This is a genomic window from Bacillus sp. z60-11, from assembly GCF_046464135.1.
Lineage (GTDB): Bacteria > Bacillota > Bacilli > Bacillales > Bacillaceae > Bacillus > Bacillus sonorensis_A.
Genome location: NZ_JBIYSN010000004.1, coordinates 345,648 through 459,815 on the forward strand (window position 1 = coordinate 345,648; position 114,168 = coordinate 459,815).

114 protein-coding genes, 7 tRNA genes, 9 pseudogenes and 1 riboswitch (2 of these 131 running past the window's edge) are annotated in these 114,168 nt (G+C 46.5%); of the genes and pseudogenes, 91 read left to right on the plus strand and 39 right to left on the minus strand.

The window, feature by feature from the left end; translation table 11 throughout:
• Positions 1-1,091: the 5' portion of an aspartate kinase gene (locus tag ACINLD_RS13935; protein WP_026585909.1), read on the minus strand. Its footprint begins 271 nt before the window's first position; the window shows 1,091 of its 1,362 coding nt (coding positions 1-1,091); the start codon lies at positions 1,089-1,091; the stop codon falls past the left edge of the window.
• 258 nt (positions 1,092-1,349) lie between these two features.
• Here ACINLD_RS13935 and ACINLD_RS13940 point away from each other — a divergent pair, with 258 nt between their 5' ends.
• The 4 genes from ACINLD_RS13940 to ACINLD_RS13955 are packed head-to-tail and all read left to right on the plus strand — an operon-like array spanning position 1,350 to position 4,947.
• Entirely contained in the window at positions 1,350-2,300 is a 951-nt protein-coding gene (locus tag ACINLD_RS13940) for an ABC transporter permease (protein ID WP_026585910.1), read from the plus strand.
• Positions 2,293-3,240, plus strand: a complete 948-nt coding sequence (locus ACINLD_RS13945; protein ID WP_026585911.1) for an iron chelate uptake ABC transporter family permease subunit — start codon at positions 2,293-2,295, stop codon at positions 3,238-3,240. Before ACINLD_RS13940 ends, ACINLD_RS13945 begins: the two co-directional genes overlap by 8 nt.
• On the plus strand, positions 3,237-3,998 hold the full coding sequence (locus tag ACINLD_RS13950; RefSeq protein ID WP_077735718.1) for an ABC transporter ATP-binding protein: 762 nt from the start codon (positions 3,237-3,239) through the stop codon (positions 3,996-3,998). The genes ACINLD_RS13945 and ACINLD_RS13950 overlap by 4 nt, the downstream gene beginning before the upstream one ends.
• A 10-nt stretch (positions 3,999-4,008) precedes the next feature.
• Positions 4,009-4,947: a siderophore ABC transporter substrate-binding protein gene (locus ACINLD_RS13955; protein ID WP_026585913.1), complete on the plus strand. Its 939-nt coding sequence runs from the start codon at positions 4,009-4,011 to the stop codon at positions 4,945-4,947.
• A gap of 205 nt (positions 4,948-5,152) precedes the next feature.
• Here the strand turns inward: ACINLD_RS13955 and ACINLD_RS13960 are convergent.
• Positions 5,153-5,460 (minus strand): annotated as a pseudogene (locus ACINLD_RS13960) (cation transporter dimerization domain-containing protein); the annotation flags it as partial.
• A 184-nt stretch (positions 5,461-5,644) separates the two neighbouring features.
• Between ACINLD_RS13960 and bglS the strand changes: the two are divergent.
• On the plus strand, positions 5,645-6,376 hold the full coding sequence (bglS, locus tag ACINLD_RS13965) for a beta-glucanase (protein WP_409444851.1): 732 nt from the start codon (positions 5,645-5,647) through the stop codon (positions 6,374-6,376).
• A gap of 214 nt (positions 6,377-6,590) precedes the next feature.
• On the opposite strand, the pseudogene ACINLD_RS13970 reads toward bglS, so the two are convergent.
• The 5 genes and pseudogenes from ACINLD_RS13970 to ACINLD_RS13990 form a co-directional block, all read right to left on the minus strand.
• A pseudogene (locus tag ACINLD_RS13970) lies at positions 6,591-6,711 on the minus strand (transporter); the annotation flags it as partial.
• 168 nt (positions 6,712-6,879) lie between these two features.
• Complete coding sequence (locus tag ACINLD_RS13975; RefSeq protein ID WP_077735716.1) at positions 6,880-8,295, minus strand: MDR family MFS transporter; 1,416 nt, start codon at positions 8,293-8,295, stop codon at positions 6,880-6,882.
• Between the two features lie 12 nt (positions 8,296-8,307).
• Positions 8,308-9,192, minus strand: a complete 885-nt coding sequence (locus ACINLD_RS13980) for a TetR/AcrR family transcriptional regulator (RefSeq protein WP_026585916.1) — start codon at positions 9,190-9,192, stop codon at positions 8,308-8,310.
• Between the two features lie 246 nt (positions 9,193-9,438).
• The gene (locus ACINLD_RS13985; protein WP_026585917.1) at positions 9,439-10,176 is read right to left on the minus strand and encodes an NADPH-dependent oxidoreductase; all 738 of its coding nucleotides are present in this window, start codon (positions 10,174-10,176) and stop codon (positions 9,439-9,441) included.
• A gap of 21 nt (positions 10,177-10,197) precedes the next feature.
• Positions 10,198-10,482: a putative quinol monooxygenase gene (locus ACINLD_RS13990; protein WP_026585918.1), complete on the minus strand. Its 285-nt coding sequence runs from the start codon at positions 10,480-10,482 to the stop codon at positions 10,198-10,200.
• 136 nt (positions 10,483-10,618) lie between these two features.
• Between ACINLD_RS13990 and ACINLD_RS13995 the strand changes: the two genes are divergently transcribed.
• Positions 10,619-10,915: an ArsR/SmtB family transcription factor gene (locus ACINLD_RS13995; protein ID WP_026585919.1), complete on the plus strand. Its 297-nt coding sequence runs from the start codon at positions 10,619-10,621 to the stop codon at positions 10,913-10,915.
• Positions 10,916-10,984: 69 nt separating this feature from the next.
• Here ACINLD_RS13995 and ACINLD_RS14000 read toward each other — a convergent pair whose 3' ends face one another.
• Complete coding sequence (locus ACINLD_RS14000; protein WP_026585920.1) at positions 10,985-12,403, minus strand: PLP-dependent aminotransferase family protein; 1,419 nt, start codon at positions 12,401-12,403, stop codon at positions 10,985-10,987.
• A gap of 101 nt (positions 12,404-12,504) precedes the next feature.
• Here ACINLD_RS14000 and gabT point away from each other — a divergent pair, with 101 nt between their 5' ends.
• From gabT to ACINLD_RS14020, 4 genes are all read left to right on the plus strand, one after another.
• Positions 12,505-13,818: a 4-aminobutyrate--2-oxoglutarate transaminase gene (gene gabT, locus ACINLD_RS14005; RefSeq protein ID WP_026585921.1), complete on the plus strand. Its 1,314-nt coding sequence runs from the start codon at positions 12,505-12,507 to the stop codon at positions 13,816-13,818.
• A gap of 27 nt (positions 13,819-13,845) precedes the next feature.
• Positions 13,846-15,237 (plus strand): APC family permease, encoded by a 1,392-nt coding sequence (locus tag ACINLD_RS14010; protein WP_026585922.1) that lies wholly within the window; start codon positions 13,846-13,848, stop codon positions 15,235-15,237.
• Complete coding sequence (gene gabD / locus ACINLD_RS14015; RefSeq protein WP_026585923.1) at positions 15,212-16,606, plus strand: succinate-semialdehyde dehydrogenase; 1,395 nt, start codon at positions 15,212-15,214, stop codon at positions 16,604-16,606. Before ACINLD_RS14010 ends, gabD begins: the two co-directional genes overlap by 26 nt.
• 158 nt (positions 16,607-16,764) lie before the next feature.
• Complete coding sequence (locus ACINLD_RS14020) at positions 16,765-17,001, plus strand: SDR family NAD(P)-dependent oxidoreductase (RefSeq protein ID WP_410207042.1); 237 nt, start codon at positions 16,765-16,767, stop codon at positions 16,999-17,001.
• A 12-nt stretch (positions 17,002-17,013) separates the two neighbouring features.
• Here the strand turns inward: ACINLD_RS14020 and ACINLD_RS14025 are convergent, their stop codons facing one another.
• Positions 17,014-17,898, minus strand: a complete 885-nt coding sequence (locus ACINLD_RS14025) for a DMT family transporter (protein WP_026585924.1) — start codon at positions 17,896-17,898, stop codon at positions 17,014-17,016.
• Positions 17,899-18,070: 172 nt separating this feature from the next.
• On the opposite strand from ACINLD_RS14025, the gene ACINLD_RS14030 reads away from it, so the two are divergent.
• Positions 18,071-18,211, plus strand: a complete 141-nt coding sequence (locus ACINLD_RS14030) for a hypothetical protein (protein WP_409444852.1) — start codon at positions 18,071-18,073, stop codon at positions 18,209-18,211.
• An 83-nt stretch (positions 18,212-18,294) separates the two neighbouring features.
• On the opposite strand, the gene ACINLD_RS14035 is transcribed toward ACINLD_RS14030, so the two are convergent.
• Genes ACINLD_RS14035 through ACINLD_RS14045 form a run of 3 tightly spaced genes read right to left on the minus strand, consistent with a single transcriptional unit; the run spans position 18,295 to position 21,168 of the window.
• Positions 18,295-18,924 (minus strand): YcnI family protein, encoded by a 630-nt coding sequence (locus ACINLD_RS14035; protein WP_026585925.1) that lies wholly within the window; start codon positions 18,922-18,924, stop codon positions 18,295-18,297.
• A 4-nt stretch (positions 18,925-18,928) separates the two neighbouring features.
• On the minus strand, positions 18,929-20,572 hold the full coding sequence (locus tag ACINLD_RS14040; RefSeq protein WP_409444853.1) for a copper resistance protein CopC: 1,644 nt from the start codon (positions 20,570-20,572) through the stop codon (positions 18,929-18,931).
• Positions 20,573-20,592: 20 nt separating this feature from the next.
• A complete protein-coding gene (locus ACINLD_RS14045; RefSeq protein ID WP_409444854.1) occupies positions 20,593-21,168 on the minus strand; it encodes a DeoR family transcriptional regulator in 576 nt (191 codons plus the stop codon).
• 257 nt (positions 21,169-21,425) lie between these two features.
• Between ACINLD_RS14045 and nirB (ACINLD_RS14050) the strand changes: the two genes are divergently transcribed.
• The 5 genes from nirB (ACINLD_RS14050) to cobA all read left to right on the plus strand — a co-directional run bounded on the left by nirB (ACINLD_RS14050) (position 21,426) and on the right by cobA (position 30,322).
• A complete protein-coding gene (gene nirB / locus ACINLD_RS14050; protein WP_026585928.1) occupies positions 21,426-23,741 on the plus strand; it encodes a nitrite reductase large subunit NirB in 2,316 nt (771 codons plus the stop codon).
• 1 nt (position 23,742) lies between these two features.
• Positions 23,743-25,902 carry an assimilatory nitrate reductase catalytic subunit NasC gene (gene nasC, locus ACINLD_RS14055; protein ID WP_410207039.1) on the plus strand — a complete coding sequence of 720 codons (2,160 nt, stop codon included), beginning with the start codon at positions 23,743-23,745 and terminating at the stop codon, positions 25,900-25,902.
• 115 nt (positions 25,903-26,017) lie between these two features.
• Positions 26,018-28,438 carry a nitrite reductase large subunit NirB gene (gene nirB, locus ACINLD_RS14060; protein ID WP_409444856.1) on the plus strand — a complete coding sequence of 807 codons (2,421 nt, stop codon included), beginning with the start codon at positions 26,018-26,020 and terminating at the stop codon, positions 28,436-28,438.
• Between the two features lie 23 nt (positions 28,439-28,461).
• Positions 28,462-28,782: a nitrite reductase small subunit NirD gene (nirD, locus tag ACINLD_RS14065; protein ID WP_026585931.1), complete on the plus strand. Its 321-nt coding sequence runs from the start codon at positions 28,462-28,464 to the stop codon at positions 28,780-28,782.
• Between the two features lie 73 nt (positions 28,783-28,855).
• Entirely contained in the window at positions 28,856-30,322 is a 1,467-nt protein-coding gene (cobA, locus tag ACINLD_RS14070; RefSeq protein WP_077735705.1) for a uroporphyrinogen-III C-methyltransferase, read from the plus strand.
• Between the two features lie 35 nt (positions 30,323-30,357).
• Here cobA and ACINLD_RS14075 read toward each other — a convergent pair.
• Both ACINLD_RS14075 and ACINLD_RS14080 read right to left on the minus strand, forming a co-directional pair.
• Positions 30,358-31,344 (minus strand): annotated as a pseudogene (locus tag ACINLD_RS14075) (glycerophosphodiester phosphodiesterase family protein).
• Positions 31,345-31,346: 2 nt separating this feature from the next.
• Positions 31,347-32,012 (minus strand): GntR family transcriptional regulator, encoded by a 666-nt coding sequence (locus ACINLD_RS14080; RefSeq protein ID WP_026585933.1) that lies wholly within the window; start codon positions 32,010-32,012, stop codon positions 31,347-31,349.
• Between the two features lie 228 nt (positions 32,013-32,240).
• Between ACINLD_RS14080 and ACINLD_RS14085 the strand changes: the two genes are divergently transcribed.
• Positions 32,241-33,878: an SLC13 family permease gene (locus ACINLD_RS14085; protein WP_409444857.1), complete on the plus strand. Its 1,638-nt coding sequence runs from the start codon at positions 32,241-32,243 to the stop codon at positions 33,876-33,878.
• 130 nt (positions 33,879-34,008) lie between these two features.
• Here ACINLD_RS14085 and ACINLD_RS14090 read toward each other — a convergent pair whose 3' ends face one another.
• Positions 34,009-34,197 (minus strand): hypothetical protein, encoded by a 189-nt coding sequence (locus ACINLD_RS14090; protein WP_051290335.1) that lies wholly within the window; start codon positions 34,195-34,197, stop codon positions 34,009-34,011.
• 102 nt (positions 34,198-34,299) lie between these two features.
• On the opposite strand from ACINLD_RS14090, the gene ACINLD_RS14095 reads away from it, so the two are divergent.
• Positions 34,300-34,698 (plus strand): 3-hydroxyacyl-ACP dehydratase FabZ family protein, encoded by a 399-nt coding sequence (locus ACINLD_RS14095; protein ID WP_026585937.1) that lies wholly within the window; start codon positions 34,300-34,302, stop codon positions 34,696-34,698.
• Positions 34,699-35,472: 774 nt separating this feature from the next.
• Here the strand turns inward: ACINLD_RS14095 and ACINLD_RS14100 are convergent.
• Positions 35,473-36,192 (minus strand): YrpD family protein, encoded by a 720-nt coding sequence (locus tag ACINLD_RS14100; protein WP_409444858.1) that lies wholly within the window; start codon positions 36,190-36,192, stop codon positions 35,473-35,475.
• Positions 36,193-36,390: 198 nt separating this feature from the next.
• On the opposite strand from ACINLD_RS14100, the gene ACINLD_RS14105 reads away from it, so the two are divergent.
• The 14 genes from ACINLD_RS14105 (at position 36,391) to ACINLD_RS14170 (ending at position 50,694) form a co-directional block, all read left to right on the plus strand.
• Positions 36,391-37,146 (plus strand): Cof-type HAD-IIB family hydrolase, encoded by a 756-nt coding sequence (locus ACINLD_RS14105; protein WP_277692441.1) that lies wholly within the window; start codon positions 36,391-36,393, stop codon positions 37,144-37,146.
• A 285-nt stretch (positions 37,147-37,431) separates the two neighbouring features.
• Complete coding sequence (gene pxpA / locus ACINLD_RS14110; protein ID WP_026585940.1) at positions 37,432-38,193, plus strand: 5-oxoprolinase subunit PxpA; 762 nt, start codon at positions 37,432-37,434, stop codon at positions 38,191-38,193.
• A 25-nt stretch (positions 38,194-38,218) separates the two neighbouring features.
• Positions 38,219-39,430, plus strand: coding sequence for an NRAMP family divalent metal transporter (locus ACINLD_RS14115; protein ID WP_077735699.1), 1,212 nt, complete (start codon positions 38,219-38,221; stop codon positions 39,428-39,430).
• Positions 39,421-40,227, plus strand: a complete 807-nt coding sequence (locus tag ACINLD_RS14120; protein ID WP_077735698.1) for a putative hydro-lyase — start codon at positions 39,421-39,423, stop codon at positions 40,225-40,227. Before ACINLD_RS14115 ends, ACINLD_RS14120 begins: the two co-directional genes overlap by 10 nt.
• A 69-nt stretch (positions 40,228-40,296) precedes the next feature.
• Positions 40,297-41,031, plus strand: a complete 735-nt coding sequence (pxpB, locus tag ACINLD_RS14125; protein WP_077735697.1) for a 5-oxoprolinase subunit PxpB — start codon at positions 40,297-40,299, stop codon at positions 41,029-41,031.
• Complete coding sequence (locus ACINLD_RS14130; protein WP_026585944.1) at positions 41,028-42,041, plus strand: biotin-dependent carboxyltransferase family protein; 1,014 nt, start codon at positions 41,028-41,030, stop codon at positions 42,039-42,041. The genes pxpB and ACINLD_RS14130 overlap by 4 nt, the downstream gene beginning before the upstream one ends.
• A 32-nt stretch (positions 42,042-42,073) precedes the next feature.
• Positions 42,074-42,823, plus strand: a complete 750-nt coding sequence (locus ACINLD_RS14135) for an IclR family transcriptional regulator (RefSeq protein WP_026585945.1) — start codon at positions 42,074-42,076, stop codon at positions 42,821-42,823.
• A 76-nt stretch (positions 42,824-42,899) separates the two neighbouring features.
• Entirely contained in the window at positions 42,900-43,544 is a 645-nt protein-coding gene (locus ACINLD_RS14140; RefSeq protein ID WP_026585946.1) for a GDSL-type esterase/lipase family protein, read from the plus strand.
• A 258-nt stretch (positions 43,545-43,802) separates the two neighbouring features.
• A complete protein-coding gene (locus ACINLD_RS14145; RefSeq protein ID WP_410207040.1) occupies positions 43,803-45,221 on the plus strand; it encodes a PTS mannitol transporter subunit IICB in 1,419 nt (472 codons plus the stop codon).
• 67 nt (positions 45,222-45,288) lie between these two features.
• Entirely contained in the window at positions 45,289-45,729 is a 441-nt protein-coding gene (locus ACINLD_RS14150) for a PTS sugar transporter subunit IIA (RefSeq protein ID WP_077735693.1), read from the plus strand.
• A complete protein-coding gene (locus ACINLD_RS14155) occupies positions 45,726-46,865 on the plus strand; it encodes a mannitol-1-phosphate 5-dehydrogenase (protein ID WP_409444860.1) in 1,140 nt (379 codons plus the stop codon). The genes ACINLD_RS14150 and ACINLD_RS14155 overlap by 4 nt, the downstream gene beginning before the upstream one ends.
• A 266-nt stretch (positions 46,866-47,131) precedes the next feature.
• Positions 47,132-49,210 (plus strand): BglG family transcription antiterminator, encoded by a 2,079-nt coding sequence (locus ACINLD_RS14160; protein ID WP_026585950.1) that lies wholly within the window; start codon positions 47,132-47,134, stop codon positions 49,208-49,210.
• Between the two features lie 93 nt (positions 49,211-49,303).
• Positions 49,304-50,173, plus strand: a complete 870-nt coding sequence (locus ACINLD_RS14165; protein ID WP_077735691.1) for an SDR family oxidoreductase — start codon at positions 49,304-49,306, stop codon at positions 50,171-50,173.
• Positions 50,174-50,199: 26 nt separating this feature from the next.
• Positions 50,200-50,694, plus strand: coding sequence for a D-lyxose/D-mannose family sugar isomerase (locus ACINLD_RS14170; protein WP_372708731.1), 495 nt, complete (start codon positions 50,200-50,202; stop codon positions 50,692-50,694).
• Positions 50,695-50,710: 16 nt separating this feature from the next.
• Here the strand turns inward: ACINLD_RS14170 and ACINLD_RS14175 are convergent, their stop codons facing one another.
• Positions 50,711-51,085 (minus strand): DUF2283 domain-containing protein, encoded by a 375-nt coding sequence (locus ACINLD_RS14175; RefSeq protein ID WP_077735690.1) that lies wholly within the window; start codon positions 51,083-51,085, stop codon positions 50,711-50,713.
• Positions 51,086-51,169: 84 nt separating this feature from the next.
• On the opposite strand from ACINLD_RS14175, the gene ACINLD_RS14180 reads away from it, so the two are divergent.
• The 3 genes from ACINLD_RS14180 (at position 51,170) to ACINLD_RS14190 (ending at position 53,967) form a co-directional block, all read left to right on the plus strand.
• Positions 51,170-51,592, plus strand: a complete 423-nt coding sequence (locus ACINLD_RS14180; RefSeq protein WP_026585954.1) for a pyridoxamine 5'-phosphate oxidase family protein — start codon at positions 51,170-51,172, stop codon at positions 51,590-51,592.
• Between the two features lie 439 nt (positions 51,593-52,031).
• Positions 52,032-52,841, plus strand: a complete 810-nt coding sequence (locus tag ACINLD_RS14185) for a lipid II flippase Amj family protein (protein ID WP_026585955.1) — start codon at positions 52,032-52,034, stop codon at positions 52,839-52,841.
• A gap of 172 nt (positions 52,842-53,013) precedes the next feature.
• Positions 53,014-53,967 (plus strand): LCP family protein, encoded by a 954-nt coding sequence (locus ACINLD_RS14190; protein WP_026585956.1) that lies wholly within the window; start codon positions 53,014-53,016, stop codon positions 53,965-53,967.
• Between the two features lie 11 nt (positions 53,968-53,978).
• On the opposite strand, the gene ACINLD_RS14195 is transcribed toward ACINLD_RS14190, so the two are convergent.
• A complete protein-coding gene (locus ACINLD_RS14195) occupies positions 53,979-54,275 on the minus strand; it encodes a DUF3817 domain-containing protein (RefSeq protein WP_026585957.1) in 297 nt (98 codons plus the stop codon).
• Positions 54,276-54,348: 73 nt separating this feature from the next.
• Positions 54,349-54,759 (minus strand): carboxymuconolactone decarboxylase family protein, encoded by a 411-nt coding sequence (locus ACINLD_RS14200; protein WP_026585958.1) that lies wholly within the window; start codon positions 54,757-54,759, stop codon positions 54,349-54,351.
• A gap of 112 nt (positions 54,760-54,871) precedes the next feature.
• On the opposite strand from ACINLD_RS14200, the gene ACINLD_RS14205 reads away from it, so the two are divergent.
• The 4 genes and pseudogenes from ACINLD_RS14205 to ACINLD_RS14220 all read left to right on the plus strand — a co-directional run.
• On the plus strand, positions 54,872-55,306 hold the full coding sequence (locus ACINLD_RS14205) for an Lrp/AsnC family transcriptional regulator (RefSeq protein WP_026585959.1): 435 nt from the start codon (positions 54,872-54,874) through the stop codon (positions 55,304-55,306).
• A 63-nt stretch (positions 55,307-55,369) separates the two neighbouring features.
• Positions 55,370-57,553 carry a DNA topoisomerase III gene (locus ACINLD_RS14210; RefSeq protein WP_026585960.1) on the plus strand — a complete coding sequence of 728 codons (2,184 nt, stop codon included), beginning with the start codon at positions 55,370-55,372 and terminating at the stop codon, positions 57,551-57,553.
• Positions 57,554-57,661: 108 nt separating this feature from the next.
• Entirely contained in the window at positions 57,662-59,383 is a 1,722-nt protein-coding gene (locus ACINLD_RS14215; protein WP_026585961.1) for a pyruvate oxidase, read from the plus strand.
• A gap of 160 nt (positions 59,384-59,543) precedes the next feature.
• Positions 59,544-60,143, plus strand: a pseudogene (locus ACINLD_RS14220) (lytic polysaccharide monooxygenase); the annotation flags it as partial.
• 86 nt (positions 60,144-60,229) lie between these two features.
• Here the strand turns inward: ACINLD_RS14220 and ACINLD_RS14225 are convergent.
• The 5 genes from ACINLD_RS14225 to aspA all read right to left on the minus strand — a co-directional run bounded on the left by ACINLD_RS14225 (position 60,230) and on the right by aspA (position 64,395).
• On the minus strand, positions 60,230-60,481 hold the full coding sequence (locus ACINLD_RS14225) for a hypothetical protein (protein ID WP_026585964.1): 252 nt from the start codon (positions 60,479-60,481) through the stop codon (positions 60,230-60,232).
• Between the two features lie 71 nt (positions 60,482-60,552).
• Positions 60,553-61,104 (minus strand): GNAT family N-acetyltransferase, encoded by a 552-nt coding sequence (locus ACINLD_RS14230; RefSeq protein WP_410207041.1) that lies wholly within the window; start codon positions 61,102-61,104, stop codon positions 60,553-60,555.
• 55 nt (positions 61,105-61,159) lie between these two features.
• Positions 61,160-62,440: an Nramp family divalent metal transporter gene (locus ACINLD_RS14235; RefSeq protein ID WP_026585966.1), complete on the minus strand. Its 1,281-nt coding sequence runs from the start codon at positions 62,438-62,440 to the stop codon at positions 61,160-61,162.
• Positions 62,441-62,611: 171 nt separating this feature from the next.
• Positions 62,612-62,878 (minus strand): GlsB/YeaQ/YmgE family stress response membrane protein, encoded by a 267-nt coding sequence (locus ACINLD_RS14240; RefSeq protein WP_026585967.1) that lies wholly within the window; start codon positions 62,876-62,878, stop codon positions 62,612-62,614.
• A 95-nt stretch (positions 62,879-62,973) separates the two neighbouring features.
• The gene (gene aspA, locus ACINLD_RS14245) at positions 62,974-64,395 is read right to left on the minus strand and encodes an aspartate ammonia-lyase (protein WP_026585968.1); all 1,422 of its coding nucleotides are present in this window, start codon (positions 64,393-64,395) and stop codon (positions 62,974-62,976) included.
• A 306-nt stretch (positions 64,396-64,701) separates the two neighbouring features.
• On the opposite strand from aspA, the gene ACINLD_RS14250 reads away from it, so the two are divergent.
• Positions 64,702-65,913: a macrolide family glycosyltransferase gene (locus ACINLD_RS14250; RefSeq protein WP_026585969.1), complete on the plus strand. Its 1,212-nt coding sequence runs from the start codon at positions 64,702-64,704 to the stop codon at positions 65,911-65,913.
• Positions 65,914-65,995: 82 nt separating this feature from the next.
• On the opposite strand, the gene ACINLD_RS14255 is transcribed toward ACINLD_RS14250, so the two are convergent.
• A complete protein-coding gene (locus tag ACINLD_RS14255; RefSeq protein WP_142246053.1) occupies positions 65,996-66,181 on the minus strand; it encodes a hypothetical protein in 186 nt (61 codons plus the stop codon).
• A 65-nt stretch (positions 66,182-66,246) separates the two neighbouring features.
• Here ACINLD_RS14255 and ACINLD_RS14260 point away from each other — a divergent pair, with 65 nt between their 5' ends.
• Both ACINLD_RS14260 and ACINLD_RS14265 read left to right on the plus strand, forming a co-directional pair.
• On the plus strand, positions 66,247-67,071 hold the full coding sequence (locus tag ACINLD_RS14260; RefSeq protein WP_372708726.1) for an EcsC family protein: 825 nt from the start codon (positions 66,247-66,249) through the stop codon (positions 67,069-67,071).
• A gap of 154 nt (positions 67,072-67,225) precedes the next feature.
• The gene (locus tag ACINLD_RS14265) at positions 67,226-67,939 is read left to right on the plus strand and encodes a Type 1 glutamine amidotransferase-like domain-containing protein (RefSeq protein ID WP_409444862.1); all 714 of its coding nucleotides are present in this window, start codon (positions 67,226-67,228) and stop codon (positions 67,937-67,939) included.
• A gap of 82 nt (positions 67,940-68,021) precedes the next feature.
• Here ACINLD_RS14265 and ACINLD_RS14270 read toward each other — a convergent pair whose 3' ends face one another.
• Entirely contained in the window at positions 68,022-69,323 is a 1,302-nt protein-coding gene (locus ACINLD_RS14270) for a Na+/H+ antiporter NhaC family protein (RefSeq protein WP_026585972.1), read from the minus strand.
• A 142-nt stretch (positions 69,324-69,465) separates the two neighbouring features.
• Here ACINLD_RS14270 and ACINLD_RS14275 point away from each other — a divergent pair.
• The 9 genes and pseudogenes from ACINLD_RS14275 to ACINLD_RS14315 all read left to right on the plus strand — a co-directional run.
• Positions 69,466-69,795: pseudogene (locus ACINLD_RS14275) on the plus strand (cupin domain-containing protein); the annotation flags it as partial.
• A 21-nt stretch (positions 69,796-69,816) separates the two neighbouring features.
• A pseudogene (locus ACINLD_RS14280) lies at positions 69,817-70,164 on the plus strand (DUF4937 domain-containing protein); the annotation flags it as partial.
• Positions 70,165-70,264: 100 nt separating this feature from the next.
• Positions 70,265-70,705: a glucose starvation-inducible protein GsiB gene (gene gsiB / locus ACINLD_RS14285; RefSeq protein ID WP_077735683.1), complete on the plus strand. Its 441-nt coding sequence runs from the start codon at positions 70,265-70,267 to the stop codon at positions 70,703-70,705.
• Positions 70,706-70,932: 227 nt separating this feature from the next.
• A complete protein-coding gene (locus ACINLD_RS14290; RefSeq protein WP_026585975.1) occupies positions 70,933-71,964 on the plus strand; it encodes an AI-2E family transporter in 1,032 nt (343 codons plus the stop codon).
• 71 nt (positions 71,965-72,035) lie between these two features.
• Positions 72,036-72,175: riboswitch (cyclic di-AMP (ydaO/yuaA leader) on the plus strand.
• Between the two features lie 73 nt (positions 72,176-72,248).
• A complete protein-coding gene (locus tag ACINLD_RS14295) occupies positions 72,249-73,493 on the plus strand; it encodes a dicarboxylate/amino acid:cation symporter (RefSeq protein ID WP_026585976.1) in 1,245 nt (414 codons plus the stop codon).
• A gap of 75 nt (positions 73,494-73,568) precedes the next feature.
• Positions 73,569-74,495 carry an ABC transporter ATP-binding protein gene (locus tag ACINLD_RS14300; RefSeq protein WP_409444863.1) on the plus strand — a complete coding sequence of 309 codons (927 nt, stop codon included), beginning with the start codon at positions 73,569-73,571 and terminating at the stop codon, positions 74,493-74,495.
• Positions 74,488-75,255 (plus strand): ABC transporter permease, encoded by a 768-nt coding sequence (locus ACINLD_RS14305; protein ID WP_409444864.1) that lies wholly within the window; start codon positions 74,488-74,490, stop codon positions 75,253-75,255. The genes ACINLD_RS14300 and ACINLD_RS14305 overlap by 8 nt, the downstream gene beginning before the upstream one ends.
• Before the next feature lie 123 nt (positions 75,256-75,378).
• Complete coding sequence (locus tag ACINLD_RS14310) at positions 75,379-75,717, plus strand: hypothetical protein (protein WP_077735681.1); 339 nt, start codon at positions 75,379-75,381, stop codon at positions 75,715-75,717.
• 109 nt (positions 75,718-75,826) lie between these two features.
• On the plus strand, positions 75,827-76,993 hold the full coding sequence (locus ACINLD_RS14315; RefSeq protein WP_256860216.1) for an acyl-CoA dehydrogenase family protein: 1,167 nt from the start codon (positions 75,827-75,829) through the stop codon (positions 76,991-76,993).
• A 42-nt stretch (positions 76,994-77,035) separates the two neighbouring features.
• Here ACINLD_RS14315 and fbpB read toward each other — a convergent pair whose 3' ends face one another.
• The 3 genes from fbpB to ACINLD_RS14330 all read right to left on the minus strand — a co-directional run bounded on the left by fbpB (position 77,036) and on the right by ACINLD_RS14330 (position 78,084).
• Positions 77,036-77,191: a Fur-regulated basic protein FbpB gene (gene fbpB / locus ACINLD_RS14320; protein WP_026585981.1), complete on the minus strand. Its 156-nt coding sequence runs from the start codon at positions 77,189-77,191 to the stop codon at positions 77,036-77,038.
• Between the two features lie 2 nt (positions 77,192-77,193).
• Positions 77,194-77,352: a Fur-regulated basic protein FbpA gene (locus ACINLD_RS14325; protein WP_035427860.1), complete on the minus strand. Its 159-nt coding sequence runs from the start codon at positions 77,350-77,352 to the stop codon at positions 77,194-77,196.
• 411 nt (positions 77,353-77,763) lie between these two features.
• The gene (locus ACINLD_RS14330) at positions 77,764-78,084 is read right to left on the minus strand and encodes a thioredoxin family protein (protein ID WP_026585983.1); all 321 of its coding nucleotides are present in this window, start codon (positions 78,082-78,084) and stop codon (positions 77,764-77,766) included.
• Between the two features lie 160 nt (positions 78,085-78,244).
• Here ACINLD_RS14330 and ACINLD_RS14335 point away from each other — a divergent pair, with 160 nt between their 5' ends.
• The 6 genes from ACINLD_RS14335 to ACINLD_RS14360 all read left to right on the plus strand — a co-directional run bounded on the left by ACINLD_RS14335 (position 78,245) and on the right by ACINLD_RS14360 (position 85,533).
• Complete coding sequence (locus tag ACINLD_RS14335; RefSeq protein ID WP_026585984.1) at positions 78,245-79,330, plus strand: D-alanine--D-alanine ligase; 1,086 nt, start codon at positions 78,245-78,247, stop codon at positions 79,328-79,330.
• Positions 79,331-79,480: 150 nt separating this feature from the next.
• Positions 79,481-80,851, plus strand: coding sequence for a UDP-N-acetylmuramoyl-tripeptide--D-alanyl-D-alanine ligase (gene murF / locus ACINLD_RS14340; RefSeq protein ID WP_026585985.1), 1,371 nt, complete (start codon positions 79,481-79,483; stop codon positions 80,849-80,851).
• 59 nt (positions 80,852-80,910) lie between these two features.
• Complete coding sequence (locus ACINLD_RS14345; protein WP_077735678.1) at positions 80,911-81,603, plus strand: alpha/beta hydrolase; 693 nt, start codon at positions 80,911-80,913, stop codon at positions 81,601-81,603.
• Between the two features lie 393 nt (positions 81,604-81,996).
• Positions 81,997-83,466, plus strand: a complete 1,470-nt coding sequence (gene cshA, locus ACINLD_RS14350) for a degradosome RNA helicase CshA (protein WP_026585987.1) — start codon at positions 81,997-81,999, stop codon at positions 83,464-83,466.
• A 110-nt stretch (positions 83,467-83,576) separates the two neighbouring features.
• On the plus strand, positions 83,577-84,056 hold the full coding sequence (locus tag ACINLD_RS14355; RefSeq protein WP_026585988.1) for a PH domain-containing protein: 480 nt from the start codon (positions 83,577-83,579) through the stop codon (positions 84,054-84,056).
• Positions 84,046-85,533 carry a PH domain-containing protein gene (locus tag ACINLD_RS14360; protein WP_026585989.1) on the plus strand — a complete coding sequence of 496 codons (1,488 nt, stop codon included), beginning with the start codon at positions 84,046-84,048 and terminating at the stop codon, positions 85,531-85,533. The genes ACINLD_RS14355 and ACINLD_RS14360 overlap by 11 nt, the downstream gene beginning before the upstream one ends.
• Here the strand turns inward: ACINLD_RS14360 and ACINLD_RS14365 are convergent.
• A complete protein-coding gene (locus tag ACINLD_RS14365; RefSeq protein WP_026585990.1) occupies positions 85,527-86,126 on the minus strand; it encodes a rhomboid family intramembrane serine protease in 600 nt (199 codons plus the stop codon). The genes ACINLD_RS14360 and ACINLD_RS14365 overlap by 7 nt on opposite strands.
• A gap of 276 nt (positions 86,127-86,402) precedes the next feature.
• Between ACINLD_RS14365 and ACINLD_RS14370 the strand changes: the two genes are divergently transcribed.
• The 13 genes from ACINLD_RS14370 to ACINLD_RS14430 all read left to right on the plus strand — a co-directional run bounded on the left by ACINLD_RS14370 (position 86,403) and on the right by ACINLD_RS14430 (position 96,734).
• Positions 86,403-87,419, plus strand: a complete 1,017-nt coding sequence (locus ACINLD_RS14370) for a LolA family protein (protein ID WP_142246052.1) — start codon at positions 86,403-86,405, stop codon at positions 87,417-87,419.
• A gap of 207 nt (positions 87,420-87,626) precedes the next feature.
• The gene (alr, locus tag ACINLD_RS14375; RefSeq protein WP_026585992.1) at positions 87,627-88,796 is read left to right on the plus strand and encodes an alanine racemase; all 1,170 of its coding nucleotides are present in this window, start codon (positions 87,627-87,629) and stop codon (positions 88,794-88,796) included.
• A 104-nt stretch (positions 88,797-88,900) separates the two neighbouring features.
• Entirely contained in the window at positions 88,901-89,182 is a 282-nt protein-coding gene (locus tag ACINLD_RS14380) for a CopG family ribbon-helix-helix protein (RefSeq protein ID WP_026585993.1), read from the plus strand.
• A gap of 4 nt (positions 89,183-89,186) precedes the next feature.
• Complete coding sequence (gene ndoA, locus ACINLD_RS14385; protein ID WP_003179128.1) at positions 89,187-89,537, plus strand: type II toxin-antitoxin system endoribonuclease NdoA; 351 nt, start codon at positions 89,187-89,189, stop codon at positions 89,535-89,537.
• Between the two features lie 117 nt (positions 89,538-89,654).
• Complete coding sequence (locus ACINLD_RS14390; protein ID WP_077735675.1) at positions 89,655-90,482, plus strand: RsbT co-antagonist protein RsbRA; 828 nt, start codon at positions 89,655-89,657, stop codon at positions 90,480-90,482.
• 3 nt (positions 90,483-90,485) lie between these two features.
• Positions 90,486-90,851: an STAS domain-containing protein gene (locus ACINLD_RS14395; RefSeq protein ID WP_026585995.1), complete on the plus strand. Its 366-nt coding sequence runs from the start codon at positions 90,486-90,488 to the stop codon at positions 90,849-90,851.
• A gap of 2 nt (positions 90,852-90,853) precedes the next feature.
• Complete coding sequence (locus ACINLD_RS14400; protein ID WP_026585996.1) at positions 90,854-91,255, plus strand: anti-sigma regulatory factor; 402 nt, start codon at positions 90,854-90,856, stop codon at positions 91,253-91,255.
• 10 nt (positions 91,256-91,265) lie between these two features.
• A complete protein-coding gene (locus ACINLD_RS14405; RefSeq protein ID WP_026585997.1) occupies positions 91,266-92,273 on the plus strand; it encodes a PP2C family protein-serine/threonine phosphatase in 1,008 nt (335 codons plus the stop codon).
• Positions 92,274-92,331: 58 nt separating this feature from the next.
• Positions 92,332-92,658, plus strand: a complete 327-nt coding sequence (locus ACINLD_RS14410) for an anti-sigma factor antagonist (RefSeq protein WP_409444865.1) — start codon at positions 92,332-92,334, stop codon at positions 92,656-92,658.
• The gene (gene rsbW, locus ACINLD_RS14415; RefSeq protein ID WP_026585999.1) at positions 92,658-93,140 is read left to right on the plus strand and encodes an anti-sigma B factor RsbW; all 483 of its coding nucleotides are present in this window, start codon (positions 92,658-92,660) and stop codon (positions 93,138-93,140) included. Before ACINLD_RS14410 ends, rsbW begins: the two co-directional genes overlap by 1 nt.
• Positions 93,106-93,897 carry an RNA polymerase sigma factor SigB gene (sigB, locus tag ACINLD_RS14420; protein WP_026586000.1) on the plus strand — a complete coding sequence of 264 codons (792 nt, stop codon included), beginning with the start codon at positions 93,106-93,108 and terminating at the stop codon, positions 93,895-93,897. Before rsbW ends, sigB begins: the two co-directional genes overlap by 35 nt.
• A complete protein-coding gene (locus tag ACINLD_RS14425; RefSeq protein ID WP_026586001.1) occupies positions 93,894-94,493 on the plus strand; it encodes a PP2C family serine/threonine-protein phosphatase in 600 nt (199 codons plus the stop codon). The genes sigB and ACINLD_RS14425 overlap by 4 nt, the downstream gene beginning before the upstream one ends.
• Before the next feature lie 78 nt (positions 94,494-94,571).
• A complete protein-coding gene (locus tag ACINLD_RS14430; RefSeq protein ID WP_409444866.1) occupies positions 94,572-96,734 on the plus strand; it encodes a Tex family protein in 2,163 nt (720 codons plus the stop codon).
• 9 nt (positions 96,735-96,743) lie between these two features.
• On the opposite strand, the gene cmpA is transcribed toward ACINLD_RS14430, so the two are convergent.
• Positions 96,744-96,854: a cortex morphogenetic protein CmpA gene (cmpA, locus tag ACINLD_RS14435; RefSeq protein WP_003179153.1), complete on the minus strand. Its 111-nt coding sequence runs from the start codon at positions 96,852-96,854 to the stop codon at positions 96,744-96,746.
• A 105-nt stretch (positions 96,855-96,959) separates the two neighbouring features.
• Here cmpA and ACINLD_RS14440 point away from each other — a divergent pair, with 105 nt between their 5' ends.
• The 8 genes from ACINLD_RS14440 (at position 96,960) to ACINLD_RS14475 (ending at position 98,318) form a co-directional block, all read left to right on the plus strand.
• Positions 96,960-97,421, plus strand: a complete 462-nt coding sequence (locus ACINLD_RS14440) for a SprT family protein (RefSeq protein ID WP_409444867.1) — start codon at positions 96,960-96,962, stop codon at positions 97,419-97,421.
• 116 nt (positions 97,422-97,537) lie between these two features.
• A tRNA-Asn gene (locus tag ACINLD_RS14445) sits at positions 97,538-97,612 on the plus strand.
• A 3-nt stretch (positions 97,613-97,615) separates the two neighbouring features.
• Positions 97,616-97,706, plus strand: a tRNA-Ser gene (locus ACINLD_RS14450).
• A gap of 26 nt (positions 97,707-97,732) precedes the next feature.
• Positions 97,733-97,804, plus strand: a tRNA-Glu gene (locus tag ACINLD_RS14455).
• A gap of 14 nt (positions 97,805-97,818) precedes the next feature.
• A tRNA-Gln gene (locus ACINLD_RS14460) sits at positions 97,819-97,893 on the plus strand.
• 154 nt (positions 97,894-98,047) lie between these two features.
• Positions 98,048-98,123 (plus strand) — tRNA-Lys (locus ACINLD_RS14465).
• Positions 98,124-98,133: 10 nt separating this feature from the next.
• Positions 98,134-98,216: transfer RNA gene (locus tag ACINLD_RS14470), tRNA-Leu, on the plus strand.
• A gap of 19 nt (positions 98,217-98,235) precedes the next feature.
• Positions 98,236-98,318, plus strand: a tRNA-Leu gene (locus ACINLD_RS14475).
• 88 nt (positions 98,319-98,406) lie between these two features.
• Here the strand turns inward: ACINLD_RS14475 and ACINLD_RS14480 are convergent.
• Positions 98,407-98,580, minus strand: a pseudogene (locus ACINLD_RS14480) (tyrosine-type recombinase/integrase); the annotation flags it as partial.
• Positions 98,581-98,838: 258 nt separating this feature from the next.
• On the opposite strand from ACINLD_RS14480, the gene xynA reads away from it, so the two are divergent.
• Positions 98,839-99,480, plus strand: coding sequence for an endo-1,4-beta-xylanase XynA (xynA, locus tag ACINLD_RS14485; RefSeq protein ID WP_026586004.1), 642 nt, complete (start codon positions 98,839-98,841; stop codon positions 99,478-99,480).
• Between the two features lie 288 nt (positions 99,481-99,768).
• Here xynA and ACINLD_RS14490 read toward each other — a convergent pair whose 3' ends face one another.
• Positions 99,769-100,404: a YczE/YyaS/YitT family protein gene (locus ACINLD_RS14490; RefSeq protein WP_026586005.1), complete on the minus strand. Its 636-nt coding sequence runs from the start codon at positions 100,402-100,404 to the stop codon at positions 99,769-99,771.
• Positions 100,405-100,519: 115 nt separating this feature from the next.
• Here ACINLD_RS14490 and ACINLD_RS14495 point away from each other — a divergent pair, with 115 nt between their 5' ends.
• From ACINLD_RS14495 to ACINLD_RS14520, 6 genes and pseudogenes are all read left to right on the plus strand, one after another.
• Positions 100,520-100,972: a MarR family winged helix-turn-helix transcriptional regulator gene (locus ACINLD_RS14495; RefSeq protein WP_077735670.1), complete on the plus strand. Its 453-nt coding sequence runs from the start codon at positions 100,520-100,522 to the stop codon at positions 100,970-100,972.
• Positions 100,973-100,996: 24 nt separating this feature from the next.
• On the plus strand, positions 100,997-101,515 hold the full coding sequence (locus ACINLD_RS14500; RefSeq protein WP_077735669.1) for a GNAT family N-acetyltransferase: 519 nt from the start codon (positions 100,997-100,999) through the stop codon (positions 101,513-101,515).
• 22 nt (positions 101,516-101,537) lie between these two features.
• A complete protein-coding gene (locus ACINLD_RS14505) occupies positions 101,538-102,161 on the plus strand; it encodes an FMN-binding negative transcriptional regulator (protein WP_026586008.1) in 624 nt (207 codons plus the stop codon).
• A gap of 447 nt (positions 102,162-102,608) precedes the next feature.
• A pseudogene (locus ACINLD_RS14510) lies at positions 102,609-102,842 on the plus strand (ArsR/SmtB family transcription factor); the annotation flags it as partial.
• Between the two features lie 93 nt (positions 102,843-102,935).
• A complete protein-coding gene (locus tag ACINLD_RS14515; RefSeq protein ID WP_236251288.1) occupies positions 102,936-103,328 on the plus strand; it encodes an SRPBCC family protein in 393 nt (130 codons plus the stop codon).
• A gap of 48 nt (positions 103,329-103,376) precedes the next feature.
• Positions 103,377-103,970 (plus strand): YdeI/OmpD-associated family protein, encoded by a 594-nt coding sequence (locus tag ACINLD_RS14520; protein WP_077735668.1) that lies wholly within the window; start codon positions 103,377-103,379, stop codon positions 103,968-103,970.
• Positions 103,971-103,989: 19 nt separating this feature from the next.
• Here the strand turns inward: ACINLD_RS14520 and ACINLD_RS14525 are convergent, their stop codons facing one another.
• Both ACINLD_RS14525 and ACINLD_RS14530 read right to left on the minus strand, forming a co-directional pair.
• Complete coding sequence (locus ACINLD_RS14525; protein WP_256860212.1) at positions 103,990-104,367, minus strand: hypothetical protein; 378 nt, start codon at positions 104,365-104,367, stop codon at positions 103,990-103,992.
• Between the two features lie 314 nt (positions 104,368-104,681).
• Positions 104,682-105,878, minus strand: a complete 1,197-nt coding sequence (locus tag ACINLD_RS14530) for an MFS transporter (RefSeq protein WP_077735667.1) — start codon at positions 105,876-105,878, stop codon at positions 104,682-104,684.
• A gap of 159 nt (positions 105,879-106,037) precedes the next feature.
• Here ACINLD_RS14530 and ACINLD_RS14535 point away from each other — a divergent pair, with 159 nt between their 5' ends.
• Positions 106,038-106,859 carry a MerR family transcriptional regulator gene (locus ACINLD_RS14535; protein WP_026586012.1) on the plus strand — a complete coding sequence of 274 codons (822 nt, stop codon included), beginning with the start codon at positions 106,038-106,040 and terminating at the stop codon, positions 106,857-106,859.
• A gap of 170 nt (positions 106,860-107,029) precedes the next feature.
• Here ACINLD_RS14535 and ACINLD_RS14540 read toward each other — a convergent pair whose 3' ends face one another.
• Positions 107,030-107,422 carry a VOC family protein gene (locus ACINLD_RS14540; protein ID WP_077735666.1) on the minus strand — a complete coding sequence of 131 codons (393 nt, stop codon included), beginning with the start codon at positions 107,420-107,422 and terminating at the stop codon, positions 107,030-107,032.
• A 189-nt stretch (positions 107,423-107,611) separates the two neighbouring features.
• Here ACINLD_RS14540 and ACINLD_RS14545 point away from each other — a divergent pair, with 189 nt between their 5' ends.
• Together ACINLD_RS14545 and ACINLD_RS14550 are read left to right on the plus strand one after the other, a co-directional pair.
• Positions 107,612-108,499: a LysR family transcriptional regulator gene (locus ACINLD_RS14545; protein WP_026586014.1), complete on the plus strand. Its 888-nt coding sequence runs from the start codon at positions 107,612-107,614 to the stop codon at positions 108,497-108,499.
• Positions 108,500-108,506: 7 nt separating this feature from the next.
• A pseudogene (locus tag ACINLD_RS14550) lies at positions 108,507-108,859 on the plus strand (LysR substrate-binding domain-containing protein); the annotation flags it as partial.
• Between the two features lie 453 nt (positions 108,860-109,312).
• Here the strand turns inward: ACINLD_RS14550 and ACINLD_RS14555 are convergent.
• From ACINLD_RS14555 to ACINLD_RS14565, 3 genes are all read right to left on the minus strand, one after another.
• A complete protein-coding gene (locus ACINLD_RS14555; protein WP_179115663.1) occupies positions 109,313-109,489 on the minus strand; it encodes a hypothetical protein in 177 nt (58 codons plus the stop codon).
• Between the two features lie 83 nt (positions 109,490-109,572).
• Complete coding sequence (locus ACINLD_RS14560; RefSeq protein WP_077735665.1) at positions 109,573-110,391, minus strand: cyclase family protein; 819 nt, start codon at positions 110,389-110,391, stop codon at positions 109,573-109,575.
• Positions 110,392-110,588: 197 nt separating this feature from the next.
• Positions 110,589-111,971, minus strand: coding sequence for an amino acid permease (locus ACINLD_RS14565; protein WP_026586017.1), 1,383 nt, complete (start codon positions 111,969-111,971; stop codon positions 110,589-110,591).
• Positions 111,972-112,512: 541 nt separating this feature from the next.
• Here ACINLD_RS14565 and ACINLD_RS14570 point away from each other — a divergent pair.
• From ACINLD_RS14570 to ACINLD_RS14580, 3 genes are all read left to right on the plus strand, one after another.
• A complete protein-coding gene (locus ACINLD_RS14570) occupies positions 112,513-113,142 on the plus strand; it encodes a DUF2306 domain-containing protein (protein WP_077735664.1) in 630 nt (209 codons plus the stop codon).
• A 249-nt stretch (positions 113,143-113,391) separates the two neighbouring features.
• Positions 113,392-113,754 (plus strand): putative zinc-binding protein, encoded by a 363-nt coding sequence (locus tag ACINLD_RS14575; protein ID WP_026586019.1) that lies wholly within the window; start codon positions 113,392-113,394, stop codon positions 113,752-113,754.
• A gap of 123 nt (positions 113,755-113,877) precedes the next feature.
• Positions 113,878-114,168, plus strand: the 5' end (the start) of a protein-coding gene (locus ACINLD_RS14580) for a TetR family transcriptional regulator (RefSeq protein WP_077735663.1). Its footprint extends 309 nt past the window's final position; only the first 291 of its 600 coding nucleotides appear in the window; it begins with the start codon at positions 113,878-113,880; its stop codon lies off the right edge, out of view.

Below are 114,168 nucleotides of genomic sequence, written 5' to 3' on the forward strand. Positions count from 1 at the left end.
CGCTCTTCAATCGTTTCATCCATTTGATCCTGCCGCAAAATAATCGTGATGTCATCGATGCCTGAAGGGATGTGCTCATATGTCAGACCGTCGTCTTCAAGGATTTGCAGAACGCGGCGTCCAAATCCGATTTCACGGTTCATCAAATATTTGCTGATATAAATGCTGCAAAAGCCGCTGTCACTGGCGATTCCGACGACCGGACCGTTGGTGTTGTCCCGCTCAGCTACAACTCTTGTCCCTTCTGCGGCCGGATTGTTCGTATTTTTGATCTGAACCGGGATGCGGGCGCGGAAAGCCGGGATCAGAGCTTCATCATGAAAAACGGAAAAGCCGGCATAAGACAATTCGCGCATTTCCCGATAGGTGAGTTCGCGAATTTCTTTCGGGTTGGAAACGATTGACGGATTGACGGAATAAACGGCATCAACGTCAGTGAAATTTTCATAAAGCTCGGCTTTCAGGCCGTTTGCCAAAATCGAACCTGTAATATCGGAACCGCTTCGCGAGAACGTAATGACTTCGCCTTTCTGGTTGAAACCGAAAAATCCCGGAAAGACAATGATCCCCTTGTGCTCTCTCAGGCGAAACAGGTTGTCATATGATTCGGGCAGCACCTGGGCGTTGCCTGGTTCACTCGTTACAAAAAGGCCGGCGTCTTTTGGACTGACATATTCGGCTTCAATTCCCCGATGCCGGAAGTATGCCGCGACCAATTTGGCGTTGTTATCCTCTCCGCTTGCTTTGATCGCATCTATAAATCGTTCGGGATTTTGCTTATCGCCTTCAAGCAGATGAAGCAGATCCCGGCGGATGCGGCTGACCACGTCACCGCCAAGCCCCAGTTCCATTGCGATGTCGGCATATCGCCCGACAATCGTTTCGACAAGCTCGGGCGCTTCCCCTGATAATAAATACTGCCTGGCGCAGTCAATGAGCAGATCGGTTACTTTCGTATCTTGTGCATGGCGTTTCCCGGGGGCTGATACGACGACAGCTCTTCTCTCGGGATCGGAAGTGACGATTTGAAAAACCTTTTCAAGCTGTGCTCCTGTTGCAAGCGAACTGCCGCCAAATTTAACGACTTTCATTCAAGACATCTCCTAAAGTTTAAATTTTCACAATAAATTTAATTTTTATTATCACGCTTTTTACAAGAAGAATCAAGGTTTTTCTTTTCTAAAAGAACAAATGTGTTTTTCAGAAGGACTTTTTGATTGAATGAGCTGCATCATATTGACTATGTCAGAAAAAGTGATAAGATGATGGATGGGTCTTATTGATAATGATAATCATTTGTGGTTGGCTGAGGGGGTATGTTTTTTGTTTGGCAAGGAGGCTTTTGCAGCATGAAATTACGGTATTTATGGCTACTGCTTATCATTCTTTCTTTCTGTTCTGTTTTCATCGGCGTGAAGCCATTATCGCCTTTTGATCTTTTTCATTTGGATAAGGACGACATTCAAACGCTTTACATAAGCAGGATCCCCCGCATGATCAGCATCGTGCTCGCAGGCATGAGCCTCGCCATCTGCGGGCTGATGATGCAGCAGCTGACACGCAATAAATTTGTTTCACCGACGACGGCCGGAACGATGGATTGGGCGAGACTTGGCGTGATCATTGCCATGATGTTTTTTTCTTCGGCCGGGCTTGTGGTGAAAATGCTGTTTGCCTTCGTGTTCGCACTGATCGGCAGCTTTCTGTTTGTCAACGTTTTGGACAGAATCAAGTTTAAAGACGCCGTGTTCATCCCTCTTGTCGGCTTGATGCTCGGAAGCGTCGTCAGCGCGGTCTCGACGTTTATCGCTTATCAGTATAATCTCATCCAAAATCTCAATGCATGGTTTGAGGGTAATTTCTCACTGATCATGAAAGGGCGGTATGAGCTGTTATATCTGAGTATTCCGCTCGTGATCATCGCCTATCTGTACGCCAACAAATTTACGGTAGCCGGAATGGGTGAGAGCTTTGCCGTCAACTTGGGGCTGAATTACAAGCGAGTGGTCAACATCGGCCTGATCATCGTGTCGGTGATCTCATCCGTCGTTATTTTGACGGTCGGGACGCTTCCGTTTCTCGGTCTGATCATCCCAAACATCGTCTCGATTTACCGCGGGGACCATTTGAAAAACAGCCTTCCTCATACGGCATTGCTCGGCGCCGTATTCGTCCTGTTTTGCGACATATTAGGGCGGCTGATCATTTTTCCGTATGAAATTTCCGTCGGTTTGATGGTCGGCATCATCGGGAGCGGCGTATTTCTTTATTTGCTGTTAAGGAGAAAAGCCTATGCGTGATCAAAAGAAAATGTTGATCCTGATCATCATCGCGGCTGTTTGCATCGGCGTATTTCTGTTTTACGGCCTGCCGTCCGTCTGGGAATATGCCCTGCCGCGAAGAATAGCCAAAGTGCTGGCGATGATCGTCGTCGGGACGGCGATCGCGTATTCTTCGATGATCTTCCAGACGATCACAAACAACAGAATTTTAACGCCGAGCATTCTCGGACTTGATTCGCTTTATGTGCTGCTGCAAACGGCCATTATTTACTTTTTCGGTGCAGCGCGATTGGCCGACCTTGGGAAAAACGGCAACTTTCTATTGTCGACGGCCTTGATGATCTGCTTTTCATTTGTGCTGTTCGTCCTGATGTTCCGCCGCGGAGGCAGGCACATCTTTTTGCTTCTGCTTGTCGGGATCATATTCGGCACTTTATTTAGAAGCTTGTCTTCCTTTATGCAGATGCTGATTGATCCGAACGAATTCCAGGTCGTGCAAAGCAAAATGTTCGCCAGCTTCAACAATTTGAATACGGACATCCTGCTGATCGCTTCGGTGCTGATTGTGGCGGTTCTTCTCTATGCCTGGCGGTTCAACCCGTATTTTGACGTGCTGTCGCTCGGCAGAGACCAAGCCGTTAACCTTGGCATCGACTATGACCGGACGGTGAAAAAAATGCTGGTCGTCATCGCCATGCTTGTATCCGTATCAACAGCGCTCGTCGGGCCGATTACCTTTTTGGGACTTCTCGTCGTCAACGTCGCAAGGGAAGTGTTTAAAACATATAAGCACAGCATCCTGATTCCGGGAGCGGTTTTGTTTTCCATCATCGCGCTTGTCGGCGGCCAGTTCATCGTTGAAAAGCTGTTTGGTTTAACGGCGACTTTGGTTGTGATCATTGATTTTATCGGCGGGATTTATTTTATTTACCTGCTGCTGAAGGAGCGTAAAGGATGATAGAAGTTCAACATGTCAGCAAACAATACGGAGGCCAAACCGTTGTTGAGAGTACATCGCTTTCGATTCAAAAAGGGAACATCACCTCTTTTATCGGGCCGAACGGAGCGGGAAAAAGCACGCTGCTTTCCATGATCAGCCGACTGACCGGCATGGATTCCGGAAAAGTGCTGATCGACGGCAAAGAAATCGGTGCTTACAAAAGCCATGACTTAGCTAAAAAAATCAGCATTTTAAAACAGTCCAACCAGATCAACATCAGGCTGACCGTCAGAGAGCTTGTCAGCTTCGGCAGATTTCCCTATTCACAGGGAAGGCTGTCGCAAGAGGACTGGAGATACGTTGATGAAGCGATCAAATATATGAAACTGAAAGACATCGAACATAAGCATTTGGAAGAGCTGAGCGGCGGCCAGTGCCAGCGGGCTTTTATCGCAATGGTCATCGCGCAGGATACCGATTATATTTTGCTTGATGAACCGCTGAATAACCTTGATATGAAACATTCGGTGGAGATTATGAAACTGTTGAAAAATCTCGTCGAAAAGCTCGGCAAAACGATCGTCATTGTCATTCATGACATCAACTTTGCCTCGGTTTATTCCGACAGGATCGTCGCCCTGAAAAACGGGCGGATCGTCAAAGAGGGGCCTGTGGATGAGATCATTCAAACACCGGTGCTGAAAGACATCTATGACATGGATATCCCGATTGAGCAAATCGGAGACCAAAAAATTTGCGTTTATTTTAAAGGATGAGGTGATTATCTTGAAAAAACTATCATTATTGTTAATGGCGCTGGTGACAGTGCTTGTCATCGCGGCGTGCGGAAGCCAATCCGCTGATTCAGGTGCGAAAAAAGGAGAAACGGTCACAATCAAACATGCGAGCGGCTCAACAGATGTACCCAAAAATCCGAAAAAAGTCGTTGTCTTCAATTTCGGAGTGCTTGACACACTTGATGAGCTCGGATTAAGCGACCGCGTTGTCGGCCTTCCGAAGCAAAGTCTTCCGGCTTATCTTAAAAAATATAATGAAAATAAGTATGAAAGTGTCGGCGGACTAAAAGAGCCTGACTTTGAAAAAATTGCTGAACTTGAGCCCGACTTGATCATCATCGAAGGCAGACAGTCGGAACAATATGATGAGTTCAAAAAAATCGCGCCGACGATCGACATTCAGCTTGACCAGAAGAACTATATGAAGAGCTTTAAAGAAAATACCGAAAACATCGGCAAAATCTTCGGCAAAGAAGATGCTGTAAAGGATGAGCTGGCGAGAATTGATAGCCAGGCAGAGAAAGTCAACAAACTGGCTAAAGAAAAAGGCGGCAAAGGATTGGTCGTCCTGACAAGCGACAAACAAATCAGCGCTTATGGAAGCGGCTCAAGATTTGGCCTGATCCACGATGTACTTGGCGTTGAGCCTGCTGATCAAGACATCAAAGTATCCCTTCACGGCCAAAGCGTTTCTTCTGAATATATCTCAGAAAAAAATCCGGACTATCTGTTTGTCATCGACCGGAGCGCGGCCATCGGGGAAAAAGGAACAGCCAAAGAAGTGATTGAAAACGAAATCGTCAAATCGACAAACGCGTATAAAAACGGTCATATCACATACCTTGACCCGGGCTACTGGTACTTATCAGGCGGAGGACTTGAGTCTGTGTCAGAAATGGTGAAAGAAGTCGAAAACGGATTGAAATAAAAAACAGCCGGCACAGTCCGGCTGTTCAGGCTGTTGAGAAAATCCCGACAGCCTTTTTGAAATGTTATCTATACAATATATTGAGTTCGTCCTATAGATACACTTTATATTGTGTATGAGAAAATAAAAATGAGGGTTTCTTTGATATCAGTCTTTAAAAACCCCACTTTCTCTTTAATCTTAGCTTCCTGTGGCAGGAAGCTAATTATTTCCGTTCTATAGGCTCCATATGAACATGCGAATAATCAACCGCATGCTCCTCCTTATTCCCCGCTCAATTGCATTGGCGATATCGCGGCTTTCCGTCATATTTAAATCAGCGGATACTTCAGCCGCTACATCAACGCAGACCCTACTGCCCAAGTATCTCGTGAGAGCTTTTCGATCGTTTTCTTATCTGAAATGTCCTTAACACGAAGCCATCTGTTAAAGAGCCGGATGAATCTTTAACAATATCCCATCCCGTTTTTTGAAATGAGAAGACCAATTCACAAACGCCGTGACCATATCAATTAAAGTTGAGTCTAAGTATAATCCAAAGAATGTGCAAAGCCAAATGACTTTTCAATCTAAAAGATAGGTACAGGATTCTAGTAAGTAAGATTCTTTATTATCATTATTTTGACCGATGTTCCCTGTTAAAAGGATCATGTATGATCGATAAAGAAAACGCTTTCAAGAAAAGGGGACTGCCAACATGCCTTATCGTATGAAACGAGTGTTGTTGCTTCTTATCACTGGATTGTTTATGAGTTTGTCTGCATTCACTTCTACTGCCTCGGCTCAAGCAGGCGGATCGTTTTTTGACCCTTTTAACAGCTATAACCCCGGTTTATGGCAAAAAGCAAATGGTTATTCGAATGGAAATATGTTCAACTGCACTTGGCGTGCAAATAATGTATCAATGACGTCATTGGGTGAAATGCGTTTGGCGCTAACAAGTCCATCCTATAACAAGTTTGACTGCGGGGAAAACCGTTCTGTTCAAACATATGGCTATGGACTTTATGAAGTCAAAATGAAACCAGCTAAAAACACAGGGATCGTTTCATCGTTCTTCACTTACACAGGCCCAACAGATGGAACGCCTTGGGATGAGATTGATATCGAATTTTTAGGAAAAGACACAACAAAGGTTCAATTTAACTATTATACAAATGGTATAGGAAACCATGAGAAGCTTGTGAATCTCGGATTTGATGCAGCCAATGCCTATCACACGTATGCGTTCGATTGGCAGCCAAATTCTATTAAATGGTATGTCGATGGGCAATTAAAACATACTGCGACAAGCCATATTCCGACAACACCAGGAAAGATCATGATGAACTTGTGGAATGGTACTGGTGTCGATGAATGGCTCGGTTCCTACAATGGTGTAACACCGCTATACGCTCATTACGACTGGATGCGTTATACAAAAAAATAGTGTCATATATAATAAGAGCCTGCTGCCTCAATATAGCCGGGCTCTTATGATTGTAATGAGAAATTGTTGGCATGAATAGTCTTCTATACGAAATTTATCGAGATAATGCCAGTCCTCTTTCTTTTGTTAAAATAACATCTTCATATTCTTCAATTTCTTTTTGTTGTTCTATCAATCTTTCTCTTTCGTTCACTAAAATCGCCCGCTGCCGTCCCGCAATCATATCCGGCGTCTTGTTTAGCAAAAAAAATGGATTCTCCGGCGCTGAACAGCACTTGCAGTTCGATAGCTATCATAATAAAGGATGCAAGCGTTTCGGCCCGAAAGTGACGATAGATCATTTTTTCTTTTTATCCAAGCTTACCTGCTGAAGACTTCACAAATTTGGAATAAACCGTCATATTTTCTCACACGGATTTTCGACAAACGGAACAGCCGGCACAGTCCGGCTGTTTTTTATTAAAAGACAAGACACCAGTTCAGTTCGAACTGGTGTCTTTCCTTCAGCGCGCAGGCTGCTCTTGCTTCTGCGGCTTCTTTTTCAGCGTAAATGAGAGAATAAATCCGATCAAGGCGAGGACGGCTGCGACGATAAAGGCTGAGTTCATTCCGTGTACGACTGCGTTCAACGGATTTGAAGTGCTGGCGTGTTTCGTCGACGTACTCATCACAGAAATTAATACAGCCGTACCGATCGAACCGCCGATTTGACGCATCGTATTGTTCATCGCTGTTCCGTGCGGAATCAGATGATTCGGCAAAGCGTTGATGCCGGCTGTTGTCAGCGGCATCATGATCATCGAAGTTCCGATCATGCGCACGGTATAAATGACGACAATGAATGTCAGTGATGTATCGATTTTCAGATCGGCAAACGGTATCGTCGTCAAGAGCAGGAGGGCAAATCCGATGATCGCCAGCCCTTTTCCGCCGATCTTGTCAAAAATCCTGCCGATAATCGGAGACATAATTCCCATAGCGACCGCTCCCGGCAGAAGCATCAGACCGGAATCAAAAGCGGTAACGTCTCTGACGTTCTGTGTATAAAGCGGCAAAATCGTTTCTGTACCGATCATTAAGGCGAAAACAATCATTCCCAGCAATGTGGTTATGCTGAACGTCCATGATTGAAAGACGCGGAATTCGAGAATCGGTCTTTTGATCCTCAACTGTCTCATAATAAAGACGATTAAGGCAATGGCGCCAATGACAAATGAAGTGATAACGGTATTGTCTCCCCATCCTTCTGAGCCGGCGCTGCTGAATCCGTACAATAATCCGCCGAACCCTAAGCTGGACAGGATGATGGAGAGGATGTCAACAGATGTTTCTCTCAATTTCGTTACGTTTTTCATCAGAATGATGACCAATACAAGGTCAATGAGCGCAATTGGCAAAATGATATAGAATAAGTATCTCCAAGTAAAGCTGTCAACGATCCAGCCTGACAATGTCGGACCGATCGCCGGGGCAAAGGCGATGACAAGGCCGACCATCCCCATTGCCGATCCCCGTTTTTCAACCGGGAAAATCGTTAAAAAGATCGTTTGCATAAGCGGCATCATAATTCCGGCGCCCGCGGCCTGGATGATCCGCGCAGTCAATAGAATCGGGAAGTTAGGCGCGAACGCGCCGACGATCGTACCGGCTGTAAAGATTGCCATCGCGGCAATGACAAGCGCCCGGCTTGAATACCGCTCAATCAAAAAGGCGGTAATCGGAATCAGAATCCCGTTCGTCAGCATAAAGGCCGTTGTCAGCCATTGTCCTTGTGTCGCATCGATATTCAAATCCGCCATAATATGCGGCAGCGCGGTAACTAAAAGCGTCTGATTCAAGATCGCGATAAAGGCTCCGGCAATAAGCAAACCGACGATGATCTTTCGATTATAGGTTTGCTGTTCAGTTTCTGTATTCATGTGAAATCCCTCTTATTCTTTCGTATATATTGTTTTGATTTGTGCTATTGTCTGTTCCAGCGTCTCGATTTTTCCGAGGTAATCGAGGAGAGCCTGAATCAAAAACGGACGCGGCTCTTCTTCGAACATTTCTTGGCACAGCATGCCCGCGGCAGATTGCAGTTCCTTGACGTCAAAGTCATCGTTTGACAGCGAGCGGATTGCATCTTTCAGTGTTTGTAAATGCCCGGCCAGCAATTCTTCCTTTTTGGGCGGGTGTGGAATGGCCATATTCATATAGCTGGCTATAATGTCTTCATTTAATGAAGGTTTCATTTCACCGGTCTGTTTTTTCTCGATGTACAAATCCAACAAAGACATAATGAATGGCGGAATCGACTCGACATGAGGCTGAGATTTTTTAGCGGCGACTAAGAAAAGGAATTCCCTCATCAAGCCGTGGTAAATGATCACGAGCTCCCAAATGTACGGTTTCACCTCTTCTCCGTACGCCTGAATGATCGAATCTCTGTGCCAGCTGATAATCATCGACTTCGTCTGTTTGAGATGCTTTCGAATAAGGGCCGTATCAGGAGACGCCCCGTCGTTGGACATGAAGTTGATAAATTGACGGTTTTCTCTAAACTCCATGATTTCCAGGGCGATTTTCTTTGCGAATCTCTCTTTCGGCGTCAAAGAGGATTCCGTATTGATTTTGGCGCTTTTCTTCAGCATTTCTTCTTTTCTGAAGTTGATTAATGCCAGCAGCAGTTCTTCTTTTGATTGAAAGATTTTATAAATAGAGGCCTTGGAAATTTTGCATTCTTCAGCAATCGCCTGCATCGAAACATTGAGGTAGCCTTTTTCGGCAAACAGTTTTTTGGCGGCTTTTATGATGTCTGCTTTCTTATCCTTCATCCTTGATCCTTCTCTCACAATGATAAAACCCATGAGTCATAAAAAAACTCATGAGTTTTCATAAAAGAATATTAGCAGACACGACCGGTACGGTCAACGATTTTGTTTCAGTTTATTTGGCGGCTGGTTTGATCGATTCAAAAAGGGGGGGATGCCGCAGTTTGCCACATTGCGCAGACTGATGATGGAGCTTTTGATTGCGGAATGTTGAAAAAGGGCTATCGAACGCGATAGCCCATGTTTTTTCTATTTCAGTTTAAATCCTTGCTTTTCAAGCATTTCCCGAATGTGCGGATAATACACGCTGTTGTAGTAAGCTGAAATGCCTTGCGACCAGTTTCGCGATTCCTGTCCGTTTGTGCGTTGTTTCATGTATTCGGACATCTCTTCGTCGTATGTGTCAATCAGCGGTTTCAAATCACGTCGGTATGTTTCGCTGTGCCTTACCGCTTGTTCAGGCAGGCGCGGTTTTTTCGCTGAACGGTCTGCCGGGTGGCCTACGACAAGGCCTGCAACCGGAAACACGTACTCGGGAATCTCGAGCAGTCCGATCAGTTCTTCGGCCCGGCCGCGGACAGCGCCGATCGGCACGGTGCCGAGTCCCATAGATTCGGCGGCAGCCGTGGCAGTGCCGATGGCGATGCCGCAATCGACCGCCCCGACGAGCACCGATTCCATTCCGTCTGTTATGGCAAGGTTCTGTCCGTTTTTCTCAAGCGCGATTTTCGCCCTGTTGAAGTCTGCGCAGAAGAGGAGGAAAACGGGAGCCTGATCGATCCAGGCCTGTCCGCCGGCCAGTTCGGCAATCTTCTGTTTTCTCTCTTGGTCCTGGACGGTGATCACGGTGACCTGCTGGCCGTTGATCGATGTCGGAGCGGCCTGGACGGCTTGGATGATGCTGTCCAGCTGTTCAGGGCTGACAGGCTCATCTGTATAGCTGCGGATCGATCTGTGGTCTGTCAGTGTTTTTAATACTTCATTCATGTTCATCTATCCCTTCTTCATTTACGTTGTTTGCGTGCGCACCACATTGAGCGGTTCAGCTAAAAGGTCGCCTGCTTGTTTAACAAACGTTTGAAAATGCTCTGTTTGATTATGGGCGTCAAGCGCTTCCTGGTCTTTCCATTGTTCGAGCATAACAAATGTAGTGGCCTCTTCGGTGTTCTCGAAGAGCTCGTATTGGGCATTTCCGCTTTCAGCTCTTGAATGTTTAAGCAATGGCTGAATGCTTTCTAAAAATGAGTCTCGTTTTTCCGGTTTTACTTTCATGTAAGCTTGTAATACGATCATCGGATATGACCTCCGTTATTCAATTTGAATTTATTGTTCGAAAATCATCGAACAGTTGAATCGTATCATGAGGAGCTTTCTTCGGCAAACAATTTGCCTAATTGTCTTGAAGTAAGGATTATGATACATTTAACCCATGAAAACACATCACATGAAGTTAATCTCCGTTCTTCAGGCGCTGAGTGATCCGATCAGGCTGGAAATTGTCCAAGCTTTGGCTGAAACGGCGGAAAAAACGTGCGGTTCATGCAGCAATTTCAAAGTGGCCAAATCGACGCTTTCCCACCATTTCAAAGTGCTTCGGGAAGCCGGTCTTCTCAAAGTGCGGATTGAAGGAAAGCACCATTATTATTCCCTTTGCAAGGATGAACTGGATAAGCAGTTTCCGGGATTGATCGATGCGATCCTTCAAGTCGGCAAAGAACGGTGGTAAACCTTAATTAAAACATATCGAAGCTCATTTTCGGGAATACCGGCAGATAGCGCTGCCGGTGTATTTGTTTTATCCGCAGACCGCCTCATAGAGCTTTGCCACCCCGTCATCAATCTGCCCCATGCCGATTTTCGCAAATCCAAGAACAAGAGAGACGACACCGGGTTGCTTCTCTTTTTTTCCATTTAATATAAAGCGATTCATCCCGTATATTTCCACCCGTCTTTCTCCGGCCCGCCGTAAAACATCCTCTTCACTGTGGTTTGTTTCAAAGTCGGCCACAAAATGCAGCCCTGCGCTTGCTCCTTTGATCTTCAGCCGGTGCGCGAAGGTGTTCTCAAGGCTTTCGATCAGCCTTGTCCGTTTTTCTTCATATATTTGGTTCATTTTCTTGATGTGTTTTTGGTATTCTCCCGATTCAATGAATTCCTGAAGGGCGAATTGCGTCAGGACGCTGCTTGTTTGAATGGAGAAATGGTGCCGTTTTCTATATCGCTTCAACAGTTTTTGCGGCAGCACCATATAGCTGATTCTCAGGCCGGGAAGAAGCGACTTGGAAAATGTTCCGATGTAAATCACTTTTTCAGAGCGGTCAAGGCTTTGCAAAGCCGGAATGGTGTCGCTGCCATATTTAAATTCGCTGTCATAATCGTCTTCAACAATATAGCGGTCTTCACCGTCGGACACCCAGTTCAACAGCTGAATCCTTCTTGATACCGGCATGATGATGCCTGTTGGAAACTGGTGTGAAGGCGTCACAAACAGAACATCGGGGTTCAGCGCTTGAATATCGCTGATCCGCACGCCTTTATGATCAAGCTCGATCGTTGCGACCCGCTTGTTCTCATTTTTCAGCAATTGGTAGATGCGGCTGTATCCGGGCTCCTCCATTGCATAAAGGGCAGATTCCGGAAGCAGGTCCTGGAGGGTGTGGATGAGCGGCTGAGTGCCGGCGCTGATCACGATCTGCTCGGGATGGCATTTGACACCTCTTGTCAGCGCGATGAAGCGGGCGATGGTCTGACGCACTCCGTATACGCCCTGCGGATGCGTCATTTCTCCGAGTTCACTCGTATGGGAAGCGACAGCTTTTTGTTCGCAGCGAAGCCATGTTTTAAAAGGAAAATGAGTTGTATCCACGTTCATATGTGAAAAAGAAATCCAGCCGCCTCCTTTTTCCGCTTCTTCAGCCAATTCTGCATCAAGCCGGAGCGGTTCTGAGTGCCGGCTGGCGTGAAATGTTTCGATCTGCTCCACGAAAAAACCCTTTCTTTCCTTTGAATAGAGGTACCCTTCGGCAAGAAGCTGCTGGTAAGCCGCATTGACGGAATTGATGCTGACGTTCAGCGCTTTGGCAAGTTCGCGTTTTGACGGCAGTTTGTTGTCCGGCAAAAGATTTCGGTTGAATATTTCTTCTTTGATTTTCTGATAAATTTGGTGATAAATATAATCCGCGTCCCCAGAGCGGTCAATCGGTATTGTAATCATAGCCCCTCCTTCTGGTACCATGAAAAATTAAAAGTTGGTACTTTTCATCATACCAAAAAATATTCAGAATAGTAAGAAATAATGAAGGGGAGAGATCATTTATGAGTCTTAACACAACAGAGTTGACAACGAAAGACTGGCAGGCCAAACGGGATCAATTTGTGGCAAGAGGGGTTGCCAATGGCAACCGCCAGCTGGCAGCAAAAGGAGAAGGTGCGGTTTTATATGATATAGACGGCCGGCGTTTTATCGATTTCGCAGGAGCGATCGGTACGGTAAACGTCGGGCATTCCCATCCGAAAGTCGTTGAAGCGGTCAAGCGGCAAGCCGGACAGCTAATCCATCCGGGCTTCAATGTGATGATGTATCCTGCATATCTGGAACTGGCGGAAAAGCTGTGCCGGCTTGCACCAGGCACACACGATAAAAAAGCCATTTTCTTAAATTCGGGGGCTGAAGCCGTTGAGAACGCCGTAAAAATCGCCAGAAAATATACCAATCGTCAAGCGGTCGTATCCTTTACCCGCGGATTCCACGGCCGCACCAACATGACGATGAGCATGACGAGCAAGGTCAAGCCGTACAAGTTCGGATTCGGGCCATTTGCACCTGAGGTCTATCAGGCGCCGTTCCCTTACTATTACAGGAAGCCGGAAGGCATGACGGATGAAAGCTATGATGACATGGTGATTCAGGCTTTTGACGATTTCTTTGTTTCCTCTGTCGCTCCCGAGACGGTCGCATGTGTCGTCATGGAGCCGGTGCAGGGGGAAGGCGGCTTTATCATTCCTTCCAAACGGTTTGTCCAGCATGTCGCCCGTTTCTGCAAACAGCACGGAATCGTCTTTGTGGCTGACGAGATTCAAACAGGCTTTGCCCGCACAGGTAAATACTTTGCGATTGAACACTTCGATGTTGTACCTGACCTTGTGACGGTATCGAAGTCCCTTGCCGCAGGCGTTCCGCTCAGCGGTGTCATCGGACAGGCGGAAATGCTCGATGCCGCATCCCCCGGCGAGCTTGGCGGGACGTATGCCGGCAGTCCGCTCGGCTGTGTCGCCGCGCTTGCCGTGCTCGACATTATTGAAGAGGAAGAGCTGAATAAGCGTTCTGAAGAAATCGGAAAAGCGATCGAAGAGAAAGCGCTTGAATGGAAGACGAAATACCCGATGATCGGTGAAGTCCGCAGGCTCGGGGCGATGGCGGCGATCGAAATCGTCACAGATCAAAGCTCGCGTCAGCCGGACAAAGCGTCAGCCGCCAATATCGCCAAGTATGCCAATGAACACGGGCTGCTTTTATTAACGGCGGGGATCAACGGCAATATCATCCGTTTTCTGTCGCCGCTTGTGATCACGGACGAATTGCTGCAAGAAGGGCTTGGCATCATCGAAGAAGCGCTGGAACAACTCTAGATTGACCAACAAAGGGGGCGGATGTTCATGGGAAAACAGAAAATGAAAAAATCAATGTCGCAGACGGATGTGCTATTTTTGGCGATCGGGGCCATGCTGGGCTGGGGCTGGGTTGTCCTTTCCGGCGACTGGATTTCGACGGCCGGCTTTTTGGGCAGCACGATCGCGTTTGTCATCGGCGGGATTCTTGTGATATTGATCGGTTTAACGTATGCGGAACTGTCTTCCGCGATCCCGGAAACGGGAGGCGGACTGGTTTTCGTCTATCGGGCATTTGGGCGGAAGACGGCATTTATCGCCGCTTGGGGTGTGCTGTTCGGCTATGTTTCAGTCATTACCTTTGAAGCCGTCGCACTGCCGACTGTTATTGATTATGTGATGCCTGTTGAACACCAAGGGTTTTTATGGTCGCTCAGCGGCTGGGATGTTTATTTGACTTGGGTTTTGATCGGCTCAGGAGGCGCCGTCGTTTTGACCGCCCTCAATTACTTCGGAGTGAAGCCGGCTGCGATTTTTCAATCGGTCTTTACGATTGCCATCATTGCAACCGGATTTCTGCTTCTGGGCGGCGCCTTGTTCAACGGTGATTTTGAAAATGTCAAGCCGCTCTTTAAAGACGGATTTTCCGGAATGATGTCCGTGCTCGTCATGATCCCGTTTTTGTTCGTCGGATTTGACGTCATTCCTCAGGTGGCGGCCGAAATCAAAGCACCGAAAAAAATCATCGGCAACATTTTAATCATCTCGATTGTCAGCGCGGTTGTGTTCTACCTTTTGATCGTCTTCGGGGTGACGATGGGTTTATCTGAAAGCGAGCTTGCGGAGACTTCTTTGGCAACGGCAGACGCCATGGTGAACCTGCTTGGCAGTCAGCTGTTCGGCACTGTCCTTGTACTTGGAGGTGTGGCCGGCATCATTACAAGCTGGAACGCGTTTATCATCGGGGCGAGCCGCATCCTGTTTGCCATGGCTGAAAAAGGGATGGTTCCGAAATGGTTCAGCTATATTCATCCCAAGTATCAAACGCCGACACATGCGATTTTATTTCTTGGCGCGTTGGCATTCTTCGCGCCTCTCCTGGGACGCCCCGCTCTCGTGTGGATTGTCGATGCCGGAGGAACCGGCATTATCGTCGGGTATTTGATCGTGTCAATTGCGTTTATGAAGCTGAGAAAAACAGAGCCCCACTTACACCGACCGTACAAAATCAATAAGTGGAAAACAACGGGTTTATCTGCTATCCTCTTAAGTGTTATCTTCCTTGCCTTTTATTTGCCGGGCATGCCGGCTGCGCTCGTGTGGCCGTATGAATGGTTGATATTGGCGGGATGGACATTGATCGGCATTATTTTATACAACAGCAATTCAAAGCATAAAGGGGAGGAGATTCAAGATGACCAGCATGCTAGAAGTGTTTAACCCGGCAACCGGAGAAAAAATCAAATCGGTTCCCCAGCAATCCGCAAAGGAAGTCGAAGAAGCGGTTGAGCGTTCACATGAGGCGTTTCAAACATGGTCGAAAACGTCGGCTGTTGAAAGAGCGGGCTTGCTGAAAAAGTGGTTTGATCTCATTGTTGAGCAAAAAGAAGAGCTGGCCAAGCTGATTACGCTTGAGAATGGAAAACCTTATCAGGAAGCACAGGGTGAAGTGATGTACGCCGCAGGTTATATTGAGTGGTACGCAGAAGAAGCAAAGCGCGTCTACGGGAGAACGGTTCCCGCATCTGTCACCAATAAGCGGATTGTCGTCACCCGTCAGGCGGTCGGTCCTGTTGCGGCCATTACCCCGTGGAACTTTCCGGCGGCGATGATCACGCGTAAAGCCGCGCCTGCGCTGGCAGCGGGCTGCACCTTTATCATCAAGCCTGCACCGGATACGCCGCTGACAGCGCTTGAGCTTGTGCGTCTGGGGCATGAAGCCGGCATTCCGAAAGACGCCCTTCAATGTGTGATCGGCGACGGGGAAGAAATCGGCTCTATTTTCACAAGTCATCCGTTGATCCGCAAAATCACATTTACCGGGTCAACGCCTGTCGGCAAACATTTGATTAAAAACAGCGCTGATACAGTGAAGCATGTCTCAATGGAGCTTGGCGGGCATGCGCCGCTGATCGTTGCTGAGGATGCCAACATTGACCTTGCCGTTCAACAGGCGATGCTGTCAAAATACAGAAACGCCGGACAAACCTGTGTCTGCGCCAATCGTCTGATCGTTCATGAATCGATCAAGGACGAATTTGCGGAAAAACTCCGCGCGGAAGTCGCCAAGCTGAAAGTGGGGAACGGTCTTGACGAAGGCGTTTCAGTCGGACCGATCATCAATAAAAAAGGCTTCCAAAAAATCGTCGATCAAATCAATGACGCGGTCGAAAAAGGTGCAAAGGTTTTAATCGGCGCGGAATATGACAGCGATGATGAGAAATCGTGTTATTTTGTACATCCGACAGTGCTGACTGATGTCGATGCTTCGATGACGATCATGCATGAAGAAACATTCGGTCCTGTTGCACCGATTACGTCTTTCAAAACATTGGATGAAGCGATCAAGCTTGCCAATGATACGCCATACGGGTTAGCGGCTTATTTCTTTACGGAAAACTATCGCAGCGGCATCTATTTGTCGGAAAACCTTGATTACGGCATTCTCGGCTGGAATGACGGCGGCCCGTCTGCAGTACAGGCACCGTTCGGCGGCATGAAGGAAAGCGGCATCGGCCGTGAAGGCGGAATTGAGGGAATCGAACCTTATCTTGAAACGAAATATTTGTCCATCGGTTTGGGTGATTAAAAGACGACAACCTCACCGATATGTGTCAAAAGAAAGCCCTGTGTACAATCAAGTATACAGGGCTTTCATTTTGGAAACCAAATGCAGCTCGACGGCTACAGATCATCATGTGAAGTGCAGTTTTTTGATGTATAAAGACAGTTGAAGAGAAAGTCGTTATTTTAACCGGAGCATCCAGCAGAATCAGAGAAGCTGTTGCCAAAGAACTTGCAAGCAATGGTGCCAAGGTTGTGCTTACGGCGAGGCGTGAAGGCCGTCTGCGGAATCTTAAGCTGGCACTTGAAAAACAGGGCGGCACAGTTGAATATAAAGTAACAGACGTCACTTCTCAAGATGATATGGAGGAGTTTGCGCGTTTTACGATCGATACCTTCGGACGAATTGATGTGCTGTGAAAACGCACACCGCTATACGTTTTCATAGACTCCGAAACTCCGTTTCTTTTTAGGTGTATACGATACATAAAAAATCCCCAGCAACAAAAGCGCGATCCCCGCCCATGACACGGGAGAAAGGGACTCTCTGACAAGCGCGGTCCCCAACAGCGAAGCGGTGAGCGGTTCGGCCAGGGACAGGGTGACGGCCGTTGAAGCGGGCACTTTTTTCAGGCCTGTTGTAAACAAGAGATATGCTGCAGCAGTCGCGATCACTCCGATATAAAGGCTGGCCCCCGCACCCCGGGCGGAAAAGATCCAGCTCAGATCATACAGAAACAATAACGGAGAGAGCATCACAGCGCTTAAGGAGAAGACAACCCCGGTTACGGCCTCGGGCATCTGCCTTTGCAGGAGCTGTTTGCTCGTCAAGGTATACACGGCAAAAGAGAGCCCCGCCCCAAGCGCCAGCAAAATGCCGAAGAAGCTGCCTTTTGAGGAAGCGGATGGGATAAATAACAAGGATACACCGCAGATCGCCGCCATCGTCGCAATCCACCATCTTTTGCCGGGAATCTTGCGGTGGGTCAGCCACTCAAGGCAACCTGCGAGAACCGGTGCGCTGCCGATGGCGACCACCGTTCCGACGGCAATCCCGGATAAGCTGACGGCCGAAAAAAAGAAAGGCTGATAGAATGCCATACTCAAGGCTGCGATGACCAACGGCCGTACAGGCCAGCCTGCGCGTGTCAACCGCCCGCGTCCGGCCGCGAAAAGCAGCAAGGTTAAGCCGCCGACCGCCATTCTGACGGCACCGAAAACAAGAGGCGCCGCTTCCTTTGGCGCAAACGCCTGGGTTGTTCCTGTCGTTCCCCATAAAACCGCAGCCAGCAAGACAAATAGAATCGATAGTTTCATGCTCCGATCTCTCCCTCAGGTCAAAATACCGATCAATTTCACTTTTTCTATTGTATGACAAGTTTGCCGTTTTTTAAATCATATGATGATGTGCAATGCGATTACTCCGCTCCTGAAAAAGGAACTGGTCAACACCCTTGGCGAAATCATATCATAGGTGATCAATCCATTCATGGAGGAAGCGGATGAAGCCATTCAAGGCATACCGAAAAGCTGTACACAGGAGTTGCCGATCGGCCGGAATTTACTTGAAACGGAAGAAAAAACGGGTATGTCCTATTATATTTTGGCAGAATCACTAAACCACTGGTGAACCAATCATAACGACGTGATAACGGGGGTTTTCTTTTCCGCAAAAAAAGCTGCCCGAGATCCTCTCAGGCAGCATAAGTCTTTTTACGATTTCTTTCTGCGCACTGTCACGAACAGTGCCGTTCCCCCGAGTAAAACAGCAAGGATTGACAAAATGAGAGAAGCGGTTTGAATCCCTGAATTTCCCTGAGCTTCTTGCGGTGTCTCTTTTGTTGTCGCTCCATGCTCATCAACGGTTTCGTGTCCGAGCTTGGAAGCATCGACGATGTTTGTGATCGAGTGCGGGGTATCGGCGTCTTCATCACCGGTCCATTCGACAATGCTTCCGTCTTTATAATACTGGTAGGCGTCCCATGCGGCCTGCTGCTGTTTGTCGGGGTTTTTCGCCGTGAAGGTAAACTGCTGGAACTCTCCCGGCTGAATGCCTCCGTCTTCAGCTTCCCATGTCACTCTTGTGACCTTTCCGTCTTTTTCTTCGGTGCTCGTTTTCCAGCCGGGAACAGGTTCATACTGCTGAAACTCAACGCCATCAGGCATGCTGAGAACGACTTTAGTCGTTGCAATATCTTTTTCAACCGGCACTTTGATCGTATATGTTTCCCATGATCCTGCCGCGGATTCGGCGGGCTTGACGGTGACGTGTGCGCTCACCGGTACGGCAAAAAGCAGAAGTGCTGCGCATACGGCGCTTAAAAACAAGTTTTGTTTAAACATGCTATCAAGACTCCTTTTTATTGACTTTTGCATTAAAAACCGTTCTGATTTCCTCAAATGATGCTGTTAAGCCATGCACCCGGACTTTCCAGATGCCTTCTTCATTCAGGTTTAAATTTTTCGCTCGGAATACGCCCTTTTCCTTTTTGGAAAGGGTGAAGGTGCTTTCCTTGCTGTCGCCGAAAAGACTTGTTTTGGAGACCGTTAAGTCGATTTTCTGAATATCTTTGATCATTTCTCCCCTTCGGTCTTTGACAACGACTTCAAATGTATTGGCTCCGGGCATGTTGGGACTGATTCTTAGTGACAGAGTTTGACCGTCAGTCAGCTGCTTTGTTTCATTAAATGGCTGCGGAAGCGGCGCCGGCGGGCTTGGTATGTTGGTGAAAACCGCTGTTGTCAAAAGAATGAGAAGACCGGCTGCCCATTCGGCTTTGATCGTGTGCCTTGAGTGTTTCGGTTTTTTTCTGAAGCGGACATAATGAAACGCCCCAAAGCCGATCATCAACAGGACGAGCCCTGATTTGAGCAGAAGCGTTTTCCCGTAAAGGGTCTCCAACAGGTTGTTCAATGTATGGACAATGAAAAAGCTGTTTAGCAATCCCGAAAACATCAGGAGCCCCGCTGAAACGAGCGCCCACGGCGAAAAGCGCCGGATCGTCGCCCATATGGGGTCTTTATCAGGCTTGAGCCAGTCTTTCCCGAAGAACAGCACAATGGAGGCAAGTCCCCCGGTCCAAACGGATGCTGCTGTCAAATGGATGAAATCCATCGCTGTCGTCATATAGCTGTAACTCGTTGCGGCGGCATGGCCGGAAAACGATTTGACAAATAAAAGCCCTATGAACAGGATCAACCCTAAAATGCTGTTCAATCGTCCGTTTTTCAGCGAGAAAACGGCAAGCAGAGCGACGAGGACGATGTTGACGATCCACAGCATCCCGCTTGTTGTATGAAAAAGCGTTTCCTTTAACAGTCCAGGCTGAAAAGCCTCCGTCCATGAAACTCCCGCATTTGCCTTTGTCTCAAGCGGCAGCTGAATGATGATAGCTGCGCTGATGAACAGGAGCGCGATGTTCCTGACCCGGTTCACGCGGCGGCGCCTGTTGGCCGGCCATCCGTTTTCAGGGCGGTGCCAGACGAGCCTGAAAAGAACAGCACCCATGAAAAGGGAAAAACCTGTGTAAAGAAGAACTCGATTCATAACGGTATCGGCCGATGGCAGGCTTTTTGCGGCGCTTGTTTGCTCATTTGCCAAACCGCCTTGAACGTTGCCGACACTGAAGGGGATCGTGCCTGAGACGGGATGGCCGTCAGCCGATACAGCACGCCATTCAGCTGAATAAATATCATTCTTGATATTTTGCTTCAGCCTGACGGTCATGATTTTTCGGTTGTCCGGATCGATTTGCGTTTCCCCTGAATCGACGCGCTCACCCGAAGAATTTCTGACCGTTATCGAGTGAAATCCTTCCTGAATCACTTCATTGAATTCGATTTTGACCTCTTTCGGCGCTTTTTCCAGCTCCTGATTCGCCGCCGGCGCCGAATCGACGATATAAGCATGGGCAAAGGCGGCTTTTGGCACCATGAAGAAGCAGAGAACAGCCATGACTGTCCAAAGTGAAGCTCTTTTTTTCATATTCATCCAATCTTTCATTAAAAATTTCATGTTTTCAGGCGGCAGCAATCTTCCTTCATGTTTTTCTGAATCTCCTGTGCCGCATCATCAAACGACAAAAGCCTGCCTCCAAATCCTTTCTTAAATTTCTCCGCGTCGGATCTTGAGGCGAACGCGATCGCCTGCGGCTCACAGCAATGCAAATGAAGATCGGCATCAAGCAGAAAAACGGCCATTTTGGCGCTGATTGTCGTGTCCAATAAAAAATCGCGGCAGATGATCTGTGCTGCATCATCCTTTACCTTTTCATAGCGGAGCATGGCACAGTGGGCGCAGCAAAATTGTTCAACTCCGCCGTCGGCTTTCACGATTTGGACGGACAGCCTCTGATTCGCCGCCGGTTTTCCGCAGACGAGACAGAGCTGGCCCTGCGGCTGCTTCGGCCGGTTTAAAGCGATCCCGCCGGCCGTTTTGATGACCTGGCCGTTTTCAATAAGCGGTTTGATATCGCGGTACACCGTCATTTCAGAGACGTTCAGCTTTTTTGAAATGTCGGAAATCCGCATGGTTTCCTCTTCTTTGATCCACGCCAAAATTTGCTGCCTCCGTTTGATTGGTAGCATTCTCCCCCTCCATTCTTGATTCGTATATGTATAAGCCTATTAAATTGAAGGAAAAGAAACAAGCGGGATGATGATAAAAAATGTGATGAAATGTTGAACTTTAACAAAAGTTAAAATGGTATTTTTTTAGTTCGCATGACCTGATTGGGAAATAGTAAAACCGCACTGTTTCGAAATTCCTTTGTCAGGAAATATCACAGGTTTGAACGCTTTAGCGAAGCAATGTGGAATAATAATCACAGAGGGGAGGGGAGAACATGGGGAAACAGAGGCTGGTTTTAATAGGGAACGGCATGGCCGGGGTTCGTGCGATTGAAGAGATTTTAAAGCTTGAAAGCGGGTTTGAGATCGTCATTATCGGAAGCGAACCCCATTTGAATTACAACCGGATTTTGCTGTCTTCCGTTCTTCAGGGCGAGGCTCGAATGGAAGATATTTTCCTGAACACCCACAGCTGGTATGAAGAGAACGGGATAACTCTTTATACCGGAGAAACGGCTGTCATGATCAATACCGAAAACCGGACGGTGGCAACTGATCAGAACCGTCAAATCGCCTATGACAAGCTGATTGTCGCAACAGGTTCTTCCCCGTTTATCCTCCCGGTTCCGGGTGCGGACAAAGAAGGGGTGTACGGATTTCGGACGATTGAAGACTGCCGGGCGTTTATAGATGCATCAAGGCGGTACCAAAAAGCCGCCGTCATCGGCGGCGGCATTTTAGGACTTGAGGCGGCTTCAGGGCTTGCGAATTTAGGCATGGATGTTGAAGTGATTCATCATTCTTCCTATATCATGCAACATCAGCTTGATCGCCCAGCGTCAACTATGCTCCAGAATGATCTAGAACGCCAAGGCATTCATTTTCTTTTAGAAAAAGATACGGAAGAGATTCTGGGAGCAGAACGCGCCGAGGGGGTGCGGTTCAAAGACGGGACGGAGACCCGCGCCGATCTGATCGTCATGGCGGCCGGCGTCAGGCCGAATGTCGCGCTGGCGAAGACGAGCGGCATTTCAGTAAACAAAGCCATCATTGTTAACGACTATATGCAGACAAATGTTCCAAACATTTATGCCGTCGGGGAGTGCGCGGAGCATAATGGAACGGTTTACGGTCTGATTAATCCCTTATATGAGCAGGGAAGAGTGCTGGCAAAGCATATTTGCGGTTTGGCATGCGGCGGCTATCAAGGGTCCGTTCAATCCACAGCCTTGAAAATCTCAAACATCGCCGCATTTTCAGCAGGCAAAATCAAAGAAGATGAAACGACAACCGCTATCAAACTGATAGACGAGTCAGCCGGCATTTATAAAAAGGCGGTGTTTCAAGCCGACAAAATGGCCGGTGTGATCTTATACGGGGATACCAGCGGCAAAGAGAAGCTGCTGGAAAGCATCGTCAAACAAAGGGATATTTCAGTTATAAAAAAAGCGTTGTTTGAAGCGGGGGATGAAAAAAGCTCAGTCGCTTCCATGCCGCCTGGGGAAACGATTTGCCAATGCAACGCGGTTACAAAAGGAACGATCATCGAGGCCGTCCGCGTCCGCGGTTTAAAAACGGCCGACGATGTGAAGCGCTGTACAAAGGCTTCCGGCTCCTGCGGAGGCTGCAAACCGTTAATAGAAGAATTGCTGGCTGTGGCTGCAGACCAGCAATTTGAGGAGCAGACGCTGAAACAAGCGATGTGCTCCTGCACATCATTAACGGAAGATGAAGTCGTGAACGAAATACAGATGAAGCATCTTTCTTCCGTTCAGGACGTCATCACGGCTCTGGGGTGGAAAAAGAGCAGCGGGTGCTCTGTTTGCGTGCCGGCGATTGACTATTATTTAAGGATGATCAGGCCGGAGGTCAATGAGGGTCTCCTAGCGGAGGCACAGGAGCAGGAAGATGGCACATGCTCGCTCGTTCCGCAAATGTACGGCGGTCTGACAAGTGCAGATGAGCTGAAACGGCTGGCCGGCGTGATGGAAAAATATCAGATTCCCAAGGTGTTTATCACACATGATCAAAGATTGAGGCTCTCAGGGATCAGACAGGAGGATCTCCAAAGCATAAAAGAAGAGCTCCACTTGCCGGTTGTCCCGCAGGAGAAACAGACAATCGCCGCTGTAAAAGCATGCACTTGCGGGCATATGGAGATGGTTCATAAAGCGGCTGCCGATTTGGAGAAAACGGCCGGGTCGCTGCTGATTCCGGCAAAGGTCTCGATCGGAATATCGGCATGCCGGGATGATTGTATTCGTGCAGCGGTACAGGATATCGGCATTCTGAAGGCGAACATGGGCTGGGAAATATACGCCGGCGGTCAAAGAGGACCGAACGCTGCTGCCGGGGAGTTGATTTTTGTGACCGATCAGCTGGAGGAAGCGGGTGACTTCATTAAAGGTTTTCTGCAGTATTACCGGGAAACAGCGAATTATCTTGAAGACATCGGGCGATGGATCGAACGCGCCGGCATCATTCATATTCGGGAAGTTCTATTTGACAACGGACTCAGAAGGCAGCTGATCGAACGGCTTGAAGGGGAGAAACGGCTGCTGAAGCAAGAAATGATAAAAGGGCTGATCTGAAGTGACAGAATTATTATTGAAATACTTTCGCGAAAAGCAGAAGGAAGTGCAAGCGGAAAAAACGTATGACACGCAATGCCCGTTTTGCAGCATGCAATGCAAAATACAGCTCATCGAACAAACGATTGTGACCAGGAAAAAGTACAGTGCGGTTGGGAAAGACAATCCGACGACAAAGGGGCGCTTATGCATGAAAGGAATGAACGCCCATCAACATGCATTCCATCCGGAGCGCATCACACATCCGCTGCTCAAACAAAACGGCGAGTTCGTGCGTGTATCGTGGGAAGAAGCGCTTCAATACATCAGGGAGCAAGTGACAAACATTCAACGTGAAAACGGCTGTGATGCCGTAGGTGTCTACGGAAGCGCGTCACTGACAAACGAAGAAGCATATCTGCTCGGTAAATTCGCCCGCGTCGCCTTGAAAACGAAGCATATAGACTATAATGGCAGGCTGTGCATGTCAGCCGCGGCCACGGCAGCCAATCAAACCTTCGGGATGGACCGGGGGCTGACAAATGCGCTTTCCGAAATTCCCCACGCGAGAGTCATCATCCTTGCCGGGACGAATATTGCCGAATGCCAGCCGACGATCATGCCTTACTTTGAAGAAGCGAAGGAAAACGGAGCCTACATCATCGTCATTGACCCGCGCGAAACGGCGACGGCGGGCATCGCCGATCTGCATTTGAACATCAAGCCCGGGACAGATGCCGCACTTGCAAACGGCATGCTGAAGATCATTATAGAAGAAGGGCTGACAGATGAGACATTCATCAGGCAGAGGGCGGAAGGCTTTGAGGATGTGAAGCGCTATGTGACCTCATTGTCATTGGCGGATATATCAGAAAAGACCGGTGTGCCGGTCGATCAGATCAGAAAGGCTGCCGTGAAATTCGCCCGCGAGGAAACGGGGATGCTGTTTACCGCAAGAGGAGTTGAACAGCAGACAGATGGAACAGCGGCTGTCAGGAATTTACTGAATATTCTAATATCAGTTGGGAAGATCGGCAAATTCGGCTGCGGCTACGGAGCGATCACCGGTCAAGGAAACGGACAGGGAGCGAGGGAACACGGCCAGAAAGCGGATCAGCTTCCCGGATACCGTTCCATTGAAAACGAAAGACACCGCGCCTATATAGCAGATGTCTGGGGAATCGCGGAAGATGAGCTGCCGCGAAAAGGAGTCTCCGCTTACGAAATGATGAAAAAAATTCATGAGGGTGGGATCACCGGCATGTTTTTCATGTGTTCAAACCCTGTCGTATCCAGCCCGAACGCCAATTTCGTCAAAGCCGCTTTAAAACAGCTCAAGTTTTTTGCAGCCGTTGACCTGTTTATGTCAGAGACGGCAAGGCCGGCCGATGTCATTTTGCCCGCTTCGTCCTACCTTGAAGACGAAGGGACGATGACAAACGTAGAAGGCAGGGTCACATTAAGGGAGGCGTCAAAGCCTTGCCCGGGGGAAGCGAGGCATGACTGGCAAATCATTTGCGACATTGCTGAGATTTTAGGAAAAGGCCGCTTTTTCTCCTATGAATCTGCCGAGGAGATTTTTAATGAACTGCGGAGAGCAAGCCGTGGCGGAATCGCCGATTATTCGGGCATCACCTACGACAGGCTCAGACGGGAAGGCGGCATTTTATGGCCTTGTCCCGGACAGGGGCACCCGGGGACAGAGCGCCTGTTTGCAACGGAATTCGCCCATCCGGACAAAAAAGCAAAAATGTGTGTCGTCCCTAATGAACCGGCGGTCAAAAAAGATGAGCCGACTAAAGAATACCCGCTCTGTTTAACGACGGGAAGGGTGATGTCCCATTATTTAACAGGTGTGCAGACAAGAAAAAGCGCTGCGCTCAGGGCGAGGCACTTTGAATCATTTATGGAAATCCATCCGAAAACAGCGGCCAAGTATAAGATTGAAGACCGCGTTTTGGTAAAGGTTGAATCAAAAAGAGGGAGCATGGTCGTCAGAAGCAAATGGTCAGAGTCGATCAGGCCGGACACCGTTTTTGTACCGATGCATTGGGCCGATTCGCAAAATGTGAACAGTCTGGTGGCGGAAGATTTGGACCCGTCTTGCAAAATGCCGGGTTTTAAGGTCACTTCTGTCCGCATTCGCCCTGCTGATGACAAAATTGTGAATAAACTGTCATAAAAAGTCATAAAAAGTTAACAAAATTAAATATAATTTGTGATAGTTTTAAAGATGTAGATGAAATACATTTTTTGGACGATCGCGTGAATTGTTTAAAAAAAAGGGGAGGATCATAGTGGAAAAAAAGCAGCTGGTTCTTGTGGGGAACGGTATGGCCGGGGTCAGGGCCATCGAAGAGATTCTCAACATTTCAAACGACCAATTCCAGATTACGATTTTCGGAAAAGAACCGCATCCAAACTATAACCGGATTCTTCTTTCCAAGGTGCTGCAGGGAGATACGGACGTAAAAGACATTACACTGAATGATTGGGCTTGGTATGAAGAAAACGGTATTCAGCTATATACGGGTGAAGAGGTTGTCAAAGTCGATCCTGAAGCCAAAACGGTAACGACTGACTCCGGCAGGGTTCAGCCGTATGATGAATTGATTTTGGCGACCGGCTCTCTCCCTTTCATCCTGCCATTGCCCGGGGTGGATAAAGAAGGTGTGACAGCTTTTCGTGATATCAAGGATACCGATGTCATGCTTGAGGCTTCGAAAACGTACAAAAAAGCGGCTGTTATCGGCGGCGGACTGCTCGGTCTGGAAGCGGCGCGCGGGCTGCTCAACCTCGGCATGGACGTCACCGTCATCCACCTTGCGCCATATCTGATGGAACGTCAGCTTGATGCGACAGCGGGACGCCTTTTGCAAAAAGAATTGGAAAAACAGGGCATGACGTTTTTGCTTGAAAAGCAGACGGAAGAAATCTACGGAGACGAACGTGTAGAAGGATTGAAATTCAAAGACGGATCAACGCTTGAGGCAGATTTAGTCGTCATGGCGGTCGGGATCAAGCCGAACGTTCAGCTTGGAAAAGACTGCGGCGTCCCTGTCAACAGAGGGCTGATCGTCAATGATTATATGGAGACTGAAATCCCTCATATATACGCCGTCGGGGAATGCGCCGAACATAGAGGAATTGCCTATGGACTTGTCGCTCCTCTTTACGAGCAGGCCAAAGTAATGGCCAAAAAAATCTGCGGCGTTGAGACGAAACCGTATGAAGGTTCTGTTTTGTCAACACAGTTAAAGGTTTCCGGAGTCGAAGTGTTCTCTGCCGGCGACTTCAATGAGGATGATGACGAAGGCAAAAAAGCGCTCAAGGTGTTTGATGAACAGGATGGCATCTATAAAAAAATCGTGCTCCGTGGAAATCAAATCATCGGGGCCGTATTGTTCGGCGACAGCAGTGAAGGAAACAGGCTGTTTTCGATGATTCAAAAAGGGGCAGACATTTCAGAAACTTCCAAAGTTTCAATCTTGCAGCCTTTGAATCAGGAGGAAGGCATGAGCATCACGGCGGCCATGAGCGATGATGAGATCGTCTGCGGCTGTAACGGTGTTTCAAAAGGAATGATCGTGCAGGCCATTAAAGAGCAGGGTTGTTCTTCAGTGGATGAAATCAAGTCATGCACGGGCGCATCCCGTTCATGCGGAGGCTGTAAACCGCTTGTGGCCGAGATTCTTCAGCATACGCTCGGTTCAGACTTTGACGCAGCCGCCCAAAAAGAAGCGATTTGCGGATGTACCGACCTGTCCAGAGATGAAGTGGTGGCAGAAATCAAAGAGAAAGGTTTGACACATACGAAAGAAGTTATGAATGTGCTCGGCTGGAAAACGGCGGAAGGCTGTTCCAAATGCCGCCCTGCGCTCAACTACTATCTTGGCATGATCAATCCGAAAGAATACGAAGATGAGAGAGAATCCCGATTCGTCAATGAACGGATGCATGCCAACATCCAAAAAGACGGCACATATTCCGTCGTCCCGCGGATGTATGGCGGTGTCACCAATTCGAACGATTTGCGGCGCATCGCCGATGTCGTCGATAAATATGACATTCCTCTTGTGAAAATGACGGGCGGACAGCGGATCGACCTGATCGGTGTCAAAAAAGAAGACCTTCCGAAAGTATGGGCTGATCTTGATATGCCTTCTGGATTTGCTTACGGCAAAACGCTCAGAACGGTAAAAACATGTGTAGGTGAACAGTTCTGCCGTTTCGGAACGCAGGATTCAATGGCTCTCGGGATCGACCTTGAGAAAAAATTCGAAGGCCTTTACACCCCTCACAAAATTAAAATGGCGGTTTCGGCATGTCCGAGAAACTGCGCCGAATCCGGCATCAAAGATCTCGGTGTCGTCGGCATTGACGGCGGCTGGGAAATCTATGTCGGCGGAAACGGAGGTACACATCTTCGCGCCGGCGATCTGCTGATGAAAGTCAAAACGTCTGAGGAAGTCATTGAAATCACAGGCGCTTATCTCCAATACTACAGAGAAACGGCCAACTATTTAGAACGGACGTCCGCATGGCTCGAACGGGTCGGCCTGTCCCATGTCCAGTCCGTCTTGAATGATGAAGAGAAACGCAAAGAATTGAATGACCGGATGAATGAAGCGCTGTCTATCCACAAAGATCCGTGGAAGAACTTTTTGGAAGATGAAAAGACAACGAAGCAGCTTTTTGAAAATGTCGTCACTTCTTAAATAATCCTTAAGGAGGAATTCGCATGGTGAACAAAGGCTTAACAAAGGTATATGTGGCAAAGGTCGGCGATTTGCCGAATCAGCTCGGAAAGACAGTGGTTGTTGAAGGAAAGGAAATCGCGGTTTTCAGGCTTTCAAACGGCGGCGTCCGCGCGGTTGAAAACCGCTGCCCCCACAAAGGAGGGGTGCTTGCCGAAGGAATGGTAAGCGGCGAATTCGTATTCTGTCCAATGCACGACTGGAAGATCAGCCTTGAAGACGGAAAAGTTCAAGAGCCGGATACAGGCTGCATCCAGACATATGAGACAGTGATTGAAGGGGAAGACCTGTTTATCGTATATTAAGTTGATGGCTGGTTTGTGCTTACACGGCCAGCGGACGCATTCACAGAATCGGCAGATGGAAGGATGACAGTTGATGGGGAATGGGAAAGTATTTTTTGTGGGAGCCGGTCCGGGAGATTCCGGGCTGATCACATTGAAAGGGAAGGCGCTGATTGAGTCGGCCGACGTTATTTTGTATGACAGACTGGTTAACCCCCGGCTGCTTGAGCATGCAAAAGCAACGTGTGAATTCATCTATTGCGGAAAGCTTCCAAACCGGCACTATATGAAGCAGAGTGAAATCAACGCACTCCTGATCGAAAAAAGCTTACAAGGTCTCAATATCGTCCGGCTGAAAGGCGGGGATCCCAGCGTGTTCGGCAGAGTCGGCGAAGAAGCGGCCGCCATTACTGAACACGGCATCCCGTACGAAATGGTGCCTGGGATTACCTCTGGAATCGCGGCGCCTCTGTATGCCGGATTGCCTGTGACCCACCGCGATTTTGCTTCATCCTTTGCTGTCGTGACCGCTCATGACAAGTCAGGCAAACCAGATATGGACTGGGAAGGCCTTGTCAGAGGCGTTCAAACCCTCGTCTTTTATATGGGTATCAAAAACCTCGGCTATATATGCGAGCAGCTGATCAAAAACGGCAAGTCCCCTTTCGTTCCCGTGATGGTGGTCCAATGGGGCACATGGGGCCGTCAGCGAAGCGTCAAAGGAACATTGGGCGACATCCGGGAAAAAATCGCGGCGCATCATATTCAAAATCCTGCGATTATCGTCATCGGCGATATCATCTCATTCCGGCAGCACAGCTGGTTTGAGGAAAAGCCTTGTATCGGGATGAATATTTTGGCCGTACAAAGCGGAGAAGAAGAACACTTGCCGACCGGCCTTCTGCGGGAACAGGGCGCTGAAGTCATGGAATGGCCCAGGTGGAAACCGCTTGAAACCGCCGCTGATGATGCCGTCTTAAACGGGATCGACCGCTTTGACAGCATCCTGTTTACATCACAGAAATCGGTGCGTCTGTTTTTTAGCCGGCTGAACGCCCTGAAAATCGATATCAGACGGATTCGCGCCCGGCTTTACGCATCAGAGCCGCTTGTCCAAGCCGCACTCCAAGAACGGGGGCTTATGGCTGACCAGCAGAAAGATTTGCCCGATTCAGGCAGATGTTTATTGATCGGTAGCCCTCAGGCGGTTGAAGCAAAACCGCATCCTGAATGCGAGACGTTTATCACACATGAGCAGATGATCGATAACCGCTTCACCTCGATGATGAAAAGGGAAATCAATGAATTTCCCATCGACATCATCCTGTTTGCGAATCGGAAATGTGTCGAGCTTTTCATGAAGGAGGCGGAAGAGATCGGGATATCGCCTGACGATGCCATTGATCATATCCATGCTGTCTGCCTCAGTCATGAAGCGGAAAGAGCTGCTATCGAGGCTCGATTTAAGCTCGTTCATGTGCCCGGAGAGGATGTCCCCCTGGAAGACTATTTACATGAGCTGAATACTGCCAGACCGCAAGTATCTATCGCAAATCGGTAAAAAAGCAGGGGAATTCCCCTGCTTTCTGCTGTTTGTTATGGTTTCCCGTATAAAGGCGCAATCCGGTCAATCCGATTTGTCCAGATTCCCCCTGTGTAATCTTCAGGCAGTCGCTTGATGTTTTCAACCGTGTCAAATCCGCTTGAAAAACCAAGTCCGCTTCCGCCTGTCACAATCACCCGCGTATCTGCTTTATCCATCCGATTGAAAAAGCGGTCCGGCCATCCCCACAAAAAGGGCGCAACTTTTTCAGGAATGTGCAGCTGTGTATGTTTGCAACCGTCCGGAATGTACCCCGTCCATCCGGCAGACATATATCGAATGAGACAGGCTTTCATCGTTTTTTTTGACATCACCCTAAGCTCAGGAAGCGTTTTCTTTAACGCTGCAATCGGTTCATCGCCGCCGTATACAGTCAGCTTGCGGAGCCGTTTTCGCGGGAGGCTGTCGAGTATTTTGGCCAGCTGAACCCCTTCATTCGGGTCATGGCTTTTGATATGAATGAGGAGCTCGCGATTTGGAAAATGTTCGAGAACCTCGGTGAAGGACGGCATAAGGCCGATGCCTTTGCCGCGAAAAGGATGTGTTTTTCCATGATCGGCGGTATAGCCGTAACCGATATCAAGCTTTTTTAATTCTGCCATTGTATAATCTTTTGTCATCCCTGTGCCGTTTGTCCGGCAATCGAGCGTTCAATCGTGAAACACGGCGAATTGTCCGTCTTTTGTCGGCTTAATATCAAGTTCTACAACATCGGCCCCGGCCCGAAAAGTTGCTTCCATTGCCGGCAATGTGTTTTCAAGGTAAGAGTGTTCAGGCCGGTCAATCCGCTCTGCCGTACATGTATCGCTTTCAACCCCTTCCATCGGAAAGGTCTGTGACAGTCCCCGATGCGCCAGCAGCACCGGCTTTCCGCTTCGGTCGTTTGCGAGAAAAGAAGAATTGTTGAAATAGATAAAGGTAATGAATAAGAGGACCATCCACCAAGCTTTTCTCTTAAAACGCTTTCGGCCCTTTTTCATGGCTAACCGAACAAAACGGTTTTTAAATAATCAAGATCAGCTTCTATATGCCTTTTCATCGACTCGGCCGCTTTTTGTTGGTTTCTGTCCCGCATATGCTTAAAAATCTCCTCATGCTGGCCGATGATGTCCAAACTGCGCTCCCGTTTTTCAAGGTTTTTGCTTCGATAAAAAAAGGTGAGAGACCGCAAATCGAGAAGCTGCTTTTGCAGGCGTACATTTTCGCTCGCTTCTATAATCAAATCATGAAACTTCGTATTCAAGTGAAGCAGGGCATTGGCCGATTCCCCGTTTTGCTTTTCAAATTGGTGATTCGCTTCGCGCAATGTATCGGCTATAAGGTCAAGGGTTTCAGCGGATGCAAGGCGCGTCGCCAAGCTTACGGCCAGTGATTCGAGCGCCTGGCGGCATTGATAAATATCCTCCAGGTCTTTGATTGTCGGCTCGTATACGGTTATTCTCGATTTGTCGTCAACGAAAAGCAGGCCTTCTTGTTCAAGCGTCCGAATCGCTTCTCTGACAGGGCTGCGGCTTACCTCCAGTTCTCTGGCAATTTGCGATTCATAGATTCGTTCCCCTGGCTGATATTCCCCTTTTATAATCATGTCTTTTAAATAATGGTGGACTTGATCATAGTAAGAGACTGCACGCTGTATGGAAAATTTCACGCTGTTCACCTCGTTTGATTTTCACTGCCGAAATCATTAATAGTCTAGCAAAAATCTTCAAAAACCTTCAACCTTATATTTCCATAATCTTGATCAATTTGTGACAAAAAAGTGTTGACTGCTATTCCGTGTCCGTTATACTTAAATTATACCTGTCGACAGTCGGCGGGTTGTTCATTGATTACTATTGTAAGCGCTTTATTGATAGAAGGGAAGGGGGAAATATTAATGAAATCAAATGTTGCATCAGCTTGGGATATGCTTTGGAGGTCACACAGGGAAGCCAAAAGGCTGCTGATGTTCTCCGTACCCGCCAAATCCGGAAAGGACGCCGGGGTGCCGTTCAAGGCAGATCAGCTCACGCGGGAAGAGAAACCGCCAGGCTATAAAACGCCGCAAAAAATCGGCTTGCTGCTTGGCCCTGCACTGTTTTTCGCCGTTATTTTGTTCTTTTTTCCCGAAGGGTTGAGCTATGAAGGCCGAATGGTCTTGGCGACCACATTATGGGTGGCGGTTTGGTGGATTACCGAAGCCGTGCCGATTCCTGCAGCATCCCTGCTGCCGATTGTGCTGCTTCCGCTGACGGGAGCGCTGGAAGGAGATGCTGTCACAGCAAGCTATGGCGATCCGATTGTGTTTTTGTTTTTAGGGGGATTTCTGATTGCCCTTGCCATGGAGCGCTGGAATCTGCATAAACGGATCGCGCTCAACATTATATCCATCGTCGGCACAAGCACATCAAGAATTGTTCTTGGGTTTATGACGGCGACAGGCTTTTTGTCGATGTGGGTCTCCAACACGGCCGCGGTGATGATGATGCTGCCGATTGGAACGGCCATTATCCATCAGGTGTCTGCGGTAATGAAATCCGAAGGAAAAGATTTCGCCGGCGAGGAAGAGAAATTTTCCAAGGCCCTCATCTTCAGCATCGGGTACGCGGGAACGATCGGCGGACTCGGAACGCTGATCGGTACACCGCCGAACATTATTTTGGCGGCCAATATTCAAAAGCTGTACGGAGCGGAAATTTCTTTCGCCGGCTGGATGGCCTTTGCCGTGCCGGTCGTTGTGATTTTGCTTGTGGCGGTATGGCTTTACTTGACCAAGGTCGCCCACCCGATCAAAATGAAACAGCTGCCGGGCGGAAAAGAATTGATTCTTGAAGAAAAAAGAAAGCTTGGAACGATCAGCTTTGAAGAAACAATGGTGCTGCTCGTGTTCGGCTTCGCCGCGTTTATGTGGGTGACAAGAACATTTTTATGGGACGATCGCATACCAGGCATTTCTGATACGATGATCGCAATTTTTGCAGCTTCACTGCTTTTCCTCATTCCATCATTGAATAAAGGCGGAAGGGTATTGGACTGGACGGTGTCAAAAGACTTGCCATGGGGCATCCTCCTGTTGTTCGGCGGAGGTCTCGCCCTTGCGACAGGCTTTAAAGAAACGGGTTTGGCCGAGTGGATCGGCGGACGGCTGACAATATTAGACGGATTTAATTTTGTTATTATCGTCGTCGTCTCAGCGGCTTTGGTGCTGTTTTTGACTGAAATCACATCCAATACGGCGACGGCCACGATGATTCTGCCGGTGCTGGCGTCGCTTGCGCTGGCGCTCAATGTCCATCCTTTTGCGCTGATGGTGCCTGCGGCGATGGCGGCGAACTGCGCGTTTATGCTTCCTGTAGGGACACCGCCGAATGCGATTATTTTCGCTTCGGGAAAAATAAAAATCAGCGAAATGGTCAGGACGGGATTTATCATCAACATCTTCACACTGATATTAATTGTCGGAGCTGTGTTCTATATCCTTCCTCACCTGTGGGGAGTCGATCTGACCGTCTTTCCCGACCAGTTGAAGCGGTAAACAAAAGCCGGGCTGACCTAAGCCCGGCTTTATTCGTGGTTGTCTTTTTCTGGCCTGCAGTCTGCCAATGTCCTCCGCAATTTGTTTTCGATGGCTTTTCAGCATGTCCCTGTTCTCCTTTCCGAACACATCAGAAAAATGGATGATGCTGTTTCCGAGATGAAGTTCGGCGTGCAGATAATTTTCCTTCATCTCCTTTAAACATCTCGATGTCATCGGCCAGCAGCACATTTTGAATGTCTCCGCCCAGTGTCTCCTGGTAGAAGCTGAGCGCTTCCTTGCAATTCTCAATAAAGAGATAAGGGTTTGCGCTTTTCAATGGAAGTGCCTCCTTTTTTCGGATCAACATATTTAGGTTGATGCAAATACAGGAGAAATAAACCAAATTGCGGTATAATCATGATAAAAAAGGATGATAAGCGTGAACAAGTCTGGACTGCCGCATCAATATCCATTTTTATTTGTCGACTGCATTGTTGATACTGAGCCGGGAAAATGGGCGAGAGGGTATAAATTGATCACGGAAAATGACTGGTTTATCACGGAGAGCCAACAGGACATGCCATTTTCCATCATGGTTGAATCTCTCGCTCAGGTTGCTGCATTTACCGCACAGGAAGACAGCACTGGGCTCGGCTTTCTTTCTTCTGTGAAAAAAGCCGAATGCATCGGCAGGGCGGTTCCGGGAGACAAGCTTGATCTGTATTTTGAAGTTGCCCGTTATAAACGGGGATTTTTATTCGGAAAAGGAATGGCCTCTGTTAACGGAACAAAAGTAGCGGAAGCTGAGCTGGGAATCTTTATGGAGAGCGGCAAGTGAATCAAGGGATGCTGAAAACGGTGATCATGTGAAGAGGAAGACAGATGAGGATGCAAATGAAGCTTTTCAAGTGATGACTGATTGCTGAGAATAACATGATTGCAAAATACAGGAGCGGGCATTGTGCCTCCTCTTTTTTAATCTGTTTTGTAGTTTTAAAATATATGATAAAATGACATTTGTTACTAAAATGGTGGAATTCTGTATTGGGGTTTCAGCTTATTAAATCTTAGACTAGAGGATGATGTTTTGTTTTCAAAAAGAAAATTTAAATTAACTGTCGTCACGTTGTCTTTGGTTTTGGGTTGTAGCGCTGGGCTGGAGTGTTATTAGGAGCATCAGGACAGCAGGTTGGGCAGTCGGCACTGGCATGGCAACAGCTTATGACCTAGGTTCGCTTGCATGTCCAAACCAAAGCCTGCTTTAAAAAGATACCAACTGACTGTTAATTTTACTCCTATTGCACTTTTCACCTGTTTAACTCTTTTGTATCGTACACGAGATGTATATTCTACTTTGATATTGTTTATTTTAATGGTATTGAACATATTTTCTTTTGAGTTATTCATGAATCATAAATACGATGATTCTAAGAAAAAAGCGATTCCAACAACGATATATTTCATATTATCAAGTCTGCTTTATATGCTAGCTTACATTTGGATAACAGGATATTAGGGGATGTCCCGACAAATAGATGGTGAACCGCGTAAGGCCGTTCACCGTTTTTTATGTTTTAGATTGTTTAAGAGCCGCATTGCTCGGCGCTATTGTTCATTTCGTTTTCTTGACGGTTATGCTGACACTGCCGGCAGAAGCGTTAACCGTTGCACAGTCTTCAATGTCCACAACAGGTGTGACCGTTTTATGATCGATCTTGATCCCAGTGAAAGAGGTTGAAAAGTTCGCGATAATGGCGGATCGCTGACTTTCAGTTGAGACGGCTGCGGTGGCGAGTGTTTTCCATTTCGAGATGGAGCCGATGTTTGATCCCTTGATTTCCGCGATAATGCGTCCGGTATAGCCGTGGTTGTTTGTTCCCCAAAATGTAGCTCGTGTATTGCCATTCAAGTTTTTATAGATGGTCATTTGCACTGTGCTGCCAGGACGGAAGCCTTTTTTGTATGTAAATTGCTTTTCCCCTTCAATATAGGTTTCCTCATTTTTTGCCCCGACCTTCATCACCGGTTTCCAGATGTTATAGGTGCTGCTGTACTGAAGACCGATATCTGCTTCAGTTCCATTGACTGCACGAAAGCCCGAATAAATATAAGCAGTTGCGTTAGAGACTTTCATTGTGTTAGGAAGCTGGATTTTTGCAGTAAAAATCGAACCTGTGCTGTTCAAATAGGCGCGGCCCCCGATTCCTTTAGGCAGTTTGTTGGCTGCTTTTGCGACTTGAGCGTGTGCGCCGGGAAGTCCTGGAATACCTGCTGAACAGGTTCCGAACAAAACGGCTGTACCGATTGCAACCACTATCAATACTTTTTTCATCAATATGACCTCCGATTTTCCTGATGGACTGCACGATCAAATCTTATTGTAGCGCTGCTTACGTTTATTTTTTTAGAATAATTTGACAAGATGATAACATCTTTATCCAAGTGAATAGACTTAACGATTTCTTTGTCCTGGCCGATTTTTATATTAGAATAGATAGAAGCCTATAAAAACTGGAGGTATCTTAATATCGTGTCAGTCAATCAAACAGAACGAGTCGATGTGAAGCTAGTGGCATTGGATATGGATGGGACGTTGTTGAACGATGAGCAGACCATTTCAGATGAAAACAGAAAAGCGATTAAAGAAGCCGAAGAGAAAGGGGTATATGTCGTGCTCAGCACTGGACGGACGCTGATGACGTGCCGCGAATTGGCGGAGTCGTTGGAGCTGTCTTCATTTTTGATCACGGCTAATGGCAGTGAAATCTGGGATTCTTCCTTTCAGCTGGTTGAACGCCAGCTGCTTCACCCCGATCATGTGCAGATGATGTGGGATTTGCGCAATACACATCAAACCGATTTTTGGGCGGCCAGCGTCGATAAAGTGTGGAGAGGCGAGTTTCCTGATGATATACAGTCGTATGAATGGCTGAAATTCGGGTTTGACATTCCGGATGACGAAGTCAGAAACCGGGTGCTCGAGGAGCTGAAAAAAAACAAGGAACTGGAAGTCACCAACTCCAGCCCGACCAATATCGAAGTCAACGCCATCGGCATCAATAAAGCGGCGGCTTTGGCGAAGGTTTGCGAGCGCCTCGGCTTTACAATGGAACATGTGATGGCGGTTGGCGACAGTTTAAACGATATCGCCATGATCAAAGAAGCGGGGCTGGGTGTCGCCATGGGAAACGCCCAGGACATCGTCAAAGAAACAGCTGATTGGATTACGGATGCCAATACAGAACATGGTGTCGCAAAAGCGATCAGACATTGGGTATTGTCATAGAGGATGAATATATGAAAAAAGGGCCGAACAGGCTCTTTTTTATTTAGAAATAAAAAATTTCGAAAAATAAAATATCCTGAAAATCCTTTATGATAGCGCCCTTTCGGCCGGTATATGATTAGGACATATGTCAGGTTTCTTAACAATATGATGCCAAGACGGTAAATCCCTGTTATAATCTATGTTAAGTTTGATTATTCGGAATAAAGGTTCCGAAAATCGGAACAAAAAGGGGATATACTAAAAATCGGCGAATTGCGGCATCAATAAACAGGGGGGATTATGATGAATCTAGTGGATCTAAACTGTGATCTCGGAGAGAGTTTTGGCGCCTATCAAATAGGCTTGGACGAGGATATTCTCGAATTTGTCACATCAGCCAATGTGGCTTGCGGATTTCATGCCGGAGATCCGGGTGTTATGCGGAAAACCGTGGCGATGGCGGCGGAAAAAGGCGTTCAAATCGGCGCTCACCCCGGACTTCCGGATCTGGCGGGATTTGGCCGCCGCAATATGGCCATTACACCTGATGAAGCATATGATCTCGTGGTATATCAAATTGGCGCACTGTCCGGCTTTTTAAAAGCAGAAGGTGTCAACATGCAGCATGTTAAACCACATGGTGCACTTTATAATATGGCGGCAAAAAGCAGGGAATTATCGGATGCGATCGCTCAAGCCGTCTATAACACAGACCCCGAGCTGATTTTGTTCGGATTGGCGGGAAGCGAGCTCGTACTCGCCGGGGAAAGAGCCGGTTTGAAAACGGCTCATGAAGTGTTCGCCGATCGTACATATCAGGAAGACGGGACATTGACCTCCCGCCTGCAGGATGACGCGCTGATTCAAGACGATGATCAAGCGGTCGCTCAAGTCATCCGTATGGTCAAGGAAGGAAAAGTCCGCAGTCTGCAGGGAGCGGATGTCAGTCTGAAAGCAGATACCGTATGTATTCACGGCGATGGTGCGCATGCGCTTCAATTTGCGCAAAAAATCCGCCGTGAACTGGAATTATCAGATATAAAAGTACAAGCATTCTCAACATGATTGCCGACAAAAGGAGGAATACAATTTGAAGCAAAACAAAAAAACGAAGGCCGCTTCAAGCAACTGGACACTATTATTGGGAGCGGCATTTTTAATGGCCACGTCCTCAATCGGACCCGGTTTTCTTACACAGACAACAGTATTTACCCAAAGTTTGGCCGCAAGTTTCGGTTTTGTCATCCTGGTATCGATTATTTTAGATATTTGCGCTCAAACGAACGTATGGAGAATTATTGCTGTTTCTGAAAAAAGAGGCCAGGAAATCGCCAACCTTGTCTTTCCGGGTCTCGGCTATGTGATCGCTTTCCTCGTCGTCCTCGGCGGGCTTGCCTTCAATATCGGAAACATTGGGGGCGCGGGTCTCGGGCTTGAGGTTTTATTCGGAATCTCACCAAAGACAGGAGCCATTATCAGCGCCGTCATTGCCATTCTTATTTTCGTCATCAAAGAAGCGGGTAAAGCGATGGACCGGTTTACGCTGATTGCGGGCTTTGTCATGATTTTGTTAACCGTGTATGTCGCTGTCACGACGGGACCGCCCGTTGGCGAAGCGCTCACAAAAACGGTGATGCCTGATAAAATCGACATTCTTGCAATTGTCACGCTTGTCGGCGGAACGGTCGGCGGATACATTACGTTTGCCGGCGGACACCGTTTGCTTGACGCAGGTGTGAAAGGAAAAGATTCCATTCCTGAAGTGACGAAAAGCTCTGTTTCCGGCATTTTAATTACATCTATCATGAGGATCGCGCTTTTTTTGGCTGTCCTCGGCGTTGTATCGAAAGGCTTGCAGATTAATCCTGATAACCCGCCGGCTTCCGTATTCCAGCTTGCCGCAGGAAATGTCGGCTATAAAATCTTTGGTCTCGTCATGTGGGGGGCTGCTGTAACATCCGTTATCGGCGCCGCTTATACATCGGTTTCATTCTTTAAAACGTTTTCGCCGAAAATCGAAAAAAATTCGAACGTCATTATTATCGCTTTTATTGTGATTTCAACGCTTTGCTTTATAACAATCGGAAAGCCTGTCAACCTGCTCGTTCTTGCCGGTGCTCTAAATGGGCTGATCCTGCCGATCGCACTCGGCTCCCTCTTAATCGGCGCCCATAAAAAGAACGTTGTCGGCGATTACAGACATCCGGTTTGGCTGACGATTCCCGGCATAATCGTCGTAATTGTGATGGCGATTATGGGAGGCTATACACTGATCAATGAAATTCCAAAATTATGGGGATGATTTCATTGCGAAATTTACAAATGATGCGCCCGGAAGAAGTCCGCGGCTTGATTCGGCAGGGGAGACTGTCCGAACCGACAGCCGGCATGGCCGGGGGCTACACTCAGGCAAACTTGGTTATTTTAAAAAAGGAGCTTGCTTTTGACTTTCTGCTGTTTTGCCAGCGGAATCAAAAGCCGTGCCCGATTCTCGATGTCACAGAACCGGGCTCTCCCATTCCGGCAATCGTAGCGCCGAGCGCAGATATCCGCACCGATTTTCCGAAGTACCGCGTCTACAAAAACGGTGAATTAACGGACGAAGTCACGGATATCTCGCCATTGTGGGAGGAGGATATGGTCGGTTTTTTAATCGGCTGCAGCTTCACATTTGAGCAAGCCTTACTGAATAATGGAATTCCCGTCAGACACATTGAAGAAAAGCGAAATGTTCCGATGTATCAAACGAATATCCCTTGTGTTGAGGCGGGCCGGTTCAAAGGGCCAATGGTCGTCAGTATGCGTCCGATTCCGGAGGAGCAGGTCGTGCGGGCCGTTCAGGTGACATCAAGGTTTCCCGCCGTTCACGGAGCCCCGGTGCATATTGGCAATCCTGAAGCTATCGGTATTCAAGACATCCCAACTCCCGATTTCGGTGATGCGGTGACAATAAAAAAAGGGGAAGTTCCGGTGTTCTGGGCTTGCGGTGTTACGCCTCAAGCGGTCGCAATGCATGTGAAGCCGGAGCTGATGATCACACATGCGCCGGGTCACATGCTGATCACGGATGTGCGTGATGAACAGTTTGGTGTTTTATAGCGATCAATACAGAGCCATTTGCTCTGTATTGATTTTTGATTTTGGGGATAAAGGCAAGGTGGTGTAGAATTGAACAGTTTATCAGATGTAAAAATAGAGCCGCTCGGAGATTCTGCGGTGATCATTCAGCTTGGAACCGGTATTGATGAACAGATCCAGCGGTTGGCAAGCGCTTTAACAAAACAGATTGAAAGCGATCCGTTTCCAGGCTTCATTGAATGTGTGCCGGCATTTACGAGCGTGACCGTTTTCTATCGTCCATTTGCAGTATATCAACTGATCAAGAACGATCCGGCTTTTGATTCTCCATTTGAAAAAGTAAAAGCCCTCATCAAAAAAAACCTCCAAGAGCTGACGCTAGAAGAAAACGCAGAAAAACGCACGGTTGAAATCCCTGTATGCTATGGGGGCAGTTTCGGCCCTGATTTGGAGGAAGTGGCCAAGATCAACGGTCTGACTCCTGAAGAAGTGATTGACATTCACACCGCGGGTGAATACCTCGTTTATATGATCGGCTTCGCACCGGGATTCCCTTATCTGGGCGGAATGTCTGAAAAAATCGCCGCACCGCGGCGGCCTTCTCCGCGCACAGCGATTCCGGCAGGTTCAGTGGGAATCGCCGGCATGCAGACAGGTGTCTATCCATTATCTACACCTGGCGGCTGGCAGCTGATCGGCAACACACCTCTTGAGTTATTCAGGCCTTATGAGCAGCCTCCAAGTTATTTAAGAGCGGGAGATGTTGTCAAATTTGTCAGTGTGACTGAAGAGGAGTACAACAGGTTGAAGGAGGGAGAAGCTTGAGCATCGAAGTTTTAAAGCCGGGCCTGATGACGACGGTTCAAGATTTAGGGCGCACCGGCTATCAAAAATACGGCGTCCTTGTCAGCGGAGCAATGGATGCCGACTCTTTGCGCCTTGCCAATATGCTTGCAGGAAACAGTGAGAATGAAGCGGCTCTTGAAGTGACGCTGATGGGCCCGGGGCCGTCCCTCCGCTTTCAGAAAAGAGCCCTGATCGCGGTTACGGGAGCGGACTTTTCACTGACTGTAAATGATGAAGAAGTACCGCTGTGGAGACCGGTCTTGGTTGAGGAAGGAAGCGTCCTGACATTCGGAATGTGCAAACGGGGAAGCCGCGCGTATATGGCCGTTGCCGGGGGAATCGCCGTCCCTTCCGTGATGGACAGCAAAAGCACATATGTCAGGGCCGGAATCGGCGGCTACAAGGGAAGACCTTTGCAAAAAAGCGACCTGCTGGCGGCCGGAGAACTGACGCCTTTATCGGAAAGAATGATGGAGAAGTTGAAAGATCAATTGAATCAGAGAGGATTCGCGGCTCCAAAATGGGCCGTCGATCAAAAGTATTTTCTTCCCCTGAAGAAAAACCCGGTGATCCGTGTCATCAAAGGAGAGCAATTGACCGCTTTTACCGAAGCTTCACAGGAAAGATTTTTCCAAGAGGCTTTTCGGGTGACGGCCAAATCCGACCGGATGGGCTACCGTCTTCAAGGAGAAGTGCTTGAACTGAAAAAACCGCTGGAAATGATTTCTGAAGCGGTATCTTTCGGAACGATCCAGGTTCCGCCTGACGGCAATCCGATCGTGCTGCTTGCGGACAGGCAGACGGCAGGGGGGTATCCGCGAATTGCCCATATCATTTCGACCGACTTATCCACTGTGGCCCAGATGATGCCGGGGGAACAGGTGAAGTTTGAGCTAGTCAGCCTCTATGATGCAGAACGAATGTATATTGAAAGGGAGACAAAAATCAGCGAACTTTCGGCCCGCTTAAAGCTTGAATACATGTTATGATATAGTGTGATGTGTATCAGGAGGGGGAAGGGATGGAAAACAGGAATAAAACGGTTGTCAAAGCCATGACTCTGCTCAATCTGTTTTTGACGAGAGAAAGGCTCTCTCTCAATGACATGATTGAGCTTACGGGCATGCCGAAAACATCTGTGTACCGCATGGTTTGCTCTCTCGAAGAAATGGGGTTTCTCGATCGCGATGAAAATGGGATGTACGCTTTAGGGCTGTTATTTCTCCAATACGGCCAGCTCGTTTCAGAAAGGCTTGATATCCGGAAAATCGCCTTGCCCATTATGGAAGCGCTTCGCGATGAAGTGGATGAAGCCGTCCATTTGATTGTGAGGCGGGGGAATGAAGCGATGTACATAGAAAAAATAGAGGGAACACAGACGGTTCGCCTTTACACGGCGATCGGCAGGCGCTCGCCGCTGTATGCCGGAGCCTGTGCGCGGAGCATTTTGACCTTTTTGCCCAAAAAAGAGCGGGATTCCTATGTCGAAAAAATCGAGTTGAAGCCGATGGCTTCAGGAACGATCCGCGGCAAGGAGGAGCTTCTACACGTGCTTGAGGAATCATACCGAAATGGCTGCACCGTCAGCCATTCAGAGCTTGAAGATTATACATCCGCCATCGCCGCGCCGATTTTCAACCATAAACGCGAGGTTGTCGCCGGTATCAGCATTGCCGGATTTGAAGCGCGCTTTCAAAAAGACCGCCTTCCCTATTTGACGGAACGGGTCAAAAAAGCAGCGCTCGACATTTCCAAAAAACTAGGTTTTTAAATGAAGGAGAGTATCCTTTTTCACTTCTGTCGAGTACATATATGGTATCTGTCACAAAACAGAAGGGGGAAAGGATATGACGCTTCAATATGTCGCTCTCGGCGACTCTTTGACCGTCGGAGTCGGCTCCGGCTTGTTTGAGCCGGGATTTGTCCAGCGCTATAAGAAAAAAGTGGAGGAAGACTTGAAGCAGGATGTCTCATTAGTGAAATTCGCAAAATCGGGACTTGAGACGGCGGAAATTCTCGACATGCTCAATATGCCGTTCGTCAAAGAACAGGTTAAAAAAGCGGATGTCATCACGATCACGGGATGTGGGAACGATCTGCTTCGATCCTTGGACATATACGAGAAAGAAAAGGATGAGCATGTTTTTTTGGAAGCCTCTTCCCATTGCCAGAAAAACTACTCAAACATGTTGGAAAAAATAAATGAGATCAAGGGCGAAAAAGACGGCTGTTATGTCATCCGGCTCCTCAACTTATACAATCCGTTTCCGCACATCGAATTGGCCGACAAGTGGATTACCGGCTTTAACCGGCACTTAAAACAGCTGGAAGCACCGCCGCATGTCAAGGTCATCGACACGTATGCCGTTTTTAAAGGACGCGAAAAAGAACTGCTGTCATTTGATCGGGTTCATCCGAACAGCAGGGGATATGAAGCCATGGCGGAAAAGCTGAGGGAGGCGGGCTATGGGCCGCTTGACAATGAAATCTAAATCGTTAAACGAAAGATCCTTCTGATAAAAGAAGGTCTTTTTTTTATGCCTTGGAAGGCTCTGCCCGGTTTATTTGCCGCAGGCAAAGACACAATCAAACATTCACTATTAAATTTTGTCACACCGCTAATGCCAAAGTGGCGTTTTCTTTCAATTGAGACGCGTCTGTAAGCGTTTTAATATAAAAACAAGAGGCCGACATTATTCGACATCATTTTTTGATCTGTTGCTTTTAAAGACAACAAAGGAGGTTATGAAATGGAAGACAAACAAAATAAAGGTTTCAAAGTAAAGATTCAACGTTTCGGCAGCTATTTAAGCGGAATGATTATGCCGAACATCGGCGCATTTATCGCATGGGGCATCATTACCGCCTTATTTATTCCGACGGGGTGGATGCCGAATGAAGCGCTCGCTTCATTGGTTGATCCGATGATTAAATACTTGCTGCCGCTATTGATCGGCTATACAGGCGGTAAGATGGTGTACGACCACCGCGGAGGCGTCGTCGGGGCGACAGCTGCTATCGGCGTCATTGTCGGCGCGGACATTCCGATGTTCCTCGGCGCGATGATCATGGGGCCGCTGGGCGGCTATTTGATCAAATTGACCGACAGGCTTTTCAAAGATAAGGTCCGTTCAGGCTTTGAAATGCTGATCAACAACTTCACGGCCGGCATCCTCGGATTTATCCTGACCGTGCTCGGTTTCTTGGCGATCGGTCCGGTTGTGCTCGGCTTGAATAAAACATTGGCGGCCGGCGTGGAAGTGATCGTCAATGCGAACCTGCTGCCGCTGGCCAGCATTTTTGTAGAACCGGCGAAAGTTCTTTTCCTGAACAATGCCATCAACCACGGGATTTTGAGTCCGATTGGGATTGAAGAAGCGGCCAATACAGGAAAATCGATTTTGTTCCTGCTCGAAGCGAATCCTGGACCGGGCCTCGGCATTCTGCTGGCTTATATGGTATTCGGAAGAGGAACATCAAAGCAAACCGCGCCTGGGGCTGCGGTCATTCACTTCCTTGGGGGAATTCATGAAATCTATTTCCCTTACATCTTGATGAAACCGCTGCTCATTTTAGCTGCAATCGCAGGGGGTGCAAGCGGTGTGCTGACATTCTCCATCTCTAATGCGGGGCTTGCGGCCGTTCCGTCTCCGGGAAGCATTATCGCAGTTTTGGCGATGACACCGAAAGGCAACCACATCGGCATTATCCTTGGTGTTCTTGTCGCGGCGGCGGTCTCATTTATTGTGGCGGCGCTCATTCTCAAAACATCTAAAGCAGCTGATGAAGATTTAACAGCAGCGACGGAAAAAATGCAGCAAATGAAAGGCAAGAAAAGCCAGGCCGTTTCTGCCTTGACTTCAGCTGAACAAGCTGAGGAATCAGCATACGAAAATGTCGGCAAAATCATCTTCGCTTGTGATGCCGGAATGGGCTCCAGTGCGATGGGAGCGTCCATTTTGAAAAACAAAGTCAAAAAGGCTGAACTCGATATCGATGTTTCCAATACATCGATTAACAATCTGCCGGATGACGCGGATATCGTCATTACGCATAAAGATTTGACGGAGCGCGCGAAAGCGAAGCTTCCAACCGCCAAACACATTTCAGTAGAAAATTTTCTTAACAGTCCAAAATACGACGAACTGATCAATCAGCTGAAAAAATAATATTTTGCAACCCGTGAGCCTGTTCATTCAGGCTCACACAACATGTATGAAAGAGAGTGATTTCCCAATGAAACCAGTACTTGCAAAAGAAAACATTCATCTCAATCAATCTGCCGCAACACAGGAAGAAGCGATCAGGCTTGCAGGAAAGGCTCTTGTTGATTCCGGGTATGTCACGGCGGACTATATCGAGAAGATGCTTGAGAGGGAAAGGATAACATCCACTTACATGGGCAACGCGATCGCCATTCCGCACGGTACAGAAGACAGCAAACAAAACGTTCTTCACTCAGGCATCTCCGTCATTCAAATACCTGAAGGTGTTGAATACGGTGATGGAAATATTGCGAAAGTGGTTTTTGGCATCGCCGGGAAAAACGATGAACACCTTGAAATCCTTTCGAAGATTGCCATCGTCTGCTCTGAAACCGAAAATGTTGAACGATTGATCAACGCTGAAGACGAAGCTGAATTGATGACGGTTTTTGAAGAAGGTGCAGAGCTATGATCGCCTTGCACTTTGGCGCGGGCAATATCGGCCGCGGATTCATCGGCGCCCTGCTCTGCAAATCGGGATATGAAGTTGTCTTTGCCGATGTGAATGAAACCGTCATCCAAGAACTGAACGAAAAGCGGCGCTATACCGTCGAATTGGCTGACACAGCCCGGAAGACGGAAACGATCGGCCCCGTCCGGGCGATCAACAGCGGCACAGAGCTTGAAGTGTTGTATGAAACACTTGAACAAGCCGATCTCGTGACAACAGCCGTCGGCCCATCAGTGCTGAAACTGATTGCCAAGCCGATCGCAGAAGGGCTGAAAAAGCGGCTCAAAACAAACGGCAAACCCCTTCACATCATCGCCTGTGAAAATATGATCGGCGGAAGCAGTCATCTGCAGGAGGAGGTTTTCAGCCACTTAAACGAAGAAGAGCGCAAAGCGCTTGACGGAGTCGTTGCCTTTCCGAATTCCGCGGTAGACCGGATTGTGCCGATCCAGCATCACGAAGACCCGCTGAAGGTGAGCGTTGAGCCGTTCTTCGAATGGGCGGTCGACAAAACTGCGTTTATCAGCGATATCCCCGATATTCAAGGGGTGACCTATGTATCCGATCTTGCGCCTTTCATTGAAAGAAAGCTTTTTACCGTCAATACCGGACATGCCATGGCCGCATATGCCGGCTATCAAAAAGGACTCAAGACGATAAAAGAGGCCGTCGATCATCCGGAGGTGCGCCAAACGGTTGCAGGCGCGCTGGAAGAAACGGGGCGCTACCTTGTTGAGACATATGATTTTACAGAGGAGGAGCACGAGCGCTATATTAAGAAAATTTTCAGCCGGTTTGAAAATGAAAGCCTCTCAGACGATGTCACACGTGTGGCCAGATCGCCGCTTCGTAAGCTTGGCCCGCATGACCGGCTTGTCGGTCCGGCCCAAAAGCTGAGCAAATCGGGGGTTGAACCTGTCCGCCTAGCGGAAGGGATCGCCTTGGCGCTGCAGTTCGATTTTGCTGATGATCAGGAAGCCGTTCAGCTTCAAAGCATGATCGCTGAAAAAGGCTATGAAGAAGTGCTTCAGGACGTATGCGGGCTCGACAAGAATGAATATTTGTTCGCGCTGGTGATGAAGCATTTGAAACAATAGTTTCCGATAAAACCGCGGGAGCCTGGCGGGGGCCTGCCACAAACGGAACGAATGATAGGGTGGCTCGGGACATAACCTAGTAGAAGCATCAGCTGTCAGCTGATGTTTCTTCACTTCTGAAAAAATTTCCACTTATATTTTAGTAAAAAATTAATTAGTTTGAATTGAAGATTTCTTGTAAGCGTTTTATGATAGGGATACCATTTTCAACCGTCGGCACCCCCCTAATCACCCCGCAAAAACGACAACACCGGAGGCGGCGCTTTATGTATATGACAGCAAGGGAACAAAAACTGATTAAATATCTTTTACACCAAAATCGTTATGTCAAAGTCAATGAAATTGCCGACTATATTGAAGTCAGCACAAGGACGGTTCATCGCGAGCTCAAAGCGGTCAAATCCGCTCTGAGCGAGTATCAGCTCCAGCTTGATAAACAGCCTGGAAAAGGCTTGAAGCTGGTGGGAGCTTACCGGAATAAACAGCGGCTTCTCGGCGATCTGTCCAGGGATAACCATGTCGAATACAGTTCTGATGAACGAAAGCTGTTGATTTTGTGCGCGATGCTTGAAGCGGGTGAGCCGATCAAGCTTTATACAATCGCCAATGATTTGCAGGTGACGACAGCGACCATCAGCAATGACCTTGATGAGCTGGAGAATTGGATCGCCCCGTTCGGACTTTCGCTGATCAGAAAAAGAGGCTATGGCATTGAGCTGAGAGGACCTGAAGACGCAAAACGGAAAATCGTCGGAAATCTTATGGCGGACAAACTTGACGTTCAGCAGTTTCTGGAGACGATCGAAATGAATATTAAAGGCAAGAACGAAGCGCCGGAAAAAATATTTGGGGTCGTCAGCAGGGGGAAATTGCTGAAAGCGGAAAAGGTGCTGTTTGAGATGAAAGAAAAGCATGGGCTTTCTCTTTCCGACAGCGCCTATATCGCCCTTGTCGTACACTTGACGTTTGCGATTGAACGAATTCAGCTTGGCGAAGTGATCAATATCAATGACAAAGAATTGGCGGAGCTGAAAAATACAAAAGAATTTGAGCTTGCCCTTGCGATGGCAGACGCGCTCGAAGAAGCGTTTCACGTGAAGATCCCGGAAGCTGAAGCCGGGTATATCACGATGCATTTGCGAAGCGCCAACAAGAGCTTTAAAACGGACTACAGGGCGGAAGATATCGAGCTTGACACCGCTCTCAGGACGAAAAGGCTGATTGATTTCATCTCGCAAAAAACGGGGATGAATTTAACCGGCAACCATTCGCTGTATGAAGGATTAATCGCCCATCTCGAGCCTGCGATCATCCGCATTAAAGAAAAAATGTCGGTGCACAACCCTTTAACAGAGCAGGTGAAAAAAGATTATTTTCTCTTGTATATGGCGATTGAAGAGGGTGTCGAAACATTTTTTCCGGAGATTCGTTTTCCTGAGGAAGAAATTGCTTTTATTGTCCTTCATTTTGGGTCAGCCCTTGAAATGAGCAAACAAAAAGTAGACATCAGCGCGCTTGTCATCTGTTCAAGCGGGATCGGCTCATCCAAGATGCTGGCTTCAAGATTGAAAAAAGAGCTTCCTGAAATCGCGTCATTTGACATTTCTTCGCTGATGGAACTGAAAACAAAGAATGCCGAAGCGTACGACATCATTGTCTCAACTGTGCCGATTCCGTATGAAGGGGTCGATTATGTCACCGTCAGCCCGCTGCTTAATGAAGAGGACGTCAAACAAATCAAGCACCAATTAACCCGAAAAATTCCGCTGATTTTAAAGAAAAAAAGGTCGGAAACAAAACAGTCCGAACCGTTTCCCGATATGCTTGATATCGCCCGGAAAATCAGCCGTTATGCAGCGGTGATTCAAGATGTTTTATCCCATTTTACGGTTGACGTGTACAAGAATGATACAAGTCACGAACAGACGGTGAGACGCATCTGCGGGATGCTGGAAGAGCAAGGATTGATCACCGACAGCCGGCAAGTGGCTGAAGGGCTTTTAAAACGTGAAGCACAAGGAGGTCTGGGAATACCGGGTACATCCTTCGCACTGTTTCATTTAAAAAGCGAAGCGGCCGCCGTGCCGCTATTCAAAACCGTTGACCTCTCGGCACCGCATGAGATCAGAGGAATGGACGGAAGCGTCATGCAGATGTCGCGAATGCTGATCATGCTGGCCCCGGCCGGAATTTCTCCAGAAGGAGCCGAACTGTTAAGTCTGATCAGCTCATCGATTATTGAAAGCGATGAAAGCCTGCGTGCATACCAGACGGGTGACGCAGATGAGCTTTACAGCAGGCTGAACATGTTATTTCACAAATTCATCCAAAACAAAGAATGGTGAAAAGGCCCCGGAGCATCCTCCGGGGCTTTGCGTGTTTAAACAGACCAATCGGCGGCTAAAAGGAAAGTAATATAACAAAAGGGAGGAATTAAAATGGATCTACGCCATCGGCAAACAAACGGACAGCCGGCACAAACGCAAGACCGCCAGCCCGGTGTGGAAAGCGTCATGGATCCGCGTCCGATCTATGAGGTTGAAAACCATAAAGGCACGGATAAGCTGAAAGGGAAAGTCGCGCTTATCACAGGCGGTGACAGCGGAATCGGCAGAGCCGTCGCCGTTGCTTATGCCAAAGAAGGCGCAGATATCTCAATCGTTTACCTGAACGAACATGAAGACGCACAGGAAACGAAAGCCCTTGTTGAAAAAGAGGGCGCCAAATGTCTCTTGCTTCCCGGTGATGCCGGGGATGAAGCGTTCTGCATTGATGCCGTTGAACAGACTGTCAAGAAATTAGGAAGGCTTGACATTCTGGTCAACAATGCCGCAGAACAGCATCCTAAAGACGGAATTAAAGACATTTCCAGCGAGCAGCTTGAGAGAACATTTAAAACCAATTTCTTTTCCTATTTCTACTTCACAAAAAAAGCGATCGATTATTTGGAACCTGGCAGTGTGATCATTAATACCACCTCAATCAATCCTTACCGGGGCAATCCAGAACTGATTGATTATACAGCGACAAAAGGAGCGATCAATGCCTTCACACGGTCGATGTCCCAGGCGCTTGTCGGAGACGGGATCCGCGTCAATGCGGTAGCGCCGGGACCGATTTGGACGCCGCTGATTCCATCAACGTTCTCCGCCGATAAAGTCGCTGCATTCGGAACAGACACGCCAATGGGCCGTCCGGGACAGCCGGCCGAACTTGTCGGCTGCTATGTGCTTCTCGCATCAGACGAATCATCTTATATGACTGGACAGACCCTTCATGTCAATGGCGGAGACTTTATTACGACGTAAGAGGAGGAAACAGCGCAGTGAAGGTGATGAAGGAAGATGTCGTACAATACTATCAAAAAGCGGGGATCATGCTGTCCGAGGATGAAAAAAACAGCATTCAAATCATGGACTATGGCTTAAATAAACTGAACAAGCTCGGCCTTCAGCTCATCGTTTACGTCAATACAGACCGCTATTGTGCCAAAGAGCTTGTTTTGTTCCCCGGCCAGACTTGCCCTGAACACCGTCATCCTCCTGTCAATGGAGAAAAGGGAAAAGAAGAAACATTGAGATGCCGGTATGGAAAGGTCTATTTGTATGTGGAAGGAGAAACAACAGACATACCCGCCGTCCTGCCGCCCATTGAGGATCGGGAGCATTTCACCGTCTGGCGTGAAATCCGACTGTCTCCCGGCGAACAATACACCATTCCGCCAAACACAAAGCATTGGTTCAAAGCCGGCTGTGAGGGCGCGGTGATGAGTGAGTTTTCTTCTACAAGCACAGATGACCACGATATGTTTACGGATCCAAGAATTTAGCGAATGGGAGCAGCTCTCATTCGCTTTTTTCTCTTTCAATATCAAAACCGATGAAATGCCGAAATTCGTCATCAGCAAAATAAAAACGAATCCCGTTCATTTGCAGCATGTTTACTGCCTTTAAACCGTTCGCCCGAAAGCGATAGATGGATCTGTCAGCCAAGGATGCGACTTCAAGCTTGCGCTTCCTACCGGTTAAGCTTCCAAGCCGGGCGACATCAGGTGCGGCTTTTCCCGTAAATTCAATGCCGATGATCCGGTTGTCGCGATCAAGATCAGCCATCAATGGCGAATCTCCGATATCTTCAGTTGTGACGGGGGCGGTCTGCTTTTCCGTCAGGGAAATATAGCCCATATCAGCTTCAGCATCAAATGCAATTAAAATATTCATCATGAAACCACCTCATTCCATTGTTTAATATACCGGACATTGTGGAAAAGTAACAGTGGACTCGATGAAAAGGAGGAACTTAAAATGGATCAGCAGCAGATCAAACAAAAGGTGCTCGATATTCTCGATCATCATAAGATCGGTACGCTTGCCACGGTTGAACAGGGGAAGCCCAATTCCCGCTATATGACGTTCTTCCACGACGGAATGACACTCTACACGCCGACAAGCGATGAAACACACAAAGCCGAAGAGATCGACAACAATCCGAATGTCCATGTGCTTTTAGGCTATGACGGAGAAGGCTTCGGCGACGCTTATCTGGAAATCAAGGGGACGGCCGAGCTGAACCACTCAAAAGAATTAAAGGATCAAATCTGGGATGAACGACTTGAGCGCTGGTTTGACGGAAAAGACGATCCAAACCTGACCGTGCTTGAAATCCATCCTTCGGAAATCAGGCTGATGAACGGAGGGGAAAGCACTCCGGTGACCCTTGATTTATAGCACAGTTTGTCATTTGGATCATTCTGTAGTATAATACAACACAGGAACACGCTAAGAGCAAATAATGGAAAGTAAACTTCTTTTTTCTTTCTTAGAAGATGCTTGTTTTCTTCCTCTGACCGCCCCTAACACAGGCTAGAGGGAAAAAAGACTTTTTGTTTCACAATTCACACTGGCGCGGCTTCGGAGCCGCAAGGACGATTGAGAGGTAGGGCTTTCGTTGTCTTGGTTTCAGAAATTCCATGGTGTTTACTTTCACTCGGAACGATAGATGCTGATCTTCCGCAGTTTTAGCGGACTTTTGAATATAAATATTTGCTCGAATAAAAAGACTAAATGAAATGGAAAACCGCTTTGGCGCATGCTGAAGCGGTTTTTTAAATTTCCGAAACCTTTCCTCGCAGTAAGAAGTCTAATCAATAGACTGGAGGACAGGAATATGGATGTTTTAACTTCAAAAGTACTCTTGATTTTTTGTTTTTTATTGCTCATACACTCTATTGAAACATTGGCTTATGCGGCCCGGCTGTCCGGCGCCAGAGTCGGGTTTATCGCTTCGGCTCTGTCCTTGTTTAATGTGATGGTGATCGTCTCGAGAATGTCCAATATGATTCAGCAGCCTGTGACGGGGAAGCTCGTTGATATGGCAGGCGCGGATGCACTCTCACTCGTGGGAAAGCAGTTTCGGTTTTTAATCTTCGGCTCAACCGTCGGGACCATCTGCGGAATGCTCCTCTTGCCGACATTCATCGCCGTTTTTTCGCGGGCGATCATTCATTTGGCCGGTAAGGACGGTTCTGTTTTGCACGTGTTTCGCAAGGCGTTTTCGAAAAGCAGCCTGAAAAATATGAGGCGCTATTTGAAAAGGCCGACTATACAATATGCAAAAGGCTTTCAGTTTCGCTTCATCCCAAAACGGCTGTTCGTTTTAAACATGGTGATCACGGCCATTTACACGATCGGTGTGCTGGCCGCCTTATACGCCGGTGTTCTCGTTCCGGAACGGCACACAACGGCAGTGATGGCATCAGGACTTGTCAATGGAATCGCAACGATGCTGTTGGCGCTGTTTGTCGATCCGAAGGTTTCCGTGCTGGCCGATGATGTGGCCAAAGGGAAGCGGAGCTATGTTTATTTGAAATGGGCCTCTGTCACAATGGCCGTATCCAGGGTAACCGGCACGGTTCTTGCGCAAATTTTGTTTATACCGGCATCTTACTATATCGCATGGATGACCAAATGGATGTAGGTGTTATTTGACGAAATGATCAAAAAGCGAATGATATTATTTCGTTTTGTAAGATAAAGAAGAATGAAGTATAATATTACGGATGGTGAATACCTTTACAGCTTTCTTTTATTAATTGTCGACTATGTCATCCTGTGGTAGTCTATTTGGGGCGGTGATAATAGTGGATAATGTGAAAAGAGTAAGAGTAAAGGTAAAAAAGAAGAAGAAAAAACGGCGGAAAATCATCAAACGGCTGTTGCTATTCATCGTACTGCTTATCATTGCTGTTACAGGATACAGCATCTACGAATACCGACAAGGTTTATCAGAGTCAGACGGAAGCTTTAAAAACGATGGTCAGTTCGAGTTCAACGGGGAAGGCTCGGATTTGGATGAAGTGAACGTCCTCGTACTCGGAATCGATTCCAGGGGGGAAGAGCATTCAAGATCGGATTCGATGATGGTCATTCATTACGATAAAAAACAAAAGCAGCCTAAATTGATCTCGATCATGAGGGACAGCTATGTCGATATACCGGGGCATGAAAAGCAAAAAATCAATGCAGCATATGCTTTCGGCGGCCCTGAGCTTGTCCGTCAAACACTGAAGGAAAACTTCGGTTTGAACATCAATTACTATGCCGTACTCGATTTTAAAGGGTTTGCCAAAGTCGTCGATGCGATTGCCCCCGATGGCATTGAAGTCAATGTGCCGAAAAGGATGTCTTACGGAATCGGCATGACATTGGAACCGGGAAAGCAGGTTCTTCACGGTGACAAACTGCTCGGATATGTCCGGTTTAGACATGACAGAGAAAGCGACTTTGGACGGGTAAGAAGGCAACAGGAGGTCTTTGGAAAGCTGGAGAAAGAAGCGGTGAATATCGGAAATGTCGCGCGGCTTCCGAAGGTGTTGGGCCTCGTCGACCCGTATGTCGAGACAAACCTTCCGAACGGCGTCATATTTTCAGTCGGTAAAGACTTCTTTTTAGGAGAAACAAAAGAAACGAAAAGCTTCAGGCTGCCTGTTGACGGCTCATATACAAATCTAAGAGATCCAAAATACGGAGATGTGTTGGATTTGGATCTGGAAAAAAATAAAGAAGCACTGCAACAATTTCTTGACGAGGGATCCGCCGAATAACACGGCGGATCTTATTTTTGAGCATATTTTTTCAAACCCCGGTCATAAAGAAAGTTTCCGAACGGAACAAAAGCGACGAGCAGACCCGCGGCAGGCCATTTCAGCGACCACCTCAAGGCGAATGTCACATATAACAGAACGAGCAGATAGATGATAAACAATCCGCCGTGAAGCGATCCGACGATTGTGACGGCCATCGGATAACCCGCCCAGTATTTCAGAGGCATGGCGACAAAAAGCAGGATTAAGAGTGACATGCCTTCAATAAACCCCATCGTTCGAAGGCGGCCAATCGGTGTTTGCAGCATGAGATACCCTCCCTGTTCTAATCTTACCTCTATAATATAGACTAAATGTATACAATTAGAACAGGCCCCGCGTTTATTTTTGTGCCGGAATTTTCATTAAAGCCCCGAAATATTGCTGTGCCGTCGTAAAGCAAATAAATGCTGTAAGCTCTGCGATTTCTTCATCAGAGAACATCTCTTTCAGCACGTCAAACTGCCTGTCGCCGATTCGGTCTCTTTCTGACAGAAACACTTCCGCAAAGCCCATGGCAAGGCTGGTTTTTTCAAGATTGGAAGCTTCAGGCTTGCCCTTAGCCTTGCAATATTCACAGCCGTTGCCCTGTGCCAGCACTCGGCGTACCTGTTCCTTCAGCTCCTTTGATAACAAACCGTCTCCGGAAAGTTCGTCCGCCAATGCCGTCCAGGCTGAAAGAACCGATTCGGAATGCCCTAAAAGTCTTTGAAACGGAGTCTCTCCCCTTGATGAAGGAATAATTCTTGTCATATCTTGATCACCTCTCCATAATAGTATCTAACTCACCCTTCAATAGGAATTTCATTCGTAAAGATATATCGATCAATGTTTTATAAATGATACGAAAAAGGGGGACATGACTTTGCAAATGGATGAGATCGATTACAAAATCATCGAAGAATTGAAAAAAGACAGCCGCTCGTCGATGAGGGAGCTCGGGAGGAAGATCAATCTTTCCGCTCCGGCGGTAACGGAAAGGGTCAGACGTCTTGAAGCATTCGGCATCATTAAAAAGTACACATTGGCTATCGATTATCAGAAAGTCGGACTTCCGGTCTCCTGCATCATTGAAGCGACGGTTAAAAACGGGGAGTATGAAAGGTTTAAAACCTACATCGAACGTCTGCCGAACATCGAATTTTGCTACCGGATCGCGGGAGCGGCCTGCTATATGCTGAAAATAAACGCCGAAAGCCTGGCGCAAATCGAAGCGTTTATCAATCAAACGTCCCCTTACGCTCAGACGGTGACACATGTCATTTTTTCAGAAATCAAAACGAAAGACTTTGAACGTTAGAGATGAATCCTTTCCATCTGTTATAATAAAAGGATGGATGAATAAGAAAGAGATGTGATGGACTTGGCAAAAACAGTCGTTTTAGCAGAAAAACCTTCAGTCGGCCGGGATTTGGCCCGCGTGCTGAAGTGTCATAAAAAGGGAAATGGATATCTTGAAGGAGACCGCTACATCGTGACATGGGCGCTCGGCCACTTGGTCACATTGGCGGACCCGGAAGGCTATGGAAAAGAGTATCAGTCATGGCGCCTTGAAGACCTGCCGATTATTCCTGAGCCATTAAAGCTGATCGTCATCAAAAAGACAGGGAAGCAATTTCAGGCGGTCAAATCACAGCTGATCAGAAAAGATGTCAAAGACATCGTCATCGCCACAGATGCAGGACGGGAAGGCGAGCTTGTCGCCCGCTGGATCATCGACAAGGCAAAGGTCACCAAGCCCTTGAAACGCTTGTGGATTTCATCTGTCACAGACAAAGCGATCAAAGACGGATTTAAAAACTTAAAGAACGGCAAAGAATTTGAAAACTTGTATCATTCCGCCGTGGCAAGAGCCGAAGCTGACTGGATCGTCGGCATCAACGCGACAAGGGCGCTGACGACGAAATTCAATGCCCAGCTTTCCTGCGGCCGCGTGCAGACGCCGACACTGGCAATGATCGCCAAACGTGAGGAAGACATCAAAAACTTTAAGCCTGTTCCTTACTATGGCCTGCGCGCCGCAGTTGACGGCATGGCGCTGACATGGCAGGACAAAAAAACAAAGCAGACCCGCACCTTCAATGCATCTGTGACCTCTCAGCTTGCAAAAGCTCTGCAAGGCAAACCGGCGGTCATTTCTGATTTGAAGAAAACGGCGAAAAAAAGCTTTGCACCCGGTCTCTATGATTTAACAGAATTGCAAAGGGACGCCCATAAACGCTTCGGCTTCTCCGCGAAAGAAACACTGTCCGTCTTGCAAAAGCTCTATGAGCAGCACAAGCTTGTCACATACCCGCGGACGGATTCACGATTTCTTTCAAACGACATCGTTCCGACGCTGAAAGACCGGTTGGAAGGGATGCAGGTCAAGCCTTATGCCCAGCATGTCAACCGGATTTTGCAGCGCGGGATCAAAGCGGGCAAAAACTTTGTCAATGATGCGAAAGTATCCGACCACCACGCGATTATTCCAACGGAAGAGCCGCTTTCGCTCGGCGCTTTAAGCGATAAGGAGAGAAAGCTGTACGACTTGATTGCCAAGCGTTTTCTGTCCGTTTTGCTGCCTCCGTTTGAATATGAAGAAACAAAGGTGTTTGCCGAAATCGGCGGCGAAACCTTTACGGCAAAAGGAAAAACCGTTCAGTCCCAAGGCTGGAAAGCGGTGTATGACTATGCCGATGATGAGGACGATGAGGAAGAAAAGGATCAAACTCTTCCCAAGCTTGCAAAAGGCGACAAGCTGCCCGTCCGTGCTCTGACAGAAACCAAAGGGGAAACAAAGCCGCCTGCGCGCTTTAATGAAGGAACATTGCTGTCGGCGATGGAAAATCCGTCCGCATTTATGCAAGGGGAAGAAAAGAACCTTGTGAAAACGCTTGGCGAGACGGGCGGACTCGGGACGGTCGCGACCCGCGCCGACATTATCGAAAAGCTGTTCAACACATTTTTGATCGAGAAAAAAGGAAAAGATATTTATATCACTTCAAAAGGCAAACAGCTCCTTGAACTTGTCCCAAGCGATTTAAAATCGCCGGCGCTGACCGCGGAGTGGGAGCAGAAGCTGTCAGGCATAGCAAAAGGCAAGCTGAAATCGGCCGCCTTCATCAAGGAAATGAAGGAGTATACGAAGCAGACGATCAAGGAAATCAAAAGCAGCAATCAAACATTCAAGCATGATAACATCACAGGCACGCACTGCCCAGAATGCGGAAAACTGATGCTGAAAGTAAACGGCAAGCGCGGCACAATGCTCGTCTGTCAGGACAGGGAATGCGGCCACCGCAAAACGGTCGCCAAACAAACGAACGCCCGCTGTCCGGTCTGCCATAAACGGATGGAGCTGCGCGGCCACGGAGAAGGCCAGACCTTCGCCTGCGTCTGCGGCCACAGAGAAAAGCTCTCTGTTTTTGAAAAGCGCAGAGCAAAAGACAAAAACTCAAAAGCGTCCAAACGCGACGTACATGCCTACATGAAAAAGCAAAACAAGGATGAGCCGGTCAACAACGCGCTCGCCGAACAGCTGAAGAAGCTGAAGCTTGATCAATAACAAAGCTTGCAGAGCCTGCCTCTGCAAGCTTTTTTTCTAGCGGGTACGCCGCAAAACGTTTCAGCAAAAATGGGAGGTGGTAAGGAAAGAAACAAAGGAGGACGTAGTATGGCAAACAAAACCGCAGGAAAAATAGCAGCAGAGCTGTTGAAAGAATGGAATATCCATCATGTATACGGCATGCCGGGAGACAGCATCAATGAATGGATCGATGATTTGCGGCATGAAGAAAGCAATATTCGCTTTATTCAAGTGCGCCATGAGGAAACCGCGGCTCTCGCTGCTGCGGCTGAGGCGAAATTAACCGGCAAAATCGGTGTCTGCCTGTCGATTGCAGGGCCGGGCGCCGTTCATTTGCTGAACGGGCTGTACGATGCGAAAGCCGATGGCGCACCTGTCCTGGCGATTACGGGACAGGTGTCTTCGAATCAGATTGGCAGGGATTATTTTCAGGAGATCGGTCTTGAGAGACTGTTTGAGGATGTATCTGTCTTCAATCAGCAGGTCCATTCGGCAGAGGCGCTTCCGGATCTTCTCAATCAGGCGATCCGCACCGCATACAGCCAAAAAGGGCCCGCCGTTCTATCCGTCTCCGATGATGTGTTTGCCGAAAGAGTCGAGCGAAAGCCGGTGTATACATCAGCGCTCTATATCGACGGCGACCTTCGCCCGAAGCAAAGTCAGCTACTGCAATGCGCCCAATTGATCAATGAGGCGAAAAAGCCGGTGATTTTGGCCGGAAGAGGAATGAAAGCGGCGAGGGAGGAACTGCTGGCGTTTGCAGATAAAGCGGCCGCTCCAATCATCATCACGCTTCCGGCAAAAGGGATTGTTCCCGACCGGCATCCGCATATGCTCGGAAATCTCGGGCACATCGGGACAAAGCCCGCATATGAAGCGATGGAGGAATGCGACCTCTTGATCATGCTGGGGACTTCGTTTCCTTACCGCGATTATCTGCCGGAGGGTGCAGCGGCTGTTCAGCTCGACAACAATCCTGCAAAAATCGGCAAGCGGTATCCGGTAAAAGCGGCCCTTGTCTGTGATGCCAAGCTTGGGCTCGCTGAACTGACGAGAACAATCGAACGAAAAACGAACCGTTCATTCTTAGAAAGCTGTACAGAACATATGAACAAATGGCGGCAGCAATTAGAAAAAGACGAACAAGTGGCGACATCACCGCTGAAGCCGCAGCAGGTGATCGCAAGGCTTGAAGATGCAGTCGCAGATGATGCGGTGCTGTCGGTTGACGTCGGGAATGTGACGGTATGGATGGCCCGCCATTTTCAAATGACGGGTCAGGAGTTTCTGATTTCAAGCTGGCTCGGTACGATGGGCTGCGGTTTACCCGGCGCGATTTCCGCCAAGCTGTCGCACCCCGGGCGCCAGGTGGTGGCCGTTTGCGGAGATGGCGGCTTCAGCATGTCGATGCACGATTTTCCGACCGCTGTCAAATACGACCTTCCGCTTGTCGTCGTCATATTCAATAATCAAAACTTGGGGATGATTCAATATGAACAGCAGGAAAAGGGGCATCTTGAATATGCGACAGATCTCGAAAACATCGATTTCGCCAAATTTGCCGAAGCCTGCGGCGGGAAAGGCTTCAGTGTGGTCAAGCATGAAGAGCTCATCCCGGCGTTGAAAAGCGCTTTTGCCTCACAAAAACCGGCCATTATTGATGTGACGATCGAAGACGAGCCGCCGCTTCCCGGAAAGATATCCTATACACAAGCGGCAAACTACAGCAAATATATGGTGAAGAAATTCTTTGGAAAAAAAGAACTGGACTTGCCTCCGCTAAAGAAAAGTATAAAAAGGTTATTTTAATGATTTTGCCAAGGGGCAGCAGCTTCCTTGGCGATTTTTTTCCGATTCCGTTGATTTATCGGCTGTTTATATGGAAAATAAAAGAAGGCGGGGCGTGTAAAACAGCCGGCCGACAGCGCACCAAAACCCATCTCACAATGAAAAGGGAGGGGTTATCAAAATGCAGCTTTTTCAAAAGCGAAGCGCCGCGGTGATAGCGGCGGCATTATGGTCGGGATTGTTGTTCATTCCTCAGCAGGCGTTTGCCCATGGTTTTGTTGAAAAGCCCGAAAGCAGGGCGGCTTTGTGCAGCGAGTCCTATGGACTGCTCAATTTGAATTGCGGCAGCGTCATGTATGAACCGCAAAGCCTGGAGGCGAAAAAGGGGTTTCCGCAGGACGGACCTGCTGATGGGCAAATTGCATCTGCGGGCGGACTGTTCGGCGGCATTCTTGATCAGCAGTCTGAGAATCGCTGGTTTAAACACATCATGACCGGAGGCGTCCATACATTTACTTGGACATATACCGCTCCCCACAAAACGAGCCAATGGCACTACTATATCACCAAAAAAGACTGGGACCCCAATCAGCCGCTGAAAAGAGCCGACTTTGAAGCGATCGGCACAATAGAACATGACGGGTCTCCTGCATCCAATCATCTATCCCATCAAATAGAAGTGCCACAAGACCGCCAAGGATACCATGTGATTTTGGCCGTTTGGGATGTGGCTGATACTGAAAACGCTTTCTATCAAGCGATTGATGTTCAGCTTGTGAGCCCATAAGCGTCCGATCAGGATTCTGGCAGAGTGGGTTTTGGTGCAAATATAAAAAAAGCCTGTCTTTGACAAGCTTTCATTACAGGTTATTTGTTTTTCTTCATCGCCGCAGCCATAAACGGAAGAACCGTTCCAAACAGCATCGTGCCTCCGAAGAAGTTGCCGAGATAAGGCTGTCCGATCAGATAGCACACGGCAAACACGAGAGCCGCCAGTCCGATCATCACATAGGCCGGAAAGAATCTTTTTTGAAAGCTCATCCTTTGGGTGATCCGGAAAAAGATCAGTCCGATAACAAGCGGGACAAGCCATAAGTAGAATAGGACAAATATTTTCATTGCGAAAACCTCATATTTTTTTATCTATCATACCAGATAAACGGTAAAAAAGGGTGTGACAAGTTTCGAACTTATTTGCCGCGCTCGGCGTATTCTTTCCTCAGGAGTCCGTAGACGAAATGATCGGCAAAATGATCATGAAGCCATTCGCATTGTCTGAGGCAGCCTTCTTTCACAAATCCGAGCCTTTCGGGTATCGCCCGGCTTCTGCTGTTTTTAACCGCCGCCCTGATTTCAACCCGGTTGAGTTCATATTCGTTAAACATCATATCAATCAGCGCGCGGCATGCGCTCGTCATGATTCCTTTTCCCTGATGAGATTCACCGAGCCAGTAGCCGATCGATGTCGTTCGGTTGGTCCAATTGATATAGTGCAGGCCGATCATGCCGGCGAATTGCTGTTGATGCCAGATCCCTGCCTGAAAGCCGTTATTCGCGGCAGCCTGCTTCATGGCATTCTCGATAAAAGCTTCGGTGTCTTCAAGCTTCTTCGTTCCGTCGACCCAGTACAGCCATTTTCTTAAATGCTGTTTGGATTGCTGGATCTGTTTGTAGACGGCGGGTGCATCCTTTGGTTCAAGCATTTTTAAATACAGATCATGATCAATCTTCAGTGTGAACATCCAGAATCCTCCTTTTCTCCAGTATAAAGAAAAAAGCCGACCGAAGTCAGCTTTTTTAACCGGTAAATGTATCAAAAATGAGAAACACGTTAAGTCCGACGATCAGAACAGCAATGATCCATGATACGGCTGTCACCCATGCGGCGTTTTTAAGGCTTCCCATGATCCGCTTATTGCTTGTAAATAGAATAAGCGGAATGAGAGCGAAGGCGATTCCGAACGACAGGACGACCTGGCTTAACACGAGGGCGGTTGTCGGGTTGACGCCTGAAGCAATGATGGCAATCGGCGGCAAAATCGTGATAAATCGTCTTAAATAAAGCGGAATTCGAAAATTGATGAATCCTTGCATAATAATATCTCCCGAAAGTGTTCCGACAGATGAACTGGATAAGCCTGCCGTCAAAAGTCCGATGCCGAACAACACGGCTGACAGCGGACTGACCATTGTGCTGAAATGGCTGAAGGCGACATCCAGATCCTCGACAAAAATCCCGTTTTTGAAAAACAATGCGGCGGCAACGATCAGCATGCTCGCATTGATCGCTCCGGCAATCAGCATGGCGATCAAAATATCGATAAATTCAAACCGGAATATTTTTTTCTTTTCAGCATCCGTTTTTCCAACCACCCTTCTTTGGGTGAGAGCGGAGTGCAAGTAAATGGCGTGCGGCATAACCGTTGCTCCGAGGATCCCCGCCGCCAGAAGAATGCTGTCGGTTCCGTCAAAGCGAGGGACAAACATGCCCTCCAAAACCGATCCAATGTCAGGCTTTGCAAAAAAAGTCTGAAAGGCAAAGGCGATCACGACGATAAACAGCATTCCTGTAATCGCCGCTTCGAGCGGGCGGACGCCGCGCCGTTGCAGCTCCAGGATCGCGAATGATCCAGCCGCTGCAATGAGCGATGCTTCAAGAAGCGGAATGCCGAACAATAGATAAAGGCCGAGAGCCGCTCCGATAAATTCGGCAAGGTCTGTCGCGATGACGACGAGCTCTCCCTGAATCCAAAGGCCGACCGACACCGGTTTTGGGAATTCCTCCCTTGCAACCTCGGGAAGATTTTTGCCCGTTGCAATGCCGAGCTTGGCGGACAGCGACTGTATAAGCAGCGCCATAATATTCGAAAAAAGAATAACCCATAAAAGCAAATATCCGTACTTGGAACCTGCAGCAATGTTTGTGGCAAAGTTGCCGGGATCGATATAGGCGATGGCAGCTATAAAAGCCGGCCCCAGAAAAGGAAGGAGCCTTTTGAAACCTTTGCTTTTTCCATCTAGTGCGTCTTGAGCTTCTTTTGATATTTGTGCGTGTCTGGACATATCTTGACTGACCATATGATTCACCTAGATTCTCGTTGTTTTTTCCTTGTACATAAAAGTTTCCTTAATGCAAATTCCATATTCATCATATGCCCTGACATTATGAATTGTCAACCATAAGATGCGTAGTTTATACAAGCCAAACAAAAACCAGCACCGCTCCCTGCGATGCTGGCTGCCTCTGTCCTATGCTTCAGACCGCGAACCTGTTCTTCCCCGGAACAGAAGATTCAAAATAAAGACGAGGATTGCGGCTCCGATGATAGCCGGAAAAATGGCGAATCCAGCAATGTCAGGCCCCCACGTTCCGAACAGCCCGTGACCGATCCAGGCTCCGACAAAGCCGACAACCATGGAGCCGATCCATCCGCCGGGAGCGCCGCTGCCTCCGATTGCACCTCCGATCAAACCGATGACAATTGCAACAATTAAAGAAACGAGAAATCCCAACATTGTCATTCCACCCTCTTTCAATTGTTTTATATTGAATGTTTAGCCTTCCTGAAGCACTGCTAAACACGTAAAAACATATCGGGTGAAACGAATGGCTACTCCTCGAGCAGCGAGGCGCCGGCTATGCCGGGATGTGTCATCTCGTAAGGATCGAGAATCAGATCAAGCTCCTCTTCTGTCAGCACATCATGCAGCAAACAAAGTTCGCGAACCGATTGTCCTGTCGCAATCGCTTCTTTTGCGATTCTTGCCGCTGCTTCATATCCGAGATGGGGGTTGACGGCGGTAATGACGCCGACGCTTTTTTCCACGAATTCCTTCAGCCTGATTTCATTTGCTTCGATTCCTTTGATACAGTAATCGGTAAAGACGCGGAAGCCGTTGTTCATGATTTTGATCGACTGCAGCAGGTTGAAAACAAGGACGGGTTCCATCACGTTTAATTCAAGCTGTCCCGCTTCTGAAGCAAGGCAGATCGTATGATCATTGCCGATGACCTGGAATGCGATCTGGTTCATCACCTCAGGCATGACAGGGTTCACTTTACCCGGCATGATCGAAGAGCCGGGCTGGCGCGGCGGCAGCCGGATTTCCGCAAGACCCGCTCTCGGACCTGAAGCCATTAAGCGGATATCGTTGGCGATTTTGGACATGTTCATCATCCCGACTTTAAGGGCGGCGGACACTTCTGTGTAGGCATCGGTGTTCTGGGTGGCGTCAACAAGATGGTCCGCTCCTTTCAGCTGATAGCCGCTGATTTCTGACAGGTGCTCGACGACGCTTTTGATATATCTTGGGTCGGCGTTTAAGCCTGTGCCGACTGCGGTCGCTCCCATATTGACTTCATACAAATGGTGCCGGGACTGTTTAATTCGCTCGATGTCTCTTTCAATCACGCGCGAATAGGCTTCAAACTCCTGTCCGAGCCGGATCGGAACCGCGTCTTGAAGATGGGTCCGTCCCATTTTGATGACGGAATCAAATTCAGCCGCTTTTTGTCGGAATGCGTCAAGCATATCCTCCATCGTCCCTAAAAGCTTTTTGATATGATTCAATGTCGCCAGGTGAATCGCCGTCGGAAAAACGTCATTCGTTGACTGCGCCATGTTGACATGTGTGTTTGGACTTAAATGAAAATAGTCGCCTTTGTCTCTTCCTAAAAGCTCCAATCCTCTATTCGCGATCACCTCGTTGGTGTTCATGTTCATTGAGGTCCCGGCTCCGCCTTGAATGGGATCGACGATAAAATGATCGTGCCAGAGGCCGTCCATGATTTCACCGGCCGCCTTGATGATGACCTCGCCGAGATCTTTATACAGCCGCTTGATTTCCATGTTGGAGAGAGCGGCCGCTTTTTTGACCATAGCCAAAGCTTTAATCAGCTCTTCATCGATCTGATAGCCGGTGATCGGAAAATTTTCAACGGCTCTCATCGTCTGTACCCCGTAATAAGCATCAGCCGGAACTTCTTTTTCTCCTAGAAAGTCTTTTTCAATCCGGGTTGTTTTCGTTTCCATGGATAAGCCCCTCCGTGTGTTGTTTCTTATCATGTAGTGTGTCACGATCCGCCGCATTTTAATTTGCAGTAAAAAAAGTAAATTCGGCTCCCTAAAGCAGGTTGTCAAGTAATAAAAAGCCTGTTTTCAATAATCGAATCCGATCATTTGTATGACGAAAAATTTTCAAGGAAAGATATACAAAAACAGACAAATGGTCATATGGTTATGTTTGTGTATTATTCACTTCATTAAATTTCTTTACGGTTAAGCGTTTTTGTAGTAAAGTTCATAATAAATTTTGGAAGCAGGAAAGGAAGTACTGTGATGGGAAATGTACTGATGATTAATTTTCCAGGGGAGGGTCATATCAACCCCTCTATAGGTGTAACGAAAGAATTGCAAAGCCGTGGTGAAAAGGTCGTCTATTATGCAGTCGAAGAATACGCGGAAAAAATAAAAAAAACAGGGGCCGAAGTTCGTTTATATCCCGATTTTAGAGATGATTTATCCTTCGGGAGAAGCAGAACCGGTGATGAGAAAATGGACTTTGCCGAAATCGGTTTAAACATGGCAAAAAAGGCGGATGAAATCGTTCAGCTCATATACCGGGAAGTCAAAGATGAGCAATATGATTATGTCATTTTCGATCATCACTTTTTGGCAGGAAAAATCATTGCCGAAATGATGGGGCTGCCTTGTATTTCATTGTGCACGACGTTTGCCATGGATGAAGAACTGATCCATTCCTTTGGCAAAACGCATCAAACCGGTCTTGAAAACTCGCCTTGCTTAGAACAACTTCAGCAGTTTCTCTTGGAATTAAGTGACCGGTATCCTGTCAGCCTGAGCCAGCCGTTTGATGTCTTTTCATGCCCCGGAGACATCACAATCGTTTTCACTTCAAGGGAATTTCAGCCTCATGCTGAAAGGTTTGGAGAGGACTACTTGTTCGTCGGCCCGTCTGTCACGAGCCGCCACGACCCGGGCAGCTTCCCGATGCATGAACTCGAGGGCGAGACCGTCATCGTCATCTCAATGGGGACGATCTTCAATCGGCAAAAAGAGATTTACAATATGTGCATTGATGCCTTGCAAGACTTTGACGGAAAAGTGGTTATGTCAATCGGCAGACATACGAATCCGGATGAGCTGAACGACATCCCAGACCATTTTATCGTCAAGCCTTATATTCCGCAGCTGGAGCTTTTGAAAACCGCTGATTTGTTCGTTACACACGGCGGAATGAACAGCACAAATGAAGGGCTTTACTTTGATACACCGCTTATTGTCATCCCGATGGGAGGTGATCAGTTCTTCGTCGCCAGCCAGGTGGAAAGAGCAGGCGCCGGCGTTAAACTGGACAAAACAGAGCTCACATCAGAGGTTTTGCGGGAAAAGGTGAAAGAAGTGCTTGAAAACCGCTCCTATGCTGACAGCGCCGCCGACATCGGCAAATCGCTCCGAAGCGCCGGGGGCTACAAAAGGGCTGCTGATGCTATTTTTGAACTGGTGCATGAAACAGTGGAAAAGGGATAAAACTTCCCTTTTCCTTTTTTTCGTTTTGCAGACTGTTGGGTTTCCTGCATGGGGCATTGTGTTCATCACGGCATCCCGGCTTTCAATCCGGCGCAGTCTGCCAACCTTCCAATCCAAGCCCATTCAGGCGTCTCAACCAATTTTCCTTTTCCCATCCTTGAAGATGCTTCTCTACCCCGATACCTTTACACATTGATTGTTCAGTGATGTCATCATCATTTTGATTCCACCAATTCTCCGATGTTATTTGTTCAGGCGGTTTTGCCAAAAACGAGGATTCCTGAGGCGAATCATTGTATACTAAAACAAAACAACAAGGAGGACAGAATTCTCTTGGAGAAGACAGAGCTGGAAGAACAGTTGAAAATCATAGAAAAATGGGAAAAAGAACAGCAGAAAGTATGGTTTTGGGAAAGAATCGGCCGGCTTCCGTTTAAAGTGCTGGATAAGCTGACACCGGCTTTTATTCAAGACAAAATCGGCCTTTTGCTGGATGAAATCGGCGGTTTTATTCAAAACGGCGGTCAGTATTTGACGTCTGAAAAACATCTGATCCGCAAGTTTCAAAAAGAGCTTCCGAACGAAACGATGGAAACGATCGCTGATGTGCAAAAGGCGCCTTTAGCGGTGATGGACCAAATTTGCGAAGAGCTTGGCAAAAACAGAGCGAACACCGCGGCCGTGCAAGGGGCGACAACTGGTGTGGGCGGCCTTTTCACACTAGCGATCGATATTCCCGCCATCCTCGGCCTTTCTTTGAAAACCTTGCAGGATATCGCGGTGTCTTACGGCTATGATCCGAAAGAAAAGACAGAGCGGATGTTTATCATCAAATGCCTGCAGCTGAGTTCTGCCGATATCGTCGGAAAAAAAGCGATCATTCAAGAACTCAGCCAATATCATCGCAGCCCGGATGAACGCCAAAACATGATCTCACAAATTCAAGGCTGGCGGGAAGTTGTCTATACATACCGCGATTCCTTCGGCTGGAAAAAGCTTTTTCAAATGGTGCCCATCGCCGGTATTCTGTTTGGCGCGATCACGAACCGTTCGATGATGAACGGTGTGGCGGAAACAGGCATGATGATGTATAAAAAACGGAGAATATTGGAGCGGCTGGAGGATATCGAGAAAGAACCGGAAAGATTGGGGGAATAGTTGAGGCGCTGAAACAATAGAGGTTCCGGTCATCTGAAAATAAATATATTCCTTTGGCAAACGTGCATCGCTATATATGCGGTGCTCTTTTTTGCAAGATTTAAAAAATGCATCCAGTTCATTTGCGAATGAACAGACTGGAAGGAATGAGGGAATGAGGCAGATTATTGCGATGGGCGGCGGCGGTTTTTCTATGGAGCCGGAAAACCTTTTATTAGATCAATATATTTTAGCTCAAGTCAAACACGATTTACCAAAGGTATGTTTTGTTCCAACAGCCAGCGGTGACCAAACAAATGATATTGAAAGGTTTTATAAGGCGTTTCACACGCTGCCTTGCGAGCCGTCACACTTATCTTTATTTGAACCGCAATTTAAAGAATTGGAGAAATATGTTGTTGAAAAAGATGTGATATATGTCGGCGGGGGAAGTACGAGGAATATGCTTGTTTTGTGGAAGGAATGGGGATTAGATGACGTTTTGCAAAAGGCATATGAAAAAGGGGTTGTACTTGCTGGATTGAGTGCGGGTTCAATTTGCTGGTTTGAAGAAGGAATAACTGACCCGTTGAATGCGCCTTTATATAAGCTCGATGGTCTAGGCTTTCTGAAGGGAAGCCATTGTCCTCATTATGATGGAGAGAGCAAAAGGAAGCCTTCATACCACAAGTTCATCTTGGAAGGAAAAATAAAAGAAGGCTATGCAGTCGATGACGGTGCGGCTGTGCACTTTATCAATGAAACACTGGCTGCTTCTGTCAGTTCCAGGGCAAATGCAAAGTCATACAAAGTCAAATGTGCAAATGGTGAAATCAGTGAAACAGAGATTCGTACAAAGCGCTTAGGTGTTTGCAGAGGTCAAGTATAAGTGAGGGCTCGACGTCTGCGGCATTTTTTAAAGTTGAGCAAAATAAAACTGGGCCCTCTTAATGAGGGCCCAGGATGCGGGTTTAGATTTCCTTTTTCTGACGTTCTGTAAACCTTGGAAAACCGAACAAAATCGCGGCAATCCCGCAAATGCCGATCAAAATCGGATAGAAGGAGTAAGGGAGAATACTGATCGGCGATATTTTGGCGATTTGCGCCGCTGACAGCATTTGCGCGCCGTATGGAATCAGCCCTTGGATGACGCATGAAAAGATATCAAGGATGCTCGCTGATTTCCGGCTGTCAATTCCGTATTGGTCTGATAAATCCTTAGCAAGCGGACCGGCCGTGATGATCGCAATCGTATTATTGGCCGTGGCCAGGTTGGCGGTGCTGACGAGCCCCGCAATTCCGGCTTCAGCTCCTTTTTTCGAACGGACTCTGCGGGAAACAAACTCAAGCAGGAAGGCGATGCCGCCGTTTCGTTTCATCATTTCCGCCATTCCGCCGATCAGAAGAGACAGAATGATCAATTCGGACATCCCGCCGATTCCTTCCGTTATCGCCTGCAGGTAGGAGTGAAGAGTCAGGCTGCCGTCGGAAATGCCGATTACACCGGATAAGACGATTCCGCCAAGGATGACGGCCATCACATTAAAACCGAGAAGCGCAAAAATTAAAACGCCGAGATACGGCAGTACCTTGATCAAGCTGTAAGTCCCTGCCTGTGATACAGGGTGTCCTCCCGATGAGAAAATCATCAGCAGAATGATCGTTACAATCGCTGCGGGCAGCACGATCAAGAAATTCGTTTTGAATTTGTCCGACATTTTTGTTTTTTGTGTGCGGACGGCGGCAATCGTTGTATCAGAAATAAATGACAAGTTATCTCCAAACATGGCGCCGCCGACAACGGCAGCAACCGAAAATGCCGGGGAAACCCCGATTTCAGCGCTGATCCCGGCGCTGATCGGAGCGAGCGCCGCTATCGTGCCGGTTGATGTACCCATTGAAACGGAGATGAAAGCGGCAATGATAAATAAGCCGGCAACCAAAAACTGCCCGGGCACAAGGGAAAGAGCCAGATTCACCGTTGACTCTACAGCCCCCATCGCTTTTGCGACAGAAGAAAACGCCCCCGCCAAAATAAAAATCATCACCATAATCATGATATCGGGATGTCCCGCTCCTGTTGCGAACCACTCGGTCTTGCGGCTGAGCGGCTCCTTTCGGTTCATGGCGAGCGAAACAACCGCCGCGGCAAGAGCGGCTACCAAAATCGGCAGGCTGTAAAAGTCGCCCGTGACAAGCCCTGAGCCGACAAATAAGCAGACAAATAAAAATAGCGGCAAAAGCCCGGAAGCTTTTGCGTTTTGTTTTTGCATATCACGTACACCTCTTCTATTGCTATAACCGTTTTTTCACCAATATTCAACACTTTAAAAGGCGAAAGGCCAAAAGTCAAATGGTAAAATTAGTTCGGGAGAAAATGAATCAAAAAGAGGGGGAAGTCAAATGGACTTTCGAATGGGATCGAAAATGAATATGGCTGAAATGACAAAGGAAATCGGGGAAAAACACGCTAATTTCATCGTCTCTGAAGTGAACGACCATTGCCTGCGGGCCGCAGTCCTGGAGGGAGACTACATATGGCACTTCCACCCGGATTCGGATGAACTGTTTATGGTGATCGAGGGCGAGCTTTTAATCGACTTCAAGGACCGCGGCACAGAAGTGCTGAAGCCGAACGATTCTCTTCTTATACCGCGAGGCGTGATTCACAGGACGCGAGCTGAAAAAAGAACGGTTAATCTTTGCATCGAAAAAACAAACGCGGAAACCGTCATGTTGAATGAAGGCAATGTGTTAAAGCTCATCCGGTGCAAACCGGCCGGACAGGATAAACGCCCGTTCAGTGAGGCTCAGGCGAAATGGACCCCGGTTAAGGACATCAATGGCCTGATTAGACAATGGGGCGGATGGCGGGAGTCTGAATCCGGCCCGGAAGCCGTCGTGATGGCGCTTTGGAAAACAAAACGGGATTATTTGGATTTTATGAGGAACGATCACGATCTGATCTATGAAAACACGAATCAGCAAGACACGTTTGCATCAAGTGTTATTCGCCTTCTTGAAGATCCGGGTGAGATAAGCCGCGCGCTCGAAAAGTATAGCGCGGAGCTTGTCTTTGAACCGGAATGGACGGTCAACGGCACGAGGGTCTAGGACGAGCGGCCGCAGATTTTCGGGAATGTGCTGTTTTTGTTTATTCTTTTTAAGGTGTGGAATGTAAAAACCATAACACTTTATAAAGGAGGAAAACAAAATGGCAAACAATAACGAAAACAACAAAATGAGCAGGGAAGAAGCAGGCAGAAAAGGCGGAAAGACGACTAGCCAAAACCACGATCAGGAATTTTACCAGGAGATCGGCCAAAAAGGCGGAGAGGCGACAAGCGAAAATCACGATAAAGAATTCTACCAGGAGATCGGCCAAAAAGGCGGAGAGGCGACAAGCGAAAACCATGATCAGGAATTCTACCAGGAGATCGGTCAAAAAGGCGGAGAGGCGACAAGCGAAAACCATGATCAGGAATTCTACCAGGAGATCGGTCAAAAAGGCGGAGAGGCGACAAAACGCAACCATGACAAAGAATTCTATCAAGAAATCGGTGAAAAAGGCGGAGAAAAAACGAGTCAAAATCATGACAAGGAGTTCTACCGGGAAATTGGCGAAAAAGGCGGACGCCAAAGAAGAAGCGGATAATCCTAATCAAGAAAAGGGAGGGCTTTACAGAAGCTCCTCTCTTTTATTATGCTTCACCATACAGTGTCCTTCATTGTCTAAATTAAAATATGATAAATTATTGATCCGGAAAAGAGATTTCCGCGTTGTTTTGTTATATAATTTCAAATGATACTCTAATTGTAATTATGAAACTTTGAATATGCTAAAAAAGTTAAGGACTAAAGTACTGGTGGGAGTGTACTCGAATGGCAGCGTTGTTTAAATTTTTTCAGCACCCTGGGGTCAGGCGTTTTTTTGTTTTTGTTGTTTTGGCGGGCGTTTTATATATGTTCCGAAGCATGATGAATCTGATTTTGCTCACATTTATTTTTACGTTTTTAATGAACCGTTTGGAAAGTGTGATCAGCAGCTTTTTAAATCGTTTTATAAAGGTCAGCCAGAAACTGATCGTATCCTGTTTATATGCGGCTCTTGCCATCGGGCTTTCAATTGGCGGGGTCATGTATTATCCCGTGATCGTCATACAGATTCAGCAGCTTATTAAACAAGGAAAATATATCGCGTCACACCCTGACAGTATTCCTTTTCTTGATATGTTCACAAATATCTTCGGCGATTTCAACCTGACACACTATATGGAAAAAGGACTGAACTTTATCTATACATACATTACGGATATCGGCACCTTCGGCTTGCAAGTGCTGATGTCGTTAATTCTCAGTATGTTCTTCCTGATTGAAAAAGATAAAGTGATGAGCTTGATGAATAAATTTAAAACGAGCAAGGTCGCCGTTTTTTATGAGGAAATCGCGTTTTTTGGAAAAAAATTCACGAGAACGTTCGGCAAAGTGCTGGAAGCGCAATTCATCATTGCGACGATTAATTGTGCGCTGACGACAATCGCTCTCGGGATTATGGGGTTTCCCCAGCTTTTCGGCCTGGCGGTCATGGTGTTTTTCCTCGGACTGGTTCCTGTCGCCGGTGTTGTGATTTCCCTCATTCCGCTGAGCATCATTGCATACAGCATTGGAGGGATCGCCTATATCGTCTCACTGGTGCTGGTCATTATGATTGTCCACGCGATCGAAACTTATTTTTTGAATCCGAAATTGATGTCTGCAAAGACAGAGCTGCCCATTTTCTTTACGTTTATCGTGCTGATTTTCTCCGAACATTTTATTGGGATTTGGGGTCTGATCATTGGGATTCCGATATTTGTCTTTTTACTGGATATACTTGATGTTACAAATAAGGAAGAAAACCGAACCGCGAAATAGCATATATTTGTAAATTCGAAAAGGTGGTTTACATATTTCGAATTTTCAGGTATAACTGTTATATAACGATATAAAGCCACACGTTTAATCCTTTTGTAGGAGTGGGGGACCCGATCATTTGGGGTGAATTTTTTAGTTCAAAGGAACTGAAAGACGGACATCTCTTCGTCCGAACCCGTCAGCTAACCTCATCAACGTGAAGAGAGTCATGTGGAACCAATTGAAATGGTAAAAGCCCGTGGGAGATCTCTCATGGGCTTTTTTTAGAAAGGGGAGGCATCAATATGAAGTTAGCTACAAAGATTATCATCGGTTTGTTGCTCGGTGCGGCGGTCGGCATTTTGTTGAATGTCACGTCACCGGATTTGTTCAGCAAGCTTAATACATTTTTATTCGGGCCGCTTGGCACGATCTTTTTAAATCTGATTAAAATGCTTGTCGTTCCGATTGTTTTCTTCTCTCTCACTTTAGGGGTAGCAGGACTCGGAGATCCGAAAAAACTGGGGAGAATCGGAGCGAAGACGATTGGGTACTTTTTGACGACGACTGCGGTCGCCATCATCATCGGACTTATTTTGGCATTGGTCATTCAGCCTGGTAAAATTGGAACTTACGACACAAGCGGTGCGGAATATTCGGCAGAGAAAGCGCCGAGCGTTGCTGAAACGCTCTTGAATATCATTCCGACAAACCCTGTTCAGGCAATGGCTGAAGGGAATATGCTGCAAATTATCGCATTCTCCATTTTAGTCGGGCTCGGGATTACGATGCTTGGAAAAAAAGCGGACGCCCTTCTGAAAGTGGTCGAACAGGGGAATGACTTGATGATGTTCCTTGTCAACTTTGTCATGAAGTTCGCGCCTTACGGAACGTTCGGCTTGATCGCGGGTGCAATCGGAAGCCAAGGTTGGGATGCGATCAAAGCGATGGGGCTTTATATGATTGTCGTTGTGCTTGCCCTGTTCATTCATGCGATCGTCACATACGGATCAACGGTTGCTTTAATCGCAAAACGAAATCCGATTACATTCTTTAAAGATTTTTCAGAAGTCATGATTGTGGCATTCAGTACGTCAAGCAGTAACGCGACACTGCCTGTTTCCATGGACGTCGCCCAAAGAAAGCTGAAGGTTCCTGAGCCGATCTCGAGCTTTGTTCAGCCGCTCGGCGCTACGATCAACATGGATGGAACGGCGATCATGCAAGGGGTGGCGACAGTCTTTATCGCTCAAGTGTACGGTGTGGATCTGACTTTGACCCAGCTGTTGACAGTTGTTCTGACAGCGGTGCTTGCAAGCATTGGTACGGCGGGGGTTCCCGGCGTCGGATTGATCCTTCTGGCGATGGTTCTGCAAACGGTTGGTCTTCCTGTTGAAGGAATTGCCCTAATATTGGGAATTGACAGATTGTTGGACATGATTCGGACTGCTGTCAATACAACAGGGGATGCGGCCTGCGCTGTCATTGTCACCGAGACGGAGAAAAAACACGGCAAAATCGAGGCGCCTCATACAGAAGTGTCCATGTAAATCAAACATGCTATAATCAAACAGTGCCTGTTTTTAGGCACTGTTTATTTTTTGGGGGAAAAAGAGGAGGAAGCCATGACAAAGCATCCTGTTTTACATATAGAAAGCGTCAGCAAAAATATGGACGGCCGAAAGATACTGCATGATATCCACTTAAAAGCGTATGCCGGGGAAATCATCGGTTTGCTCGGTCCGAACGGCTCGGGAAAAACGACGCTCATCAAATTGATCACCGGTTTGATCAAAAAAAAGAGCGGCTCAATTATCATCAACGGTTTTCCGATTGACCGCCAATTTGAAAAAGCGATTCAAGCCGTCGGGGCGATCGTGGAAAACCCCGAATTTTATCCGTACCTATCAGGCTATGAAAATCTGAAACATTATGCCAACATGCATGCCGGCATCACTCGAGAAAGGTTGGCGGAAGTCGCCGCCAGGGTCGGGCTTGAAGCTGCGATTGATGATAAAGTGAGAACCTACTCGCTCGGAATGAAGCAGCGCCTCGGAATTGCCCAGGCGATTCTCCACAGGCCGAAGCTGTTGATTTTGGATGAACCGACAAACGGATTGGATCCGGCGGGAATGAAGGATTTTCGCGAACATTTGCGGGAGCTTGCACAGGCGGAGGGAACGGCTATCCTGTTTGCCACTCACCTGCTCAAAGAAGTTGAAGATCTCTGCGACCGGGTTGTCATCCTGCAAAAAGGAAAGATCAAATCGGAAGTCGGCTTGAGGAATACCGACGAAAAGCAGGAAAAAGCGCTTTTCGAAGTTGAGCCGCAGCAAAAAGCGCTGCAATGGCTGACAGAACATGGGTTTGAAGCGCGTTCCGAAAAAGGACGGCTGGCCGTCAAAGTCGCGAAAGCGCAAATACCGGCTGTGAATCAAAAGCTTGTCGAAAACGGGATCGACGTCTATTCGATCGCTCCGTTTAAGCACTCCCTTGAGGATGAATATATGGCGCTGACGAATGGAATGGAAGAGGGGAATACCAATGTTTAAACTGATTCAAAATGAGCATGTCAAACTGCTGAAGAGAAAGGTGACATTCGTTGCGCTGGCGCTGACTGTGGCGCTGCAGTTCCTGCTTGCACTGGTGACCAAAAGGATACTGATGGGCGCGGGAACCGATGACCATTTCATCGGCTATTTCTCATTTGCCCCAAACCTCAATATTCTGCTGCGGGTACTCTCAATTGCCGTGGCCGCTTCGATCATCTCTTTTGAATACGATAAAAAAACGATCAAATTTTTGCTGATCCGCCCTGTCAGCAGGGAGAAAATATTGATTTCCAAATTTTTGACGAGCGTGATGGCAAGCATTTGGCTTTATATCATCTACTACGGATTTTCCTTGCTGTTCGGCCTGATCTTTTTTGGTGTGAAGCTTGATGAAAAAGCTGGAACACTGTTTTTGAATACGCTCCAGCTGATCGGATCAGAGTGGCTGGAAGTATTGTTAATGGTCTCGTTCGCGTTTTTCTGTTCGGCATTGTTTAGAAGCAGCGCGCTCAGCATCATGGTTTCGATCGTCGTTCTGTACGGAGCGAAAGCGCTCGTGACGATCATGTCCTATTTGGAAAATCCGCTGGGGAAATTTTTGCTGTTTGCCAACACTGATTTTACCCAATACGCGGAACACGCCAAACCGCTTTTCAGCGGGATGACACCCTTTTTTTCGATCGGCATCATCCTCGTTCACTTCGCATTTTTTCTCGGTGCGGCATGGTGGAGTTTTTGCAGGCGGGACATGAAGGTGTAAAAGTTATTTGTCAAAAGTGTGACGAAAGGAATGACATTTTTGTGAAAGATGTTGCATTTACCGACTAAATTTCCTATTTTCCTTTATAATTTGAACGATAAGGGAATGGGGGATGAGACATCTATGAGAAAATTGATAACGGTGCTGCCGATTATCTTATTGTTGTCATTTTCATTCGTATCTTTTGCATTTCATTTCAGTCATCTTGTCTATTTTAGACTTGCACTTGGGTTGTTTTCGCTTGCAGGTTTGTTGATGTTGTATAAATTAAAAAAACGCGTTTTGCTGTTCATGGCCTATCTGTATGCTAGCTGGATCGCACTGGCCGGCATCGCCGCTTATGAAGAACCGCTTTTTTCCAACTTCTTCTTCGGCGGCCTGGTGATGACGATGGGTTATTTAACATACATGTTGATTTATCTCAGCATGAAGGAAGACGGACGGGACGGCCAGACCGTTTAAAGGAAAAAGTACACACTCATTTGAGTGCGTGCTTTTTTTGTATGATAATGGTTATTGGTTGCACATCCAGTTTTATCAATCTATAATACTTATTAAACTTATCGGAATTATGTCAGGAGGGTGCCGTGTGGGCTCAGTATTTGTAAAAAATGAAAAACAGCAGGAATGGCTTAGTAAAATCGGAAAGCTTGCCGATGAATTTGCGAAAACGTCGGCCTATTATGATGAACATGCTCTGTTTCCGACAGAACATATTCAAAAGCTCCGTGATTCAGGCTATACGGCTTTGACTGTCGGCAAAGACTACGGAGGAGAAGGCATTTCGCTTTATGATATGCTGCTGTTTCAGGAAAGGCTGGCAAAAGGGGACGGACCGACGGCTCTCAGCATCGGCTGGCACTTGAGCGTCATGGGTGAGCTGGCGGAAGGAAACAGCTGGGGTCGTGAAGTGTTCACAATGGTTTCTGAAGAAGCGCTGAAGGGTGCGCTTGTCAACAGAGCGGCCAGCGAAGCGCAGACAGGCAGTCCGACAAGAGGCGGCCGTCCGGGAACGAATGCGGTCAGAAAAGAAAGCGGCTGGGTTGTCAGCGGCAGGAAAACCTTTACGACAATGTCTCCTGTTCTTGATTATTTTCTTGTCACCGCCTGGATTGAAGAAAAACAAACGGTCGGCGTCTTTTTGATTCATAAGGACACAGAAGGCGTAACGATCGAAGAAACATGGGATATGATCGCGATGAGAGGAACCGGGAGCCATGATCTCGTCCTGACTGATGTCTTTTTGGACGATTCCATGCTTGTGGAACTGCAGACGAACAAAAGAACGGATAAACTCAACGGCTGGCTTTTGCACATACCGGCCGTCTACCTTGGCATCGCGCAAGCAGCGAGAGACTATGCCGTCCAATTTGCGGAGGATTATACGCCAAACAGTCTAAAAGGACCGATTAAAGAAGTGCCCGCAGTTCAGCGGCATATCGGTGAAATGGATCTGGAACTGATGAAGGCGCGCCATTTTTTGTATCATGTCGCAGAACTTTACGATGACCCTAAACGCCGAGGCTTATTGACGGGGGAACTTGGAGCTGTCAAACACGCGGCGACAAACACGGCGATTGCTGTCGTAGACAAGGCGATGCGGGTTGTCGGAGCGAAAAGCCTTGCAAGAACAAACCCGCTTCAAAGATACTACCGCGACGTTCGGGCCGGCCTTCACAACCCGCCGATGGATGATGCGACAATCAGCAGGCTTGCCGGACTCGCATTTAGTGAATAAGGGTTTGCTTTAAAAAAGCCGGACTTAAAAAGTCCGGCTCTTTTATGCTTGCTTGTCTTTGGAAACAGAAAGGATGCTGTTTTCATGTCTGCGGTCGATTTTTTCATAAATCATATCCATTTGTTTAGGACTGTGGATGATTTCCTTCTTGTATTCTTCGACAAGCTGATGATAAGGTTTTATTTTTCGCTTTGTCATGATTATCCGCCTTTCTTTAATGATCGGTATTCGCTTTCAAGCTCGCTTAAAGTCAATTCATAAAGATGGCGTTCTTCTTTTTTGTATATACCAAGCTGGATTAACCGCTGTATTAACTGTTTTTTTCTTGATTCCACTGCTTCTGCTAATTGAGGAGCCATACATATTCACCTCATATTCTTAATCGATATTGATAATCATTATCAATTAATATTATACAAAACAAGATCGCCTTCTGTAAAGGGACATCCGTTAAAGAATATTGAAGAAGGTTGCAAAATATGAATGATTATCCAATTAGAAGGCAAAAAAAAGAAGCCGACATGGGCTTCACAACTAGAAAAAATAATTGCAAAATAGGAACAAAAATCATTCTACCCGAATATAAAAAGCGAATCAAGAATTTTTTGCGACATTTCGACAAAGTGCGTTTCCCGGGAAATACTAGATGTCGAATCGGGAGTCGGGCCGAATCTGTTGAAACAATTTTGGCATCTCTTCCGTCTTTTTTAAAGGGAAAGGACATGGGCTTTCCCATGTCCACAAGACATAAAATGCGGATATCATACGAATTAGCTTATGTGTTCTGATAAAAATTCGTTCACTTCTTCAGGCGTCTTGGCGTTTGCGCTGTGAAGGTGGCCTGTTTTTTCTCCGTTTTTGAAGATTAAAAGGCTCGGAATGCCCATGACTTGATATTTGTCGGCAAGCTCCGGAAGATCATCTTTGTTCAGTTCATACCAGTCATTGTCCTGATAAGCGTCAAGGATGTCGCCGATGAACATGTTCATGCGGGTGCAGTCAGGACACCAGTCGGCGAAAAACTTCACGATGATTTCTTTATCGGATTGGATCAGTTCATTAAATTGTGCTTCAGTTGTGATTTTTTTCAATTGCAACCTCTCCTTTTCAATGCCATTGTAATATAAAATGAAAAGGATTTACATATAAAAGCTTTTTTCTTAGGCTGCTCATGTATGTCTAAAATTATTAGATCATTTTCCCCGGAAAGTGATAAGATAGTAAAGATGAATCCAGTGGGGGGAGTACGAATTGAAGACAAGATTAGGATTGGTATACGGCGGGAAATCAGCGGAGCATAACGTTTCCCTGCAAACCGCACTAGCCGTCACGAAAGCGTTGGATACTGAAAAATTTGATATACATCCGATTTATATAACTGAACAAGGCGAATGGGTCAGGGGGCCGCAGCTGACAGAGCCTGTGTCAAACGTTAAAATGCTGCAGTTCGAGCAGACGGGCCGGACGTTCTCGCCTGCCCTTTTAAACCGCGACATGTTTCCGGGGCAGTCTGATGCCAAAGAAGAATCTGTCGATGTTGTGTTTCCGCTTTTGCACGGACCGAATGGAGAAGACGGCACCATTCAAGGCATGCTGGAACTGCTGAATGTTCCTTACGTCGGAAATGGGGTTTTGGCTTCTTCTGCTGGTATGGATAAAGTGGTCATGAAGCACCTGTTTGCACAAGCGGGGCTTGATCAGGCGAAATACGCTTCCTTTGTGAAAAAAAGCTGGAATGAAGCGAAGGAAGAGAGCTATGATCAGGTTGAAGAGAAGCTGGGCTATCCGTGCTTTGTCAAACCGGCAAACCTCGGGTCAAGCGTCGGCATCAGCAAATGCCGGAACCGTGACGAGCTTGATAAAGCTTTTGAGCTTGCTTTTCAATATGACCGGAAAATCGTTGTTGAGGAAGGTGTGATCGGCCGCGAAATTGAAATCGGCGTTCTCGGAAATGATGATCCGGCTTGTTCAGTCGCGGGCGAAATCGCTCCGAAGAAAGACTTTTACGACTACAAAGCAAAATATGAAGACGGTGACACCGATTTGATCATCCCGGCTTCTTTAACAGAAGATGAATATGAAACAATCAGCGCCATGGCGGTTAAAGCTTTTCAGGCGATTGACGGTTCAGGCCTTGTCAGAGCCGACTTCTTCTTGACAAATGAAGGGAAGGTGCTGATCAATGAGGTCAATACGATGCCCGGATTTACACCGTTCAGCATGTTTCCGCTCTTATGGAAGCAAGCAGGAGTCGACTATGCTGAATTGATCGAAAAGCTCGTCGCTTTGGCGATCGAGCGCCATGAAGAAAAACAGCAGATTAAACATACTTTTTAAACGGGTGCAGCCGGCAATCCGGCAGCTCCAAGACCAAAATCCGGCATGGGGTTTGAAAGGTGCGGACCGCGGTTTCGCTTCCTGAAATCTTTAGACACTATCTGTTCTGATAGTGTCTCTTTTCCTTGCTGGAGAAAGAGAGGGAAGAAGATGATAAAAAGAACGGTAAAAGAAATGGCTGAAATGGCGGGAGGCCGCCTGCTCGATGAAAATTTCGGCGGAAGGCTCGTCAAAGGCGTCTCAACAGATTCAAGAAAGCTGGCGACAGACCAGTTGTTTATTCCGCTGACAGGTGAGCGATTCAACGGCCACGCTTTTGTAGAACAGGCCTTTCGCGAGGGTGTTGCCGCGGTTTTGTGGAACCGAAGCGAACCGAATCCGCCGGAAGGAAAAGCGGTCATCATCGTCGATGATACGCTCGAAGCACTGCAAAACCTCGCCAAAGCGTACCGCCATCAGCTTGATGTCAAAGTGGTCGGCGTAACCGGCTCAAACGGGAAAACGACAACGAAGGATATGATTCATGCCGTTTTGGGAACGGAGTATAAAGTGCATAAAACAGAAGGAAATTATAACAATCATATCGGTTTGCCGCTTACGATACTGGCGATGCCGGAAGATACGGAAATCGCCGTTCTCGAGATGGGGATGAGCGCCAAAGGAGAAATCGATTTTCTGACCCGCCTGGCGCGACCGGATATTGCCGTCATCACCAACATCGGTGAATCGCATCTCCTTGAACTCGGATCAAGGGAAGCGATCGCCGAAGCAAAGCTTGAGATCGTCAACGGTCTTTCAAATGAAGGCACATTGATTTATATCGGTGATGAGCCGCTTCTGTCCGATCAGCTTAAACAAACTCCGTACCATACAAAGACGTTTGGCGAGGGTGCGGCTTTGGATTATCAGCTGGAGGATGTCAACCAGTCGGAAGAAGGAACTGCTTTCCGCGTCAGAGGCATTGAAACCCGCTTTTTTATACCTGTTCTCGGCAAGCACAATGTCAAAAACGCGCTGGCGGCCATTGCGGCAGGGGACTTGTTGAAAGTCAGCCGCCCGCACATTGCCGAAGGGCTGACAAAGCTGAAGGTCACGGGGATGCGGCTTGAGCTCGTGAAAACGAAGGCCGGCGTTGCCGTCATTAATGATGCCTACAATGCAAGCCCGACATCGATGAAAGCAGCGATTGAGCTGGTGGAGCAAATGAAGGGCTACGGCAAAAAAATGCTCGTTCTTGGCGATATGCTTGAGCTTGGCGAAGGGGAAAAAGTTTTTCACGAAGAAATCGGGAAAGCGATTCACCCGGAAGCGGTCGACTTTGTATTTGCATACGGAGACCTCGGGGCATATATTGCCAAAGGAGCAATGAAGCATTTTCCTGAGCACCGCGTCTTCCATTTTGGCAAAGAGGATAAAGACAGTCTCAAGGAAGCGCTGAAAGCAAAAGCGAACGCCGGAGACTTAATTCTTGTCAAAGCGTCAAGAGGGATGCGGCTTGAGGAAACGATAAAAGACTTGTAAGGGAGTCAGAAAGTCGTTTGAAGATATGATAAACAGGAAAAAGAAACGGGTGAAAAGTCATGATCGGATGTTTATGCATTCATGGTTTTACCGGAGCTCCGTACGAGGTTGAACCGCTGGCTGCCCACTTAAAAAAAGCGACCGGCTGGCATGTTGAACTGATCACTCTGCCGGGACATGGAGATATGCCGGCTTTAAAAGGCGTCAGTTACCAGGAATGGATAGCCTGCGCTGAAGTTGAGCTCGTCCGTCTTCTTAAAACATGTGAAACCGTATGTTTAATCGGCTTTTCGATGGGCGGAATGATAGCCGCCTATTTGGCGGGAAAGTACCCTGTCAGCCGCCTCGTGCTTTTGAGCGCGGCTGCCCAATATATCAGCCCCGGACAGCTGATTCAGGATCTGAAGAATGTGATCAAGGATTCATTCCAAGGCAAGCTTGAGGATAATCTGCTGTACAAAAGGTACAAAGAAAAGCTGACAAGCACACCGGTTTCCTCGGCTCTCCAGTTTCGCAAGCTGGTCAAAGCGACAAAACCGGCTTTGAAAAACCTGCGCATCCCTGTGCTCATCGTCCAGGGGGAATGCGATGCCATCGTCCCTTTATCAAGCGCCTATTATTTGTATGAGACGATTCCTTCCGAGGAAAAAGAACTTTGCCTTTTGCCGGATTCCAAGCATCATGTCTGCCTTGAAGAAAACCCCGCATCCCTGTTTCAAACCGTGGAAACATTTCTCAAGCATGGGCTCTGATGGATTTAAAAAAATAAATAATTCCTTAAGATTTTGGAAAAACTATAACCCGTGGAGAGTAGGGTCGGGAAAAATAAATATCTAACCATATAAAGCCTGTGTTACAATGTGTAAAAGATGCTCCAAAGGCGATTTCTAAAATTCTTAAGCCGGGGCTCTGTTTTGCCGGGTTAGGACAGGCGGCAGGCCCTCTTGGCCGGCCCGGAAAAAAATGCCGCATGAGAGCACATCCCGTCGTCTCGTCTTGTTGAAAAACATATAACGGAATGGTAATATAACATGTAAAGTAATTCGGGCTTTGTATAAGTATGAACCTGTCCTTTATATAAAGGGCAGTTTTTATTGATGAAACACGACATTACTGAAACAGTAAGCAGAAGGAGTTTGAATACATTGACTATAACGTTTCAAGATTTCCAATTAAGTTCTGATCTCACTAAAGCGATTGAGCGTATGGGATTTGAAGAAGCAACACCGATTCAAGCGCAAACGATTCCGCTTGGCCTTGCAAATAAAGATGTCATCGGACAAGCGCAAACAGGAACAGGAAAAACGGCTGCATTTGGCATCCCCCTTGTTGAGAAAATCGACCCCGAGTCTCCTAACATTCAAGCCATTGTTATCGCACCTACTCGTGAATTAGCCATTCAAGTTTCTGAAGAGCTATACAAAATCGGAAAAGATAAGCGTGCACGAGTGCTGCCAATTTACGGAGGACAGGATATCGGCCGGCAAATTCGCGCACTTAAGAAAAATCCTCACATCATCGTCGGAACTCCGGGCCGTCTGATCGACCATATCAACCGCCGCACGATGCGCCTGCAAACGGTCAACACCGTTGTGCTTGACGAGGCGGATGAAATGCTGAACATGGGATTCATCGAGGATATCGAATCGATTCTTTCCAATGTGCCTGAAGACCATCAGACACTGCTGTTTTCCGCAACAATGCCGGCGCCGATTAAGCGGATTGCCGAGCGTTTTATGAACGAACCTGAGCACATTAAAGTAAAAGCAAAGGAAATGACGGTATCAAACATTCAGCAATTCTACCTTGAAGTGCATGAACGGAAAAAGTTTGATACACTGACGCGTCTGCTCGACATTCAGTCGCCTGAGCTTGCGATCGTATTCGGCCGCACGAAACGCCGTGTTGATGAACTGACGGAGGCGTTGAACCTGCGCGGCTATACGGCTGAAGGAATTCACGGAGATTTAACACAGGCAAAGCGGATGGTCGCCCTCCGCAAATTCAAGCAAGGCGCAATTGAAGTGCTTGTTGCAACAGACGTCGCCGCCCGCGGTTTGGACATTTCCGGTGTCACACACGTCTACAACTTCGATGTCCCTCAAGATCCGGAAAGCTATGTACACCGCATCGGAAGAACGGGACGCGCGGGTAAAACGGGTATGGCGATGACCTTCATCACACCGCGTGAAAAGGATATGCTGCGCGCCATCGAACAAACGACAAAACGCAAAATGGACCGGATGAAAGCGCCGACTCTTGACGAGGCGATTGAAGGACAACAGCAGGTGACTGTTGACCGCATCCGCACGATTATTGACGAAAACAATCTGAACTTCTATATGTCCGCGGCTGCGGAGCTGCTTGAAGACCATGATTCTGTCACGGTCGTGGCGGCTGCCATCAAAATGATGACAAAAGAGCCGGATAATACGCCTATTCGCTTAACAGAGGAGGCGCCGCTCAGAACGAAGCGGAACAAAAACAACCACCACCGTTCATCTAAGCGCAGAGACGGCGGCGGATACAGAGGAAAAGGAAAGAACAGCCGTTCATCCTATGATAAAAAGCGTTCTTCTAATGACAGACGCCAGAAAAAATCATATCATTCTTAATCAGAAGGCGGATCCTTTTAACGGATTCGCCTTTTTTAAAAGGTGCAAATGAGTGAAACATTTTCCGCTTGAAAAACGTACATAAGAATAAAGATTGGGGGAGTCAAATGTTGAGAAATGAACCGAAAAATCAAATCAGCCGTGATGGCGTAAAAGTATGGAGAATTTCCGCAATCATCACATCATTCATTTTATTTCTGACAGCCGCCGGTTTGACCGTGCTTTGCGTGGTTTTTCAGTGGCCTTTATGGATCGGGATTTTGGCAGGCGCCGTATGGCTGATCCTTTCCATTTTCACCATATGGATTATCCCGAATCTCCGCCACAAAATATGGCGCTATGAAGTCCATGAGAATGAAATTGATATTCAGCACGGGATTTTCGTCGTGACGCGCGTGATCGTGCCGATGGTCAGGGTTCAGCATGTTGATACATCACAAGGGCCGCTGCTGAGAAAATACAATCTCGCTTCAGTGCAAATTTCAACAGCGGCGACAACCCATTCAATCCCGGCTCTCGATATGGAAGAAGCCGATCAGCTCAGGGATTTCATCTCCCGTTTGGCAAGGGTGACAGAAGATGATGTCTGAACCGAAGCGTATGCACCCGGCAGCCATGATTCTCAATTTTTTTACCGGGCTTGTTGAAACCGTTAAGAATTATATCATTCCTTTTGGTGTGGCCTTTTTCTTAAATCAAAACCATCTTGTCAAAATGATAGCGATCGCTGCGGGTGTGCTGATTTTCCTTTTTTTGATTGCAAGCAGCATAATCAAATGGCGGAAATTCACCTATCGGATTGAGGAGGATGAACTGCGGATCGAGGAAGGTCTGATCACCAGAAAGAAAAGGTACATTCCGATTGAGCGCATTCAAACGATCAACACGAGCGCGGGTCTCATCCAGCAAATGTTTAAGCTTGTCAAGCTTCAGGTCGAAACGGCCGGTGACGGCAAAGAAGCGGAAGTGTCCCTTGTCGCCATCACACAGGAAGAAGCTGACAATATCCAGCAGGTTCTGTTTGACAGGAAGCGGGAAATAACAGGTATTGCAACAGGTGAAGCAGGACTGCAAAAAGAGGCTGTCGAGAAAGTGGAAGAAGCACCGCAGGCACCTGAGCTGACATATAAAATGAGCGGGCAGGAGCTTCTCGTCGCCGCCTCGACTTCAAGCGGCATCGGCGTGATCATTTCAGGGGTTTTCGCCTTTATTACTCAAATCGACGATGTTTTCAATTTGGACTGGCTGTATGAGCGTTTTTCTTTTTTGAACAGCGCCGGGGCCGCCGTCATCGGACTGGTCGTCTTCATCGGACTGGTCATCGCCTGGCTGCTCAGCGTCATCGGGATGCTTTTAAAATATGCGAATTTCACGATCGTGAGAAAAAACAAAGACATTATCATTTCCCGGGGGCTGATCGAAAAGCATCAAACGACCATTCCGCTGCAGCGTATTCAGGCGATTAAAATAAAAGAAAGCCTGATCAGGCAGCCGTTCGGCTATGCAACCGTCACAATCGTCAGCGCCGGCGGAAGCGCGATGGAAGAGGACAAATCAACCGTCTTGTTTCCGATCATCAAGAAAAAACAGATCAAAAAACATCTTTGTGATTTTCTTCCGGATTATGCTCCTGAAGAAGAATTGAACCGTTTGCCGAAGCGGTCGATGAGAAGGTATTTGCTGCGCGCGTCCTGGCCTGTTCTCGCGGTGATTCCCCTCAGCATATTTCTGTCGCCATGGGGGTATTTATCCATCCTGTTGATCCCTCTTTTTTGGATCATCGGCTACTTGGCTTACCGTGATGCCGGATGGAAAATCAGCGGTGACAGGCTGATCGTGTCCTCCCGCTTCATCAGCAGGACGACAGCCGTCGTCAAGCGCCGGCGCATGCAGGTTTTTGAGGTCAGCCGTTCGTTTTTTCAGCGCAGAAGAAAGCTTGTTTCCATTCATACATCAACAAAATCATCCATTTTAATGGAGAAGTTTTCTGTAGCTGATGTGGATCAGAAAGATTCGGAAGAGATTTTTGCTTGGTATTCCTATGAAAAAAGAGTGACCGGTCAATAGCCGCCACTCTTTTTTTTGACGAGCAGCGGTGAAAGCGCAAATCCGCCGATCAGGCCAAAAATGTGAGCCATGATGTTAATGTTTTGATTGATAAACGTCATCAAAACAGAAACGGCAAGAATGGTCACAATGATTTGCGAATTTTCTCTGCCCATCAGCTCTTTTTTAAACAGCGCGATGTATAAATAAACGCCGAACAAGCCGAAGATGGCTCCGGAAGCCCCGACATGCATATACTCAAGAGGCTCGATGAAAAAGGTGCCGATATTGCCGGCCACACCGGCTGCTAGATAAATGATGATGAATCTTAGCTTGCCCAGCATCCGCTCAAGTCCGGGAGCAAATAAAAACAGCGACATCGAGTTGAAGAGCAGGTGCGCAAAACCCCCGTGAATGAAAATCGGCGTTGCCAGCCGCCACCATTCGCCGTTGGCAATGCCCCAGTTAAATCCGATCAAGGCATCGGACCACATTTGCACACCGGGAAGAGGGATGATAAAAAGAATCCAGATGGCAAGCTGCAGGGCCAATATAGCGGTCGTCACCGGAAAAAGCCTGATAAACGTCTGAAAATTTTCTGTTCTGATAAACATGCCCAAGCCCCTTTACAATGATCTCGTACATCTATAGTAACACGTTTATGAGCGGGCGCCGGAAAAGTATGCCGATGAAACGAATTCAAAAGGTTGTCATGCTAGTCTGCATATTGTCTCACCCACCCTCATATATTGGGTAGTGCAATAAGGGAGACAAGTCGTTGCAGGCTTTTATGGTACGCATGCCGATCCTGGCCGGCCCCTGTTTTAAAGGCGTACCGTTAAAGTCGAACAAGCGGTTTCTTCCTTTTTACATCAATGATTAAAAAGGGGTTGAAAAAGGTGAGAAAAAGCTTTGTTTTGCTTTTAACGGGGCTGCTTGTCGTCTTTATGCTTTCTGCCTGCGGCCAAAAATCGCAAGAAGATGTTGTGACGGGGCTCGATAAGAAGGCAAAAGAATACACGTCCTATAAGGCAAAAGCAAAAATGACGATCGAAACGGGCAATGAACCGCAAGAGTATAATGTGGAGATCTGGCATAAAAAACCTTCTTTTTACCGGGTCTACTTGGAAAACCCGAAAAAAGACCAAAGCCAGGTGATTTTGCGAAATGAAAACGGCGTGTTTGTCTTGACGCCATCCTTGAACAAAAGCTTCCGTTTTCATAGCGATTGGCCAAACAACAGCAGCCAGGTCTATTTGTTTGAATCACTCGTAAAAGACATCAAAAACGATGGAGAAGCTTCCTTTTCAGCAAAGGACTCAAAGTATACTTTTGAAACGAAGACAAACTATCAGCATAATCAGATGCTCCCTACACAAGAAATCGTATTCAATAAGAAAAACATGGCCCCTCAATCGGTGAAGGTGATGGATACAGACCGAAAAACAATGGTAAAGGTTGAATTCACAAGCTTTGAATTTAATAAACCTTTTGATAAAGACTCTTTCGATGAAAAGAAAAATATGACGCTTTCTCAAATAGATGTGGCGACAAGCGCTGAGCCGTCGGACACATTCGCCGTCAAAACGCCGCTTGATGTACCGCAGGGCGCAAAAAAACTTGAAGAAAAGGAAATCACGACAGATGACGGCAAAAGAGTCATCATCACATACGGCGGAGAAAAATCGTTCACTTTAATCCAGGAAAAAGCCCGCGTCGCCAAAACTTCGACAGCGGTTACCATGAACGGTGAACCGGTCAACCTCGGATTTACAGTCGGTGTTTTAACAGACAAATCAGTTTCTTGGACATATGACGGAGTCGATTATTTCATCTCATCAGAGGACCTCTCCCAGGATGAGCTTCTGATGGTTGCCAAAAGCATGCAGGGTCAATCGTCCAAGTAACTGCAGCCCAAACAGCTTGTTCTTCGATAGACGGAAGAACAGGCTGTTTTTATTTTCAATCAATGTATGTTTTAAAGACTGCTTCCGCAAAATGTATATGTAACCAGCAATTTATTGGGAGAATACAGAGGACAAAATTTCCCTTTCAACGGCTTTTTTAGTATGATGGGGGAAGATGATTTGAAACAGAACAGGAAGTGTCAATGGATGAGCTTAAAACCGTTTTATAGAAAGACCTGGGCGGAGATCGACTTAACGGCATTAAAAGAAAATGTCCGCAATATGAAGCGGCATATCGGCGAAGATGTTCATCTGATGGCCGTTGTAAAAGCGAATGCCTATGGTCATGGAGATGTACAGGTGGCGAAGGCGGCTCTTAGCGAAGGGGCGTCTATTCTTGCCGTGGCTTTATTGGATGAAGCGCTCTCATTGAGAGCGGGAGGGATTGACGAACCGATACTTGTCCTCGGCGCGGTGCCGCCGGAGTATGCCGGTATTGCTGCAGACAAGCGGATTATCTTAACGGGCTATTCGGTGCAATGGCTGAAGGAAGTGCTCGGCTGCCTCGATGACACCGGGGCTCCTCTTGAATTCCATCTAAAAATCGACACGGGGATGGGGCGGCTCGGCTGCAAAACGGAAGAGGATATAAAAGAGATGATGGAGATCACCGAATCGAGTCAAAAGCTTGATTGCACAGGGGTTTTCACCCATTTTGCGACAGCTGATGAATTGGATACCGATTATTTCAACATGCAGCTGAACCGTTTCGAAGAGCTGATCAGACCGCTCCCGCTCGATCGCATTATGGTGCATTCATCAAACAGCGCCGCCGGTCTGCGTTTCAAAAAACAGCTTTTTAATGCCGTCCGTTTCGGCATCAGCATGTACGGCTTGTCGCCGTCAACGGAAATAAAGGACGAGCTTCCGTTCCGGTTGCGGGAAGTGTTCTCGCTCCACACTGAACTCACCCATGTGAAAAAAATCAAAAAAGGTGAAAGCGTCAGCTATGGAGCGACGTATACGGCCACGCACGACGAATGGATCGGAACCGTAGCGGTCGGCTATGCCGATGGATGGCTGCGCCGTCTGGCCGGCACAGAAGTGCTGATTGACGGGAAAAGGCAGAAGATCGCCGGCAGAATCTGTATGGATCAGTTTATGATTTCCCTTCCCGAAGAATATCCGGTCGGCACAAAAGTGACATTGATCGGCAGACAAGACGACGAATGGATTCCAGTCGATGAAATCGCTAAAAGGCTGGAGACGATTAATTATGAAATTACGTGCATGATAAGTTCGCGGGTCCCCCGTATGTTTTTGGAAAATGGGAGTATAATGGAAATAAGGAATCCGATCTTGCCTAATCATATTTGAAAATAAATCATAAGCGGAAAAACAGCTTTGCTTGCGGAGAGAATAGTGATATGATTATGATTGGAATGGAATTGTATCCGTAAGTTTGGTGGAGGTGTATGTTTTTGTCTGAATCCAGCGCAACAACTGAAATTATGATTCGCTTGCCAGAAGCTTTAGTATCGGAACTTGATGGTGTCGTCATGCAAGATAACGGGAGCAGAAATGAACTGATTTACCAAGCCACAAAAATGTATTTACGCGAGCGCAAAAATCGACAAATTCGGGAATCGATGAGACGCGGTTATATGGAGATGGCAAAAATCAATTTGAACATCTCTTCCGAGGCACAATTTGCAGAGTATGAGGCTGAAAACACAGTAGAGCGCTTAGTAAGCGGAGGATAATCATTTGATTGTTAAACGCGGCGATGTTTATTTTGCTGATCTATCTCCTGTTGTTGGCTCAGAACAAGGCGGGGTGCGCCCGGTTTTAGTGATACAAAACAACATCGGCAATCGCTTCAGCCCAACTGCTATTGTTGCAGCCATAACAGCCCAAATACAGAAAGCAAAATTACCTACCCACGTCGAAATTGATGCGAAACGCTATGGTTTTGAAAGAGATTCCGTTATATTGCTCGAACAGATTCGGACGATTGATAAGCAAAGATTAACGGACAAAATCACTCATCTCGATGATGAAATGATGGAAAAAGTCAACGAAGCCTTACAAATCAGTTTGGCCCTTATCGATTTTTAATAAGAACACAGAGTTGCTCATACTTAAGAGCAACTTTTTTTGTGTTCAAAAATAACAAACGATATAATAATACTGTTAGTCCAAAAATTGTTATCGCATGTAGTTGGGGGGATGAACATGTCGAATCAAGCGGTATTATCGTTTATTTCAGAACATCAAGATGAGCTTGCGCAAAATCTGGCCGATATTCTGAAAAACTTGAACAAAAAAATATCAAACGCAAAACTGACTGAACACATGTATCAGACGATCAGCAATGAATACATTGATATTTTGCTGAACCATTCAGACACAGATGATGACAAAGTGATCGACACGATTTATCAGTTTTCTTCAAAGGCTGTGCAGATGAGTGTTCCGCTCAAGCTTCTCTCATCAGGGGTGGGGGCGTTTTGGAAGCACCTTTACTATGAAATGAACAAGGATGTTCCTGAAGACAAGCAGTGCTACGATCTGATCTGGCAGATCGATCAATTTATCGAACCGATCAACAGTGAAATTTTGAATCAATACGCCATTTCCTGGGAAAAAACCGTTGCTCTGCAAAAGGTTGCTTTACAAGAGCTGTCCGCTCCGCTCATTCCGGTGTTTGACAACATTACGGTGATGCCTCTCGTCGGCACGATCGATACGGAGCGCGCCAAAAAAATCATGGAAAATCTTTTGAGCGGTGTCGTCAAGCATCGTTCAGAAGTGGTTTTAATCGACATTACGGGAGTGCCGGTTGTCGATACGATGGTGGCGCACCACATCATTCAAGCTTCTGAAGCTGTCAGACTGGTCGGGGCTAAATGCCTGCTCGTCGGAATTCGCCCGGAAATCGCGCAGACGATTGTCAATCTGGGAATTGACCTCACCCAGGTCATTACAAAAAACACCCTGCAAAAAGGAATTCAAACGGCATTGGAAATGACGGACAGAAAAATTGTTTCACTGGAGGAATAGACGTTGAGAGTGCCTAAAATTCCCATATTGAAACTGTACAATTGTTTGCTGGTATCCATTCAAGTGGAGCTCGATGACCAAACCGCTCTGAACTTTCAGGAGGATTTGCTCAATAAAATTTATGAAACAGGATCGAACGGAGTGGTGATCGACCTGACATCAGTGGATATCATCGATTCATTCATCGCCAAAGTGCTTGGCGATGTGATCGCAATGTCAAAACTCATGGGGGCCAAAGTCGTTCTGACCGGCATACAGCCGGCTGTTGCCGTGACATTGATTGAACTCGGCATTTCGCTGGACGAGATCGAAACGGCGCTCGATCTCGAAAAAGGGCTCGAGACATTGCAGCGGGAATTGGGGGAATAGACATGAAAGACCAGTCCTGTGTGAAGATTTTGACAGAGTGGGATATCGTGGCTGCCAGACAGCTCGGGCGAAATGTCGCGAAAGAACTGGGATTCGGCACAGTCGACCAGGCCAGGATTACGACGGCCATTTCTGAGCTGGCCCGGAACATCTATTTATATGCCGGCAAAGGTCAAATTTGTATCGAACAGGTTCAAGAAAGGGGTAAAAAGGGATTGAAAATCACTGCGGTGGATGAAGGGCCGGGAATCGCCGACATCAGGAAGGTGATGGAAGACGGTTTCTCGACTTCAGGCGGTCTTGGAGCCGGACTCCCGGGGGTAAAGCGTTTAATGGATCAATTCGAATTGAATTCAGACGCAGAAAATGGAACAGACATACAAGCCGTAAAGTGGCTGCGGTAGGAGGGGAGAAATGGATTTCAGGGAAGTGATTGAGCAGCGCTATCGACAGCTGCTTAGCCGTTATATATCTGAACTGACAGAAACGTCCCTTTATCAGGGACAGAAATTCAGCAGAAAAACGATCGAACATCAAGTGCCGCCGGAAGAAATTATCAGCATACACCGAAAAGTTCTGTCTGAATTGTATCCGGATCTTCCAGACCATGTGTTCCATTCGCTCGACTTTTTAATTGAAGTGATGATTGGATACGGGTTGGCCTATCAAGAACATCAAACATTAAGAGGCATTCAGCAGGAAATTAAATCGGAAATGGAAATTGCCGCAAATGTGCAGCAGACGCTGCTTGAGACAACAATTCCGAAAGTCGAAGCCCTCGAAATCGGGGCGCTGAGCGTTCCGGCGAAGCAAATGAGCGGTGATTATTATCATTTCGTCCGCGATCAGGAATCGATGAATATCGCCATTGCAGATGTGATCGGGAAAGGCATACCTGCCGCATTGTGCATGTCGATGATCAAGTATGCGATGGATTCTCTGCCGGATTCGGGCACTGATCCTTCACAGGTGCTGAAAAGCTTGAACAGGGTGGTCGAACAAAATGTCGATCCGAGCATGTTTATTACGATGTTTTACGGAAACTATCATCTTCAAAAACACCTATTCACGTATGCATCCGCCGGTCATGAACCTGGCTTTTATTATTCTTCAGGAGAAAACAAATTCTATGATTTAAAAGCGAAAGGTCTCGTTCTCGGCATTTCTTCAGATTATGATTATGAACAATGTGAGCAAAAACTAGATATCGGCGATATGATTATTCTTTTTTCAGACGGAGTGACTGAATCCAGAACAGAGTCCGGATTTTTGGAGCGCGGCGATCTTCAAGACCTGATCAGCGTACATATGAAGGAGCCGGCGCAGCAAATGGTTGAGAAGATTTACGAACATCTGCTCAAGCTCCAGGAATTTCAGCTCCATGATGATTTCACTCTCATCGTTTTCAGAAGAAAGGTTTAATGTTTCATGTTGCCGGGTAATCATACTGTAGCGATTAAAGAGAATCAGAGGTGATATTGTGAATTTGGCAGTCGATACGAACAAAACTGATCATGCAATAGAAATCAAAGTAGCGGGAGAAATCGATGTCCACTCTGCACCTGCACTGCGTGATAAGCTGATGCCGCTCGCAGAGGAAGGAAGGGATCTGAAAGTTTGCCTGAAAGACGTGTCATATATGGACAGCACGGGACTGGGCGTTTTTGTAGGCGTATATAAAGCGGTAAACAGGACTGGGGGTTCTTTGGTGCTTGAAAATCTATCTGAACGCTTAATTCGTTTGTTTGATATTACAGGCTTAAAGGACATCATTGATATTTCTGGAAAGTCAGAGGGTGGATTATAATGAAGACTGCAGTTGATTACATTGAAATGAAATCACCTGCCAAACCGGAGTACGTGGGAATTGTTCGTTTGACCCTGTCGGGGATTGCGAGCAAAATGGGATATTCCTATGATGATATCGAAGATTTGAAAATCGCTGTGAGCGAAGCTTGCACGAACGCTGTGCAGCACGCTTATCAAGCGGATAAACAAGGGGAGGTCTCCGTCAGGTTCGGCGTTTTTGAAGATCGCCTTGAGATTGTTGTCGCAGATCAAGGGGACAGCTTCGATATTTGCGATAAACAGGAAGCGCTTGGGCCATACTCTCCTGAGCATACAGCAGATCAGCTGTCAGAAGGAGGGCTCGGCTTATATTTAATGGAAACGCTCATGGATGAAGTGAATGTGCAAATTAACTCTGGTGTCACCGTGTCGATGACAAAGTTCTTAAACAGGGAGCGAGTTGATGATGGCACAACCGTCCAAAAATACGAAACCAACTAAAGATGAAGTCGCCCGGCTGATTAAAAAATATCAGGAAAGCCATGATGAAGAGGCTCAAGCGATCCTTGTCCAGACATATCAACATCTCGTCGAGGCGCTGGCCAAAAAGTATTCCAAAGGCCAAAGTTTTCACGAAGATCTGAGCCAGGTGGGAATGCTCGGTTTGCTGGGGGCGATCAAACGGTACGATCCTGATGTGGGAAAATCGTTTGAAGCCTTTGCCATACCGACCATCGTCGGAGAAATCAAGCGGTTTCTCCGGGATAAAACCTGGAGTGTCCATGTGCCGAGAAGAATCAAGGAACTCGGACCCCGGATCAAAATGGCGGTTGACCGGCTGACGGCGGAGACCCAGAGGTCGCCCAGAGTTGAGGAAATCGCCGAATATCTCGGGGTGACGGAAGAAGAAGTGCTGGAAACGATGGAAATGGGGAAAAGCTATCAGGCGCTTTCCGTTGACCACAGCATTGAAGCTGATGCCGACGGCAGTACGGTGACGATTCTGGATATCGTCGGCTCACAGGAAGAAGGCTATGAAAGAGTCAACCAAAAGCTGATGCTGGAAAGTGTATGGCATGTCCTGTCCGATCGTGAGAAAAAAATCATCGAGCTGACTTACATCGAAAACAAAAGCCAAAAAGAAACAGGGGAAATGCTGGGCATATCGCAAATGCACGTATCGAGGCTGCAGAGGAAAGCCGTCAAACGTCTGAGGGAAGCTTTGTCAGAAGATCCCTTGATGGAGTTAAAGCCATGATCTGGACCGAATCGAATGACCACATTCGCGCACTTGTCTACCAGCTGCCTAAAGACGGGAAATCGATCTGCGGAGACAGCTTTTATTTCAATGCGACCGACCAGGGAATGATCTGTGCCCTGGCCGACGGACTGGGAAGCGGTGAAATGGCTCATGAATCCTCTTCGGCGATCAGCGAGGTTGTCAAAGAGCATGGTGATGAAGATGTCGCAAGCTTGATGGAGAGGTGCAATCAAGCGCTGAAGCAAAAGCGGGGTGCGACCGTCTCGATTTTAAAAGCCGATTTTAAAACGAGGACCATCGCTTACAGCTCAATCGGCAATATTCGCTTTATCCTATATGCTCCTTCAGATCAATATATTTACCCTCTCCCCGTGACCGGATATATGTCGGGAAAACCGCAAACCTATAAAACATTCACCTATACGTATGAAAAAGGATCGAGATTTATCATCCATTCAGACGGCTTGGTCGTACCAGGCCTTCGATCTTATTTGAAACTGCACCACTCTCCCGGAGATATTTCAGATCAGCTTGAAACTTATACGCTGATGGGAAAAGACGATCTGACCTACATCATCGGACAGCTTTTTTAGAGGAGCTGTCCTTTTGATATAGGTGTTTTTCAATATCTTTTGGTACACTAATAGGACAACATTCTTATGGAGGATACAATGGATACTTTAGCGTTAATCGTCAAACAAATCGCAAAAGAGACGGAGCTGGCGCCGAAGCACGTCGGCAATGTCATTCAATTATTGGAAGATGGAAACACCGTGCCTTTTATCGCGAGATACCGCAAGGAACAGACGGGTTCTATGGATGAAGTGCAAATTCAAACGATCTCCGAACGCTGGGGATACATTCAGCACTTAAATCAGCGGAAGGAAGAAGTCATCCGTCTGATTGCCGAGCAGGACAAGCTGACAGACGTGCTCAAGCTCAAGATCGAAAAGGCGGACAAGCTTCAGGAAGTAGAAGACTTATACAGACCCTATAAACAGAAAAGAAAAACAAAAGCGACCATCGCCAAAAGCAAGGGGCTTGAGCCTTTGGCTGATTTCATCAGCGCCCTGCCGCAGAACAAAAACATACTGGCTGAAGCACAAAAATACATAAATGAAGAAAAAGAAGTCTTCAGCGCCGAGGAAGCGCTGGAAGGCGGGAAAAACATTCTTGCCGAACGGATTTCCGACGAACCTGAATTCAGAAGATGGATTCGCCGGGAAACTTTCAAACGAGGAACATTAAAGTCTGCGGCCAAAGACGCTGAAGCGGACGAAAAGAAAATCTATGAAATGTATTATGAATATGAAGAGCCGATCCAAAAAATCGTGCCTCATCGCGTGCTCGCCGTCAACCGCGGCGAAAAAGAGGACATTTTAAAAGTGTCCGTCGAGCCGCCACTCGACCGCATCCTCGATTATTTAGAAAAACAAATCCTTAAGCATAAACAAACAACGGCGAAAGACTTGCTGAAGGACGCGATTGAAGACGGCTATAAACGCCTGATCCAGCCGTCCATCGAAAGGGAGATCAGAAAAGAGCTGACCGAAAAAGCGGAGGACCAAGCGATTCACATCTTTGCCGAAAACCTGCGCAAGCTCTTGCTGCAGCCGCCGATGAAAGGGAAGCTCGTCCTCGGCGTTGACCCGGCCTTCCGCACCGGCTGCAAGCTTGCGGTCGTCGATGAGACAGGGAAGGTGCTGAAAATCGATGTGATCTACCCGCACCCGCCTGTCAACAAGAAAAACGCAGCGATGGATAAAGTGAAACATATCATCGAAGAATTTCAAATTGAAGTGATCGCGATTGGTAACGGGACGGCGTCAAGAGAGACCGAACAATTTATCGCCGACCTTTTGAAAGGCATCGACAGAAAGGTTTATTACCTGATCGTCAATGAAGCGGGAGCAAGCGTCTACTCCGCTTCAGAGCTGGCCAGGGAAGAGTTCCCCGACCTGCAGGTGGAAGAGCGGAGCGCCGTGTCGATCGCCCGCCGGCTTCAAGATCCGCTTGCCGAGCTTGTCAAAATCGACCCTAAATCAGTCGGCGTCGGTCAATATCAGCACGATGTCAGCCAGAAAAAATTAAACGACTCCCTCCGCTTTGTCGTGGAAACCGTCGTCAACCAGGTCGGCGTCAATGTCAACACAGCATCGGCCGCGCTGTTGCAGTATGTTGCCGGTTTATCGAAATCAGTGGCATCCAACATCGTCAAAAAACGGGAGGAAGTCGGAAAATTCTCGACCCGCAAAGAGCTGAAAGATATTCCGCGGCTCGGAGCGAAAACATATGAGCAGTGCATCGGCTTTTTGAGGGTGCCTGACGGCGATGAACCGCTTGACCGCACAGGCATCCACCCGGAAAGCTACAAAGAAACGAGAGAGCTTTTGAAAAAGCTGGGCTTGTCAACAGAGCAAATCGGTTCGGCCGAGCTCCAGGGCAAAATAAATGAACTGGATATTCGTGAAGCGGCGGAACAATTGGCAATCGGCGCGATCACGCTGAAAGACATTTGCGCCCAGCTGACAAGGCCTGAGCGCGATCCAAGGGATGAAGTGCCTAAACCTCTTCTCAAAACCGATGTGCTCCAACTGGAGGATTTAAAAGAAGGAATGGAGCTGCAGGGTACGGTGCGCAATGTCGTCGATTTCGGCGCATTCGTCGACATCGGTGTCAAACAGGACGGGCTTGTGCACATTTCCAAGCTCAGCCGTTCCTTTGTCAAACATCCGCTTGACGTCGTATCGGTCGGCGATATCGTGACAGTTTGGGTAGAGCGTGCAGATGCGGCGAAAGGAAGGGTGTCGTTATCGATGGTCAAAGAAAAATAGCACTGCTCATCAGCAGTGTTTTTTTCTGTAAAAATACCAGCACTGATTCAGCAGTTTAATCTGGTAATGATCCTTTTCGTAAAAAGCTCTTTGCATCTGGTTTTTGAGCCAATTCGGCATTGACAATCCCTCCTGAAGGCTCTGAAGATAGAGTGTGGGTTTTGTTTTAGTTTATGCCGACGGGAATTTGTCCTGTTCGATGTTTTTGAAAATGAGGTGGATTCAATGGACGATCAGCAATTGCAGCAGCTGACAGAACAGCTGTCTTTGACCTATTTTAAAAAGCCGTTCCGGCACAAGGCTTATTTCAACAGCCGCCTGAAGACGACCGGAGGCAGATATTTATTGCACTCGCACGATATCGAGCTGAACAAAAAATATTTGGCAGAGCACGGCCGACAAGAGCTTGAAGGCATCATCAAGCATGAGCTCTGCCATTACCACCTTCATCTTGAAGGAAAAGGCTACAAACACCGCGACAGAGATTTTAGAATGCTCCTAAAGGAAGTCGGAGCCCCAAGGTTCTGCACACCGCTCGCCGATGCGAAAAAACAGCCGAGAAAAGTGCGCACATACAAGTGTGCAGCATGCGGACAAACTTTTGTGCACAAGCGCGCCATGGATACAAGCCGCTATGTTTGCGGAAAGTGCGGAGGGAAAATAAAAGAAATTGTGAAAAAGGGTTGACTGATCAGACTTGCCTATGTTAAATTATAAAAGCCGTCGCAAGACAGGGCATCAAAAACAAATTGTTGTTCTTGACACAATTTGTCGATATAGGTATAATGAATGAGTCTGATCATTCCACAGTAGCTCAGTGGTAGAGCTATCGGCTGTTAACCGATCGGTCGCAGGTTCGAATCCTGCCTGTGGAGCCATATGGAGAAGTACTCAAGTGGCTGAAGAGGCGCCCCTGCTAAGGGTGTAGGTCGCGTAAGCGGCGCGAGGGTTCAAATCCCTCCTTCTCCGCCATTTAAAATGCGATATTGACATCATATGGCCCGTTGGTCAAGTGGTTAAGACACCGCCCTTTCACGGCGGTAACACGGGTTCGAATCCCGTACGGGTCATTTCTCATAGCTGTTGGGCTATAGCCAAGCGGTAAGGCAACGGACTTTGACTCCGTCATGCGTTGGTTCGAATCCAGCTAGCCCAGCCATCTTTATTTGAGCCATTAGCTCAGTTGGTAGAGCACGTCCGAATACGCTTCGGAGAAGTTACTTCAGCGTACACATCGAGCGGCATCTCGAAAAAGCTTTCTGAGATGTGGACGTCGTTGTATTAGCTTCAATCTAAGGGTGTCATTTAATCTTGAGCCATTAGCTCAGTTGGTAGAGCATCTGACTTTTAATCAGAGGGTCGAAGGTTCGAGTCCTTCATGGCTCACCATGTGACATAAGCGGGTGTGGCGGAATTGGCAGACGCGCTAGACTTAGGATCTAGTGTCTTTACGGCGTGGGGGTTCGAGTCCCTTCACCCGCACTTTAAAACAACATATCATGCGGTCGTGGCGGAATGGCAGACGCGCTAGGTTGAGGGCCTAGTGGGGGCAACCCCGTGGAGGTTCAAGTCCTCTCGGCCGCATCATAGGAATACCAAGGGTTTTGACGCCCTTGGTATTTTTGTGTTGGTCTAGTTTTTTCGCTATTGTGCCCACGCTGTGCCCACTTACTTAAAATAAGTCATCTAACTTGTCCGCCATTTCTTTCTGTTTGTTGGGATATAAGTGCCCGTAAACGTCGATAGTTGTTCTCACTGAACCATGGCCTAGACGTTCCTTTATAGTAATGTAGTCTTCACCTTGGTTTATTAAAAGAGCGACATGTGAATGTCGGAGGTCGGACATAACTCCATCAGATTTAGAAACAAGAATTGTGATTCTGCGAAAAGAGGATAAGGCTATGGTGATACAAGAACACTTATAATGTAATTTTTTAGGTCTTTGTAATTATTTTACATATATTATTAATATTCACTCATGAATTCGTGATATTATATTGAAGGGGACGATCAAACGCTTTGGCGTTAGTAATTAATAATGTTTTAAATATATACGAGTGCTACCTCATGTCAAAGTCAGAAAAAATATTATAGGAGGTAACATATGTTTAAGTTTAAAAGGAATTTCTTAGTTGGATTAACGGCAGCTTTAATGAGTATTAGCTTGTTTTCGGCAACCGCCTCTGCAGCTAGCACAGATTACTGGCAAAATTGGACTGATGGCGGCGGAACAGTAAACGCTGTTAATGGGCCTGGAGGGAATTACAGTGTGAATTGGTCTAATACCGGAAATTTCGTTGTTGGTAAAGGTTGGACTACAGGTTCGCCATCTAGGACAATAAACTATAATGCCGGAGTTTGGGCGCCGAATGGCAATGGATATTTGGCTTTATATGGTTGGACGAGATCACCTCTCATAGAATATTATGTAGTGGATTCATGGGGTACTTATAGACCTACTGGAACGTATAAAGGTACTGTAAAAAGTGATGGGGGTACATATGACATATATACAACTACACGTTATAACGCACCTTCCATTGATGGCGAAAAAACTACTTTCACGCAGTACTGGAGTGTTCGCCAGTCCAAGAGACCAACTGGAAGCAACGCTAAAATCACTTTCAGCAATCATGTTAAAGCATGGAAGAGTCATGGAATGAATCTGGGTAGTAATTGGTCTTACCAAGTCTTAGCGACAGAGGGATATCAAAGTAGTGGAAGTTCTAACGTAACAGTGTGGTAACAGATTACCTTTAATCAGGGTAGCTAACGGGCTGCTGGTCGTTCCTTGAGAAATTTTATAATCATTGTTATTGTGAGTTACTAAGAGGCGACGGTCTTTTAGTTGGAATTCCAATATATGCCTCGGGTATGGTAAATGATTATTAAAATCGTTAGTAATGGTTAAAGGTCGTTTTCTACTAGGCAAATGTTCAAGTCCTTTCGGCCGCATACCAGAGATACCAAGGGTTTTGACGCCCTTGGTATTTTTTATATTCATCTGTTTTTTGCCTCTTACTTAACATCCATTCTATATCGAATGTTTTACATCATCTGCTGATATATTGGATTTTGTCAATATACGGTTCAATGCTTTTTCAGTAAACGGCATAAAGCCATTAAGGATCAGCCCCCCTAAACAAACGGTTAATAAAGTTCCAATGCCGATTGGTCCATTCAAAATCATGGCCAGTATCAAGAAGGCGAGGTAAATGAACGTTCTCGAAAAAAATATATTGGTTCTCGTTAATTCTTTTATGATGAATGTTAAACGGTCAATTGGCATCGAAGCAAAATTTGTGTATAAGTATGTCGCGGTTCCTAACCCTGTAACAACCAAGCCGATTCCAAAACAAATCGCTTTGCTGTACCATTGTTCTGGTGTCACAAAAAAATGCAGCAAAAAAAGCCACATGTCAATGCCGATACCGGTTATAAACGCCGTTAGCATCCCCGAAACTTCCGGTCTTTGTCTTTTTAAAAACGAATTGCAGCCTATTAATATTAGAGCCATGATGACTTCCCAACTTCCCACAGTTAGCCCGACATTTACGGACAGTCCCACCAAAAGTGCATCAAAAGGTGAAACTCCAAGGTCTGATTGGATCGTGAAAGCAATACCGAGGGTTAATATTAAAATGCCTAATACATAAAAAATAAACTTCACTTTACTCGACCTCTTTATTGTTATTTTTCCTTGCAAATGCAACAAAAATCGGCTATATTGAATGTACAACAATTTTATTGCATTTACAACAAAAATATGTGCGCAGGAGGCAGCGATGAAAGAAATCCTTCGTGAAATTGGAATGATTGCCCGAGCATTGGATTCTATAAGCAATATCGAATTTAAAGAACATGATCTGACAAAAGGGCAGTATTTGTACCTTGTCCGAATATGCGAAAACCCGGGAATCATTCAGGAGAAGTTGGCTGAGATGATTAAAGTAGACCGGACAACCGCAGCCCGGGCAATAAAAAAACTTGAAATGAAGGGCTTTATTGAAAAGAAAGATGATGAACATAACAAAAAAATAAAAAAACTCTTTCCGACGGAAAAGGGAAATGAGGTATTTCCTTTTATCAAAAGAGAAAATGATCATTCGAATCGTGTGGCATTAGCGGGATTTTCCGAGGGGGAAGCGGAGACTATCTTCAATCTTCTTCAAAGAGTAAGAAAAAATGTAGAAAAGGACTGGGAATTCGTGAAAAAGGGGAACAAAAGAAATTATTGACAGCGTAAAGGAGCGGCAGATTGAATGACAGTAAATATAAAAAGGTGTACCCTTGAAGACTTACACAAGCTTCAGGAAATTGGTTATGAAACATTTAATGAGACATTTAAGCATCAGAACTCGCCAGAAAATATGAAAGCCTACTTGGACAAGGCATTTAACTTAAAACAATTAGAAAAAGAATTATCCAATAGCTCTTCGCAATTCTTTTTTGTTTATTTTAACAATGAAGTCGCTGGATATTTAAAGGTCAACACCGATGAGGCCCAGTCTGAAAAAATGGGTGATGATTCACTTGAAATCGAGAGAATTTATATCAAGAACAACTTTCAAAAACACGGGCTTGGTAAATATCTGTTCAATAAAGCTGTGGAAATTGCGAAGGAACGGAATAAAAAGAAAATCTGGCTGGGCGTATGGGAAAAAAACGAAAATGCCATTGATTTTTATAAGAAAATGGGCTTTGTCCAAACCGGAGCCCACTCTTTTTATATGGGGGATGAAGAACAAACGGACTTTATCATGACGAAAACACTCCTATAACTTTATAGGAAGGGGGATGATGATGTATATTCCAAAATATTTTAAGGTCGAAAATGTTGATGAAATTTGGGATTTTGTCCAAAAAAACGCTTTTGGCACAATCGTCACGACAGAACAAGGAAAACCTATTGCCACTCATTTGCCTTTAGGCTTCAATAAAAAAGGTGATGATTACTATATCACTGGGCATATCGCTTATGGAAATCCTCAGTGGAGAACATTTGAAACCTGTGATGATGTGCTTGTTATGTTTCAGGGACCGCACGCTTACATTTCTTCTTCTTGGTATGGGCATGAAGATGTTCCAACTTGGAATTATCAAGCCGTCCATATATACGGTAAAGCAAGCATGCTAGAGAGAGATGAATTAATAGAAGAATTAACAATTATGATGGAAAAATACGAAAAACATCGAAAAAACCCCATTTTATGGGATGGGCTTTCTCCTCAACTTTTAGAAAGCCAACTGAAAGCGATTGTCGGGTTTAAGATTAAGGTGGAAGACATTCAGGCTGCATATAAATTAAGTCAAAATCGCAATGAAACGGATTATACGAACATCATTGATCAATTGCAAAATGAAGAAAATCCAAATTCGAAACAAGTGGCAGAACAGATGGAAAAGAGAATGAAAAATCAAATATAAGCCTACTTTTATTAAACCCTTTGCTGTGAGAATGAAAGGATGGAACCGGAGCAGTTAGTGCATTGCTCAAATTGTTGATTTGATAGATCATTCAAATCGTCCGGCGGTACAAGGAATTATACTGATTGTCATTTGGTTCCGCAGGGAAAGGTACAAAGATAAATAAAAGGATAGTCGAAAGGCTATTCTTTTTTTTGTTTATTTTAATTCATTGATTTATAACAGTGCCCATTTTGTGCCGGGTTTTTTCAACTAGGCGGTGAACAACCCGTTTATTAAGCTAAAGTCGTCTCATGCTCAAGCTTTCTTTTATTGTTCCGTAACCGGCAAATTAAATGCTGGGAGAATAAAACCGAAACCGTCATGTCTAAGATAAAATTGACATGACACCAATTAGTGTCATATAATTAAGACACCAATTGGTGTCCAATTAAGGGGAGGAGGATTTTGAACGAGAAAAATCAAGATCGTGATATTTATGCAGCTGTTGCCGACCCAACAAGACGTCAATTGATGCGCTTGTTAGCGGATGTGGAAGAATTGCCGCTCAAAGAGTTGACCGCTCATTTTGACATGGGCCGTACCGCTATTTCAAAGCATTTGGCAATCCTTAAAGAGGCCGGTCTCGTCATGAGCAGAAAGGCCGGCAGGGAAACGCGTTATCGGCTGAATGCTGCCCCATTGAAAGAAATAGAGGATTGGGTATCGTTTTACAGGAAATTCTGGAGTGAAAGAATGTTGCTTTTAGACCAAATATTAAAGGAGGAACAAAACATGGATTTAACAGTATCACATGATTTTACTTTTGAGAGCCCGATCGAGAAGGTATGGCTCGCTTTAACGGATGCAGATACTCTTGCAAAATGGATCATGCCTAATGATTTTAAGCCTGTCGTCGGACATCAATTTCAGTTTCGCAATGAGCAGTGGAATTTAATAATTGATTCCGAAGTTCTTGAAATAGACGAGCCTTACAAGCTATCTTACACTTGGGTCGGCGGCGGAATAAACACTACAGTCACATGGACATTAAAGCATGAGGAGGGAAAAACCTCCCTGCATCTCGAACACACAGGTTTCGAAAAAGAAGATCAAGCGTTCAATGGTGCAAAATTCGGTTGGGCGAAAATGGGCGAAGATCTTAAAAAATTGTTAGAAGAAATGTAAGAAAGAGTATAGGAAAAAGCAAACTGCTCGGAAAGAGGGTGTTCCTTGATGACAAATAGTCAAATAAATCCCAAGGTCGAAGAATTTTTAAGCAGGGCTACAAAGTGGAAGAAAGAATTTGAGAAGTTAAGACATATCGTTCTTGACTGTGAGCTGACCGAAGAATTTAAGTGGATGCATCCTTGTTACACGTTTAATAACAAAAACATCGTTTTAATCCATGGATTTAAAGAATATTGTGCGCTTCTGTTTCATAAAGGTGCCTTGTTAAAGGACCCGCATGGGATTCTTGTTCAACAAACGGAGAATGTACAAGCGGCGCGGCAGATTCGCTTCAAAAATGTTGAGGAAATGATTGAACTGGAAACCATCCTGAAAGCCTATATTCATGAAGCGATTGAAGTTGAAAAAGCCGGTTTGGAAGTCGATTTTAAAAAGAATACAGAATATCAAATTCCTGAAGAACTTCAAAAAAAATTCGAAGAAATCCCTGGCTTGAAAGCTGCTTTTGAAGGATTAACCCCGGGACGGCAAAGAGCATATATTCTTTATTTTTCTCAAGCCAAACAATCCAAAACCCGAGAGTCAAGGGTTGAAAAATATGTGCAGAACATTCTCGATGGAAAGGGATTAAAGGATTAGTCAAAAGAAATATCAAGGGTTAGACGCCTTGGTATTTTTTTATTTCCGCACATTTATGTTTTTTTGGATTGAAAAACATACCAAGTGAGAAATCAAAAGGCAGAGCATGTAGCGTTGAAAATTTAACTATGTTATTTTGATAAAAGATCAGAAAAATAATAAGGAGAAACAAAATGGGCAAATTTTCTACCGATCTTTTAAAAGCTTGGCTGGCGATACCTAGATGGTTTAAAATGTTTGCACTAAATGCGATTACCATATATGTTTTATGGACACTTTTCATTGATGGAATAAACAATATATTTAGATTAGATATCTCCTCCTTAATGATAAGTCTAGCAGCATCAGGAATAATATTGGCAATTTTTAATAAAACTTCTGTAAAAAATTGAACCATGTTCTTAACACTTTCTTTAAAATCAAAACCCCTGAAACAGGGGCGCCAGCGTGTCGACTAACCCTCGCATTCGTTGTCAGGTCTGCTCAGTCGGTGCTCACGAATGATAACGAGGATCGGCGGCTAATTGCGCAGGCCTACTGCCTGAACGCCGCCGTCATCACATCCTGTGAAAGTCCGCTCCGATGCCCGGCCTTTCTAGACTGCAAAGGTTGAGGGTCACGCTGAAAGGATTTTGTCAACAATCTGAAACATCCCAATATGATTTGGTATGTTTTTCTTTTAACGCAACTGTATTGTGATTCCGGCCTCATTCAAGATTGAACTTCATTTGCTTTTTCTTTCCACACCATTGTAAGACCCAAGCCGATAATCATCACGATGCCTGCAAAAAGGAAAGGATAATGAATGTTAAGATCAAAGAGAATACCGCCCAGAGCCGGACCAAAGATATTTCCTAAGCTCGTGTAAGTGGAGTTCATCCCTGCAACAAAACCCTGCTGGTTACCGGCGACTTTGGATAAGAAAGTCGTCAGGGCCGGGCGCAGCAAATCAAACGCCAGAAAAATAAAACAAGTGACAAGCAAAACAGCTAAAAACCCTGACATGACAGTTGACACGAAAGCCAAGACCGCGCCGGTGATGAGGCAAAGCTGAATCATCCTTTTCTCTCCAAGTTTATTGACCAATTTCCCGAATAGTAAAACTTGAATAATGACGGCAACGATCGAACTGATCGTAACAATGATTGCGATATCCTTTGGTGTGAAGCCGAACTTATGATCAGAAAACAAGCTGAATACCGTTTCGTAGGCTGACAAGCCGAAAGCCAGCACAAAAACGATCACAAATGCAATGAAATAGACAGGATGAATCGACCTCTTCAAGTCGTTAAAGAAATTGGATTCCTTTGTTTGAGACGAGAGTTGTTCCCGTTCTTCTTTTGACAAGGATTCTTTTAATATAAAAACGGAAGAGACAGCTGCTGTAAATGCCAAGGCGGCAGCGAAGAAAAATGGCATCCGAATCCCATATTCGGCTATAAATCCTCCGGCACCAGGTCCAATAATAAAGCCGGTGCTAATCGCTGCCGAAACATAGCCCATCGCCTTTGACCTTACCTGCAGTGTTGTTATATCAGCTACATACGCTGTAACGGCAGGCATGATAAAGGCGGCGCTGACTCCGCCCAATATCCTCGATAAATAAAACATTGAAACATGGGTTCCCAATCCAAAAATCAACTCTGATATACTGAATACAAGCAATCCGATGACAATCATTTTTTTTCTTCCAAAACGGTCAGCCCATCTTCCCGCAAAAGGGGAAGTGATTAATTGGGAAATGGCGAAAACCGCAACAAGATACCCCATTGTACTGCCGGATAAATGCATGATATTCATAAAGGAAGGCATAACTGGAATAATTAAACCGATGCCAAGAAATGCTATGAAAATGTTGCTTAATAATATAATAAGCACCGTTTTTTGTTCTCTTATTGATTTTTTCATCTATAAAACTCCTCTTACATTAATCAAGGCAAAGCGTAATCGTTTCCAGCGGAGAGTTTTTCCGTTTTTTTATGATCCTTTTCTTTTTGGATCGAAGCTGTGTTCAAGTACAATAAAATCATAAAGTATATGGTTACCGTATAGTCAAGGAGATTTTTTATGAGCGAAGATTTAAAAAAATATTTCACAACGGGTGAGTTTGCCAAGCTCTGCAACATCAAAAAACAAACGCTGTTTCACTATGATGAGATCGGTTTGATTTCTCCGGAGATCAAAAAAGAGAATGGTTATAGGTATTATTCTTATCATCAATTTGAGCTTTTTCAAGTGATCAACTTGTTTAAAGAGGTTGGTTTACCGTTAAAAGAAATCAAGTCCCTCATCAAAGGTAAAACACCGGGCCGAATCTTACCGCTTCTGAAAGAAAAGTCTGTTGAAATTGAGGACAAAGTGAAAAAGCTCAAGCATTTGCAAAAGATCATCGAGACGAAAGTGTCGTTAACAGAACAAGCGTTAAAAACAGACTTCTCTTCGGTTTCTTTCCAATATTTAAATGAAGAAACATTTATGATCGGCAAAAATACTTTACATTTACCAGAACGAAAATACGTTGCAGCCATTTCAGAGCTCATTCACGATGTTGAGTCTCGTGGATTAGATGAGGGGTATCCTGTCGGCGGTATATTGGCACGGGAACAAATCTTAAATAAAGACTTCTATAATTACATTCACTTTTATGTAAAAGTAAAAGAAGGAATCGATACGGCAAACGAGCATGTGAGACGAAAAGGGCTGTATGCAATCGGCTACCAAAAAGGCGAAGAAGTTGAAGATGCCTACAGCAGAATCATTCAATTCATTGAAAAGAATGGGATGCAGATAGGTGAGTATGCATATGAGGAATTCATGCTTGATGAAGTGATGGTCGATGGATTTGAAAATCAAATCACCAAAATCCTTATTCAAGTTCAAGAGGTGTAAACGAATCTTGGCATTAATGAGATAAGCATGAAGCAGGACGTTAATCTAAGCTCATTTCCGGCTTCCGCTGAGAAAAGCAATTAACTGCCAAGGTTAAAACGTGCTAACACAAGTGGCGGCGAATAAAGTGAGTCCTAAAAAGAAGGGAGAGGAAACTCATCCCTTCTTTTTCAGCTTTTTAAAGGGGCTAGATCCTGTGATATTTCAATCAGGTTTTGATCAGGATCCCTAATATATACAGATACAATCGGACCAAGCGCGCCGGTTCTTCTGACAGGTCCCTCCTCAATGTTCACATTGTTTTGACGTAGATGTTCGATTATATCGTCTATTGTTTCTTCCGCGATAAAACAGAGATCTGCAGAGCCGGGAAGCGGATGTTTTGCTTTGGGAGTGAATTCATTGCCAGCCTCGTGCAAATTTATTTTTTGATTGCCAAAACGCAACGCTTTTCTGCCTGAGCCAAACGTTTCTTCTTTCATTCCCAAAACCCGCGTATAAAAGCTGATTGTCTCTTGAAGGTCTTTTACAGTTAAAACAAAATGATCAAGCCGTTTGATCACAATCAATTCCTCCCAATGAAGATATTTATTTTACAACATCAAGAATAGTTGAAACGCTTTGCCTTGTCTTCTGCACATCTTCTCGGCCCCTTTATCAATGATGGTAGCACTATTCATTTATATTATATAATGCATTATAAATATGTTTTTAATGTTTTAGTGTCATGAGATGGGAAGGAGACGGAACCTATGGAATGGGAACAACTTGAGTATTTTCAAGCTCTTGCCCGGATACAGCACGTCACAAAAGCTGCAGAATGTTTATCGATCTCTCAGCCTGCACTTTCACGTTCTATCCATCGTTTAGAGGTCTATTTAGGTGTTCAGCTGTTTGACAGACAAGGACGCACAATCAGGCTGAACAAGTATGGAGAGATTTTTTTAAGACGGGTGGATGTGATGATGAAAGAGTTTCATGACGGCAAAGAAGAAATCAAACAGTTATTGGATCCGGACCATGGGGAAGTATCACTCGGCTTTTTGCATACGCTTGGGACAACGATCGTTCCGGATTTAATCGGATCTTTTAAACGTCAGCATCCGGGAATTCAGTTTCACCTGAGACAAAATCACTCTTACTGGCTTCTCGATAAACTGAAGTCCGGTGAACTGGATCTTTGCTTACTGCAATCCATCAAGCCCGAAAAGTCCATTCATTGGGTGCAATTATGGAGTGAAGAGCTTTTTTTGTTTGTGCCAAAAGGACACCGATTAGCCGATTGTGAAAGTGTGACATTGGATGAAGTCGCCAAAGAGCCTTTTATCGTATTAAAAAATGGTTATGCACTCCGATACACAGTAGATGAACTTTTTGAAAAAGCGCAAATTCAACCGGAGATCCTCTTTGAAGGTGAGGAAGTGGCCACCGCAGCAGGCTTTGTCGCCTCAGGACTCGGTATTTCAATCCTGCCCGACCTAAAAGGACTGGATCAGAGCCATATCTCCAAAGTCCGGATCAGCTGGCCGGAATGCCAACGTCTGATTGGCATCGCCTGGATAGAAGGAAGATATTTATCACCGGCAGTGGAGAAATTTAAGCAGTTTGTGAAGAATCACTTTTCTGAATGGAGTCCATAACTTGAAAGAAAAATGCGTTCATCATACACTGGCTGAGGAGAGGATCGTCCTTGTCGGCAGCAGTGAAGGGCCGGATCATTTGGAAGATGATCAAAACCATTTTTTTATAACGAATGAAGAAGGCTGCAGTTATCGGACAATGTTTGAAAGATACCTTTTAAAACATGATCTCCACTACTTTCAAACGATGGAATATAGAAGCGATTAAACAAATGGTCATGAGCGGACTCGGGTTTTCTGCTTTACCTTATATGACAGTGAAAGATGAAGTGGATTGCGGCTAGCTAAAACATTCTGACCCATTCTGAAAAACTCGCCCCGCTTTATTCCCACATGCTGACTAAGAAGAAAAAATGGTAATTTCCGGCTGTTGAGGCTTTTGTTAAGCTTGTCTTACGTTCGGTTTATGAAGCTGACAAAGAAGAATCTGAATTTACTATCTAGGTAATGTCCGAACGTTCCAGAATTTTTGAACGATAAAACTTTACTCAATGAATTCCGAAAGGCGTTGAGTTATCGTGATGAATAAAGGAGGGTATTATTGGTGGGCAAATTACCTAGAGTGTTTCAAATGATGGGGGTTACCGGCTTTGTTTTAACTTTTCTGCAAATCTCCATTGGATGGTTCATTGGATTTTTCTTTTCAGGTCTTTTCTTCTTCACGTTGATAAAACAGGAACATAAACACAACGAATTCAATTTAATAGCGGGAGTTTTAGCCGTCTTATATTCATTTTATTGCCTATTTACCCAGGTTGTATGACCAAAAGAACCAAGGGGTATTCCCTCGGTTCTTCTGTATTTGTCAGTCTTTTATGCTCGCTCTATACCATCCCAAGAGGGCGGCGCTTCATCCAGATCGACAGCCAATGTTTCCAAAAAACGTGCGACATTCAAAAGAGTGAATTCGGCTCTTTCCTGTTCACTGAATATTTGTTTCGTATTTTCAAATGTTAAATCGGTTACTTTTACGCGGGTACGCACATTCATCAATCAAACGCAGCAAAGCCCGCGTTAAATTTGCCGGAAACCGCTGGTATTACGCTTTTTGTTCATTATGTACCCGATCAATATCAGCTAATTGTATTCTTGCCATTGACCATTTCATCCTTTATTTCACGTTCAGCGTGAAGAATGGCGACAGGACGCGCCCATCCGGCTGAGGCTTTTTCAACTTTTACGGGAAAAGCCATCACATAAAAACCGGTGGAAGGCAATTGCTCAAGATTGGCGAGTTTTTCAATTTGGCAGTAAGGGATTTTGCTTCCGGAGTAATGTCCTTCCCAAATAATCGCCGGGTCTTTTTCCGTCTCAAAGCGCCTGGCGGTTACACTGAACGGAGCATCCCAGCTCCAAGCGTCAGTACCGACAAGGCGCACGCCGCGCTCGGTTAAAGAGAGCGTGGCTTCGCGCCCCATGCCGCAGCCGCTGTTCAAGTAATCTTTCTGTCCGTATTTGGCGCCGGCCGATGTATTGACAAGGACAATGTCGCCGGGAGCAAGCGTATGATTGATTCGTTGAAGTTCTTTCTCGATGTCATCCGGAGTGACGATTCGTCCATCTTCAAAATGTCTGAAATCCAGCTTGACGCCAGGGCCGTGAAACCACTCAAGAGGAACTTCATCAATCGTCGCCATCCGCTTGCCGTCATCCGTAACCGAACGATAATGGTAAGGGGCGTCTATATGAGTTCCGGCATGTGTCGACATCTTCACTTTTTCAAGCGACCAGCCTTCACCGCCGGGAAGGTCGTCTGAAGAAAGCCCGGGGAAGCTTTGGACCATTTGCTTGGCCCCTTGCTTATGATCCACATATTCAATTTCGGGAATAAAACCAGGAGGGTCAGATGGAATATCGTCCCTTAAGGTCACTGATAAATCTACGATTTTCATAAGTTTATTCTCCTTTTTCTGCCATGTGATTTTTTAAAACATGATAGACAGTGCGACCAGCCGGCATTTTTTCTGTTTTTTCATCTCTCCTCTCCTTGTATCCGTTTTCTTAAGTTTCATTCTACATGAGGTGCCATCCGCTCCAAAACAAAAAGCCTGCAGAGCATGTTCTGCAGGCTGAGTCACATCTTCGCTTTCTAGACTTGTTCCTTCGGTTTCCTCATTTTAAAAATAACGATCAGCAACAAAAACCAAACCGGTGTGACAAATAAGGAAACACGGGTATCCTGCGCCAATCCGAGCACAACGAGAATAAACGCAAGAAAGATAAGAACCACATAATTTGAAAATGGATAAAACGGCATTTTAAATGTGTTTGTTTTCGCTAAATCCGGTCTTGTTCTGCGGTATTTCAAATGGCAGATCACCGTGATTCCCCATATAAAGATGAAGCATATCGTGGAAATGCTTGTGATCAGCGTGAACACTTCTTCCGGCATGATATAGTTCAGCGTCACGCCGATGAGAATCACGACGGCTGAAAAGAACAGCGCATTGCTCGGTACTTTGCGGGAAGTCAGCTTTTTCATTGCTTCAGGCGCATTTTGTTCTTTGGCAAGCGAGTAAACCATCCGGCTTGTGCTGAAGATCGCGCTGTTGCTTGCCGAAGCCGCTGATGTCAGAACGACAAAATTGATGATGCTGGCTGCCGCAATGATCCCGACTGCTGCAAAAACTTGAACGAATGGACTTTCATCAGGATTGATGATATTCCACGGATAGATGCTCATAATCACAAGAAGAGCGCCGATATAGAAAAGCAAAATCCTGACAGGGATATTGTTGATGGCTTTCGGAATCACGTTTGCCGGATCCTTTGTTTCGCCTGCCGTCAGTCCCACAAGTTCGATGCCTACAAATGCAAACACCACCATCTGGAATGAGAGAAGAAATCCATGCAGCCCATTTGGGAACATGCCGCCGTGGCTCCACAGATTCGTGAAGCTCGCTTGGCCTGAAGCGGTGGAAAAACCTGTTGCGATCATGAATAAACCAATCACAATCAGCGCCAGAATCGCGATCACCTTGATTAATGCAAACCAGAATTCAAGCTCTCCAAAAAGCTTTACAGTCGCCAGGTTCATGATCAGCAAAATAATCAACGCGATAAAGCCCGGTGTCCACTGCGGTACACCGGGAAACCAATATTGGGTGTAGAGTCCGACCGCGGTCAAATCGGCCATGGCGAGCGAAATCCAGCAAAACCAGTAGGTCCAGCCGGTGATAAAGGCTGCCATATCGCCCAAATAGTCTCTGACAAAATCAACAAAAGAGTGGTACTCCAGATTGCTTAACAGCAATTCTCCAAGAGAACGCATAATAAAAAAGCAAATGATCCCGGTGATCATATAAGCAAATAAAATCGACGGTCCTGCAAAATGGATCGATTTCCCCGAGCCGAGAAACAATCCCGTCCCGATGGCTCCGCCGATGGCGATCAGCTGAATGTGCCTGTTTTTCAGGCCCCTTGATAATGTTTGTTCATGTCTGTTATTGTCTCCGGTTATATCGTCTGTCACTTTGTACTGCCTCCAATAATTGTTTTAACTCCTGGCTCCCGTATTTTTTTATGTTCTATTATAACACTAAAATTTAAAAGGTTTGATTGTTGAAAGAATGTTTCGTTCTTGTACATATCCAATGTCTTGTAACAGTCCTAAAAATCCTTTTCGATGATGACATTTTAGCTTATTTTTATTCGAAATTCGAGGATTATTGGTATATTTTTCTTAAAACATGATCCGAAAAGAGGTGTGAAAGTGAACCCTCTATTCGTTTGTTTGGACAGTTTCTTGCGGAAGATACTTGAACATATCGAAGCGAATAGTAAAAAGAATATACTTGATGTTTTTAATGGGGAAGATTTTATCATGGCGAACCTGGTGTTGGCTGTCTGTCGTCTTCAAAATCAACATTCAGTTAACTGCTGGAAACGATTTTTAAACGCGGCATAATTGGTGTATGCTAAAAAGAGACTACCTTGATTGAAAAAATAGCATGATATTTTAGGAGGAACAAAAGCTGAACAGAAAGACATTCCAACGCTCGGTGTTCGCAGTCATGTTGACGCTGATCGCGATCTATGTTCTGTATACCTTGTTTGAAAATTTGCTTCATGATCGGCATTCGACAGCCTTTTTAAGCCAGAAAACTCATCTGCGCGCTTCTTTTCAGCTCCCGGTCTGGCTGAAGGTGATGTATGTCCACGTGGTTGCCGCCTGTCTGGCCATGCTGGCGGGAGCTGTTAACTTTTCTGTGAGAAGCCGCAAGCTCCACCGCTTGAACGGCTATGTCTATGTCGTTTGCGTGCTGATTGTGACGCTGACGTCAGGCTATATGGCGCCGCACTCCACGGGAGGAAGAATCGTGAGCATCGCCTTTAATCTGGTGAACATGTATTGGCCGGCGGCTACGGTGATTTCCGTATGGCAAGCGCGGCGAAAGCGGTTTGACAAGCATCAAAAGTGGATGATCCGCAGTTATTTATTCTGTTTTACCAATCTGTTTATTCATGTCATCACCTTTGTGGGCCGCAGCGGATTCGGCTTGGCATACGATCTCAGCTATACGATCGGCGTTTATGGGGCGATTGCCCTGAACGTGGCCGCGGCTGAGTGTATTATTCGGTTTACACGGAGAAAAACGACTGGTATTTTTGAAATGAAAGGTGGTTTTTCTAAGACCGATTAATACCAATAATCAATGCCAAACCCCACCCAAAAACAACAGCCGTTTGATGGAAGTATACTGACGAACTGGATATGTATCTTGCTAGAGCAAACCTTTTTAGATGATGGTTTGCTCTTTTTTCGCTATATCCCTCGCTTCGGATAGCCCCCAATGTCAAAAAGTGATCTAACTCACAGTCTTAAAAATACACATCATGTAAAGTGAGTTAATAGTTTTGCTGCGAAAAGACAAAAAGGGGAGAATGAACAAATGAAACGAAAAGATTTACCGCTTGTGTATTCATGCTCTGGATGTTCTTCGGCCGCGCAAACGGCCAACATGATCGCCATCAAAATGGATCGCGAAAAAATAGCTGAAATGTCCTGTATTGCCGGGGTTGGCGGTGATGTCAAGCCGCTTGTCAAAACGGCAAAATCCGGACGGGATATCATTGCCATCGACGGCTGTCCTTTGTGCTGCTGCAAAAGCTGTTTAGCCAAGCATGACGTTCAGCCAAAACATCATTTTGTACTTTCTGATTTTGATGTGCCAAAGAAAAAAGGTGTGGATCCCGACCCTGTTCTTTATATGAATGCTTACGAACGCATTTTAAAGCTTACACATCCTAAGTAAAGGATTTGAAACGGCTATCTTGATAGTCGTTTTTCATTTTATGACAAATGACAAAATAAATTATTTGTCATTTGTTACTTTTCTTGCTATGATCATCCTAAAGGAGGTGGAACACGCAGCATCATGAAGAATGTTTCAGAAGCATTGACGAAAAAACAAATCCTTGAAGCAACAGAAGAAACGTTAAGGCGGTACGGTGCAGCGAAAACATCGATCACGGATGTGGCCAAAGCATTGAACGTCAGTCACGGTACGATTTACCGCCATTTTAAAAGCAAAAAAGAGATTTTCGAGGAAGCTACCCAAATGTGGCTGGATGAAAAGATTTTCAAGCCGCTTACCGGTGTTTATCACGATTCTTCCCGCGAAGGTCCGGCGCATGTCAAGGCTTATATAAAGAAATTGTTTGAGCTC

What these genes read in the sequence shown, in the direction of transcription:
- ACINLD_RS14155 (WP_409444860.1), top strand. Translation starts at nt 45,726, where the DNA reads ATGATCGCCTTGCACTTTGGCGCGGGCAATATCGGCCGCGGATTCATC.
- ACINLD_RS13945 (WP_026585911.1), top strand. Translation starts at nt 2,293, where the DNA reads ATGCGTGATCAAAAGAAAATGTTGATCCTGATCATCATCGCGGCTGTT.
- ACINLD_RS14140 (WP_026585946.1), top strand. Translation starts at nt 42,900, where the DNA reads ATGACGCTTCAATATGTCGCTCTCGGCGACTCTTTGACCGTCGGAGTC.
- ACINLD_RS14520 (WP_077735668.1), top strand. Translation starts at nt 103,377, where the DNA reads ATGACAAATAGTCAAATAAATCCCAAGGTCGAAGAATTTTTAAGCAGG.
- aspA (WP_026585968.1), bottom strand. Translation starts at nt 64,395, where the DNA reads ATGGAAACGAAAACAACCCGGATTGAAAAAGACTTTCTAGGAGAAAAA.
- ACINLD_RS14505 (WP_026586008.1), top strand. Translation starts at nt 101,538, where the DNA reads ATGTATATTCCAAAATATTTTAAGGTCGAAAATGTTGATGAAATTTGG.
- ACINLD_RS14525 (WP_256860212.1), bottom strand. Translation starts at nt 104,367, where the DNA reads ATGGTTCAATTTTTTACAGAAGTTTTATTAAAAATTGCCAATATTATT.
- ACINLD_RS14160 (WP_026585950.1), top strand. Translation starts at nt 47,132, where the DNA reads ATGTATATGACAGCAAGGGAACAAAAACTGATTAAATATCTTTTACAC.
- ACINLD_RS14145 (WP_410207040.1), top strand. Translation starts at nt 43,803, where the DNA reads ATGGAAGACAAACAAAATAAAGGTTTCAAAGTAAAGATTCAACGTTTC.
- cobA (WP_077735705.1), top strand. Translation starts at nt 28,856, where the DNA reads ATGGGGAATGGGAAAGTATTTTTTGTGGGAGCCGGTCCGGGAGATTCC.
- ACINLD_RS14200 (WP_026585958.1), bottom strand. Translation starts at nt 54,759, where the DNA reads ATGACAAGAATTATTCCTTCATCAAGGGGAGAGACTCCGTTTCAAAGA.
- ACINLD_RS14535 (WP_026586012.1), top strand. Translation starts at nt 106,038, where the DNA reads ATGAGCGAAGATTTAAAAAAATATTTCACAACGGGTGAGTTTGCCAAG.
- ACINLD_RS14175 (WP_077735690.1), bottom strand. Translation starts at nt 51,085, where the DNA reads ATGAATATTTTAATTGCATTTGATGCTGAAGCTGATATGGGCTATATT.
- ACINLD_RS14495 (WP_077735670.1), top strand. Translation starts at nt 100,520, where the DNA reads ATGAAAGAAATCCTTCGTGAAATTGGAATGATTGCCCGAGCATTGGAT.
- gsiB (WP_077735683.1), top strand. Translation starts at nt 70,265, where the DNA reads ATGGCAAACAATAACGAAAACAACAAAATGAGCAGGGAAGAAGCAGGC.
- ACINLD_RS14530 (WP_077735667.1), bottom strand. Translation starts at nt 105,878, where the DNA reads ATGAAAAAATCAATAAGAGAACAAAAAACGGTGCTTATTATATTATTA.
- ACINLD_RS14575 (WP_026586019.1), top strand. Translation starts at nt 113,392, where the DNA reads ATGAAACGAAAAGATTTACCGCTTGTGTATTCATGCTCTGGATGTTCT.
- gabD (WP_026585923.1), top strand. Translation starts at nt 15,212, where the DNA reads ATGACCAGCATGCTAGAAGTGTTTAACCCGGCAACCGGAGAAAAAATC.
- ACINLD_RS14100 (WP_409444858.1), bottom strand. Translation starts at nt 36,192, where the DNA reads ATGAAAAAAGTATTGATAGTGGTTGCAATCGGTACAGCCGTTTTGTTC.
- ACINLD_RS13980 (WP_026585916.1), bottom strand. Translation starts at nt 9,192, where the DNA reads ATGAAGGATAAGAAAGCAGACATCATAAAAGCCGCCAAAAAACTGTTT.
- ACINLD_RS14440 (WP_409444867.1), top strand. Translation starts at nt 96,960, where the DNA reads ATGGACGATCAGCAATTGCAGCAGCTGACAGAACAGCTGTCTTTGACC.
- ACINLD_RS14555 (WP_179115663.1), bottom strand. Translation starts at nt 109,489, where the DNA reads ATGAATGTGCGTACCCGCGTAAAAGTAACCGATTTAACATTTGAAAAT.
- ACINLD_RS14305 (WP_409444864.1), top strand. Translation starts at nt 74,488, where the DNA reads ATGTTTAAACTGATTCAAAATGAGCATGTCAAACTGCTGAAGAGAAAG.
- ACINLD_RS14560 (WP_077735665.1), bottom strand. Translation starts at nt 110,391, where the DNA reads ATGAAAATCGTAGATTTATCAGTGACCTTAAGGGACGATATTCCATCT.
- ACINLD_RS14230 (WP_410207041.1), bottom strand. Translation starts at nt 61,104, where the DNA reads ATGTTCACACTGAAGATTGATCATGATCTGTATTTAAAAATGCTTGAA.
- ACINLD_RS14165 (WP_077735691.1), top strand. Translation starts at nt 49,304, where the DNA reads ATGGATCTACGCCATCGGCAAACAAACGGACAGCCGGCACAAACGCAA.
- ACINLD_RS14405 (WP_026585997.1), top strand. Translation starts at nt 91,266, where the DNA reads ATGGATTTCAGGGAAGTGATTGAGCAGCGCTATCGACAGCTGCTTAGC.
- bglS (WP_409444851.1), top strand. Translation starts at nt 5,645, where the DNA reads ATGCCTTATCGTATGAAACGAGTGTTGTTGCTTCTTATCACTGGATTG.
- ACINLD_RS14545 (WP_026586014.1), top strand. Translation starts at nt 107,612, where the DNA reads ATGGAATGGGAACAACTTGAGTATTTTCAAGCTCTTGCCCGGATACAG.
- ACINLD_RS14270 (WP_026585972.1), bottom strand. Translation starts at nt 69,323, where the DNA reads ATGCAAAAACAAAACGCAAAAGCTTCCGGGCTTTTGCCGCTATTTTTA.
- ACINLD_RS14240 (WP_026585967.1), bottom strand. Translation starts at nt 62,878, where the DNA reads ATGTTGGGATTTCTCGTTTCTTTAATTGTTGCAATTGTCATCGGTTTG.
- ACINLD_RS14085 (WP_409444857.1), top strand. Translation starts at nt 32,241, where the DNA reads ATGAAATCAAATGTTGCATCAGCTTGGGATATGCTTTGGAGGTCACAC.
- pxpA (WP_026585940.1), top strand. Translation starts at nt 37,432, where the DNA reads ATGAATCTAGTGGATCTAAACTGTGATCTCGGAGAGAGTTTTGGCGCC.
- ACINLD_RS14310 (WP_077735681.1), top strand. Translation starts at nt 75,379, where the DNA reads ATGAGAAAATTGATAACGGTGCTGCCGATTATCTTATTGTTGTCATTT.
- ACINLD_RS14500 (WP_077735669.1), top strand. Translation starts at nt 100,997, where the DNA reads ATGACAGTAAATATAAAAAGGTGTACCCTTGAAGACTTACACAAGCTT.
- ACINLD_RS14430 (WP_409444866.1), top strand. Translation starts at nt 94,572, where the DNA reads ATGGATACTTTAGCGTTAATCGTCAAACAAATCGCAAAAGAGACGGAG.
- ACINLD_RS14135 (WP_026585945.1), top strand. Translation starts at nt 42,074, where the DNA reads ATGGAAAACAGGAATAAAACGGTTGTCAAAGCCATGACTCTGCTCAAT.
- ACINLD_RS14515 (WP_236251288.1), top strand. Translation starts at nt 102,936, where the DNA reads ATGGATTTAACAGTATCACATGATTTTACTTTTGAGAGCCCGATCGAG.
- ACINLD_RS14010 (WP_026585922.1), top strand. Translation starts at nt 13,846, where the DNA reads ATGGGAAAACAGAAAATGAAAAAATCAATGTCGCAGACGGATGTGCTA.
- xynA (WP_026586004.1), top strand. Translation starts at nt 98,839, where the DNA reads ATGTTTAAGTTTAAAAGGAATTTCTTAGTTGGATTAACGGCAGCTTTA.
- ACINLD_RS14040 (WP_409444853.1), bottom strand. Translation starts at nt 20,572, where the DNA reads ATGAATATGAAAAAAAGAGCTTCACTTTGGACAGTCATGGCTGTTCTC.
- ACINLD_RS14215 (WP_026585961.1), top strand. Translation starts at nt 57,662, where the DNA reads ATGGCAAACAAAACCGCAGGAAAAATAGCAGCAGAGCTGTTGAAAGAA.
- ACINLD_RS14250 (WP_026585969.1), top strand. Translation starts at nt 64,702, where the DNA reads ATGGGAAATGTACTGATGATTAATTTTCCAGGGGAGGGTCATATCAAC.
- rsbW (WP_026585999.1), top strand. Translation starts at nt 92,658, where the DNA reads ATGAAGACTGCAGTTGATTACATTGAAATGAAATCACCTGCCAAACCG.
- alr (WP_026585992.1), top strand. Translation starts at nt 87,627, where the DNA reads ATGAGCTTAAAACCGTTTTATAGAAAGACCTGGGCGGAGATCGACTTA.
- ACINLD_RS14400 (WP_026585996.1), top strand. Translation starts at nt 90,854, where the DNA reads ATGAAAGACCAGTCCTGTGTGAAGATTTTGACAGAGTGGGATATCGTG.
- ACINLD_RS14325 (WP_035427860.1), bottom strand. Translation starts at nt 77,352, where the DNA reads ATGGCTCCTCAATTAGCAGAAGCAGTGGAATCAAGAAAAAAACAGTTA.
- ACINLD_RS14045 (WP_409444854.1), bottom strand. Translation starts at nt 21,168, where the DNA reads ATGCTACCAATCAAACGGAGGCAGCAAATTTTGGCGTGGATCAAAGAA.
- nirD (WP_026585931.1), top strand. Translation starts at nt 28,462, where the DNA reads ATGGTGAACAAAGGCTTAACAAAGGTATATGTGGCAAAGGTCGGCGAT.
- ACINLD_RS14300 (WP_409444863.1), top strand. Translation starts at nt 73,569, where the DNA reads ATGACAAAGCATCCTGTTTTACATATAGAAAGCGTCAGCAAAAATATG.
- ACINLD_RS14195 (WP_026585957.1), bottom strand. Translation starts at nt 54,275, where the DNA reads ATGCTGCAAACACCGATTGGCCGCCTTCGAACGATGGGGTTTATTGAA.
- ACINLD_RS14180 (WP_026585954.1), top strand. Translation starts at nt 51,170, where the DNA reads ATGGATCAGCAGCAGATCAAACAAAAGGTGCTCGATATTCTCGATCAT.
- ACINLD_RS14120 (WP_077735698.1), top strand. Translation starts at nt 39,421, where the DNA reads ATGGGGATGATTTCATTGCGAAATTTACAAATGATGCGCCCGGAAGAA.
- ACINLD_RS13950 (WP_077735718.1), top strand. Translation starts at nt 3,237, where the DNA reads ATGATAGAAGTTCAACATGTCAGCAAACAATACGGAGGCCAAACCGTT.
- ACINLD_RS13975 (WP_077735716.1), bottom strand. Translation starts at nt 8,295, where the DNA reads ATGAATACAGAAACTGAACAGCAAACCTATAATCGAAAGATCATCGTC.
- ACINLD_RS14025 (WP_026585924.1), bottom strand. Translation starts at nt 17,898, where the DNA reads ATGAAACTATCGATTCTATTTGTCTTGCTGGCTGCGGTTTTATGGGGA.
- ACINLD_RS14030 (WP_409444852.1), top strand. Translation starts at nt 18,071, where the DNA reads ATGGAGGAAGCGGATGAAGCCATTCAAGGCATACCGAAAAGCTGTACA.
- ACINLD_RS14570 (WP_077735664.1), top strand. Translation starts at nt 112,513, where the DNA reads ATGTTGACGCTGATCGCGATCTATGTTCTGTATACCTTGTTTGAAAAT.
- ACINLD_RS14345 (WP_077735678.1), top strand. Translation starts at nt 80,911, where the DNA reads ATGATCGGATGTTTATGCATTCATGGTTTTACCGGAGCTCCGTACGAG.
- ACINLD_RS14295 (WP_026585976.1), top strand. Translation starts at nt 72,249, where the DNA reads ATGAAGTTAGCTACAAAGATTATCATCGGTTTGTTGCTCGGTGCGGCG.
- murF (WP_026585985.1), top strand. Translation starts at nt 79,481, where the DNA reads ATGATAAAAAGAACGGTAAAAGAAATGGCTGAAATGGCGGGAGGCCGC.
- ACINLD_RS14170 (WP_372708731.1), top strand. Translation starts at nt 50,200, where the DNA reads ATGAAGGAAGATGTCGTACAATACTATCAAAAAGCGGGGATCATGCTG.
- gabT (WP_026585921.1), top strand. Translation starts at nt 12,505, where the DNA reads ATGAGTCTTAACACAACAGAGTTGACAACGAAAGACTGGCAGGCCAAA.
- ACINLD_RS14290 (WP_026585975.1), top strand. Translation starts at nt 70,933, where the DNA reads ATGGCAGCGTTGTTTAAATTTTTTCAGCACCCTGGGGTCAGGCGTTTT.
- ACINLD_RS14360 (WP_026585989.1), top strand. Translation starts at nt 84,046, where the DNA reads ATGATGTCTGAACCGAAGCGTATGCACCCGGCAGCCATGATTCTCAAT.
- ACINLD_RS14390 (WP_077735675.1), top strand. Translation starts at nt 89,655, where the DNA reads ATGTCGAATCAAGCGGTATTATCGTTTATTTCAGAACATCAAGATGAG.
- fbpB (WP_026585981.1), bottom strand. Translation starts at nt 77,191, where the DNA reads ATGACAAAGCGAAAAATAAAACCTTATCATCAGCTTGTCGAAGAATAC.
- ACINLD_RS14150 (WP_077735693.1), top strand. Translation starts at nt 45,289, where the DNA reads ATGAAACCAGTACTTGCAAAAGAAAACATTCATCTCAATCAATCTGCC.
- ACINLD_RS14365 (WP_026585990.1), bottom strand. Translation starts at nt 86,126, where the DNA reads ATGTTTATCAGAACAGAAAATTTTCAGACGTTTATCAGGCTTTTTCCG.
- cmpA (WP_003179153.1), bottom strand. Translation starts at nt 96,854, where the DNA reads ATGCCGAATTGGCTCAAAAACCAGATGCAAAGAGCTTTTTACGAAAAG.
- ACINLD_RS13940 (WP_026585910.1), top strand. Translation starts at nt 1,350, where the DNA reads ATGAAATTACGGTATTTATGGCTACTGCTTATCATTCTTTCTTTCTGT.
- ACINLD_RS14035 (WP_026585925.1), bottom strand. Translation starts at nt 18,924, where the DNA reads ATGTTTAAACAAAACTTGTTTTTAAGCGCCGTATGCGCAGCACTTCTG.
- ACINLD_RS14000 (WP_026585920.1), bottom strand. Translation starts at nt 12,403, where the DNA reads ATGATTACAATACCGATTGACCGCTCTGGGGACGCGGATTATATTTAT.
- ACINLD_RS14315 (WP_256860216.1), top strand. Translation starts at nt 75,827, where the DNA reads ATGTCAGGAGGGTGCCGTGTGGGCTCAGTATTTGTAAAAAATGAAAAA.
- ACINLD_RS14265 (WP_409444862.1), top strand. Translation starts at nt 67,226, where the DNA reads ATGAGGCAGATTATTGCGATGGGCGGCGGCGGTTTTTCTATGGAGCCG.
- ACINLD_RS13985 (WP_026585917.1), bottom strand. Translation starts at nt 10,176, where the DNA reads ATGAATGAAGTATTAAAAACACTGACAGACCACAGATCGATCCGCAGC.
- ACINLD_RS14225 (WP_026585964.1), bottom strand. Translation starts at nt 60,481, where the DNA reads ATGAAAATATTTGTCCTATTCTACTTATGGCTTGTCCCGCTTGTTATC.
- ACINLD_RS14235 (WP_026585966.1), bottom strand. Translation starts at nt 62,440, where the DNA reads ATGGTCAGTCAAGATATGTCCAGACACGCACAAATATCAAAAGAAGCT.
- nirB (WP_026585928.1), top strand. Translation starts at nt 21,426, where the DNA reads ATGGGGAAACAGAGGCTGGTTTTAATAGGGAACGGCATGGCCGGGGTT.
- sigB (WP_026586000.1), top strand. Translation starts at nt 93,106, where the DNA reads ATGGCACAACCGTCCAAAAATACGAAACCAACTAAAGATGAAGTCGCC.
- ACINLD_RS14185 (WP_026585955.1), top strand. Translation starts at nt 52,032, where the DNA reads ATGGATGTTTTAACTTCAAAAGTACTCTTGATTTTTTGTTTTTTATTG.
- ACINLD_RS13990 (WP_026585918.1), bottom strand. Translation starts at nt 10,482, where the DNA reads ATGATCGTATTACAAGCTTACATGAAAGTAAAACCGGAAAAACGAGAC.
- ACINLD_RS13995 (WP_026585919.1), top strand. Translation starts at nt 10,619, where the DNA reads ATGAAAACACATCACATGAAGTTAATCTCCGTTCTTCAGGCGCTGAGT.
- ACINLD_RS14425 (WP_026586001.1), top strand. Translation starts at nt 93,894, where the DNA reads ATGATCTGGACCGAATCGAATGACCACATTCGCGCACTTGTCTACCAG.